The organism is Phenylobacterium sp. GW821-FHT12F10 (assembly GCF_058806695.1).
Genome location: NZ_JBXAPY010000001.1, coordinates 2125983 through 2235336 on the forward strand (window position 1 = coordinate 2125983; position 109354 = coordinate 2235336).

A 109354-nucleotide genomic window follows, 5' to 3' on the forward strand; every position below is an offset into this window, starting at 1 on the left:
CGATCTCCAGCTTGCGGGCCTCGTGGGCGCGGTCCTGCTCCAGGGCGGCGATCTTGGCGCCGGCGGCCTGCAGGGCCTGGGCGAGCTTGGCCATCTGGGCCTTGGCCGCCTCCACCTCCGGCGCCGCGCCCTTGGCCTGGTCCGGGACCATGGCCGCCAGCCGTCCGGCGATTTCATCGGCGCCGGGCCAGTCGAGGTTGCGGGCCAGCAGATCGCCGATCACCGGCGCCGCCGGCGGATAGGCGCGGATCAGCTCGATCATCTGGGTGGCCGCCTCCTCCCGGCGGCTGGTGAAGCTCGGCCCCGACTTGACGGTCAGATCGTACTTGCCCGCCGCCAGGTCGTAGATCCTGGTGATCTTCCGCGCCTGGTCGGCCGGGTCGGGCGCCTGGAACTTCTGGTTCACCGGCGCCAGCCTCGCCTCCCCGCCCGGCCCCAGCACGCGCACCACGCGGGGCGCGGAATAGACCTTGGGGATCAGGTCGATGAGGATCCGCCCGGCATGCCGGATCGCCCGGCTGAGGTTGTCGATATAGTGGAAGGTGGACACGTCCCCCTCCCGCTGCCGGGCCATGATCGCCCGGCCCGAGGTCTCGTTGGACCGCGCCCCCAGGCTGGCGTCGTGCAGGCCCATGATCGACTTCATGTCGTCGCTGGCGTTCAGCGCCTCCTGCAGGGCGCCCGCCGGGACCCCGCTGAAGGGCTGCCGCATCGGCGGCTCGGGACCGTCATATTCGATATAGGCGTGGGTCTGAACGTTCGCCGTCGCCCACTTGCTGGCGTCGGTCTCGAAGGCCCCCTTGCGGCCGATGAACGGCGCTTTTGGAGCAAGCGCCACCAGCTCGGTGGACGTCGTGCGCCAGTAGTTGAACATCCGCTGCGGGTCCTTGGCGTCGCGGACCAGGCTGCGCAGCCGGCGCTTGCCGTCGACGTACAGCTCCTCGCCATAGACCGGCACGATGGGAATGAACCTGCCGGCCCAGTCCACGGTCTCCAGCACCTCGGCGCCGGTCAGCACCCGCTGCACCACCTTGTGCGAGGCCACCTGCCGCGGCTGGCCGATGACGCTGACCCCCAGGGCGTCGAACATCGCCTTTTGCGCCTCGTAGACGGAGCGTTCCACCACCTGGCCGTCCGAGAGGGCGAGGAGGGTCTTCATCACCGCCTCGCGCCGCCAGTACTCGGCCACCATCACCCGGTCGCCCTCCAACCAGGGACCGCCCAGCCCGGCATAGGAGTCGGCGCTCCAGTCCGCCGCGTCGGCCCCCTTCCAGCGCGCCTCGAAGACGGCCTTGGGTAGGGTGTCCACCACGAAGGCGGTGTTCCAGTCCGACGAGTCGGCGGCCTGGGAATTGGGGTCGCCGTAGATGCTGAAGGGGTTGGCCACCCGCTCGATCACCAGGTCCTGGTCGAAGCTGTCCTCGCCGGCGTAGCGGGTGTTGATCCGGAAATAGCCGAACCCGCCCGTCACCGCGAAATCCAGCGCCGTGTCATAGGCCACCTCCGCGTCGCTCGACTGCTCGATGTTGCGGATCAGGCCGTTGAAGATCTCTGCGGTTTCCGGGTCGGCGCCGTCGTCCACCGGATGGCAGCTGATGGCCGGCTTGTTCTGCCGCGCGTCGTTGACCACCTGGCGGATGAAGGCGGGCAGCCGGTTGATGGTCAGGCAGGGCCGGCCATCCAGCTCCCGATCGCGCCGCACCTTGTCGGGCCACTGCTCCCCCAGCCGCGCGAAGCGGATGTCGTCCAGCGCCTCGCGCCGGTTCTCCGACTCGTGCTCGCAAGCCAGGTCGAACGCCTCGCGGGCGTCCTTCAGGATGTCTTCGGTTTTCATGCAAGGTCCTTCGGCGCGCCGCGCATCGGCGCGGCGCGAGGAACCGCCGGAAGGCGGTTGGAGGGGCGAACCGCCCGCGTGTCAGGCGTGAGCCGCGCTACTGCTTCTGGAACGCGTATTTGAACTCGCCGTCGTCACAGTTCTCAAACTGCAGGGTCGGACGGGACAGGAAGATCGGCGGGATGAACTTGACCAGCGCGCGGGGCGCCGGGGGGCTCGAAGCGTAGCAGGGAGCCCCCATGATCAATTCGTCGCCCGACATGATGGTCACCTCGACAGGTCTCGAGAAGACCAGGAATTCCCGGGCACCAGGCGGTTCAGCCAGGCTCCAGGTTCCGGTCCCGGAGAACGGAACCCTTGGCTTGGGAAAATCCACGTCGATGGGAGCGCCCCGGACCTCGGCCGTGCCGTTGGCGCGAAGGATCAGCACGCCTCCGGCGTCCGCCTTCCACACCCCGATCAGATCCTCCCGCGACGGCGCGGGCTGGCTACAGGCCGACAGCGCCACGGCTGCGAGCGCCAGGGTCGACGACAGTGCGAAACGCCTCATGCCACGCCTCATCGCCGACCGCCCTGAGCTGGCGCGGCTTTGGTGGGAATCTTCTCCGTCCAGCGGAAGGTCTGTTTGGTCGCCGAGCCCGGACCGGTCTTGACCAGGCCGTTGAGCACGGGATCAACGTGCTGTTGGTAGAATTTCGTATAGCCGATCACCGGCGGATGCAGCGCCGACGCCAGCGACGAGGTGTTCTCGGCGGTGAAGTCCACAGTCGCGACCCCGTTCTCATCGACGGCCCGGATCTTGGGCGTCAGGTTGTAGGAACCCAGATAGGCGGCGGCAAGATTGCCCGATGCGCCACCCGTCGGGACAGCCGAATAGGCCTTGATGAACTCGGGCGCCCCCTTCCAACCGCCCAGGGCGTAAGACTGCGGCTGCGCCTTGCCCGGCTTGATGGCCCTTGTGGCGACCTTGTCGCGCACCCCCTGCACGAAGTCATGCTTCCGGAGGACCCGGGTCGCCGGATCGTCCGGCCCGAAATCGTGGCGGCGCGGCCCGGTTCCCGTCAGCCATTCCCAGCCCAGCTGGTAGTAGCCGGTGTCATCGTGCGGCGGCGGCTTGGCTTGCCGCTGCTGGGCAAAGGAATGGCTTGGCGGCGCCAACCGGTCTCCACCGCCGGACCCGGCCAGCCGGTCACGCCCTTCCCCACCCGAAATGACGTCGTCGCTTGGGGCGGAGAGGCGCGTCCAGGCCGCGTGCGCCGCCCGGTCCCGCGCATCGGCGATATCGACCGTGCGCCGCGTGAACCAGCTTTCACGATCATCCAACTCATCACGCATCGACATCGCCTTTCATCCCGCGTGAACAGGGTCACGCTACATCGAACAAATAGAGAACATCAATAGGTGGAAGTCGCCCGCTGCGGCGCCCTCACCCCATCCAGTTCAGCCCCTGGGCGCGGGCCGGCTTCGGCCGGGCCGCGCCCTGGCGGTTGACGGCGAACTCGCCGAAGGCGTCGGCGCCGTGGCTGGCCGCGTCATGCAGCGGCCCGACGAAGCTCCGCGTCGCCGCGCTCCAGCGCTTGCGATAGGCCCGCAACCGATCCAGCCCGATGGCGCACTTCTCGGCGTCGAACCAGGTCAGCGGGATCATCAGGCGGGCGGCGTTGATCCGCTCGTCCGGCCCCTGGGCCGTCCCCACCGAGATCGGCCAGACCCCGAGCCCGCCGAGCGTCTCCAGCCGCGAGCGCCCGCTGGCCCCCAGCTCGCGCACCATCACGTCGTGCGGCAGGTGGTGGGTCCCATAGACATAGGGCTGGCCGGCGATCGCCTTGCCGACGATGGCGTCCAGCCCCTCGCCGGAGGTCTCGAAATAGTCGATGGCGCGCACCTCGCGCCCCACCTGCTGGAAGAACCAGATGGCGGTGTAGTCGTCGATCCCCAGGTCCCAGGCGGTGTCCACCTTCAGGGCCGGGTCGTGCGGGACCCGCCCGATCCGTCCGGCCGCCTCGGCCTCGCGCAGAGCCTCTCCGTAATAGGCGCCGGGCGCGGCGGCGTCGAAGGCCACCAGGTACTCGGTGTCGAACCTCGCCTGCCCCTCGGCCTCCGAGCCTGCCTCGGCGATCAGCTCGGCCCGCTCCACCGCCAGCTGCGCAGGCGTGAAGACGTCCGTCTCCGTGGCCGGAGACTTCAGCGTGAACCAGGCCGGATCGGCGGCGCGTACGTCGAAGGCCCGCGTCGCATGACCTCGGCCGCGCGGCGTCCAGATGAACAGCGCCCACCCGTCGCTCTCCACGAGAATGGGCCGGATGTAGGTCCAGGCCTCCGGCTTGGCGAGCGCCCACTCGGAAAACACCACCCCGCGCACCGAGGACCCCACCAGCCGGTCGTAATTGTCCGACCCCACCACCTGCCAGACCGAGCCGTTGCGGAATTCGATCTTCATCTCGGCGTCGACGGTCCTGGCCCGGAACCCCTTGGGAAAGGCCTCGTCGATCCGCTTGGCGCCCGTGTGCGGGTTCACCGCATCCCAGATCGCCTTGCGCCCCTGTGAGGCCTCCGGCAGCAGGTGCCAGTAGGTTCCGGGCTTCTTCACCACCTGGGTCGCCGCCCAGTGCAGGGCCACCTCGTCCTTGCCCCAGCGCCGGTGCGCCACCACGTCGGCCCGCTTGCCGCCCGTCTGCAGGTAGCGGATCAGCGGCTTCTGATAGGGCCGCGGCTCCCAGCCGCCCGGCACCCTCAGGTTCACCTCAGAACTCGACGACCTCGACATTGATCACCACCGCGTCGGGATGTTCCTGGTTGATGCGCGCGCCGTAGGATCGGGGCGCCAGCTTGGCCGCCTGCCACTGCCGGGCGGTGATGCGCGTCTTGTCGACCGCCAGGGTTTCCGGCGTCGCCCCATCGGCGATCTCCCGGACCTCCTCGAACAGGCGGTCGGCCTGGATCTCCCGGGCGTTGGCGTAGAGGGCCACGAACTCGGGATGGCGCTTCAGCCAGTGATAGATGGTCGAAACCACCGGCATGTCCTCATCCTCGCAGATCCGGATCAGGGCGCGGCCCTCCGCCAGCCGGCGGCAGAACTCCACGGCGGTGTCGAGGTTGTAGTGGCTGGGCTCCCCGCCCCTGTGCGGGCCACCGCCGGCCTGCAGGGCCAGGGCGTACATCTCGGCGAAGTCGGCCCGGCGCTTGAGCCAGTTCTGCACCGACTTCGGCGACGGCATCCCCTTCCGGCGGCAGATGGCGGCCAGGCTCTGGCCCTTGGCGGTGAGGTCACAGATCGCCTCGGCGACCTCCGGCGAATAGTGGATGGATGGAGCATAGGGCACGGCGGTGCGCCCCGGCTCCCCAGGGGGATCGGTCATCGGGTCTCCTTGGAATCGGAATGTCCGCGCGGTTGACAGGGCCAGGCCGCGCGGGAGAGATGCAACCTTTGCTTGCGCCTGCGCAGGTGTTTGCGTGGGCGTTCCCCACAGACTGAGCGGGGATGTCATGGGTCAGGTCTTCAGCACGGTGACCGTCGCGCGCGGCGAGACGGTCACCTTCACCCGCACCATCAACACCCAGGACTACACGGCCTATGAGCTGCAGCTGCAGACTGGCGTCACGCCGCCAACCTTGATCAACAACGGCACGATCCAGTTCTCGTCCTCTTACCCCTACTTCGACCCCAACGTCATGCTGGTGGGGCTCTCCAGTTCTTCGGCATGGCGCGGCACGACCATCGAGAACAACGGAACCGTCGTCTTGGAGCAGACGGTCGGCTACGCCGAGGGTCTGGTGTCAAATGAGGGCGTCACCCCGGGCTTTCTGAACACCGGCGACTTCCTGGTGCGCGCCAAGTATGAGGCCAACGGCTTGAGGAGTTGGGGCGGCCCCGTCACAAACACAGGGCATCTCACGGTCGAGGCCGGTCGGTATGCGATCGCCATCGGCATGGAGACGCCGGCGGCGATCCGGAATTCCGGCGAAATTGTCGCCCGCACCACCGGCTCCGGCTTCGCGGCCGGTATCAGCCTCCAGAATGGCGGCCTTCGGCTTGAGAATGACGGCCTGATCCTCGCGACCCATTCGGACCCCGGCGCCACCGCCATGGGCGTTCGCGTGACCGGCGTGAGCACGACCCCGCTCGAGCTCGTCAATCGCGGCACGATCACCGCCGACGACGCCATACTCGACCAGGCGCCCAACAGGTATCCGGGCTTCTACAGCATCCAGCACGTCGACAATTCCGGCGTGATCAACGGACGGGTCACCCTGGGACTGGACGACGACACGGTCGTCAACTCCGGCCGCATCAACGGCGCCGTCGACCTGGGCGCCGACAACGACCTCTATGACGGCCGCCTCGGCTCGGTGGTGGGCATGGTGGCCGGCGGCGACGGCGCCGACACCCTGCTGGGCGGCCAGGGCTTCGACTACCTGCACGGCAACGCCGGCGTCGACAGCGTCTCGGGCGGGGCCGGCGACGACTGGGTCGTGGGGGGCAAGGACGACGACGTCCTCTCCGGCGACGCCGGTGACGACGTGGTCTATTCGAACCTCGGAAACGACACCCTCTCCGGCGGCGACGGCGCCGACTGGGTGCGCGGCGGCCAGGGCGACGACAGCCTCGCGGGCGGCGCCGGCAATGACTGGATGTCCGGCGACCGCGGCGACGACACGATCTCGGGCGGCGGGGGCGCCGACCTCTTCAACAGCTTCGTGGGCGCCGGGATCGACCGCGTCCTCGACTTCTCCCTGGCCCAGGGCGACCGCGTCCACCTGGAGGCGGCCACGCCCTACACCGTCACCCAAAGCGGCGGAAACACCATCCTCGACCTCGGCGCCGGCGACCAGATCATCCTGGTGGGGGTGTCGGTGGCGGACAGCGTGGCGAGTTGGCTGCTGGTGGGATGACGGGGCGGCCGTCCGGCCCCCACAATCGTCATCTCGGAACAAGCCCGAGTATGGCGGTCTGAAAGGGGCGCCGCCTCCGTAGTGATACCGGCACTGTCGCAGCCTACCCCGCCGCCCACACCGGCGGGGCGCGGGGACACTTGTCGATGTCGGGGTCGATGGCGCGCTCCCAGCCCTCCGGCCAGTCCTCGGCATAGGCGCGATCATGGTCGGCGAGCAGCAGCAGGAAGGTCCCAAGCGACGACCCCGCCGCCCATTCGGGCTTCTCGAGCCCCCGTTCGTGGTCGAAGAAGTAGACCGCCGGTACGGCGTCGCCAGAGGATAGATCAAGCCCATAGAGATTGCCGCACCCGTCAAGGAAGATCGGGACGGCCTGAACGTGGAGCAGGTCGGTCACGTCCACCGACAGCGGCTCCCAACGCCCCATCCAGTCATTCCAGAGGGGGCCGAGAGCTGCGAAATCGCCGACCCGCTCAATCCTCTCCCGATAGAAGGCCTCAAGATCAGCGGGAAGCTTGCGGCCAAGCCTCTCGCTTACATAGGCGATGTTTCGTTCAGCATGGTCGAACTTCTCCCGCTTCAGCACGCCAGCCTCTTGGAGGCGGCGGGCTGCTTCCCCGACCGAAATGCTCATATCGGGCCTCCGTCTCTAGGCGGCGTCCGAGATCGGGGCACGCCCGGGCGTCGGATATAGGGGGCGACCAACTGATCAATCCGCAGCTTCTCCGCCATGATTTCCGCCTGCGAAGGACTTCGGCCTTTCAGGCCTGCCCTGAACGCCGCCCAGGCCCGCGAGGCGATGATATGCGCCCTTTGCCGAAGCGCCCAGAGGTTGGCCAAGGCGTTCGGGTCAACGTCAGGAAACCGATGCGCCCACTCAAGGGGAAGGCTGTGGTGAACCTCGGCCTCCATCTCTCCCGCCGAGAGCCCATTGGCCGGGGCAAACCTTGCGCGGGCGGCGCCGCGCAGGGCTTCAATCGTTCTCTGCCAGGCTTCCCGCGCCCGAGCTGCGCTGCGAAGGTTGGAAACTCGTCATCCTGCACCTGTTCGAAGGCTGGAGTTCGACTGGACGCCCCAGATCACCCCCGCGCCCGGCGGCCGCCGGCTCCACGGAGCCTGGCTCGGCGCGCTCGGGACGCGGGGGGCCTGCCGCGCGGGCGCAGCCTTCCGGCGATCGGGCAAGGTTTCCCGCGTCCCCACCGCGAACGGAGGGGAGGACATCCACGACAGGGACGCGGCGGCGCGAGCGGGCTAACGCCCGCGGCGCTCATCCGAGCGCCGGCCAGAAAACCTTGAAGGACCATGGCCCCCGGGGCCCGCGTGGAGAGGCGCGGCGCCCGGGGACCGGAAGGCCGTCCCGCGCCTCAGACGCAGAAACGACCAATGTCGAAAACCTACCGAAAACGCGCGACGCTGTCAAGAACAAAATAGGAACATTGCGACGCGCGCGTCCCTCCGGGCTCGCGGCGCGCCTTCCCCCAATGTGTCATCCCGCATGGAGCGGCGCAGCCGCGGAAGTGCGGGCCCCATGGACACCGTCTTCTCCGGGGAGCCCCACGAGTCTGGGTCCCGGACAGCCGCTGGCGCGGCTTCCGGGATGACACACTGGATTGTGTTCGTGACGTTCGTGGTTCCCCTTTTCCGGCCCCTCCGCCCCCCAGCTTGGCCGTCCCCCGCACCAAGCCTACACTCCCCCCGTCCCCACGCCCGGAGCGCCCGCCATGCAGGTCGCCGTCCTCACCTTCCAGGCCTTCAACGAGCTGGACTCCTTCGTCGCCGCCGCCCTGCTCAACCGGCTCTCGGCCCGCGGCGTCCAGGCCTGGATCGTCTCCCCCACCCAGAGGGTGGTCTCCAAGAACGGCGTCGCCATCGACCGGCAGAAGCCGCTGGCCTTCGCCAACATCGCCGACGCGGTGATCATTGGCAGCGGCATGGCCAGCGAGGTGGTGGCCGCCGACCCCCACATCCTGGCCACCCTCAAGCTCGATCCCGCCCGCCAGTTGATCGCCAGCCAGTGCTCGGGCGCCCTGCTGCTGGCGGCGCTCGGCCTGGTCTCGGCGGGCCAGCCGGTCTGCGCCGACCACATGACCGCCCCGGGCCTGGCCGCCCACGGCTTCCGGGTGCTGGAGACCCCCTTTCACGCGGCCGGCAATGTCGCCTCGGCCGGCGGCTGCCTGTCGGCCACCTATCTCGCCGCCTGGATCGGCGCCCGCGCCCTGGGGCCGGAGTCCGCCCGCGAGATGATCCATGGGGCCGCCCCCGTGGGGGAGAAGGACGCCTGGGTCGAACGGACCCTGGCGGTGATCGCCCCCTTCCTGACGCCGGTCACCGCCTGACCGCCATTGCCTCGGCCGCGCGCGCCCCCTACCCCTGGCCCCAACGAGACAACGTGGGACGGAGACGAGACATGGACGTGAAGGGCAAGGTCATCGTGGTCACCGGCGCCGCCGAGGGCATCGGCGCGGCGCTCGCCCGCCGCTTCGCCGCGGACGGCGCGGCCCATGTCGCCGTGGTCGATCGCAATGGCGAGGGCGCCAAGGCCGTGGCCGTCGAGATCGGGGGGACCGCCCACACGGTGGATGTCTCCGACGGCGCCCAGGTGGCGGCCATGGTCGCGGCCGTCGAGGCCGCCTGGGGCCGCATCGACCTCTTCTGCGCCAATGCCGGGGTGGGCGACGGCGACCCGGACCGGGAGAACGCGGTCTCCTCCCCCGACGCCGTCTGGGCCCGCGCCTGGGGGGTCAATGTCATGGCCCACGTCCACGCCGCCCGCGCGGTCCTGCCCGGCATGATCGCCCGCGGAGAGGGCTACCTGCTCAACACCGTCTCGGCCGCGGGCCTGCTCTCCCAGATCGGCGGGGCGGTCTATTCCACGACGAAACACGCCGCCGTCGGCCTGGCCGAGAGCCTCGCCATCACCCACGGCGACCAGGGGATCAAGGTGTCCATCCTCTGCCCGCAGGGGGTCGACACCGCCATGCTGCGGGCCGGCGGCTCTGGCTCGCCCCAGAGCCTGGACGGGGTGCTCACCCCCGACGAGGTGGCCGGCCACGTCATCGAGGGCCTGACCGCCGAACGCTTCCTCATCCTCCCCCACCCGGAGGTGCTCACCTACATGCAGCGCAAGACCGCCGACTACGACCGCTGGCTGGCCGGCATGCGGCGGCTGCGGGCCAAGGTGATGGGCAAGTAGGCGCGAACAACCACCGTCATCCCGGCCGCAGCAAAGCGGAGAGCCGGGACCCAGGGGCCGCGATCAATCCCCCAGGGTCCCGGATCGGCCTATCGGCCGTCCGGGATGACGGAGATTGTTGCGCGGCTAGCTCGTCGGCATCGCCACCGCCGCCACCCGCCCGCGGATCATCTGGATCTGGCCGCGCTCCTCAAGCTCCAGGGCCGCGTCGAAGCTCATCCCCTCGAGGGTGGCGTCGAACGTCCGCTTGGAGATCCGCAGGGCGTCGGGCCCGGCCTTCAGCATGGCCTGGGCCAGGCGTTCGCCCTCGGCCGCCAGCCCCTCGTCCGGGATCACCTTGGAAACCAGGCCCACGCGGGCGGCCTCCTCGGCGTGCATCGGCTCGCCGGTCAGCAGCATCTCGCGGGTGCGGGAGATCCCCATGGTCCGCTGCAGCCGCCAGCTCACCGCCAGCTCCGAGCCCGACAGGCCAATCTTGATGAAGGCCGGGTGGAAGGCCGCGCTGGCGCCGGCCACGATCACGTCGGCGGCCAGGGCTATCGCCAGCCCGCCCCCGGCCGCGGCGCCGTGCACCAGGGCGATGATCGGCTGCGGGCAGGCCCGCATGGCCTTGAGCGTGTCGCGCAGCATCCAGTCGCCGTTCGGTCCGTCCCGCAGCCGGTCCGGCTGGCCGCCGGCCTTCAGGTCCGCGCCGGAGGAGAAGGCGCGGCCCGCCCCGGCCAGCACGATCACCCGGCACTCGGTGTCCCGCCGCCGCGCCTCGAAATAGGCCAGCAGGGCGTCCGACAGCGGCTGGTTCAGGGCGTTCAGCCGCTCGGGCCGGTTCAGGGTCACGAAGTCGGTTTCCCCGCGCCGCTCCACCAACAACACATCTTGATCGGCCACGCTGGCCTCCTTCGATTGAAAGCTTCTTCCGCGCGGAACCCCGCCGCAGGAGTCAGACAGTCACCGGAGTCACTGCCGAAGTCACGGAGAACGGTGGGCCCTCACCCCCGGCCCCTTGCCATTCCCCGCCGTGAGGTGGCTACGGTGAGCGACATAAAAAGGGGGAGGAACCCGATGGGCGAGATCATCAGCGGCGAACGGCGGCTGTCCTCGGCGGCGCTCAACGAGCGCGCCGCCTGCGCCGCCACGGGCCTGGCCTCCCTGGGCGTGGCCGCCGGCGACCTGATCGCCATCTATCTGCGCAATGACCTGGCCTTCCTGGAGGCCACCTTCGCCGCCGGTCTGCTGGGGGCCTATCCGACCCCGGTCAACTGGCACTATGCGGAGGCCGAGGCCCGCTACCTGTTCGAGAACTCGGGGGCGCGGGCCATCATCATCCACGCCGACCTGATCGAGGGGATCCGCGCCGCCCTGCCCCCCGGCGTTCCGGTCCTGGTGGTGGCCACCCCGCCCGAGATCGCCCAGGCCTACGGGATCGAGGCCGTCTCCACGCCCCCCGGCATGATCGACTGGCCGAGCTGGCTGGAGGGCTTCGCCCCCTACGACACCCCGGTGGCCGACGGCCCGGGCACGATCATCTACACCTCGGGCACCACCGGCCATCCCAAGGGGGTGCGCCGCCATCCGCCGACCCCGGAACAGGCCGCCGTCTCCGCCGGCATGCTGGCCTACGCCTTCGGCTTCGCCGACTGGATGACCCGCCCCGAGCAGATCGTCACCGTCATCACCGGGCCCATGTACCACTCGGCCCCCAACGCCTACGGCGTCTTCAGCGCCCGCCTGGGCGCCAAGGTGATCCTGGAGGCCCGCTTCGATCCGGAGGAGCTGCTGGCCCTGATCGCCCGCGAGCGGGTCACCCACCTGCACATGGTGCCGATCATGTTCACCCGCCTGCTGCGGCTGCCGCCGGAGGTGAGGGCCAGGTACGACGTCTCCAGCCTGAAATTCGTCGTCCACGCCGCCGCCCCCTGCCCGGCGCCGGTGAAGCGGGCGATGATCGAGTGGTGGGGGCCGGTGATCAACGAGTACTACGGCTCCACCGAGACCGGCGCGGTGGTGTTCTGCACCTCCGAGCAGTGGCTCTCCCATCCGGGCACGGTGGGCAAGGCCATGCCCGGCGCCGATGTCCGGGTGATCGACGCCGAAGGGAACAGCCTGCCGGCCGGCGAGATCGGCGAGGTGGTGGCCCGCACCCCGGCCATCGCCGACTTCACCTATCACGGGGACGACGCCAAGCGGGCCGCCTCGGAGAAGGTCGGCCTGATCGCGCCGGGCGACATCGGCTATCTGGACGCCGACGGCTTCCTCTATCTGTGCGACCGCGCCAAGGACATGATCATCTCCGGCGGGGCCAACATCTATCCCGCCGAGATCGAGGCCGAACTGCACAAGATGCCCGGCGTCGCCGATTGCGCGGTGTTCGGCATCCCCGACGAGGAGTTCGGCGAGGCGGTCTGCGCCGTGGTCCAGCCCCTGCCCGGGGTCGAGCTCACGGAGGGCGAGGTGCGCACCTATCTGCGCGGCCAGATGGCCAGCTACAAGGTGCCCAAGCGGGTCGACTTCCATGCCGACCTGCCCCGCGAGGACTCCGGCAAGATCTTCAAGCGCAAGCTGCGCGAGCCCTTCTGGGAGGGCCTCGACCGTCGGATCTGACCGTCAGCCGCCCTCGGCGGCCAGCAGGTCCAGGGCCACCGCCAGCACCGCCTCCAGCCGCCCGGCCTCGCGGTCGGTGCGGGCCGCCTCGCGCGGCGTCAGCTCCTCGCCGCAGACCAGGTCGCAGGCCGCCAGCAGGGTCGGGTGCTGGTGCAGCCGGCGGCGAAAGGCGGCCAGCTTGGCGGCGGCCGCCATCCGCGCCTCGGCCTGGGCCAGGACCTCGGTGAGGCTGGTCCCCTGCGGATTGTCGCCGGGCTTGATGTCCAGGCTCGAGCCGATCCCCGCCCCGCCCCGCGCCCGCCGGTAATAGGTCCCATAGCGTTCGCCGGCGGTCTTCTGCAGGTCGTTCAGCCGCCCCTGCCGGACCAGCCAGTCGAGGCCCGCCTGCCGCCGATGTGGCCTGCGGGGCGAGGCCGGCGCCTCGATGGCCGCGCCGCGGGCCTCCGACAGGGCCACGGTCTCGGCGATGCCCGCGGCGGTGGCCAGGGCCTCGGCGCGGGCCTTGCCCCGCTGTTCCAGGGCCAGCAGACGCGCGCGCTCCAGGCGCGCCAGATGGGCCGTGCGGCTCATGCGCGGTAACTCCCGTGGTGGATGTTGAAGGGGCTCAGGCCTTGGGCGGGGGGATCATCGGCAGGCAGACCGCCGCCCCGTCCCGGCCGATCCGGCGCTCGGAGAAGGCCCAGAAGCCGCCGGCCGCCAGCACCGCGGCCACATGGGCCTCGTGCCGCGCGAACTTCGGCAGCTGCCGGTCGCCGGCCCCCCGCGCCGCGCGCTTGCGGAACAGCGCCTCGAACCGCCGCGCCGGATCGGCCTCGAGCCCCAGCAGCAACCGCGTTCGCGCAGGCGACGTCCCCGTTTGACGTAGGGCCGCGTAATCCTGGCCGTCGACCGGCCGTGGCTTGGTGTTTTCCCGTTGCATGGGAGAACTGTAGAGAACATACAGGGAACGGACAACAAATTTCTGTATTTTCTCTACAGAGTTTCCCCTATAGGTTTAGGCCATGGACGACCGCTGCCAACGCCTGCGCCTGGCCCGCACCGAGAAGGGCTTCGAGACCGCCGCCGCGGCGGCGGAGGCCTTCGGCTGGAACCGCAACACCTACGCCTCCAATGAGAACGGCAACGCCCCCTTCTCCTACCGCAAGGCCAAGGAGTACGCCGCGGCCTTCGGGGTCCGCCCCGAATGGCTCTACGACGCCTCGGGCCCTGTCCGCCCCGCGGCCCAGGCGGGGCTGGTCAAGGTGATCGGGATGGTGGGCGCCAATCCCGAGGGAACCATCCTCTACGCCACCGGCCAGGAAGCCGACGACCTGGCCCCGATTCCGCCTGGGGGCACGGAAAACGCCGTCGCCGTCCAGGTCTCCGGCCACTCCATGCGCGGCCTGGCCGACGACGGCGCGCTCATTTATTTTGAAGACCAAAGGACGCCGCCGACTCCCGACATGCTGGGCCACGTGGTGGTGGTGGAGACCGACACCGACGAGGTGCTGGTCAAGCGCCTGCTGCGCGGCAGCGAGCCGGGCCGCTTCGACCTGGAAAGCCTGGCCGGCCCGACCCGCCACGACGCCAGGCTGCGCTGGGCCGCCCACATCACCGCGATCATCCCGCCCCATCAGGCCCGCCGGATCATCATCCGCGGACTGTGACGCTCACCCCCAGGTGGATCGCCCGATCAGAAATCGAACATAAGATTTGGCGGAGTTATGTATTTTTTATACACTATCTGAATGCCCCCGCCCGCAGACCCCGACCTCGCCGACGCCCTGACCACCGAACGCGCGGTCGACGCCGCCAGGGTCGCCTGGAGCGCCCGCGAGGCCCGGCGAGCTGCCGGCGTCGCCTGGTCGGGCATGTCCGGCCCCGTCTTGGCCCCGGCCGAACCGGCCGACCTGCTGGCCGCCGCCCGCGCCCGCCTCGCCGCCCGCCGGATTTGGACCGAGAGCCACCGTGGCCGCTTCGTCACCGCCGTCGTCCAGGCCCAGGTCGCCGCCCGGGCGGCCCACGCGGCCGGCGAACAGGCCCGCGCCGCCGCGGCCCGCGACTTCGAGGCCGACCGCCAGGCCTGCGCCCAGGCCGCCCGGGACCTGCGCGCCGCGGCCCTGGCCCTGCTCCGCAGCGCCCGCGCGGCGCGGGGCGCGCTGGACCGCGACGATCCGGCCGCTTGACCCCGCAGGCCGTGGAAACTAGGTAGTTCGACAACCTAACTACCTTGAGTCCGAATGCCCGCCCTCAGCAATGACCCCTCCGCCCTGGCCGAGTCCCTGCGCCCGGCCCTGCTGCGCGTTTCCCGCCGGCTGCGCCAGGAGGCCCAGAAGGCCGGGGTCTCCGCCCTCGACGCCCTCCTGCTCAACCAGATCAGCCGCAATCCGGGGGTGGGCGTCTGCGACCTGGCCGACGGCGAGCAGCTCTCCCGCCCCACCATGAGCGGCCACATCAAGCGCCTGGAGGCCGCGGGCTGGGTGGTCCGCGCCGACCACGCCCAAGACGGCCGCCGTTCGGGCCTGGCGATCACCCCGGCGGGCCTGGCGCGCCTGGAGGCGATCCGCCAGCACCGCAACGACTGGCTCGCCGCCCGCCTCGCCAAGCTGCCCGAGGAGGCCCGCCAGCAACTGCAGGCCGCCTCCGGCCCCCTCCTCCAGCTGCTGAGCCTTGAGGCATGAGCGAGATCGAAGCCCCCATCGAGGCCCCGGTCGCCGGAACCCCCACCACCCGCGGTTGGATGATCCCGGCCATCATCGGCTCGGCCATGCTGATGCAGACCCTCAACGCCACGGTGATCTCCAACGCCCTGCCCACCATGGCCAAGGCCCTGCACGAGGATCCCCTGCGGCTGAACCTGGCCATCACCATGTTCCTGCTGGCCTCGGCGGTCTTCCTGCCCATCAGCGGCTGGGTCGCCGACAAGTTCGGCGCCAAGCGCATCTTCATGGCCGCCATGGTGCTGTTCGCCCTGTCCTCGGCCGCCTGCGGCTTCGCCCAGAACCTCAACCAGTTGGTGGCCGCCCGCATGTTCCAGGGCATGGCCGGCGCCATGATGGGTCCGGTGGGGCGCCTGGTCCTGCTGCGCACCACCCCCAAGAGCGAACTGGTGGGCGCCATGTCGGTCCTGACCATGCCCGCCCTGCTGGGGCCGGTGATCGGCCCCGTCGTCGGGGGCGCCATCGTCACCTTCGCCGACTGGCGCTGGATCTTCTTCATGAACCTGCCGGTGGCCATCGCCGGCGTCGCCCTGGTCCGGGCCTATGTGCCCAACGTCAAGGAACAGGCGGTCTCCCCCATCGACTGGATCGGCATCCTGCTCACGGGTCTGGGCCTGGCCGGCATGATCTTCGGTTTCGAGAACGTCGGCCGCGGGTCCCTGCCCCCCGGCGTGGTGGGCGGCCTGTTCCTGGGCAGCGCCACCGCCCTGACCCTCTACTGGTTCCACGCCCGCAACAATCCGCACGCCATCATCGACCTGTCGATCTTCAGCCTGGTGACCTTCCGCGCCTCGGTGATCGGCGGCGCCTTCATGCGCGTGGCCATGGGGGCGACCCCCTTCCTGCTGGCCATGCTGCTGCAGATCGGCTTTGGCCTCTCGGCCTTCCAGGCCGGCATGATGACCTTCATCAGCGCCGCCGGCGCCCTGGTGATGAAGACCACCGCCCCGCCCATCCTGCGCCGCTACGGCTTCCGCACCGTGCTGCTGGTCAACGCCGTGATCGTCGGCCTCAGCTTCATGGCCTATGGCCTCTTCAAACCCTCCACCCCGCACTGGATCATGCTGACGGTCCTGGCCATCGGCGGCTTCTTCCGCTCCCTGCAGTTCACCAGCCTCAACGGCATGGCCTATGCCGAGATCGAGCAGCACCAGATGAGCCGGGCGTCCACCACCTCCTCCATGGCCCAGCAGCTGGTCCAGTCCATCGGCATCGGCCTGGCCGCCCTGCTGCTGCACAGCCTGATGGTGGCTCAGGGCCAGAGCCACATGACGGCGGCCACCATCGCGCCCGCCTTCGTGATCATCGGCGCCATCACCTTCATCTCGATCCTGTTCTTCCTCCCCCTGCCCAAGGACGCCGGCGACGAGATGAACGGCCGCAATCGTCCGTAAACCCTCGACTTCCCCGGCGTGCGGTCGGCATCGTCTTCCCAACGAACAAGGGAGACCTCCTATGCCTGCCAATCGCCAATGGATCCTGCGCCGCCGTCCGACCGGCGAGATCGGTCCGGAGGACCTCGAGCTCGTCACCGTCCAGACGCCCGAGCTGAAGGACGGCGAGGTCCTGGTCCGCACGATCTATCTGTCGCTCGATCCCACCAACCGCATCTGGATGAGCGACCAGGACCAGTACCTGCCGCCCGTCGAGATCGGCGACGTCATGCGCGGCGGCGTCATCGGGGTCGTGGAGGCCTCCAAGAGCCCCGAGCTCCAGGTCGGCCAGATCGTCAATCCCGGCCTCGGCGGATGGCAGGACTACACGGTCCTCCCGGCGGCCATGGCCCGCCCCAGCCTGCAGATTCCGGGCGTCCCGCTGACGGCCTATATGAGCGTGCTGGGCGCCACAGGCCTCACCGCCTGGTTCGGCCTGATGGACATCGGCAAGCCGCAGCCCGGTGAAACCGTCGTGGTGTCGGCGGCCGCCGGCGCGGTGGGCTCCATCGTCGGCCAGCTGGCCAAGCTCAAGGGCTGCCGGGTCATCGGCATCGCCGGGGGCCCCGCGAAGTGCCGCTGGCTCACCGAGGAACTCGGCTTCGACGGCGCCATCGACTACCGCAACGAAGACGTCGGCAAGGCCCTCGACCGCCTGGCCCCCAACGGCGTCGACGTGGACTTCGAGAATGTCGGCGGCGAGATCATGGACGCCGTCCTGGCCCGCATGAACAATTTCGGCCGCGTCGCCCTCTGCGGGATGATCTCCACCTACAACGTCGACGGACCGATCCCGGGGCCGAAGGACTTCGCCCGGGTGCTGATGCGCCGCCTGCTGATCAAGGGCTTCATCATCATCGACTACCTGCCCCGCGCCGCCGAGGCGATGGCCGAGCTGATCCCCCTGGTGGCCTCGGGCCAGATCAAGTGGAAGGCCCATGTGGTGGACGGCCTGGAGAACGCCGCCGAGGCCGTGAAGCTGCTGTTCACCGGCGCCCACGACGGCAAGCTGCTGGTTCAGGTTTCACCCGAGCCCTGATTCCCGGGACGACCGCTTGCCTTCCGTAAGGCGAGCGGTCGTCCAATCTCCCGACAGGGCCGCAGAGCCTGGGGAGAAAACGTCATGTCGGACACCATGGACCGCGACCTGGGCTTCGATCCCGAAGCCCTGCGCGCCAAGTACCGCGCCGAGCGCGACAAGCGCCTGCGCGACGACGCCAACGCCCAGTATGTCGAGATCAAGGGCGACTACGCCCACTATCTCGACGATCCCTATGTGCCGCCGGGCTTTTCCCGCGAGCCCCTGACCGACGAGGTCGAGGTGGTGGTGATCGGCGGCGGCTTCGGCGGCCTGCTGGCCGGCGCCCGCCTGCGCGAGGCCGGCGTCCAGGACATCCGGCTCATCGAGAAGGGCGGCGACTTCGGCGGCACCTGGTACTGGAACCGGTACCCCGGCGCGGCCTGCGACATCGAGAGCTACATCTACCTGCCTCTGCTGGAGGAGGTCGGCTTCATGCCGCGGGAGAAGTACACCCGCGCGCCCGAGATCCTCGCCCACAGCCGCGCCATCGGCGAGAAGTACGGCCTCTACGACAACGCCTGCTTCCAGACCGAGGTCACCGACATGATCTGGGACGAGGCCGCCTCCCGCTGGATCATCCGCACCAACCGGGGCGACGCCATGCGCGCCCGCTTCGTGGCCATGGCCAACGGCCCCCTGCATCGGCCCAAGCTGCCGGGCATTCCGGGCGTCGACAGCTTCAAGGGCCACAGCTTCCACACCAGCCGCTGGGACTACGACTACACCGGCGGCGACTCCTTCGGCGGCCTGAGCGGCCTGAAGGGCAAGCGGGTGGGGATCATCGGCACTGGGGCGACCGCCGTGCAGTGCGTGCCGCACCTGGGCGAAGGCGCGGGCGAGCTGTTCGTCTTCCAGCGCACGCCGTCCTCCATCGATGTCCGCAACAACACCCCCACCGATCCGGCCTGGGCCGCCAGCCTCGAGCCCGGCTGGCAGCAGCAGCGGATGGACAATTTCAACATCCTGCTCTCCGGCGGCTGGCAGGAGCAGGACCTCGTCAACGACGGCTGGACCGACATCATCCGCAATCTCGGCCTGATGGCCCGCCAGCGGGCCGAGTCCGCCGGCGGCGCGGTCGATCCCGCCGAGCTGATGCAGCTGGCCGACTTCAAGAAGATGGAGCAGATCCGCGCCCGCGTGGACGCCGTGGTGGCCGATCCCTCAACCGCCGAGGCCCTGAAGCCCTACTACAACCAGTTCTGCAAGCGGCCCTGCTTCCACGACGACTACCTGGCCACCTTCAACCGGCCCAACGTCCACCTGATCGACACCAACGGCCTGGGCGTGGAGCGGATCGACGAGACCGGGGTCTGGGCCAATGGCCGACACTACGAGCTGGACTGCCTGATCTACGCCACCGGCTTCGAGGTGGGCACCGACTATACCCGCCGCGCCGGCTACGAGCTGCACGGCAAGGGCGGCCTGACCCTGACGGAGAAGTGGAAGGACGGCCTGTCCACCCTGCACGGGATGCACGCCCGCGGCTTCCCCAACTGCTTCATCTTCTCCAATGCGCAGTCCGGCTTCACCGCCAACTTCCCGCACATGATGAACGAGCAGTCCAAGCACTTCGCCTACATCGTCAAGCACGCCCTGGACCACCAGGTCCGCACCGTCGAGGCGTCGGAACAGGCCGAGGCCGACTGGGTGGCGACCATCGAGTCCCTGGCCATCATGCGCCAGCGGTTCCTCGAGGAGTGCACCCCCGGCTACTACAACAACGAGGGCAAGCCCTCGGCCCTGGCCGCCCGCAACGGCTCCTACGGCGCCGGGCCCATCGCCTTCGTGAAGGTGCTGGAGGACTGGCGGGCGGAGGGAAGCCTGCAGGGCCTGGAGCTGAACGCCGACTAGATCTCCGCTCACCCCGGCGAAGGCCGGGGTGAGCGGACGTGGTGGGTCTAGGCCTTCTTCACGAACTCGGTCTTCAGGACCAGGTCCTTCACCTTCTCGGCGCGGCACTCGATCTCGTCCTCGTTGTCCGTGAGGCGGATGTTGCGCATCAGGGTTCCGCGCTTGAGGGTCACCGAGGTCCCCTTGACCTTGAGGTCCTTGATCAGGGTGACGGAGTCGCCCTCGGCCAGGAGGGCGCCGTTGGCGTCGCGAACATTCATGGCGGACATCCCGGACCGGTTTCGAGAAGCTGTGCTGTAGAACCCGGGCGCGCCCTCGACAAGCCTCAGGGCCGATAGAGGTGGTTGGCCGGCAGGCCCAGCCGGCGGCAGGCCAGGGCCGGCGGGCCGTCCTCGATGACGATGCGGTCGGCCAGGCCGCCCAGGCTCCGCACCAGGGCCCGCTCCCAGGGCTTCAGGTCCCAGCGGCGGTCGAGGCCGAGGATGTCACGCACCTGCGCCGGGACGATCTCCACCGCCGCCCGCACCAGCAGGCCCTGCAGGGGCCGCAGGGGGCCCGGCAGCAGGTCGGCCGTGCGCATGATGTCGAGAAACTCGAAGACGATCGGCGAGGCCTCCATCCGCGGCCGCATGGCGGCGAACAGGGCGCTCATCCCGGCCACGTCCGTCGGCGCCCCCACGGCCCCGTAGAGCCGCGCCGCCGGCGCCCCCTCGGCGTAGAGCCGCGACAGCGCCTCGTCGTCCAAGGGTTTGGCGTAGGCGCTGTAGGCCTGGGCGAAGCCGAAGCCCGCCGTGGCCTGCACCCAGTCCAGCAGCAGGGGGTCGTTGGCGCGGTAGGCCGCCCCCCCAGGGGTCTGGCCCTCCACCGCGTCGTGCCGGCGCCGCACGCCGGCGATCATCGCCTCGGCCCGGCTGCCGGCGGCATAGACCGTGATCATCGCCGCCAGGCCGGTGCGCCGCAGGCGGCCGCCGGGATCGCGGCGGAAGCTGGAATGGTCCCAGACCCCGGAGCGGACCCCGGGCTCGGCGAATTCCAGGATCACCGCGGCCACCCCGCCGATGAACAGGGTCAGGGGGTTCTTGAACACCCGCCAGGACACCGACTCCGGCCCCGCCAGGGCCGGCTCCCCCAGCGGCGTGGAGAACACCTCCCCGCCCCCCGGCAGCAACTGCGCCGCCGCCGCGCTCAGCCGCCGGCGCACCAGGCCCGGCAGGACGATCTCGGAGGCGGCTGCGGTCATGGAATCTCCTAGGAAATCGCCCCCAGATAGTCGCGCTTGCCCACCGGCACGCCCTTGTGGCGCAGGATGTCGTGGGCGGTCACCACGTGGAAATAGAAGTTCGGCAGGGCGAAGCCGAGTAGGTAGTCCGGGCCCGAGAACGACGGCTTCAGCGGTCCGAAGTTCAGGGTGATGGTCCGCGCCTCTCCCGCATCGACGTCGGCGGGCGACAGGCTCTCCAGATAAGCGATGGTCTTGGCCACACGTTCCTGAAGCTGCGGGAAGGTGGTCTCGGTGTCCTCCATCTTCGGCGAGGCCACCCCGCTCAGACGCTCCCCCGAAAGCTTGGAGGTGTCGCTGGCCCGCTGCACCTGGGCGGCCAGGGCCAGCATGTCGGGCGCCAGCCGCGCCTCGATCAGTTCCGAGGGATCGATCCCCGTCTCGGCGGCGTGCGCCGCACCCTTTTCCAACAAGTGCGCGAGGTTCTTGAGGCCGCGCACGAAGAGCGGGATCGAGGCTTGGTGGAGAGAAATCGACATGCAGGCGTCCTTGGAAAAGGTGGCCCACCGTGGGCCGTCGCCGCTCATATGGGGGATGAGGGGACCAAGCGCGACTGTTCACAGGCGGTGACGAAGATGACCCTCCAGATCCTCAACGGCGCCCGTATCTGGCTATGCGACGCCGAGGGCCCGCCCCTCTCCACCTCTCGCGACGCCACCGACATCATCGGCGACGCCTATGGCTCCGATGTCGCGGTCATCGCCCTCCCCGTCGCGCGCCTGGCGGACGCCTTCTTCGACCTCCGCACCCGCCTGGCCGGGGAATTCGTCCAGAAGTTCGTCAACTACGGCGTGGCCCTGGCCATTGTCGGCGACATCTCGGCCCATGTGGCGGCCGGCGCCGCCCTGCGCGACTTCGTCACTGAGTCCAACCGCGGCCGCCACCTGTGGTTCGTGGACGACCTGGACGCGCTCGCCGCCCGCCTCTGACGCCAGGGCAGGCTTGCGCCCTGCCCGTGATGGGTCGACCCTCCCGCCCAACCAGAAAACCACAGGGCGGAGAGCGACCATGTCCATCGACTTCGAGATTCCGGCGGAGGCCAAGGCCATCCGCGCCAAGGTGCGCCAGTGGGTGCACGACGAGTGCATCCCCGCCGAGAAGCGCCTGGTGGACAAGGAGTCCTTCAAGACCGTCCTGGCCGAGCTGCGCGCCAAGGCCCGGGCCGCCGGCCTCTGGCTTCCCTTCATGCCCAAGGAGTACGGCGGCATGGGCCTGGGCCCGCTCGCCAACGCCCTGGTGCAGATGGAGCTGGGGGAAAGCCACCTCGGCGCTCTGTCGATGAACAGCCAGGGACCCGACGACGCCACCATGCTGACCCTGCTGGCCCACGGCACCGAGTTCCAGAAGGAGAAGTACCTCAAGCCCCTGCTGAACGGCGACAAGCGCGTCTGCTACTCCATGACCGAGAAGGCCGCCGGCGCCGACGCCACCGGCATGCAGACGCGCGCCGTGAAGGACGGCAACGAGAACTACATCCTGAATGGCGAGAAGTGGTTCTCCTCGGCGGCCAGCGCCGCCGACCTGGCGGTGGTCATGGCCATGACCGACCCCGACGCCCCGCGCCACCAGCGCTATTCCACCTTCATCGTCGAGCTGCCCAACCCCGGCTACGTCATCAAGCGCGACATCGGCACCATGGCCGTCCACGGCCCCCTCAGCGAGATCATGGGCGGCGGCCACGCCGAGATCGAGATCAAGGACCTGAAGATCCCGGCCGAGAACCTGCTGGGGGGCGAAGGCCAGGGCTTCAACATGGGCCAGCACCGCCTGGCCTACGGCCGCCTGCGCCACGGCATGCACAATGTGGCCATGGCCCAGCGGGCCCTGGACATGGCCGCCGCCCACGTCACCCAGCGCGAGACCTTCGGCAAGAAGCTGTCAGAGCGCCAGGGCGTCCAGTGGATGCTGGCCGACTGCGCCAGCGAGCTCTACATGGCCCGCCTGATGCTGCTGCACATCGCCTACAAGGCCGAGCGCGGCATGGACCTGCGGCAGGAGAACTCCATCGCCAAGGTCTTCCTGGCCCACATGGTCCACAAGGTGGTGGACACCGCCATCCAGCTGCACGGGGCCCTGGGCTACTCCACCGACACCCCGCTGGCCGCCTGGTACACCCATATCCGCTCCCAGCGGCTGGTGGACGGCCCCGACGAGGTGCACCGCTGGACGGTGGGCCGCAACGTGATCAAGGCCTATGAGCGCGACGGCACCACGGCGGCGGCGGCCGGCGGCGACCTGCTCTAGGGGCCCGGCTTCCCGGCGCGCCGGAACCCTCTCCGCGCGCGCCGGGTTCCTCTGGTCAGGACCAGAGGAGGATAGCCCATGGGCAAGATTCAAGGTGAGGGCGACTACGACGCCGCGCGGCGCTTCCGCGAGGCCGAGGAGAAGTTCGTGAAGACCGGGCCGGTCGAGGAGAAGGCCCAGGAGGCCAAGGACGCTCTGGACGGTCCCGAGGGGCCGGAGCTGGAGAAGGCCCGCCGCGACACTGCCAAGGGCGCGCCTCAGTAGCCCATATCGGGACGTCGAAAAACACCGGCGCCAAGGCCCGGTGGATCAGATCGGAAAAGATCAAGAGGCGGGGCGCGCCGGAAGCCGGCGGCCCCGCCGTCCAGAACTAGAGGATTTGCAGCTGAGCCGCGGAATCCTTGCCGCTCTTGCGGTCACGCTCGACTTCGAAGCTGACCTTGTCACCTTCGTTCAGTCCGCCGAGGCCCGCGCGTTCAACCGCGGAGATGTGGACGAAAACGTCGCCGCCACCGCCCTCAGGAGCGATGAAGCCATAACCCTTGGTCGCGTTGAACCACTTCACAGTACCAGTCGCCATTGTCGTCCCTATCTCAAGTGAGTGAATCCGCAGTGGCAGAGGACGGACGCCGACGCAAGCGTGCAAAATTTCGCGCGCCCTGGGAACCGACGGTCTGAGGGCTCAATTTGGGCCGTCGGGGCGGTACTCGAACCCCACCAGATAGACGTTTTCGCCCGACCCGTGCTTGGCGGTCTTCAGCAGGTCGACCACCCCCTCGAAGCCTGAACTTCGCGCCATTTGTGGCGTAATATCCGTAAGTTCGATCTGGCGCAGGGACGTCACCTCCACCGCCCCGGCCCCCAGCCGGTAGCGTCCGCCGAGCTTCACTCGCGGGCTCCGCCAGATGCGGATGCTGCAGGTGATTTCGCCGCGCATGATCGGCTCCCGCAGCTTCTTGGTGAACACCATCTCGGGCCTCCTTCCGGCGACCGGCATCCTGACGCCGGCGCCCGAAAACCGGAAGCGGCGCCATTGACGTGGTTCAGGCGGGCCCATAGCGTCCCGCCTCTTCTTTGACATCGCAGGCGGCCCCCCATGCCCCAGATCCTGGTTCAGGACCTGGCGAAGACCTATCGCGTGGCCGAACGCGACCCCGGCATGTTCGGGGCCGTGCGCGGACTCGTGCGCCGCCGCTGGCGCACGGTCGAAGCCCTGAAGGACGTCAGCTTTTCCCTGGAGCGCGGCGAGCTGCTGGGCTTCATCGGGCCCAACGGCGCGGGCAAGTCCACCACCATCAAGATCCTCTCGGGCATCCTGCGGCCCGATTCCGGCCGGGTCGAGATCGAGGGCCTGGTCCCCTACGCCGACCGCATCAGGCACGTCGCCCGGATCGGGGTAGTGTTCGGCCAGCGCACCCAGCTCTGGTGGGACCTGCCGGTGATCGACGGCTTCGACCTGCTGCGCGACATCTATCGGGTCGACCCGACACGCTACAAGGCGACCCGCGACGAGCTGGTGGCCATGCTTCGGCTTGAGAAGCTGCTGGACCAGCCGGTGCGCCAGCTTTCCCTGGGCCAGCGGATGCGCGCCGAGATCGGCGCGGCCCTGCTGCACGAGCCCTCCATCCTGTTCCTGGACGAACCCACCATCGGCCTGGACGCGCCGTCCAAGCTGGCGGTCCGGGAGTTCGTCAAGAAGCTCAACCAGGAGCGCGGCGTCACCGTCCTGCTCACCACCCACGACATGCACGACATCGAGGCCCTGGCGGAGCGGGTGATCGTCATCGGCCACGGCCGGGTCCTGGCCGACAGCCCCTTCGAGGCCCTGCGCGCCAATGTCCTGGCCGAACGCCGGCTGTTCGTGGATTTCGCCGACGACGCCCCTGCCCTCGACCTGCCGGGCGTCGAGGTCCGCAAGCGCGACGGCCGGTCCCTGGAACTGGCCTTCAACCCCAGCCTCACCAGCGCGCCGGCCCTGATCGCCGCCATCACCGCCCGCCACGCGGTGGAGGACATCCATGTGGAGCAGCCGGCGATCGAGGAAGTGATCGCCAGGTTCTACGACCTGCACGGCGCCAACGAGGCATGAGCCGTGGACCTGCTTCGTCCCTACATCGCCGCGTTCAATTCGCGCTTCCTGCTGATGATGCAGTACCGGGCCGCGGCCCTGGCCGGGTTCTTCACCCAGTGCTGGTTCGGGGCGGTCCACGTCATGGTCCTGGCCGCCTTCTATCTCGGCGCCCCTGAGGCGGCCGCCGCCAGCCCCATCAGCCTGTCCCAGGCCGTCACCTACACCTGGCTGGCCCAGGGGCTGCTCGCCGTCATGCCGTGGGTGGGGGATCCTGAGATCGCCGACGGGGTCCGCAGTGGGGCCATCAGCTATGACCGCCTGCGCCCGGTGGACGCCTACGCCCTCTGGTACGTCCGCGCCGCCGGCTGGATGACCGCCCGCCTCGTCCCCCGCGTCGCCCTGATGATCCTGGCCGCCGGCGTCGTCCTGCCGCTGATGGGCCAGGAGCAATGGGCCTGGCGGCCGCCCGCCGGCCTCTCGGCGGCGCTGCTGTTCGCCGTCTCGGAGACCCTGGCGATCGCGCTCGCCTGTTCGATCATCATGCTGATCAACATCGTCGTGGTGGCCACCCTGAACGCGCGCGGCGTCAACATCCTAATGCAGCCCCTGGTGATCGTCTTCACCGGCAACCTGCTGCCGCTCGCCCTCTATCCCGACGCTGTCCGCATCGCCCTCTTCGTCCAGCCCTTCGCCGGAACCCTCGACATCCCCAACCGCATCTATTTCGGCGCCCTGAGCGGCCAGATGGCCTGGGCCGGCATCGGCCTGCAGGTGTTCTGGACCGTCCTGTTCATCACCGCGGGGCGGTGGTGGCTTGGCCGCGTCATGGCCCGCCTTGAAGTCCAGGGAGGTTAGGCGGATGAACGCGCTGTCCCTGCTCGGCCGCTACTTCGGCGCCTCCATGCGCAGCCAGATGCAGTATCCGGCCTCGGCCATCATGCTGACCCTGGGCCAGCTCGGGTCCACCGCCATCGAGATCATCTCGATCTGGGCGCTGTTCGACCGCTTCGGGGCGGTGAAGGGCTGGGCCTTTGGCGAGGTGATGTTCTTCTACGCCCTGATCGGCATCAGCTTCGCCTTCGCCGACTTCCTGACCCGGGGCTTCGATGTGTTCGGCAGCGACTTCGTGCGCACCGGCGCCTTCGACCGGCTGCTGCTCCGCCCGCGCTCGGCGGCCCTGCAGCTGGTGGGTCATGATTTCCGCATCAGCCGGTTCGGGCGGTTCTTCCAGGCGGCCATCATCCTGGCCATCGCCACCACCAGCCTGCACTTCGTCTGGACACCCCAGGCCGTCCTGATGGCGCTGTGGACCGTCCTGGGCGGGATCGCCTTCTTCGGCGCGCTCTTCGTCCTGCAGGCGGTGATGGCCTTCTGGACCGTGGAGAGCCTGGAGGCGGTCAACGCCCTCACCTATGGCGGGGTCTATGCCGGCCAGTTCCCCATGGCCCTCTACGCCCGGTGGTTCCGGACCTTTCTCACCTTCATCGTGCCCCTGGCCTGCGTCGCCTACTACCCCGTCCTGGCGATCCTGGGACGCAGCGATCCGCTGGGCGCGCCCGACGGGTTCCTGCCGGTCGCGCCCCTGGCGGGATTCATCTTCCTGGGCCTGTCGCTCCTGGCCTGGCGCTTCGGGGTCTCGAAATACACCTCGACAGGGAGCTAGCGCCCGGATGTAGATACAAAAGTTGACACTTAGGCTGATCCAGCAGAGTGTCGACATTGTCTACACACGAGGACGCTATGCGAGTTCAGATCAAGAAATGGGGCAACAGCGCGTCCGTGAGGATTCCGGCCTCCGTCATGGCGGCGGCCTCGCTATCCTTGGATCAGGCCGTTGATGTGCGCGAGGAGGATGGGCGGGTGGTCATCGAGCCTGTTCAGGCGCCGAAATACGACCTCGATCAGCTTCTCAGCGGCATGGCCGAGGACACCTTCCCAGACGACATCGATTTCGGTCGCCCGGCTGGCGGCGAGGCCTGGTAGTGACGAGCTATGTGCCGGACGCCGGCGACGTCGTCTGGCTGGAGTTCGATCCCCAGGCAGGCCACGAGCAAGCCGGCCACCGCCCAGCCCTTGTCCTCTCGCCGGCGCGCTACAATGGCATGCGCGGCATGATGATCTGCTGCCCGATGACCTCGCGGATCAAGGGCTATCCCTTTGAAGTGGTCGCGACCCAGGACCCGCCCAGCGTGATCCTCGCTGATCAGGTCAAGAGCCTCGATTGGCGAGCCCGCCGGGCCAAGCGGCACGGCGCTGTCGCGCCGGCCGTCCTGGCGGACGTCAGGGCGAAAATCGCCGCCCTGCTCCAGATCTAGCCTTACTCGGCGGCCATCAGCACCCGACCGGTGGTCAGCGCGGTCTTGGCGGCGAGTTCGGCCTTGGCCTGCTCGTATTCGGAGGCCAGGCGGTCCACCAGTTCGGCGACCGTCGGGATGGACTTCACCGCCCCTATGCCCTGGCCGCAGCCCCAGATGTCCTTCCAGGCCTTGGCTTCCTGGTTGCCGCCGGAACCGAAGTTCATCTTCGACGGATCGGCCTGGGGCAGGTTGTCGGGGTCGAGGCCGGCGCGCTCGATGGAGGGCCGCAGGTAGTTGCCGTGCACCCCGGTGAACAGGTTCGAATAGACGATGTCCTCGCCGGTGCTCTCGACGATCATGTCCTTGTAGCCCTGGACGGCGCGGGCCTCCTGGGTGGCGATGAAGGCCGAGCCGATATAGGCCAGGTCCGCCCCCATGGCCTGGGCGCCCAGGATGGCGCGGCCGTTGGCGATGGCGCCCGAGAGCGCGATGGGGCCGTCGAACCACTCGCGCAGTTCCTGGATCAGGGCGAAGGGCGACAGGCCGCCGGCATGGCCGCCGGCCCCGGCCGCCACCGGGATCAGGCCGTCGGCGCCCTTCTCCACGGCCTTGCGGGCGAACTTGTCGTTGATGACGTCGTGCAGGACGATGCCGCCATAGGAGTGGATGGCGTCATTGACCGCCTGCTGGGCCCCCAGCGAGGTGATGGTGATCGGCACGCGGTACTTCACCGCCAGCTCGACATCCTCCTCCAACCGGTTGTTGGTCTTGTGGACGATCTGGTTGACGGCGAAGGGCGCCGAGAGGCGGTCGGGGTTCTTGCGGTCCCAGTCGGCCAGTTCCTCGGTGATCTGGGCCAGCCACTCGTCCAGCTGGCTCACCGGCCGCGCGTTCAGCGCCGGGAAGGAGCCCACGATCCCGGCCTTGCACTGGGCGATCACCAGCTCCGGGCCTGAGATGATGAACAGCGGCGAGGCGATCACCGGAATACGCAGACGCTCGGCGAGAATGGGCGGCAGGGCCATGGGCAAGGTTTCCTCTGGTAATGCGTTTTGGATCTTATTTTTACAACGTATAAACAAGACGCGGAAACGTGCAAGCGGCTGACCCGGCGTGAACTTGACGGCGGCCACGCAGGCGGCACATCTGGGCCCCGATGACTGACCTGACCGCCCTCGCCGCCGCCTTCCCCGCCGTCACCGCCGCCGACTGGCGCGCCCTGGTGGAGAAGACCCTGAAGGACGTCCCCTTCGACAGCCTGACGCGGACCACCGCCGAGGGCCTGCCGATCGCGCCGCTCTATGAGGGCGCCGACCGGTCGCCGGCCTTCCCCCTGCGCCCCTTCGACGCCGAGCGGCCCTGGGACATCCGCGGCCGCATCACCCATCCCGACCCGGTCCGCGCCAACGCCGACCTGATGACCGACCTGGAGGGCGGCGCCGCCTCGGCCCTGATCCGCCTCGACCCGACCGGGGCGGCCGGCGTCGCCGTCGGCTCGGCCGAGGGTCTGGCCCGGGTGCTGGACGGCGTCATGCTGGAGCTGGCCCCCGTCGCCCTAGACGCCGGCTTCCTCGGCCCCAAGGCCGCCGACTGGCTGGCCGCCGCCGCCAAGGGCTCGCCCGCCGCCAAGCTCTTCCTCCATCTCGATCCCCTCAGCGCCTTCGCCGAAGCCGGCGAAAGCCCCGGCCCCATCGAGAGCCACCTGGTCTCCGCCGCCACCGTCGCCCGTCGGCTGGCCGAGTCCTATCCGGACGCCGGCCTGTTCCTGGCCTCGGGCCGCGTGGTCCACGAGGCCGGCGGCGGCGAGGCCGGGGAACTGGCCTTCGCCATGGCCGCGGCGGTCGCCTACGCCAAGGCCCTGGTCCGCGCCGGCCTGCCGATGCAGGACGCCTTCGCGCGAACCGTTCTTGGTCTCTCCGCGGACGCCGACTATTTCGCCACCTTGGCCAAGCTGCGCGCCGCCCGGCGCCTCTGGGCCCGGATCACCGCGGCCTGCGGCGTCACCGCCACGCCGCGCATCGAGGCCCGCTCCTCCCACCGAATGCTGGCCGCCCACGATCCCTGGACCAACATGCTGCGCCTCACCGCCGCCGCCGTCGGCGCCTCCATCGGCGGGGCCGACAGCATCGTCCTGGGGAGCTTCACCGACGCGCTGGGCCTGCCCACCGCCTTCGCCCGCCGCCAGAGCCGCAACGCCCAGCTGGTCCTGATGGAAGAGGCCCATCTGGGCCGCGTCGCCGATCCCGGAGCGGGCTCGGGCTATGTCGAGGCCCTCACCGACGAGATCGCCCGCGCCGCCTGGACCGCCTTCCAGGCCATCGAGGCCAAGGGCGGCCTGATCGCGGCCCTGGCCGACGGCCACATCGCCGCCGAGACCGCCAGGGTGCGCGAAGCCCGCGTGGCCGGCGGGCCCCTGAAGATCGTCGGGGTCACCGCCTTCCCGCAACCCGACCAGACGCCGGTGGAGGTGGAGCGCGCGACGCCCAGGGCCGTCGAGGCCCCCTCGCCCCGCCTGCCCGGCCCCGACGGCCGTTGCCCCCCGCTCAAACCCATCCGTCTCGCCGAACCCTATGAGGTGGCCGCGTGAGCACCTTCCCCGACTTCGCCACCCTGGCCTTCGACGGCGAGACCGCCGCCGCCCCGGCGCCCAGCGCGCCCGCCTGGGAGACGCCCGAGGGCATCGCCGTGAAGCCCGCCTATGGCGCGGCCGATATCGCGGGCCTGGACGACCTGGCCGGCTATCCGGGTCTGGCCCCCTTCGTGCGCGGCCCCTATCCGACCATGTACCTCACCAACCCGTGGACGATCCGCCAGTATGCGGGCTTCTCCACGGCCGAGGATTCCAACGCCTTCTACCGCCGCAACCTGGCCGCCGGTCAGATGGGCCTCTCCATCGCCTTCGACCTGGCCACCCACCGCGGCTACGATAGCGACCACCCGCGGGTGAAGGGCGATGTCGGCATGGCCGGCGTCGCCATCGACTCCATCTACGACATGCGGACCCTGTTCGACGGCATCCCCCTCGACAAGATGAGCGTGTCGATGACCATGAACGGCGCGGTCCTGCCGGTCCTGGCCCTCTACATCGTGGCGGCCGAGGAACAGGGGGTCAGCCACGACAAGCTGTCGGGCACCATCCAGAACGATATCCTCAAGGAGTTCCTGGTCCGGAACACCTACATCTATCCGCCCGGCCCCTCGATGCGGATCATTTCGGACATCTTTTCATATACTTCGCGCGAGATGCCGAAGTTCAACTCGATCTCAATCAGCGGCTATCACATCCAGGAAGCCGGGGCGACGCTGGACCTGGAGCTGGCCTACACCCTGGCCGATGGCATCGAATATGTCCGGGCCGGCGTCGCCGCCGGCATGACCGTCGACCAGTTCGCGCCGCGCCTGTCCTTCTTCTGGAACGCCGGCATGAACGCCTTCATGGAGATCGCCAAGCAGCGGGCTGGGCGCCTGCTCTGGGCCAAGCTGATGAAGGACGAGTTCGATCCCAAGGACAGCCGCTCGCTCTCCCTGCGCGCCCACACCCAGACCAGCGGCTGGAGCCTGGCGGCCTCCGACGTCTACAACAACGTGCCCCGCACCCTGGTGGAGGCCATGGCGGCGGTGGGCGGCCAGACCCAGAGCCTGCACACCAACTCCCTCGACGAAGCCCTTGCCTTGCCGACGGATTTCTCGGCCCGCATCGCCCGAAACACCCAGCTCTTCCTGCAGCTCGAGAGCGGCCAGACCCGGGTCGTCGACCCCTGGGGCGGGTCCTTCTATGTCGAGCGCCTGACCGCCGACCTGGCGGCCCGCGCCCTGGAGCATATCGCCGAGGTCGAGGCCCTGGGGGGCATGGCCAAGGCCATCGAGGACGGCCTGCCCAAGCGCCGCATCGAGGAGGCCAGCGCCCGCACCCAGGCCCGCATCGACAGCGGCCGCCAGAGCGTCGTGGGCGTGAACCGCTATCGCTCGGACATCGCCGAGGTGATCCCGATGCTCAAGGTGGACAATTCCGCCGTCCGCGAGCGCCAGCTGGAGAAGCTCACCCGCCTGAAGGCCGAGCGCGACCCGGCCGCCGTGGAGGCCGCGCTGACCGCCCTCACCGAGGGCGCGCGCGGGACCGCCAACCTGCTGGAGCTGTCGGTCAACGCGGCCCGCGCCAAGGCCACGGTGGGCGAGATCAGCCTGGCCCTGGAGCACGCCTTCCGCCGCCACTCCGCCGAGGCCTTCGCGGTCACCGGGGTCTATCTGCGCGAGGCCGGCCCCACCCCGGCCAGCGACAAGGCCAAGGCGATGACGGAGGCCTTCACCCAGGCCGACGGCCGCAAACCCCGCATCCTGGTGGCCAAGATGGGCCAGGACGGCCACGACCGCGGCCAGAAGGTGATCGCCTCGGGCTTCGCCGACCTCGGCTTCGACGTCGACATCGGCAACCTCTTCCAGACCCCGGCCGAGGCCGCGGCCAAGGCCGTGGCCGACGGCGCGCACGTCGTCGGCGCCAGCTCGCTCGCGGCCGGCCACCTGACCCTGGTGCCGGAGCTGAAGGACGAACTGGCCAAGCTGGGCCGCGCCGACATCCTGGTGGTGGTGGGCGGGGTCATCCCGCCCGAGGACTTCCAGGCCCTGCGCGACGCCGGGGTGGCGGCCATCTTCACCCCCGGCACGGTGGTCCCCGAGGCGGCCATCGAGGTGCTGGATAGGCTCAACGAGCAGCTCGGCTACGCCCAGCTCGACAAGGCCTAGCCAAGGGCTCGGGGCGGCCTTCCGCCGCAGGTGGGTTGCCTCCGATCCCCATTCCGGTGATTGTCAGGGCGATTGTCGGAGGGGACCGCATGATCCGGAAGAGACTTGCCTTCGCCCTGGCGCAGCTTGGCCTGGTGGCCGGCGCGCTCTGCCTGACCCAGGTGGCCAGCGCCACCGCGCCGGTCCGCGAACGCACCCTGGCCGCCCCGATCCCGCTCGCCGCCCCCGTGCCCATGGCCTCGAGCACCGTCGCCCACCGCTACTGGCCGGTGGTGACCAGCCTGTCCCAGGCCACCGTGGCGCCGGCCCACCTGTTCGACGGCAGGGTCCAGGGCGCGCCGCTGCGCAGCTTCGACACCCGCCGTCCCGCCGACCCTTCCAAGCCCCAGACCCGCCGCCACGTCGGCGTCGACCTGACCGCCGCCGAGGGCGATACGGTGGTGGCGATGGAGGACGGCCAGATCGTCAACTTCTACCCCTTCCTGGCCCGCGCGGCCTCGGTGGGGGGCGAGAACACCTACGCCATCCTGATCCAGCACAAGGACTATGTGGCCCTCTACGGCGAGGTCCGCGCCAGCAGCCTGTCAGCCAAGGGCCTGAAGGTGGGCGACCGCGTCGCCGCCGGCCAGCCGATCGGCGTGGTCAGCGGCACCGCCCAGCTCCACACCGAGACCTACGCCTCCGGCGTCACGCGCAACATCAAGTGGCCGGTGGGCGCGCCGCCGCCGAAGGAGATGCGCAACCCGACCCAGCTGTTGCTGGACACCGCCCTCACCGGCGAGCGCCTCTATCCGAAGACCATCAGGCTCGCCGGCGCCTGAACCAGGCCTCGGCGGCGAACAGGCTCGCCAGCAGGCAGCCGGCCGTGATGCCGGTGATCAGGTCCCGGGCCAGGGTCAGGCCGAAGGTCGCCAGCAGCACCGCGGCCGTCCGCCACGACACCCGCACGAGCCGGGCGAACTCCGCCTTCTCGGCCATGTTCCAGCCCACCACCACCAGCATGCCGGCCAGGGCCGCCAGGGGCACATAGGCCGCCAGCGGCGCGGCCAGCATCATGAAGCCCAGCAGGAACAGGCTGTGCAGCATGCCGGCCACCGGGCCCCTGGCGCCGGCCCGGACATTGGTGGCGGTGCGCGCGATGGTGCCGGTGACGCAGATGCCGCCGAACAGGGCCGCGCCCATATTGCCAGCGCCCTGGGCCACCAGTTCGATATTGGAGCGGTGCTGACGGCCGCTCATCCCGTCGGCCACTGTGGCCGAGAGCAGGCTCTCTATGCCCCCCAGCAGGGTGAAGGCCGCCGCCGCCGGCAGGACCGCCAGCAGCTTGTCCAGGCTCACCGCCGGGAGATGGGGCATGGGCAGGCCGCTGGGGATGCCGCCGAAGCGGCTGCCGATGGTCTCCACGTCCAGGTGCAGCAGGGCGGCCGCGACGGTGGCGATCACCACCCCGATCAGCAGGGCCGGCCAGGTGGGTCGCCAGCGGCGGACGGCGAAGGCGATGACGATACAGGCCGCCCCCACCGCCAGGGCCTGGGCGTTGGTGGTGGGCAGGGCGCGGGTCAGGGCCATGATCTTGGGCCCGAACTCCCCCGGCTCCCCGCCGGCGAGCCGCAGGCCGAACAGATCCTTGAGCTGGCTGGCGGTGATGATGGTGGCGATGGCGGCGGTGAAGCCCACCGTCACGGCGTGGGGCACGTAGCGGATCAGGGCGCCCAGGCGCAGGAACCCGCCCAGGGTCAGCATGAGGCCCGACAGAAAGGTCGCCAGCACCAGGCCGTCGATCCCCTGTTTGGCCACCGTGGCCGCCACCAGGACGATGAAGGCGCCGGCCGGACCGCCGATCTGGAACCGGCTGCCCCCCAGGGCCGAGACCAGGAAGCCGCCGACGATGGCGCTGTAGAGACCCCGGTCGGGGGACACCCCCGAGGCGATGGCGATGCCCATGGAGAGCGGCAGGGCGACGATGGCCACGGTCAGGCCCGCGACCGTGTCGGCGCGCAGGTCCTTGAGGCCATAGCCCTCGGCGAAGATGGTCGCGAGCTTCGGCGTGAAGACGCCCGTGAACCGCGGCTGCGCCGCTTCCGTCATGCCAATTCCCCGACTCTGCCGAGCATGATGCGCAGCCTGGGCGACCATGCCCTGGTCGCGCAAGGGCGACCTTGCGCCAGATCAACCGTCCTGGCGCCCTCTCTAGCGCGGGGTGATGTCCCGCAGCTTGCCGCGCTTCTTCTTGCCGCCCCAGCCGTGGGGCATCTCGGCGGGGCCGTGGCGGGCCTCGATGTCCTTCTGCAGGGCCTTGGCGGCCATCAGGTGGGCGGGAAAGACGGTGTCGATGGCCCAGCCGACGATGGGGACCTCGGAGGTCGCGGAGTCGGCCGCCAGATAGACCGCCATCCGCAGCAGGGTCGCCGCCGAGGCGCCGGCCGCCAGGCCCTCGACGATCAGCAGTCCGCCGGCGCCCAGGCTGTAGATAAGGTTGGCGCCCGGCACCCAGGCCAGGATGCCGTCGAGCCCCAGGCCGAAGGGCCCGAAGCCCACCAGCCGGTCGGACAGGCGCTTGACCCGCTCGGCCGTGCGCCAGGACTGATGCGCTCTATCTCTGGATACCGCCATCCGGCCTCAACGCGCCCCTTCCCCGAAAGCTCCACCGGAGCGCCGAAAGCTCCCGCCCCTAACCCAGGAAGACGACCCGGCGCTTCTCCTTGCCCGCCCGGATACGGGAGAGAACATCCTTGTATTCCGGGCTGTTGACGGCGTCTTTTCGCGTGCCCTCGAAATAGATGGTGTCCTCCATGTGCTTGAGCAGCATGTCGGCCGACCACTTGTGGCCGGTGAACAGCATGTCGGCCAGCTTGCCGGCCACGGGGACCTCGCCCACCAGGGTGTCGATGGCGATGATGGCGCCCATCTGCAGCAGGATCATCGGCGCGGCCCGCGCGCGGACCCCGTCGAACAGCAGGATGCAGCCGGCGCCGAGGCTGTAGATCGCGCCCGCCCCGGGGATCCAGGTCAGCAGGCCGTCCAGGCCGATGCCCAGCGGACCGATACCCACCACGTTGTCGGACAGCTTCTTCGTCCGCTCGATACTGTTGCGGATGTTGTGCAGGTCGATATGCGACTGCGCGACTAGCATTCACCGCTCCCAGGCCCCAGGCGGGGGCACTCTGCCGCAAGCGCGCGCCGGGTCAAAGCCCGCCCCACGCATTTTCGCGCCTCAGGGGAAACCCGGGCGCGGCTTTGCGCATATGACGGGAGGGCGCCTCGCGAAGGCGCCGGATTCACCCTATGTTTGCGCCATGGCCAAGAACGACCCGCCCCTGCTGATCGTCACCACCCACTTCATCGAGGGTCGCCCCGTGCGTCAGCACCTGGGCATGGTGTCGTCCCAGGCGATCCTGGGGGCCAATGTGGTGCTGGACCTGATGAACGCGATCCGCGACTTCATCGGTGGCCGGTCCAAGGGCTATGAGCGGGTCCTGGCCCAGGCCCGGGCCGACGCCCTCAAGGGCCTGGAGGCCGAGGCCCGCGCGCTCGGCGCCAACGCCATCGTCGGCGTCGACCTCGACTACAACACCGTGGGCCCCAACGGCTCGATGCTGATGGTCTCGGTCAACGGCTCGGCGGTTATTCTCTGACTCCCAAATGCTCCCCCTCTGGGGGAGCTGGCGCGAAGCGCCTGAGGGGGACTTTGACTCTTGTTTGACGGCGGAAGGTGTCGACGACGTCGATCCCCCTCCGTCCCGGACCTGCGGTCCGGGCCACCTCCCCCACATCGGCGCTGCGCGCCTGGGGGAGGATCTTAGACCAGGTCCCCCGCCGCGGCGTCGAACAGCAGATAGGTGCGGCCCGACTCGCTGGCCAGCAGCTGGCCGACCTCGAAGCCCTGCGGATCGCGGGCGGCTGCGTCATCCAGCAGGTCCTGGAAGCCGTTGAGATAGGTCACCACCTGGCGGCGCAGGGTCTGGTCGGTGAACAGCCGCCGCGACAGGCGACGGGTGGCGGCCGGCGCCAGCTTGCGCACCACCTCGCGGGCGCCGTCGACGTCCTCGGTCTGGATGGCCGCGGCGATCTCGTCGATGCGGCCGCGGGGCAGCAGGGCGGCGGGATCGATGCCCATCGCCGCCACCTCGGCGGCCAGCACCGCCTCCAGGCCGGGCTTGCCGGCCTGGGCCGGGCCACCCTCGTCGATGGAGGACAGCAGGTCCTTCCAGGTCCATTCGTCCGCCGCTTCGGCGGCGGCGGGCTCCCGCGGCGGCGCGCGACCGGCGGCCTGCTCGAAGACGTTGGAGAATTCCTCGTCGGTGGCCGTCGGCGTCAGGCGCAGGCGGCGGCGCGTGGGCTCCGGCTCCAGGGGCTCCTGGACGGCGACGCGCGGACGGCGGACGGGCGCGGGCGGCGGCGGCGGCTCCACCGGCTGGGTCAGCTCCAGCGCCTCGTCGTCCTCTTCCTCCAGATCCTGATATTCGGGTTCCGGCTCTGGCTCCGGCTCGCGCCGGCTGCGGGGCCGCGGCGGCGGAGCGACGATCCGCTCGCGCATCTGGGCCGGCTGCGGCGGCTCCAGGCTGGCGGCGCCGCCGGCCACGGTGCCCATCAGGCGCACCGCCTCGCTGAGCATCTCGTAGTTGCGGCGGACACGCTCCTGGAAGGCCGCGTCGATGGCCTGGGTCTCGTCGGAGGTCCGGCGGGCGTGATCCATCAGGTCGTCGATGCTGTCGGCCACGGCCTGGCGCACCTCCTCGGCCTGACCGCGGGCCGCGGCCGGCAGGCGGGTGGCGCGGGCCTCGATGTCGGCCATCATGCCGGCCAGCTCGTCCAGGGTGGCGCGGGCGGCGACCGCGCCCTCCTCCAGCTTGCGGGCGGTGGCGGCGCCGGCCTGCTCCACCATCTGGGCGGAGCGTTCGATCAGGTCGCGGGCCTCGGCCAGCCGCTGCTCGAACACCTGGTTGGCCTTCTGGCCGGCGCTGAAGGCGGCCTCGGACAGTTGGTCCACCTGCTCGCGGGCGGTGACCGCGTGGGCCTCGGCGGCCTTGCGGGTCTCCTCGGCGGCCTGGGCCAGGCCCTGGATCGCCGCGCGGGTCTGCTCCTCCAGCTTGCGGCGCTCCTCGGCGGCGGCCTGGGAGACCGCCTCCATGGAATGCAGGGTCGACTGGCCGAACTCGTCGCGCTCGGCCTTGGCCGACTCCGCCAGTTCGCGGAACTGCTCGGCGGCCTCGGCGATCAGCTCGCGCAGGGCCTCACCGCCCTTGACGGCGCGGTCACCCATCTCGGCGGTGGAGAGCCGGGCCTGGGTGATGAACTCGGACAGTTGGGCGGCGTGGGTCTCCGACTGGGCGCCGAAGGCCTCCTGGTCGGCGCGCAGGGCGTGGGCCACGGTCACCAGGCCGGCCCGCTGCTCGGTCAGGCCCTGCTCGACGCCGCGGATCTGGTCGGTGACGCCGATGCCGGCCGTCTCCAGGCGGGCGATGTGGCGGGTGAGGTCCTCGCCGGCGGTGCGGGCGGCGTCGCTGGCCTCCCCGGCCGCGGCGGCCAGGTCGGCGGCCCGGGCGGCCAGCGCGGCCTCGGCCTCGCGAAGCTGGGTCTCGGCCAGGTCGGAGGCCTCGGCCACCATGCGGGCCTGCTGGGTGATGGCGTCGGCGACGGCGGAGGCCTGGGCGTCCAGGGTGTGGGTCAGGCCCGCCATCTCGGTGCGTTCGCGGCCGAGCACGCCGGTGAGTTCGGCGGCGCTGCGGGCGCTGGTGCTGGCGGCCTCGATGAGGCGCTCGCTCTCCGAGGCCAGGGCCTGGCGCAGGGCCAGCAGGGTCTCGCGGGCCTCGTCGGCGGCGTTCCCGGCCCGCACGATCTCCTCGCGCACCGCCTGGACCACGTCGCTGGCCTGGGCGCCGGCGGCCATGGCCGGGGTGACCATCTCGTCGGCGAGCTGCTTGGCCCGACGGGCCTCGGCTCCGAGCATCTGCCCCTGGCGGATCATGTAGGCGGCGATCCAGACGAAGGCCGCCGGGCCGATCGCCATGGCGGCCAGGACGGTGATCGCGAAGGGGTCGAAATCGAAGGGCGACACCGCCCGACGATAGCCGAAAGCGAAGGCGATGGGCGCCAGGGCCCAGAGCACCGAGACCACCAGGGCGGCGAGATAGATCGGCCAGGCCGAGGGCAGCTCCGAGGTCTTGGCGGCCTTGGCGGGCGCCGGCGGCTGCGGCCGCGGCGCGGGGGTCTGGACCGGGGCCGGGGTCAGGTCGGCGGCGGGCGGGATGGGCGACAGCGGCGCGGCGGCCTGGGGCTCGGCCAGGGGCTCGGCGAGCTGCGGGCTGGCGGGAGGCTCGGCGGCGGCGAGGTCGAGATCGGGCTGGGCCTCCGGCGCGGCGGCGCTAAGGCGCGACGTGGCGTCCTCGTCGGTCAGGCTTTGGAAATCCACCGGCGGATGCCGCTTCTTGATCTTCATTCGCGGCCTGTCTCAAGCGCCTTCAACCCTGCGACCGGGATAGGCGCCAACACGCGCGCCGACCCGAATTCGCGCCCCAACTGAAACGATTACCGGCGAACCGACCCGGCGGAAAGCATCATTGGACGGAATCATGCCCGGCGGAGACCGAATGTCGCGGAGTCCCGCAATGGGACGTCAGGTTTTGAAGACCTGGGCCTTCTGGGTCGGGCAGTCGGCGGTCTTCTGCGCGCGATCGACGATCTTGGCGGCGGGCTTGGGAACCGCGGTGCGGGCCACGGTGCGCTCGGTGTGGCTGGGGTGCTCGACCGGGCGCGGGGCTTCCAGCGCGACGCCGAAATGCGAATAGGCGAAGGCGGAGGAGTGCACCACCACGGCCGCGACGATCTCGGTCAATGTCTGCATTGGAACACCTCCCCGAGTCCGCAGCGATTCCGTGAACCGCGGTTATATGACAAGCGCGGCCTTACGGCGACGTCATGTAACGTGAAATTTTCGTCATGTAACCAGGCGACGGGCCAATCGACCCGCGAAGGCGAGGATTGGGGCAACGGATGTGCCGCACCCCTCCCCTCTCGAGACAATAAGTCCGTCATCCGATCAGGCCGCCACGGCGTCCTTGAAGGCCGCGCCCTCGTGGGCCAGCAGCCAGCGCTTGCGCGGCAGGCCGCCGCCATAGCCGGTGAGGCTGCCATTGGCGCCGATCACCCGGTGGCAGGGGACCACCACGGCCACCGGATTGGAGCCGTTGGCCAGGCCCACGGCGCGCATGGCGCTGGGCTTGCCGATCCGCTCGGCCAGCCCCTTGTAGCTGAGGGTCTCCCCCGCCGGGATCGTGCAGAGCGCGTCCCAGACCTTGCGCTGGAAGTCCGTGCCGTTGGTGGCCCAGGCGATCCCGGCCAGGGCGTCGAGGTCGCCGCCGAAATAGCGGCCCACGGCCGCCCGCAGCGCGTCCGGCGCCCGCCCCGGCGTCAGCGCCATGCCGGGATAGTGGCGCGCCATCAGGGTGCGCATGCGCGGCTCGTAGTCGGCGAAGTCGAAGGCGCGCAGCACGCCGGCTTGGTCCACCACCAGCAGGGCCTCCCCCACCGGGGTGGCGACGCGGTCGAGGATCAGGGTTTCAGGCAGCGACTTGGTCATGGGTCTTGTCCTTGGTGATCTTGGGATCGAGCGCCGCGTCGGACGCCCACAGGTGGGAGGCGGCGTAGGCCCGCCAGGGCCGCCACCGCTCGGCCCGCGCCAGCAGCTCGGCCGGCGTCGGGCGATGGCCGTTCTCGTCCTCCAGGGCCCGCAGCAAACCGAGGTCGGCATGGGGGAAGGCGTCGGGCTCCCGCAGGGCCCGCATGGCGATGTACTGCGCCGTCCACTCCCCGATCCCCGGCAGGGCGCGGAGCTGGGCGACCGCCTCCTCCAGGCTGCGCTTCATCCCGAACAGGTCCGGGTCGGCGGCGGCCACCTCGGCCAGGGAGACCAGGGCCCGTCCCCTGGCGCGGGGCATGCCGAGGGTCTCGACATCGGCCCTCGCCAACTGCTGCGGGGTCGGGAACAGGTGGGTGAGGCCCAGTGCGTTGGCCGCCTCGTCCTGCACGGCCGAGCCATAGGCCGCGGTGATCTTGCCCGCCAGGTTGCGGGCGGCGACCACGGTGATCTGCTGGCCGAGCACCGCGCGGACCGCCAGCTCGAAGCCGTCCCAGGCGCCGGGCGCCCTCAGGCCCGGCCGCTTGGCCACCAGGGCCGCCAGCTCCGGATCCTCGGAGAGATGCCCGCCGATCAGGGCGGGATCGGCGGCCAGGTCGAAGACGCGGCGCAGCTTGGCGATCACCGCCGGCCAGGCCTGGACCTTGGGGAAGCGCAGGGTGACGTCCAGCCAGTCCCCCTCCCCCTGCGCCACGATCACCAGGCCGTGGGCCTCGCCGACCTGCAGCAGGCGGGCGTAGCGGCGGCCGGTCACGGTCTCGACGCCGGGAATGGCGCGCAGGGTCCAGAAGGCCAGCATGGCGTCCCAATCATAGGGGGCGCGATAGGGCAGCCGGATCGTGGTTCCCGCCCCGTCGCTGGCGGCGACGTCGGCCCCGCCGGAGCGCCGCAGGGCGCCCGGCGGCCGGTCGAACAGTTGCTGGAAGGTCTCGTTGAAGCGCCGGACGCTGCCGAACCCCGAGGCCATGGCCACCTCGGCCATGGGCAGGTGGGTCTGGTGGATCAGCTGCTTGGCCAGCAGCACCCGCCGGGTCTGGGCGACCGCCACCGGCGACGCGCCCAGGTGCTGGCGGAACAGCCGCCGGAGCTGGCGCTCGCCGACCCCGAGGCGCTCGGCCAGGCCGTCGACGTCGCCCTCGTCCAGCGCCCCCTGCTCGATCAGGGACAGCGCCCGGGAGACGGTGTTGGAGGTGCCCTTCCAGGAGCCCAGGTCCGGCGAGGTCTCCGGCCGGCAGCGCAGGCAGGGCCGGAAGCCGGCCTCCTGGGCCGCGGCGGCCGAGGGGTAGAAGCTGATATTCTCGCGCTTGGGCGTGCGGGCGGGACAGACCGGACGGCAGTAGATGCCGGTGGTCTTCACAGCGCCGAAGATGCGGCCGTCGAAACGGGCGTCTCGCATCGAGAAGGCGCGGTAGCAGGCGTCGTCGTTCATATCCATGAGCTGATAGTCTGCTGCTCAAGGGACGAAGTCTCGCGGTTTTCGGACATCGCCACCACATGGATGGCGGCTTTCGGACACCAAAGACGGTGGCCCTTTCCTCGACACGCTGTCAGGAATTCTCTGTCGTAACCCGGGCGGGCCTCTCGTAAGTCAGCCGCCTGGCCAAGGTATGGCCGATGTTGAACTGCAAGGTTTCCTGATGGCGGTCCCCGCTCTCGCATCCAAGCCGGAGATTTCGCCGGCCACGCTCACCCACCTCCAGCGCCTGGAGGCCGAGAGCATCCACATCTTCCGGGAGGTGGTGGCCGAGTGCGAGAACCCGGTCATGCTCTATTCGGTGGGCAAGGATAGCGCGGTGATGCTGCGCCTGGCCCAGAAGGCCTTCTTCCCGAGCAAGCTGCCCTTCCCGCTGCTGCACGTCGACACCACCTGGAAGTTCCAGGCCATGTACGAGATGCGCGCGCGGATGGCCGCCGAGCTGGGCGCCGACCTGCTGGTCTACAAGAACCCCGAGGCGATGGAGCGGGGAATCAATCCCTTCGACCACGGCTCCCTGCACACCGACATGTGGAAGACCGAAGGGCTGAAGCAGGCGCTGGACAAGTACGGCTTCGACGCGGCCTTCGGCGGCGGCCGCCGCGACGAGGAGAAGAGCCGCGCCAAGGAGCGCGTGCTGTCCTTCCGCTCGGCCCAGCACCGCTGGGACCCCAAGAACCAGCGCCCCGAGCTCTGGCATCTCTACAATACGCGTAAGGCGACCGGAGAGAACTTCCGCGCCTTCCCGATCTCCAACTGGACCGAGCTGGACATCTGGCAATACATCCACCTGGAGAACATCCCCATCGTGCCGCTCTACTTCTCGGCCGAGCGCCCGGTGGTGGAGCGGGACGGCATGCTGATCATGGTCGACGACGACCGCATGCCGCTCAAGCCCGGCGAAGTTCCGATGATGAAGTCGGTGCGGTTCCGCACCCTCGGCTGCTACCCCCTGACCGGCGCGGTGGAGAGCACGGCCTCGACCCTGCCGCAGATCATCCAGGAGATGCTGCTCACCACCACCTCGGAGCGCCAGGGCCGGGCCATCGACCACGACCAGGCCGCCTCCATGGAGAAGAAGAAGCAGGAAGGGTACTTCTGATGACCGCCCAAGCCAGTTCCCAGGCCGGGGCCCACCAGTCGTCCCTGATCGCCGAGGACATCGACGCCTATCTGCACGCCCACGAGCACAAGAGCCTGCTGCGATTCATCACCTGCGGCTCGGTGGACGACGGCAAGTCGACCCTGATCGGCCGGCTGCTCTACGACTCCAAGATGATCCTGGACGACCAGATGGCGGCCCTGGAGGCCGACTCCAAGCGGGTCGGCACCCAGGGGGGCGACATCGACTTCGCCCTGCTGGTGGACGGCCTGGCCGCCGAGCGGGAACAGGGCATCACCATCGATGTCGCCTACCGCTTCTTCTCCACCGACAAGCGCAAGTTCATCGTCGCCGACACCCCCGGCCACGAGCAGTACACCCGCAACATGGTCACCGGCGCCTCGACCGCCGACGCGGCGGTGATCCTGATCGACGCGCGGCGCGGGGTGCTGACCCAGACACGCCGCCACTCCTACCTCGTCAGCCTGCTCGGCATCCGCCACGTGATCCTGGCCATCAACAAGATGGACCTCGTCGACTGGTCCAAGGACACCTACGACACCATCCTGGCCGAGTACCGCGACTTCGCCGCCCAGATCGGCGTCACCGACTTCACCGCCATCCCGATGTCGGCGCTCAAGGGCGACAACATCACCGAGCACTCCGAGGCCGCCCCCTGGTACGACGGCCCGCCGCTGATGGCGCTGCTGGAAAGCCTGCCGGTGGAGGACGACCTGCAGAGCCGGCCCTTCCGCATGCCGGTCCAGTGGGTCAACCGTCCCAATCTCGACTTCCGGGGCTTCTCGGGCCTGATCTCCACGGGCGTCATCAAGCCCGGCGACAGGATCAAGGCCCTGCCCTCGGGCCGTGAGAGCACCGTCGAGCGAATCGTCACCTTCAATGGCGACCTCGATCAGGCCGTGGCCGGTCAGTCGGTGACCCTGACCCTGGCGACCGAGATCGACATCAGCCGCGGCGACGTCATCTCCGTCGCCGCCAGCCCGCCGCCGGTGGCCGACCAGTTCGAGGCCACGATCGTCTGGATGGACGACGAGGCCATGCTGCCGGGCCGCCCCTATCTGCTGAAGATCGGGACCCGCACCGTCGGCGCCTCGATCACCGAGCCCAAGTACAAGGTCAACGTCAACACCATGGAGCACCTGGCCGCCAAGCGGCTGGAGCTCAACGAGATCGGGGTCTGCAATCTCAGCCTCGACGCCGCCATCGCCTTCGACCCCTACAAGGACAACCGCGACCTCGGCGGCTTCATCCTCATCGACCGGATCTCCAACCGCACGGTCGCCGCCGGCATGATCCACTTCGCCCTGCGCCGCAGTCAGAACGTCCACTGGCAGGCGCTCGACGTCGACAAGGCCGCCCGCGCGGCGCTGAAGGGCCAGCGCGGCCGGGTGGTCTGGCTCACCGGCCTGTCGGGCTCGGGCAAGTCCACCATCGCCAACCTGGTGGAGAAGAAGCTGCACGCCAACGGCCGCCACACCTACCTGCTGGACGGCGACAACGTCCGCCACGGCCTCAACAAGGACCTGGGCTTCACCGACGAGGACCGGGTGGAGAACATCCGCCGCGTCGCCGAGGTGGCCAAGCTGATGGTGGACGCCGGCCTCATCGTGCTGGTGAGCTTCATCTCGCCCTTCCGGGCCGAGCGCCGCCTGGCCCGCGACCTGCAGGCCAAGGGCGACTTCGTGGAGGTCTTTATCGACACCCCGCTGGCCGTCGCCGAAGCCCGCGACGTCAAGGGCCTCTACAAGAAGGCCCGCGCCGGGGAACTGAAGAACTTCACCGGCATCGACAGCCCCTATGAGGAGCCCGAGGCCCCCGAGATCCGCATCGACACCACCAAGACCTCGCCCACCGAGGCCGCCGAGCAGATCACCGCCTGGCTCGAGGGCGAGCTGGACTACTCGATCTAGCTCGACCTCAGGCGGCGGCCCGCATCTCCGCGGCGCCGCCGGCCTGCGAATAGAGGGCCTCCAGCCGGGCCACCACCGGGTTGCGGATGATCTGGTAGGTCTCGAAGCGGTGCACCGCGGCCAGGTCGGTCCCCGCCACCAGCTTCAGCAGGTGGCTCATGCCCGACACCTCGTCGCCGCCCGCCAGGTCCACCTGGGCGGGATCGCCGGTCACCACCAGCCGCCCGTTGCGGCCGATGCGTGTGGCGGCCATGCGCATCTTGCCCACCGTCATGTTCTGGGCCTCGTCCACCAACAGCATGCTGTCGTTGAAGGTGCGCCCACGCATCCGCCCGAGCGGCATCACCTCGATCATCCCGCGCTCGGTGAGCTGGTGGATCTCGTCGTGGCCGATCAGCTGGCGCAGCTCGTCCTCGATGGGGGTGAGCTGTTCGTCATAGGCGGTCTCGGCCCGCAGGGCCGCCGTCATGGTCTCGCCCTCCAGCATCACCCGGGGCCGGGTCATCACCAGGTGCTTGATCCGCCCCTCCGCCAGCAGGCTCAGGCCGGCGGCTATGGCCAGGTGGGTCTTGCCGGTGCCGGTGGGGCCGACCCCGAAGATCAGGGACCGCTCGGAGAACAGCAGGGTGTTCATGAACCCCACCTGGCTCAGCGACATCGGCCGGACAGCCTGGCTGATCCCCTTGAGCCGGTAGGCCAGGTCGAACTTCAGGGCGTGGCCGATGGCGGCGTCGATCGCCGCCTCCACCAGACCCTCGTGGCCGCCCTCGGTGCGCAGCAGCTCGGCGATCTTCTCGAGGATGGCCGCCGCCAGGGTCACGGCGATCTCGTCGCCGGCCAGGGCCAGGGCGTCCGGACGCGGCGAGACCTGCACATGATAGGGCCGCAGGGCCTGCTCGATGCGCCGGATCGGTGTCCCCTGCCCGACCACCAGGCGCTCGATAAGCTGTGGCGCCAGGCTGACGACCTTGGATGCGGCCGCCTGGGTGGGGTCGTGATGCAACTCCAAGTCAATCTCCGGGCGCCGCTACAACGGATCAGCGTCAGCAACCTAGCCTCGAAGACTCAAGATAGACTTAAATCACCACGACGAACTCCCACCCAAAGACCTGCGAATACCATCTATAACGTGCAAACCTCAATCAGAGCGGCGCCCCGTATCGAGGAAGTCCCGCGCGCTGAAGTCCTTCGGCGGCGCAACCTCCACGATTGGATCGTCCCGGTCGTCGAACTCCAGGCGCAGGGCCCGGCTCATCACCGCATGCATGTCGTAAAGACAGGTGATGTAGGTCAGCTCCAGGATCTGCTCGTCGTCCAGGAAGGTCCTCAGGGCCGCGAACACCGGCTCGGGCGTGCGTCCGCCCTGCAGCACCAGGCAGTCGGCATAGGCCAGGACCGCGCGTTCCTCCGGCGTGTAGCAGTCGGCCACCTGCCAGTGTGGCACCGCGGCGATCCGGTCCTCCGACACCTTCAGGCCGCGCAGCGACTTGCAGTGCTGAGAGAAGACGAACTGGCTGCCGCGGGCCCAGCCGGCCCGGGTCTGGGCCAGTTCCCGCAGCACCGGGTTCAGCTTGCGGTCGGGCGTGCGGTAGAGGGCGAAGCCCTGGTTGGCGTGCCTCAGGATGTCGGGGCTGTTGGCGAACACCGTCCACCAGTCGCCGGCCGTGCCCGTCGCAGTCCCCGGCGCGGCCACCGGGTCGCGGTCGCCGAACAACAGGTCGTAGGTCTTGGTGACCACCTCGGAGGTGGCCTCGGCGCGGGAGATCTGCTTCAGGCGGGGCATCAGACTTCCACCGCCGCGCCCGCCGGCTCGTGGGCCACGTCCTCGGGACCGAAACCCTTCGTCCAGGCCGCGAACTCCAGCATGATCCCGTTGGGATCGGTGAAATAGACCGAGCGGACGAAGACCCCCGGATGCAGCTCGGCGGCCACGCCGGCGGGGCTGTCGTCATGGTTCACCACCATGGGCAGGACCTCGACGCCGGCCGCCTGCAACCGCTTGATGCTGTCCTGCAGGTCGTCGGAGTCCATATCGAAGGCCACGTGGTTCATGGAGCCCACCGCCGACTTCGGGCTCTGCGGGAACTTGGCCACCGAGGCGATCCCCGGCGCCGCGGCCGGCGTCTCCGGCCACCAGAAGAAGGCCACGCTGGCCCCGCCCCCACAGTCGAAGAAGAAGTGCTGGCCGCCGTCCGGCAGGGCGATGGTCTTGGTCAGCGGCATGCCCAGCACGTCGCGGTAGAACCTGACGGTCTCCCCCATGTCGCGGCAGACGAGCGCCAGGTGATTGATGCCTTTGGTACGCATGGACGCCTCCTCAGAAGGTGAGAACGATCTTTCCGAAATGCTCGCCGCCGGCCATGGCGGCGAAGGCCGCCCCGGCGTCCGTGAAGGGGAACACCTTGTCCACGACCGGCGAGATGCGATGCAGCTCCAGGGCCCGGCACATGGCCTCGAACATCTCCCGCGAGCCCACCGACAGGCCCTGGAGGCGCGCCGAATTGCTGATCAGGGCGCCGGGATTGACCCCCTCGCCGGCCCCGGCCACCACCCCGATGATGGCGATGTGGCCGTTGATGCGGATAGCCCTCAGGCTCTGGTGGATGGTGCCCGCGCCGCCGACCTCCATGACGAAGTCGGCCCCCACCCCGCCGGTGGCCGCGCGCACGGCCTTGGCCCACTCGGGATCGGTCCTGTAGTTGTGCAGGTGGTCGGCGCCCAGCGCCTTGGCCCGGGCCAGCTTCTCGTCGGAGGACGAGGTGATGAAGGTGCGGTAGCCCGCCGCGTGGGCGAACTGCAGGCCGAAGATCGAGACCCCGCCGGTGCCCTGCAGGACCACGGTGTCGCCCGGCTCCAGGCGGGCGTCCTCGAACAGGCCACGCCAGGCGGTCAGCGCCGCGCAGGGCAAGGTGGCCACCTGCTGGTCCGTCAGATAGGCCGGGACCTTGGAGACGCCTTCCTGGCTGAACAGCTGCAGTTCCGCGCCGGCGCCGGGGATCGGGAAGCCCAGGGACGAGGACAGCTTCTCCAGGGTGGGGCGGCCCGATTGCCAGTTCTGGAAGAACAGGGTGGCGATACGGTCGCCCACCGCCACCCGGGTCACGCCCGGCCCCACGGCCTCCACCACGCCGCAGCCGTCGGAGAACGGGGTGATGGTCCCCGCCTGGCCGGAGCCGCGGCTGTACATGCCGTTGATCATCAGCAGGTCGCGATAGTTCAGCGACACCGCCCTCATGCGCACCAGGACCTGGCCGTGGCCGGGGGTCGGGTCGTCGCGCTCCACCACCGCGATCTGATCGGCGCCCCAGGGTGCGGTCACTTCCAGCGCGCGCATCGGCGGTTCCTCCCGTCCGTGTTTTGACGCCATAGTCGCCCCATCCGGCCGGGCTGCAAGACTGTCGTGGCGTCACCCGCCATCCCGTCGCCACATCGCCGGGCCAGTGTCGTGTTCATGACTCATCCCCGCCTGCTGGTCTGCGGCTTCGGATCCTTTCCAGCCGCCCCTCGCAACCCCGCCGCCGCCGTGGTCGAGGCCCTGGCGCAGGAGGCCTGGTCGCCGCAGGGCGTCGGACTGGACTGCCTGTGCCTGCCGGTGGCCTGGACCGGATCGGTGGAGGCGGTCCAGGCGGCCCTGGGGGCGCGGCCGGCTGATGCGGTGCTGGTGGTGGGGGTCGCCACCGAGGCGGACGCCTTCCGGGTGGAGACCCTGGCCCGCAACCGCGCCGCCCGCGCCAAGCCCGACCATGCTGGCGCGACCTGGGAGGGCTCGGTCATCCGGTCCGACGGGCCGGGCGCCCTGGCCTCGACCGCCCCGACCGAGGACATGCTGGGCGCCCTGATCGGCGCCAACCTCGCCGCGCGGCTGTCCGACGACGCCGGCGACTATCTCTGCAACTTCACCCTCTACCGGCTGCTGGCGGAGGCCGCGGCGCCGTCGGTGGGCTTCCTGCACGTGCCCCAGGCCCGCGAGTTCTCCGACCAGGCCACCACCTCCTTGGCCGAGATCGACCAGGCGGTGCGCGCCAGTGTCCGGGCCATGGCCGACGCCCTCAGTCGTCCAGCCGCCGAACGCCGTAGAGCCTGAGCGCCCCGGCCAGGCCCGCCAGCGACATGGCCGCCATGACGAAATAGCCCTTGGCCCCGAAGCTGTCGAAAAGCGCGCCGGAGACGATGGTGGCCACCCCGCTCAACACCCCGCCCGACAGGGCCGAATTGATGGTCTGAGCCGCCGAGGCGTTGGCGGGCCGCGACAGGCGGTCCACCAGTTGCAGGGATCCCATGAAGGTCGCCGCATAGGTCAGGGTGTGCAGGGCCTGGATGGGGAAGACGAGCCAGAGCGGCGGCGACATCGCCAGGGCGCCCCAGCGGACGACCGCGGCCACACCGCCCAGGACCAGCAGGTTGCGCGCCCCGAACCGACGCCGCCAAGGCTCCATGAACCACAGGAAGGCCACCTCGACCCCGACCCCGACGCCCCAGAGCACGCCGGTCAACTGCTCTGGAATCCCCTGGTTGCGCCAGGCCAGGGTGGAGAAGGAATAGTAGAAGGCGTGCGCCGACTGGATCAGGCCCGCGGAAATCACCACCAGCATGAAGTCCTTGTCGCGGAACAGCTCCCCGAGCCCCGCCATGCGCTCCGACAGGGCCGCGACCCCGCCCCCGGCGCGGACCGGATCGGGGGGCAGCAGGTATCGCGCGCCGATGGCCACGGCGAGGGCGGCCAGGGTGATCCAGACCAGCACGAGCTCGGGCGAGCCGCGGGCCAGGATCAGGCCCATGCCCACATTGGCGATGATGAAGGCCACCGACCCCATGCCCCGCGGCCAGCCATAGTTGAAACCGTCCCTCTGGGACCTGGCCAGGACCACGACGTCGGTCAGGGGCCCCACGGTCGCGTACATGGTCGAGGCGATGAACCAGAGCCCGAACCACCAGGCGAAACCGAAGGGCGCGGCCAGCAGGCCGTAGCCGATCGCCATCGCCACCCCCATCAGGATCAGGGGGGTCCGGCGCAGGGAGAAGCTGTCGGCCCACATTGCCAGCAGGGGCGCGGTGAAGGTCCGCGCCAGCAGCGGCGCCGACAGGATCAGGCCGATCTGGGCCCCGCTCAGGCCGCGGTGGTCGAACCAGACCGGAATGTAGGGCGAGGCCGCGCCGCCCCCGATGAAGATGGCTCCGTAGAACAGACCAAGGCGCACCGTCTGGGACATGGCCCAGCCACGCCTAGCGCGAGTCGGGCCGGCTTTTCCCGATTGCGCAATCGGTAGCGCGAAGTGATCGCGTCAGCCCTTCCGCACCGACGCGCAAGCGTGTAGCCGCAGGGGACGATGACCGAGAAACTCCGCGCCGCCAGCGTCTCCGAACTGCTCGAGCTGATCGGCCAGGGGAAGTCGCGCAAGGTGTCGGTGGCCGACATCCTGGAGACCTTCGGCGACCGCGCCTTCGGGGCCCTGATCTTCGTCTTCGCCGCCCCCCTGGTCCTGCCCATGCCTCCCGGGATTTCGGCCATCCTCGGGGCGCCGCTGGCCTTCATCACCGCCCAGTGGATGCTCGGCCGCCGGACCCTTTGGCTGCCCAAGGCCCTGCTGGCGCGAACCATGAGCATGAGCGACTTCCGCAGTCTCTGCGCCAAGCTCACGCCGCACCTGGAGAAGATCGAGCGGCGGCTGAAGCCCCGGCTCACCTTCATGTACAACCGCTTCGGCGACCGGCTGATGGGGGCCATCTGCTTCTCGCTGTCGATCGTGGTCTTCCTGCCGATCCCCTTCGGCAACATGTTGCCCTCCTTCGCCATCGCCGCCTTCGCCATCGGCGCCGCCGAGCGGGACGGCTATGCGGCGATCATCGGCTGGGTGATGGCCGCGGTGAGCATCATCGTGCTGGGGGTGCTGTCCAAGGCGATCATCGCCGCCGTCGTGGCCTTCTTCGCCACCCTGCTGGGGATGTTCTGACCGCCTATTTCTGGCGCGAGCGGAACAGCACCGGCCATTCCTCCCCCGGCAGGCCCCGGCACTCGGACATTTCGATCTGCTCGGAGACGCGGAAGGCCCGGCCGTCCCAGACCCAGGAATTCATCCCGCCGCAGTCGGCGATGCCCCGTCCCTTCTCGAAGTTGCTCAGGGTCTGGCTCTCGGGATCGAAGTCGACGTTCATCAGCAGGTGGGTGGTCGAACCGTCCAGGTTGGGGATCGCCGCGCGGCGCACATGGCCGCCCTTCTCGTCGGCCAGCAGGAAACCGTAAATCTCATTGTAGGCGCCCCGGTAGCAGAGCTCTCCGTACAGGACGACGCCAGGTGAGAGGCGGGCGATGATGGGGGCGTAGTCCTCCGAGGGCAGGCCCTGGTCGCAATCCTCCCCGAGCAGGGCCCGCATGCCGGGCAGCAGCGTGTCGGGCAGCCCGTCCTGCGACACCGCGCGGGCCGGCCGGACCAGGGGCGGCGCAGGCGGCGGCGGCACGGCGGAGGCCGGCTTCGGCCCGGCCGCCACCAGGGCGGTGACGGTGCCGACCCGCCGTTGCTGCTCGTCCATCCAGCGCAGGGCGGCCACGCTGCCGCTCAGCAGCACCTCGCCTCGCCCCGGCGCCAGGCTCAGGCGCGACCCGTTGCGAACGGCCGCCAGCAGGGCGCGCGCCTGCGGCGCCGTCAGCACGACCTCGGCGTTGCCCTTGGCCCGGGGGGTGAGACCGGGGACGGGCTTGCCATCCACCCGGACGGCCCAAGCCGTGCCCGGCCCGTTCTCGCCTAGCATGACCAGCTTGATCCTGGGCGGCGCCGCCGCGGCGGCCGGCCGGTCAAGCCGCAGGAAGGGCTGTTCCTCCGAGTCCTCCGCCGAGAAACCGATGGCGGCGCAGTTGCGGGTGTTGTCGCAGACCACCGTCCAGTCCTGGAAGCTCTTGCTCGCCGCCTGGGCTGTGGTCGCCACCAATGCGCCCAGCAGGGCCCCGATCATCGCCTTCATCGCCCGCTCCCGGTTGCCGAGTCCCCCGCGGAGCGTAAGGTCTGACCAAGCCATGGCAATTGGCGAACTGAGGGACACCGATGAGCCGACCCAACAGCCGAGACCGCGCGTTGCGCGAACGCGCCGCCGCGGTGATCCCCGGCGGCATGTATGGCCACCAGGCCGTGGGCCTGCTGCCGGACGACTATCCGCAGTTCTTCGCCCGCGGCGAGGGCGCCCACCTCTGGGACGTCGACGGCAATCGCTATCTCGACTTCATGTGCGCCTACGGCCCCAACCTGTTCGGCTACGCCAATCCCGAGATCGACGCGGCCTATGTCCGTCAGCTCGGCCTGGGCGACACCCTGACCGGCCCCACGGAGCTGATGGTCCGCCTGGCCGAGGAGATGGTCGCCCTGGTGAGCCACGCCGACTGGGCGATCTTCTGCAAGAACGGCACGGACGCCACCTCCATGGCGCTCTCCACCGCCCGCCAGCACACCCGGCGCAAGACCATCATCCGGGCCAAGGGCGCCTATCACGGGGCGGCGACCTGGTGCGTGAACCGCCCGGCGGGCACGGTGCCCAGCGACCAGGCCCACCAGATCTTCTGCGACTACAACGACGTGGCCAGCCTGGAGGCCGCCGCCGCCCAGGCCGGCGACGACCTGGCCGCGATCTTCGCCGCCCCCTTCAAGCACGACGCCTTCATCGACCAGGCCGAGCCGGACCTGGCCTATGCGCGGCTGGCCCGTGAGATCTGCGATCGCACTGGAGCCCTGCTGATCGTCGATGAGGTGCGGGCCGGCCTGCGGTTGTCGAGGGACCTTTCCTGGTCGCGGATCGGGGTGGCGCCGGACCTGTCCACCTGGGGCAAGTGCCTGGCCAACGGTCATCCGATCTCGATGATGCTGGGCGCCGAAAGGGCCAAGAAGGCCGCGACCCAGATCTATGTCACCGGTTCGTTCTGGTTCCAGGCCGCCCCCATGGCCGCGGCCCTGGAGACCCTGCGCCTGGTGCGCGACACCGACTATCTGGAACGCCTCCAGACCCTGGGCGACCGGCTAGCCGATGGCCTGCGCGAGCGCGCCCAGGCGGCGGGCTTCGGCTTCCGGGTCTCAGGCCCCGTGCAGATGCCGCTCTTCCTGTTCGACGACGATCCGGACCTCAGGAAGGGCTTCTGCTGGTCCAGCGAGATGCTGAACCGCGGGGTCTACGTCCACCCCTGGCACAACATGTTCATGTGCGCGGCGATGACGGAGGCCGACATCGACGCGGCCCTCGACGCCGCCGAGGGGGCCTTCGCGGTGCTGAAGCGCCAGGCCCCCAGCCTCGAACCCGTCGCCAAGATGAGCTTCCTCATGCCCGCAGGCCAAAGGTAGGACCATGTCGTTTCCCGAGTATTCCGAGTTCGACGGTCTGGGCCTGGCCGCCCTGGTGGCCAAGGGCGAGGTGAGCCCCCTGGAGCTGGTGGACGCCGCCATCGAGCGGATCGATCGCCACAACGGCGCGCTCAACGCGGTGGTCCACACCGCCTATGACGAGGCCGCGCGCGGGCCAAGGGTCCCCTGCCCGACGGCCCTTTCAAGGGCGTGCCCTTCCTGATCAAGGACCTGGCCATGCCGGTGGCGGGATGGCCCCGGACCTCGGGCAGCCGCTTCGCCGCCGACATCGTCGACGCAGAGGACGGCGGCCTGACGCGCCGCTATCGCGAGACCGGCGTCATCCCGCTCGGCAAGACCAACACCCCGGAATACGGCATCACCGGGACGACGGAGTCGGCCCTACTGGGCCCCTGCCGCAATCCCTGGAACCCCCACCACATCTCCGGCGGCTCCTCCGGGGGGTCGGCCTCGGCGGTGGCGGCCGGCATGGTGCCCATGGCCCACGCCAGCGACGGGCTGGGGTCGATCCGCATCCCCGCGGCCTGCTGCGGCCTGGTGGGCCTCAAGGTCACCCGCGACCGCAATCCGAACCTGCCCGACGGCTTCGACTATGCGGCCGGCTTCGTGGTTGACCATGTGGTGACCCGCACCGTGAGCGACTCCGCGGCCATGCTGGACGCCACCGGCCGGCCCGAGCCCGGCGCCCCCTACCCCGCCCCGCCCAAAACCCGGCCCTATATGGAGGAGGTGGAGACCCACCCGGGCCGGCTGCGGATCGCCTGGTCCTCGGAGACCGCCTCGGGCCGGCCCATCGATCCGGAGATTCAGGCGGCCCTCGAACGCACCGCCGAGCAGCTCAAGGCCCTGGGCCACGACGTCTTCCCGCGCGGGCTCGGCATCGACTACCGCGCCCTCTACGCCGCCCGCGGACCGGTAAGCGGCGCCAACTTCGCCGCCGGCATGGCCCGGCTGATCGACGAGATCGGCCGCGAACCCGAACCCCACGAACTGGAGCCCCTGACCTGGGCGTCCCTGAAGGGCGGCCGCAAGGTGACCGGCGCCGACGCCTTCCGCGCCCTGCAGGAGCTGCGGATGCTCAATCGCAGGACCCTGGCGGCCTTCGAGGACATCGACGTCTATCTCTGTCCGGTGATGGGGACGCCGGTGCCGGAGATCGGCTTCATCGACCCGGTCAATCTGGAGCCCAAGGAGGTGAACCGCCGCCAGGGCGCGGCCTTCCCCTTCACGCCGCCGATGAACTTCTCCGGCCAGCCCTCGATCTCCCTGCCCCTGGAAATGTCGGAGAGCGGCCTGCCCATCGGCATGATGTTCAGTTCCCGCTACGCCGACGAAGCCACCCTCTTCCGCCTGGCCGCGCAACTTGAGAAGGAAGTCCCCTGGAAGGGCCGCCGTCCGCGGCTCTGGGGATAGATTCATGAGCGCCTGGTTTCGTCTGGCCGCCATCGGCGGCTTCCTCTGCGTGGGCTTCGGCGCCTTCGCCGCCCATGGGATCACCGATCCCAAGGCCCAGGAGTGGCTGAAGACCGGCGCCGTCTACGGCTTTGTCCATATGCTGGCGCTGTTCGCCGCCGGCCAGCGATCCGGCCGGGGCGCGGCCCTGGCGCCGCCGCTGTTCCTGGCGGGCCTGGCGCTGTTCTCAGGCTCGCTGTGGGCCATGGGCCTGGGCGCGCCGCGCTGGTTCGGGGCGATCACGCCCCTCGGAGGTCTGGCCTTCATGGCCGGGTGGGCGGCCCTGGCCTGGAGCCGACCTAGGTCCGCCTAGGCAGGGCCAGCAGGCGCAGGGCGAGGGCCGAACCGATCAGGGCCACGAGCATGGTCAGCGCCATGGGCCGGGGCGTGCCGTCGTGCAGGATGCCGGTGAGCCCCGAGGCGAGGGCCCCGACCCCGAAGGATGCGCCGCCCATCAGGGCCGAGACCGAGCCCGCGCGGCGGGTGTCGACGTTCAGGGCGCCGGCCATGGTGTTGCCTTGCATGAAGCCATAGGTCCCCAGGAGCAGGAACAGCAGCGGCATGACCGTCCAGCCGCCGCCGAGGCCGCTCACCGCGGCCAGCGAAAGTAGGGCCGCCGCCGCCACCGAGGCGAGACTGGCGGTGGCCAGCACCTCGTCCGGTGTCCAGCGCCGCAGCAGGTAGCGGTTGATCTGGCTCGACCCGATGATCGCCGCGGCGTTCACCCCGAACAGGATCGGAAACACGGTGGGCGAGGCGCCATAGGTCCCCATCAGCAGGTCCGGGGCGCTGGAGATATAGGTGAACAGGGTCGCCCCGTTCAGGGCGCCGGCCAGGGCGTATCCCACCAGGCGCGGCTGGCGGATCAGGGCGAGATAGGCGCCGAAGGGGCTCTCAGAGCGCGCCTGGGCCAGGGTCTCGGCCGAGCGCGACTCGGTCATCCGCCACAGGGCGAAGCCACCCACCGTCAGGCCGAACAGCACCAGGAACCAGAAGTTCAGCCGCCAGCCGCCGAGCACCAGCAGGGCCGCCCCCAGCATGGGCGCCAGGATCGGCGCCAGACCCATGATCAGGGTCATCAGGGACAGCATCCGCGCCGTCTCGGTGTGATTGAAGCGGTCGCGGATCACCGCCCGGGCCACCACCCCGCCGGCGCAGCCGCCCAGGGCCTGGACGAACCGCGCCCCGATCAGCATCTCGGGCGTGAAGGCCAGGGCGCAGGCGATGGAGGCCAGGACATAGATCGCAACCCCCGCCACGATCGGCGGGCGGCGGCCGAACCGGTCGGAGGCCGGGCCATAGATGAACTGCCCCACCGCCATGCCGGCGAAGAAGGCCGCCAGCGTCCCCTGGGTCTGGGCGGGGGTGGCGTGCAGATCGAGGCCGATCGCCGGCAGACTTGAGAGGTACATGTCGATCGACATCGGCGCGAAGCCGGTCAGCGACCCCAAGAGGATCACCAGCCCCCAGGGGGTCTTCTCTGGCGCGCGCCGGGCTGTGGGATCGCTCATGGCCCCTTCTAGCCCGGTTCGGCGAGCTGAGAACCGCCAAGGCTTGCCTTACGCTTAAGGAAGCCCCGCATGATGGGCGAAACGCTCAAGGAAACGCCGCCATGTCCGCCCTCGCCCGCCAGATGCCGCCCGTGCAGCACGCCCAGGTCAACGGAATCGACATGGCCTATTACGAGGTCGGGCCGCGGGGCCAGGGGACGCCGATCGTCTTCTGCCACGGCTTCCCGGAGCTGGCCTTCTCCTGGCGCCATCAGCTCGCCGCGTGCGAGGCGGCCGGCCGCTGGGCCATCGCGCCGGATCAGCGCGGCTATGGCCTGACCTCCCGGCCCGAGGCCGTCACCGACTACGACCTGGAGCACCTGACCGGCGACCTGGTCGGCCTGCTGGACCATCTGGGGGTGGAGAAGGCGGTCTTCTGCGGCCACGACTGGGGCGGCATCGTCACCTGGCAGATGCCGCTGCGGTATCCCGACCGCTGCGCCGGGATCATCGGCCTCAACACCCCCTTCATGCCGCGCGGCCCCTTCGACCCCATCGCGGCCATGCGCATGGCCTTTGGCGAGGAGATGTACATCGTCTGGTTCCAGACGCCGGGCGTGGCCGACGCGGTGCTGGGCGCCGACGTCGACAAGACCATCCGCTTCTTCATGCGCACGCCGGCCGCCCTGGGGGACGTGGAGGCCGGGGCCGGCCTGGACATGTCGACCCCGGCCGCCGAGGGCCAGTCCACCTTCGCCTTTGGGGACGCCATCTCCGCCTGGGACAAGTCCGACACCGCCAACCAACTGCTGACCCCCGACGAACTGGCGGCCTTCGTGGAGAGCTTCGAGGCCACCGGCTTCACCGGCGGCATCAACTGGTACCGCAACTTCACCCGCAACTGGGAGCGCTCAGCCGACCTGCCCACCCGCGTCGACGACATCCCCTGCCTGATGATCATGGCCGAGAAGGACGTGGTGCTCTCGCCCGCCATGGCCGAGGGCATGGAGGCCTATATCGGCGACCTGGAGAAGGCCCTGGTGAAAGATTCCGGGCACTGGACGCAGCAAGAAAAGCCTAAAGAGGTCAATGACCTCATCCTCGGCTGGATGGACCGCCGCTTCCCGCGCTAGATTGGGGGCGATGGAACGCAACACCCCGCCGCCCGCCCTATCCTCCTCGGCCAACCGCAGGGGTCTCTTCCCGGAGAGCGAGCCCTATACCTATGGCTGGCTGCCCACCGGCGGGGAGCACGAGATCTTCTACGAGGCTTGCGGCAATCCGCAGGGCAAGCCCTGCGTCATCCTGCACGGGGGCCCCGGCGGGGCCATCAACCCGACCATGCGGCGGTTCTTCAACCCCGCGAAGTGGAACATGGTGCTGTTCGACCAGCGGGGCTGCGGCAAGTCGCGGCCCAACGCCAGCCTGGAGGACAACACCACCTGGTCGCTGATCGACGACATCGAGCGACTGCGTATCCACCTGGGGATCGAGAAGTGGACGGTGTTCGGCGGCTCCTGGGGGTCGACCCTGGCGCTGGCCTACGCCATCACCCATCCGCAACGGGTCGAGGCCCTGGTGCTGCGCGGAGTCTTCCTGCTCACCCAGAGGGAGTTGCGCTGGTTCTACCAGGACGGCGCCTCCTTCCTGTTCCCCGACGCCTGGCAGAAGTTCCTGGCCCCGATCCCGGAGGCCGAGCGCGGCGACATGGTCAGCGCCTATCACCGCCGCCTGACCCACAAGGACCGCCGCGTCCAGGCCGAGGCCGCCGCGGCCTGGAGCCAGTGGGAGGGCGACACCATCTCCATTCGCGGCCCGGAGGCCCGGCCCTCGAAGTTCAACGAGATCGACTTCGCCATCGCCTTCGCCCGCATCGAATGCCACTTCTTCGCCAATCGCGGCTTCTTCAACGAGGACAACTGGATCCTGAAGAACATCGGCAAGATCCGCGGCATCCCCGGCTGGATCGTCCAGGGCCGCTTCGACGTGGTCACCCCGATGGAAAGCGCCTGGAACCTGAAGACCGCCTGGCCCGAGGCCCGCTTCGAGGTAGTCTGGGACGCCGGCCACGCCTCCACCGAGCCCGGCATCGTCGACGGCCTGGTGCGGGCGACGGACCAGGCCTTCTCGGTCTGACCGCCGGATTCAGCGGAGGGCCATGGCCTTGAATGGCACCGTCACCCAAACCCGCTGATCGCCGTGAACGGCCCCATCAGTTGCCGGCGCGGCGGTGATCCAGCCATCCTCCGCCATCTTGAGCGCCGCGACCCCGAAATCGTAGAGTTGGGGCGACTCCGAGATCCGGACGCAATGGGTCAGACGCCCGTCGTTGGCCGAGGCCATGCACTCAAGGGTCGCTTCCCCACCCACGCCGGCCCGATCAGCCGCCTCCGGATAGTAGGGTCCCGGCCCGCCCAGGCGCCGATAGGCCGCTGGCGTCGGTGAAAACCTGATGTCGCGAGCCAGGGGCGCCAGGGTCGGAGCGCCGCCGGCCGGCGCCGTGAAGCGAAGCGCGACGTCGAACGTCCCGCCGACGGCGGACGCGCCATCCAGCAGAGCGGTCTGCATGCGGAACCGCGAGGCCAGGCCCAGGGCCGCATCGCCAAAGCCTTCGCCAACCGGTTCCTCCGAGACGAGCCTGCAGTCGGCCAGGGCGCCGTCGGCGGTCGCTGTGCAGCGGATTTGCGCCCGACCACCTTGGCCGGCCGCCATGGCCTTGGTCGGATAGGCCGCCGCCATCTGTTGGGCGTCAGGCGCCTCGACCCAGACCGGCTTGTGAGGCTTCGGCGCCGGGGCGCTGGCGATCTGCGGCCCCTCAGCAGGCGAGGGCCTGCGTGGCGGGGGCTCTGCGAGCAACGGCCCCACCACCTTCTCGAAGCTCGCCGCGCTGAAGGATCCCGCCTGGGCGTAGCGGACCACGCCAGCGCGATCGATGACATAGCTGGTGGGCACCGCCCCCCGCACGGTTCCGTAGCCGCCGCCGGTAAGGCGCGCGATCAGCGGGAACGTCAGCTGGGCCGCCAGGGGCTTGAGTTTGGTCGGCGACACGGTGTTGTCGATCGTGATCGCGAAGATCTTCAGGTCGCGGCGCGGATGACGGCGATAATAGTCGTTCAGAACAGGCAGTTCGACCCGGCAGGGGCCGCACCAGGTGGCCCAGTAGTTGAGCACGACGACCTGCCCTCGCAGATCCTCCAACGAGACCTGGTCGCCCCCGAAGGTGACGACCGTGAAGGGCGGCGCCGGCTGCCCCACCTTGGCGCGGGCGGCCACGGCGGGCGCCGCGCTGAAAATCAGAACCAGCGCCCCTAGCGCCACGCCCAAGATGCGAAACATCGGCCACCCCCAAGGCTAAGCTGTTGCGCCTCAGGGTTGTTGTCAACGGCTACAGGAAGCTGCCCTTCCCGCTCGTCACTTCGGAGTAGCGGTGAACGCGGACGGCCTGGACCAGGCCAAAGCCGATCATCACCGTGGCCATGACCGTGCCGCCGTAGGAGAGCATGGGCATGGGCACGCCGACCACCGGCGCCAGGCCCATCACCATGCCGCCATTGATCATCACATAGAGGGAGAAGGTCGCCGTCACCCCGGCCGCCGACAGCCGCCCGAAGTGGGAGTGGGCCAGCGAGGCGGTGCGCAGGGCCATGAAGATCACCGCGGCGTAGAGGAACAGCACCGAGAAACAGCCCACGAAGCCGAACTCCTCGGCCAGGGTCGCGAAGATGAAGTCGGTCTGCTTCTCCGGCAGGAAGTTGAGCTGGCTCTGCGAGCCCAGGCCGTAGCCCTTGCCCAGGAAGCCCCCGGAGCCGAGCGCGATCTTGGACTGCAGGATGTGATAGCCCGAGCCGGACGGGTCGCTCTCCGGGTCGAGGAAGGTGAAGATGCGTTTGCGCTGGTAGTCGTGCAGCACGAACATGATCACCGGCGGCACGGCCAGGACGAAGGCGCCGATCCCCGCCGCGATCACCCGCCAGTCGAGGCCGGCCAGCACGACGATGGCCACCCCGGTCATGGCGATCAGCATGGCGGTCCCCAGGTCCGGCTGCAGGGCCACCAGGCCCACCGGCGCGCCGATCATCACGATGGGCACCAGCAGCCACCAGGAGAAGCGGGCGTCCTCGGCGGAGATGGAATGGTAGAAGCGGGCCAGGGCCAGCACGATCCCCAGCTTCATCACCTCCGACGGCTGGAAACTGCCCAGCGGCCCGAGGTTGAGCCAGCGCTGGGCGCCCATGCGCACGTCGCCGATCGCCTCCACCAGCACCAGCAGCACCAGGCCCGCGCCATAGAGCGGATAGGCGATGGCGAACCACACCCGCAGGTCGACCATGGCCAGGATCACCATCACCACGAACAGGATGCCGAACCTCAGCAGGTGCGGCCCCGCCCAGGGCTCCCAGGAGGAGCCGGCGATGGAGAACATCATCAGGGCTCCGGCCCCGGCGATCAGGCAAAGCGCCAGGGAGAACAGCCAGTCGATCTCGCTGAACTTGACCACCAGGCGGTCGCGTTCGCCGGGCCGGGTGAGCGCGCTGACGGTCATATGTGGCCTCCGGGCGGCGGGAGGTTGGGCGGCGCGCCGGCGACGGGCGCCTCGGGCGCGGCGCCCTCCGCCAGGCCGTCGGGAGTGAGTTCCGGCATGGGCAGGGGCTTCTCGATGCGGGCGCGGATCTCGGGGTCCTTCAGCAGGGCCACGCGCATCACCTCGCGGGCCCGCGGCGCGCCGGCCGTGGCGCCGCCGAGGCCACCGTGCTCGACGATCACCGACAGGGCGTAGCGCGGCGCGTCATACGGCGCGAAGGCGACGAAGAGGTTGTGGTCCTTGAGCTTCCACTGGACGCTGGCGCTGTTGCGATTGGCGACATTGTCATAGCTGCGGACCTGGGCGGTGCCGGTCTTGCCGGCCATCATCACGTCCCCCAGGCCGAGCTGGCTCTGGCGATAGGCGGTGCCGGTGACGTCGTTGGCCACGGCGATCATGCCGCCGCGCACATAGTCGATGTTCTCCTGCTTGAACGGCAGGTCGGGCACCGCGGCGCCGCTGGGCAGCTCCTTGCCGCCGATGGAGCGGACCAGACGCGGGTTGAGCGCCTTGCGCCCATTGGCGAGGCGCGCGGTCATCACCGCCAGCTGCAGGGCGTTGACGTTGATATAGCCCTGGCCGATCCCGTAGCTGACCGAGTCCCCCGGCTGCCAGACCGGCTCGCGCTTGACGGCCTTCCGCTTCCACTCCCGCGACCCGACGATGCCCTTCTTCTGGCCCGGAATCCCCAGGTCGAAGACCTGGCCGAAGCCCAGGGCGTGGGCCGCCCGGGCGATGGGGTCGGGGCCGACCCGCAGGGCGGTCTGATAGAAGTAGATGTCGCAGGAGTTCTTGATGGCGTCGTGCATGTTCTGGGAGCCGTGCCCCCCATGCTTCCAGCAGCGCCAGGTGCGACCGCCATAGTACCAGCCGCCGGAACAGTTGACCCTCTGCTCGGGATCGACGCCCGCCTCCAGGGCGGCGAGCGCCACCGTGGGCTTGAAGGTCGAGCCCGGCGGGTAGAGGCCCGACATGGCCTTGTCCAGCAGCGGCTTGCGCTCGTAATTGGCCAGGGCCCGGTATTCGGCGCCGGTCATGCCGCGCACGAAGCGGTTGGCGTCGAAGCTGGGCGCCGAGGCCATGCAGAGCACGTCGCCGGTCCGGCAGTCGAGCATGACCACCGCCCCGCTCTCGTCCCCCATCACCTCCAGGGCGCGGTTCTGGATGTCGGCGTCGAGGGAGAGCTGGATCTCCTTGCCCGGGGTGGCCGGGATGTCGCCGCCGGAGTCCTGGCGCACCTCGCGGCCGTTGGCGTCGACCTCGACCTTCTGAGCGCCGGGCCGGCCGCGCAGCGGCAGGTCGAAGGCCTTCTCCACCCCCTGCCGCCCGATCCGGAAACCGGGGTGCAGCATGATGGCCTCGGAGTTCGGGCCGGTGGGCGCCAGGTCCTCCTTGTTGACCTTGGCCACGTAGCCGATGACGTGGGCGAAGGCCCCGCCATGCGGATAGACCCGCACCTCCCCCATGTCGGCGGTGACGCCGGGCAGCTCGGGGGCTCGGACATTGATGGCCGAGAACTGCTCCCAGCTCATGTCCTCCATCACCGAGACCGGCGAGCGCTTGGGGGCGCGGATCAGATCCTTGGTCAGGCGGGCCTGACGCTCGGCGTCCAGGGGGACGAAATTGGCCAGGGTCTTGAGGGTTTCGGCCGGGTCGAGCTTGCCGTCCTTGGAGACCAGCAGTCGGAAATTCGGGCGGTTGGAGGCCAGGATCACGCCGTTGCGGTCGACGATCAGGCCGCGCGGCGGCGGCACCAGCCGGAAATTGAACTGGTTGGAGGCCGACATCTTCTCATAGCGCTGGGCCTCCACGAGCTGGAGGTGGGCCAGGCGGCCGGTCAGGGCCAGCAGGCCCAGGCCCGACAGTCCGCCCATGAGGAAGGCGCGGCGGTGGAACACCCCCTGCCGCTCATTGACCTCGGTGAAGAAGATGGACGGTTCGCTCATGCGCCCGACATCCTAACGGAACCGCACATCGGCGTCCTCGAACCTGTCGATCAGCCGGTGGGCGAAGGGGTACAGCAGGATTGTGGCCAGGAATTGCCAGAACACCGCGATCAGGCTGGGCGAGGCCCGCGCGTCCAGGCGGGTGAACAGGAAACCCGCCAGGCTGGCGATGCCGCAGGCCGCGGCGAACCAGGCCCACATCATCGGGCGGCTCTGACCCACCATCCAGTTGCGGCAGAGCAGGACGACGCCATAGGCGGTCAGCAAGGACAGGGCCCACAGCCCAAGCGGCGATCCCCAGAAGATGTCCAGGATCAGCCCCATCAGCAGGACCCCGAATGGCGCGATGATCGACGGCCGGATCACCGCCCAGGCGAAGGCCGGGACCATGCAGAACACCGGCTCAGGCAGTTGCAGGGTGAAGACCCGCAGCGGGATGCCGAACAGCAGGGTCCAGCCCAGGCACTGGAGCATCGGAAAGCCTAGCCAGCGCCACGGATCCAGAGGACGGGCGGCCGAAAGGCTCAAAACGGCACCTCCGGCGCGGCGGCCTGGGGCGGTGGCGGGTTGGCGGCTGGCGCGGCCGTGGTGGGCTTGGGCGCCGCCGGCTTGGCGGCGGGCTTGGGGGTCGCGGGCTTGGGCGTCGCCGTTTTCGCCGCGGCGGGCTTCGGCGCGGCCGGGGTCGTCACCGTCGCGGTGATGGTTGTGGGGGGCTTGGCGGCGGGCGCGCCCGGCGTCGCGAGGCCGACCACCGGCGAGGCCGGCGGCGGCACCGGCATCTTGTCCAGTTCCTCCTGCTGGGCCTTGGCCAGCTGGGAGAAGTCCTGGAACAGCAGGATGCGGACGAAGTCGATGGGAGCGGCGTCGGAGGCCAGGATCACCCGCCAGCGGCCGTCCAGGCCCTTGACCGCCACGCCCACCGGCAGGCCGCGCGGCAGCACGCCGCCGTCGCCGGAGGTCAGCACCCGGTCGCCCTGCTTCACCGGGTCCTTGCCCCGCAGGTAGTCGAGCTTGGGATTGGGCCCGCCGTCGCCGGTGAGGATGGCGCGCGCATTGGTGCGGTCGATCATCACCGGGGTGCGCGAGGCGATGTCGGTAAGCAGCAGGATGCGGCTGGCGCCCCGGGTCACCCCGATGACGCGGCCCACCAGGCCGCTCTCGCTCATCACCGGATTACCCGGCTGAATATTCTTCTCCATCCCGGCGTTGGCCAGGCGGGTGTTGGCGAAGGGGCCGCGGCTGTCGCTCACCGTGCGGGCGGCGACCATGGGGATCGGCGGCTCGGTCTTCAGGCCCAGCAGGGACTTGTAGCGGTCATTGGTGTCGCGCAGGGCGATGGCGACATCGCGCCACTGCCGGGCTTCCTTCAGCTCGGCCTTGAGCCGGCGGTTCTCGGAGACCGCGAACAAGTAGTCCCGCAGGGTCTCCATCCCCAGGCCCGTCCAGCGGCCGGGGGCGGCCAGCGCCCCGCTCACCGGGGCGGCGATGCTGTCGCCCACCTGGCGGGTGACGCCATAGGCCTCGGACTGGAAGGTCTCGCGCCGGTCCGACAGCAGCAGGGCGACGGCCACGACGACGGCCACGATCAGGGCCACCGCGGCGGTCCACGCCAACGGCACCTTCAGTTCGCCAAACGGACTTTCTCGAAAAGCCACCTAGCCGCCCGTCTTCAGGAGATCGAGAAGCCTCGCTCCCCCACGCCGATTTGCAAGTATTACGCCAGCGTCGATTCGAGCACGCCCTTCATCCACTTGGGATGTTCGAGCACCTTGCCGCAGCCGAGCGCCACGCAGGAGAGCGGGTCGTCGGCCACCGTCACCGGCAGGCCGGTGTGGTCGCGGATCTCGGCGTCCAGGCCGCGCAGCAGCGCCCCGCCGCCGGTCAGCATGATGCCCTTGTCGGCGATGTCCGACGCCAGTTCGGGCGGCGTGGCCTCCAGGGCCATCTTCACCGCCTCGACGATCTGACCCACCGGCTCGGCCAGCGAATCCGAGGCCTGCTTCTCGCTGATGCGCACCTCGCGCGGCACGCCCTGCATCAGGTCGCGGCCCTTGACCTCGATGGACAGGCCCTCGCCGTCGGCCGGAGCCCGGGCGGTGCCGATCTCCTTCTTGATGCGCTCGGCGGTGGTCTCGCCGATCAGCAGGTTATGATTGCGGCGCATGTAGCTGATGATCGCCTCGTCCATCTTGTCGCCGCCGACCCGCACGGAGCGCGAATAGACGATGCCCGACAGGGACAGGACCGCCACCTCGGTGGTGCCGCCGCCGATGTCCACCACCATGGAGCCGGTGGGCTCGTGGATCGGCAGGCCGGCGCCGATGGCCGCGGCCATGGGTTCGTCGATCAGGCCCACGCGACGGCCGCCGGCGTTCAGGCAGGAGTCGTTGATGGCGCGACGCTCCACCGCCGTGGCGCCCGACGGCACGCAGACGATGACCTTGGGGTTCACGAAGCCCTTGCGGTTGTGAACCTTGCGGATGAAGTACTTGATCATCTCCTCGGCGACTTCGAAGTCGGCGATGACCCCGTCGCGCATGGGGCGGATCGCCTCCATGTGGCCCGGCGTGCGGCCCAGCATCTGCTTGGCCTCTATGCCCACGGCGTGGACGATCTTGCGGCCGCCCACATTGCGCAGCGCCACCACCGATGGCTCGTTCAGCACGATGCCTTTGCCCTTCATATAGATGAGCGTGTTGGCGGTGCCGAGGTCGATGGCGATGTCGTTGGAGATGGCGCCGAAGAGGGACGAGATCATGCAGAGCCCTGGAGGGTGGGGAACGGTGACTGCGGGTCTGCGAAGCCTGGACCACCACCACTGGCGGCTCGTCGAATCAAGCCGCCCAGCACTCCAGTCTTCGCTTGCAGGACCCCATGCGTGTGCCCTGCCAATGGGTTGATTTCAAGGCTTAATGACAAACGCCGCTCATCCGCGTGGCTATGACGCGAATACTACCTGGCGTAGAGCGGCTCAATCGGACACGGCGCGGCGGAACGAGATGGTGCAGCACAGGCCATCCGGGGCGAATTCGAACCTCGCCTCGCCGCCCATTTCGCGGGTCAGCGCCCCCTCGATGAAGCGCACGCCGAACCCGCGGCGGGACGGCGAACGGACGGCCGGCCCGCCCGATTCGCGCCAGACAAGCTTCACCGCGCCTTCGGGGCCGGCCTCCCAGCGGACCGAGAGCCGGCCCTCGGGCCGCGAGAGCGCCCCGTACTTCACCGCGTTGGTGGCCAGCTCGTGCAGCACCATGGCCAGGGTTACGGCCGCGGGCGCCGACAGGTGGGTCGAGGGGCCCTGGGGAACGAGGCGGCCGTCGGCGTCGTGATAGGGGGCCAGGACCGCCTCGGCGATCTGGGCCAGGTCGGCGGCCTCCCAGTTGCGGGCGGCCAGTTGATTGTGCGCGTGGCTCAGGGCCATCAGCCGGGCCTCGAAGGAGCGCCGCATCTCATCGGCGTCGCGGTCCTCGCGGAAGCTGTGGGCGGCCAGGGACTGGACGGTGGCGAGCGTGTTCTTCACCCGGTGGTTCAGCTCGTCCAGCAGCGACTTCTGCAGGTCCTCGGCCGCCTTGCGGCCGCTGATGTCCACCAGCATGTTCATGGCCCCGGCCACCTTGCCGTCGCTCCCCACCAGGGGGGTCGGATAGGCCAGGAAGGCGCCGCGGCTGCCGTCCGGCCGCTCGAAGATCGCCTCGGCGCCCTCAACCGGCTGGCCGCTGCGGATCGCCTGGGCCATGGGGCATTCGCCCAGGGGCATGGGGTCGCCGTTCGGGTGATAGAGGGCATGGCTGCCGCACCAGCGGTCCTCGCCGATCACCGGCTCGCGGCCCCAGAGCTCGGCTGCGGCGGAGTTGAAGCTCATCAGGCGGCCGTCGCCGTCGGTGGTGTAGATGGCGATGGGGGAATGCTCGACGATCCGCCGGCCCCAGCCCGCCCGCTCCCGCAGCTGGTCGCGGGCCATGCGCAGCTCGGTGATGTTCTGGACGCAGTTCACCGCCCCCACCAGATCGCCGGTCTCGTCGAACAGCGGCTCGGCGTTGGACAGCAGGGTCAGGCGCGCGCCGTCCGGCTGCTCGATGATGATCTCGCAATCGCGCACCGGGTCACCGGTGCGCAGTACGCGGGCGATGGGGGAGTCTTCGAGACCGAGCGGTTCGCCCTTGGCGTCGAACGCCCGCAGGGCGCCGCAGTAGCGGGTGAGGCCGTCGCCGCTGACGATGACCCGGCCCCAGAGTTCGCCGGCCCGGCGGTTGTGATTGATCAGCAGGCCCTGGCGATCGCAGACATAGACGCCGATCGGCAGACGCTCCAGCAACGCCGACCAGGACCGGAAAGCGCTCTGCAAGCCCGAGGACGACGTGGAGTCCGCCAGCTCGCGCAAATCATGCATGAACATCCCCCGTCGGCGTCCGCATGAAGCTCAGAGTCCCCCGCGGCACATGCCTCAAATCGGCGGGACCGCCGAAAGTTCCGCCGAGTCGGGGAAATTTTCGAGGCATTCGGACGAAAGCCGCGAACTTGTTTCCTCGCGGGCACAGCATTCCGGGCCGTTTCACCCTATGAACCGCCTCAACTGAAGCTTGCGGCCGGAGGGCGCTCACATGTCCGGTCAGGCGGTCCTCGGGGTCGAGAAGGCCCGGTTCTACTACGGGGCCAGCCGCGTCTTCGAGGGCGTGTCCCTGCAGCTCGACGCCGCGCGCACCGCCCTGGTGGGCGAGAACGGGGCCGGAAAATCCACGCTTCTCAAGTGCCTGCTGGGCGAGCTTGAGCTGGACGAGGGCCAGATCATCAAGTCGCGGGGCCTGAAGATCGGCTACGTCCCCCAGGACGTGCCGCCAGGCCTGGCGGGCAAGACCGTGCGCGAGGTGCTGGAAAGCGCCCTGCCCCTCACCGACGGCAGCGAGGATTGGAAGGTCGACGTCCTGCTGGACGAGATCGGGGTCAGCTACGAGACCGCCCAGCAGACCTTCGGGTCCCTCAGCGGCGGTTGGCAGCGGCTGATGCTGATCGCCGCGGCCGCCAAGCTGGCCGAGCCCGACCTGCTGATCCTCGACGAACCCACCAACCACCTGGACCTCTCCAACATCAACACCCTGGAGGGCTGGCTGGCCGACGACGACCGCCTGCCCATGCTGATCGTCAGCCATGACCGGGAGTTCCTGGAGCGGACCACCACCCGGACCATCTTCCTGCGCTCCGACGGGGCCCACTCCTTCAGCGTGCCCTTCAGCCGGGCGCGCGAGCAGCTGCTGCACCGCGACGCCGCCGACGCCGTGCGCCGGCAGCTGGAGGGCAAGGAGATCGAGCGGCTGGAGAAGATGGCCACCCGCTACCGGATCTGGGGCGTGAAGAACGACAAGTTCCACAAGCGCGCCAAGGCCACCGAGAAGCGCATCGACCGCATCGAGACCGAGCGCACCGAGAGCTATGTCGCCCGCGAGCGGCGCCTGGAGCTGCACGACGGCGAGATCGACGCAAAGGTCGCTCTGCGGGTCCACGGCTTCACCGTCACCGTGCCCGACGGCAGCCGCAAGCTGTTCGCCATCGACCGGCTGAACGTGGCGGCCGGCGACCGCATCGCCATCCTCGGCGTCAACGGGGCCGGCAAGTCCATGCTGCTGAACGCCATCGCCCGGGCCTACGACCCCGACCAGGAGCACTATGACGGCCAGGCGACGGTGCGCTTCAACCCACAGGCGCGCCTCGTCTACTTCGATCAGAAGATGGCCGAGCTGCCCCTGAAGACCAGCCTGTTGGACTATCTGACCGCCGTGGACGGGGCCACCAGCAAGGACGCCAACGCCCTGCTGGCCAAGGCGGGCTTCCCCTATCACCGCATCAAGGGGCCCATCGCCGACCTCAGCCACGGGGAGCGGGCGCGCCTGACCTTCCTGAAGATGCGGCTGGCCAAGCCCAACCTCTACCTGTTGGACGAACCCACCAACCACCTGGACATCGAGGGCCAGGAGGATCTGGAGGCCCAGCTCGAGGGCTCCGACGTCGCTTGCCTGTTCGTCTCCCACGACCGCTACTTCACCCGCGCCGCGGCCAACCGCTTCGTGGAGATCCGGCGCGGCAAGCTGGTCGAGGTCGAGGGACCCGACGCGTTCTTCGAGGCGCAGTAGTCAGCGCCTGGCCAGCACCGTGAACCCGTACTTCCGGAACACCGCGCCTGCCTCCGGCCCGCTTAGGAAGCTCAGGAAGGCGCCCGCCTGCGGGTTCTTCGTCCCGGCCACCAGGGCGGCGGGATAGACGATGCGCGGATGGCTGGCGTCGGGGAACAGGCCGACGATCCTGACCTTGGGCTCCACCTTGGCGTCGGTGTCGTAGACAATCCCCAGCGGGCTCTCGCCGCGCGCCACGTACTGCAGGGCCGAGCGGACGTTCTCGGCCTGGGCCAACCTGCCCGAGACGCTGCCCCAGACGCCGAGACTGGCGAGGGAAGCCCTGGCGTACCGGCCCGCCGGCACGTCGGGGCCGGCGACCGCCAGGCGGCCCGCGCCGAGCGCCCTGGCGAGCGGCATGCCCCTGGCGATCTTCAGCCTCACCTTGGAGTCGGCCGGCGCCACCAGGGCCAGATGGTTGCTCAGCAGGTCGCGGCGGCTGGCCGTCACAATCAGCTTCTTGCCGGCCAGATAGTCCATCCAGTCGCCGTCGGCGGAGATGTAGAGGTCGGCCGGCGCCCCCTGCTCGATCTGCCGGGCGATGGCCGAGGAGCCGGCATAGGCGAACCGCGCCTCCCCGCCGGTCCTGGCGGCGTAGACCTCGCCCACCTCGTCGAGGGCGTTCTTCAGGGAGGCCGCGGCGAACACCGTCACCGGCCTGTCGGCGGCGAGCGCCGGCGGGGCGGCAAGCATCCAGGCGGCGAGAAGCAGGGCGAGGAGACGCATGGACCCTACTCCACCGCCAGGATGACGTGCGGCGCCTTGACCAGGGCCGTGACCGCGTCCCCCGGCTTCAGGTCCAGCGCCTGCGCGCTCTCCCGGGTGATGGTGGCCGTCAGGCTCTTGCCGTCGGCCAGGCTCATCGTGACCTCGGTGTTCACAGCCCCGTCCTCGCGGGCCAGCACCCTTCCGCGAAGCTGGTTGCGGGCCGAGGTGCGCAGCCCCTCCCCCACCGCCAGGGTGACGAAGCTGGACTTGATGAGCGCGATGGCCGGCTTGCCGACGCTGAGGCCCAGCTCGGCGACGCTGCGCCGGGTGACGACGGCGACGATCTCCAGGCCCTCGGCGATCCTCAGCGACACCTCGGAGCTGACCGCCCCGTCGCTGACGTGGCTGACCACGCCGCGCAGGGCGTTGCGGGCGCTGGTCTTCATGCCGAGACTCCAGAAGAGGGCGCCGAGATCGTCGTCGGGGGCGTCGGCCAGGTTGGTCTCCAGCCGCGCCAGGGCCGCGCCCAGCTCGGCCTCCACGCGGTGGAAGGCGGCGATCACCGCCCGGCCGCGCGGGGTCAGGGACGCGACCCCGCCTGCCTTGCCCCCGGCCTGGGTGGTTACCAGCGGCGCCTCGAACAGGTTGTTCAGGGCCTGCACCGCGTCCCAGGCGCCCTTGTAGGAGAGACCGAGCTGCTGGGCCGCCGCGGTGATCGAGCCCAGCGCCCCGATGGCCTCCAGCAGGGCGATGCGCTCGCCGCCCACCCGCGCGCCGTCGCGGCGCAGGGACAGGGCGGCGGTCAGGGCGTGCAGGGCGGCCAAGGGCGGGGACTCGCGTTATGTAGTCTGACTACATAACGCATCGCTCAAGCGAACCGCAACAGCACCGCCGTGGCGTCGTCGCGCGTCTTGTTGCGGGCGAAGGTGCGGCACTCGGGGTCGCCCGCCTCGATGGCGCGGAGTTCCGCATAGAGGGTCGCGAGGCCAAGGCGCAGGGCGGCGGCGAGCAGCGAGTCGTAGTCGTAGCGGCCATAGACGTCCACCAGCCGGGAGAAGCCGTCGCTCATCAGCAGGACGTCCATCGGCTCCCCGGCCGGCTGGACCTCCAACTGAAGGTGCGGGACGCCGGCGCCGCTGAGATCGAGGATCCAGTAGCCCTCAGGGATATTGATCAGCTTGCGATGCTCGCGCGCCAGCGCCTTGGCGGCGGCCGCGACCTCTTCCAGCGTCAAGCCCCGCGCCAAGTTTTCCGCCACCAGGCGCTCCATCCGGGCGTCCAGTTCGGCGACCCCCGAGGTCCCGAAGGTGGCGACCGGTCCCTGCCCCATGCGCCAGGCCAGGCGGCAGTCTCCCAGGTTGGCGAACTCCAGCGCGGTCTCGCCGACGGCCCGCGCCAGGGTGAAGCTGGCGCAGGGCAGCTCGAAGTTCGGCAGACGGTCGATGTCGCAGAGGGACGCCGCGGCCCGACGGACCGCCTCGACGGCGCGGTTCAGGGCCGCGCCGACATCCCCCGCCGCCGCCAAGGCCTCGAACAGTTCGGTGTTTATCCGATCCGCGAACCAGGCCGCGTCCGTCGGGCCGGAAAGATGTGGCCGATCACCGATGCCCGTTGCGCCGTCCAGCACCCAGACCGCCTGGCCAGATCGGCCCCAGGCGTCCTCGTTGTGGACCGCCGACGGCTCGCACAGCGCCTCGATCACGCTCAGTCGCATCTGCCCCCCTCGCGCGCCACGGCGCTCCCGTCCCTAGCCCTCGACCAACCGATCCTTCAGCACCGGCGGCACGTAGCCCTCCTCCAGGGTCTTGAGCGGGTGGGAGGCCGTGACGTGGCCCATGAAGGGCGGCCAGATGTCGTAGCCCAGTAGGCGCTGCAGTCGCGGCGACATGGTCTTCACCAGCTCGCGCGGCACGCCGAGGAAGAAGTTCTCCTGGGTCCGCCCCCAGGGCTCGCAATACTGGTTGGTGAAGGCCTGCCGTGGCGCCTTGCTGCGGTTGGCGCCGCCCCGGTGCAGCAGGGTGGCCTGGAAGACGATGGCCGCGCCGGCCGGCATCACCATCGGCTTGAGCAGGGCCGGCAGGTCGGCGGGATCCAGGGCCGCAACCTCGTCGTCGCTCCACAGGTGGCTGCCGGGGATCACCTCTGTGCAGCCGTTCTCCTCGGTGAATTCATCCACCGCCGCGATCAGGCTCATGGAGGCCGGCGGCCGGGGCCGCTTCTGGCGGTAGAAGCCGTCGTCGGTGTGGACCGCCTGGGCGGTCTCCCCCGGATAGATGCAGATCGCCTGGCTGGCCGAGAGCAGGTAGCCCGGCTGCAGGAACCGGTCGAGGATCGCCAAAACGCGGGGATCTTCGGTCACCTGCTCGAACACCCGGCCCCGCGCCACCAGGGTGTAGACCCGCTCGGTCTCGAACCCTTCGAAGTCGTTGCGGCCCCGGTGGGTGCTCATGTGCGGCGCCAGGCCCCGGCGGATGGCGGCCAGCGTGTCGGCGTCGCAGAAGTCCTCGATCACCGTATAGCCGTCGCTGTGCAGCCGTTCGGTGTGGGCGTCGACGTCCATGGTTCCCTCCCCGCTCCGCCGGCGGCTGCCGCAGCATAACCCGCCCTACCCCAGGGCTGTCATCACCACGCCGATGGCCGTGGCCGTACCGCCGGCGATCTGGGCCAGGCTCAGCCTCTCCTTGAACAGCCTGCGCCCCGCCGCCGCCGCGATCGGGCCCTCGATCACCCCGATGGCGCGGACCTGGCCGGCCGGCGCCAGCGCCAGGGCCGAGAACCAGAAAGCCGAGGCCGCCGTGCCGAAGAACCCCGCGCCGAGGGATTGCTTCCAGGTCCCGGCCACCGAGCGCAGGGCCTGGGGGCGGGTGACCGCCAGTATGGCGCTCAGCACGATGGACTGCAGGGTCTGGGCGACGCACAGCGCCGCCGTCGCCGAATAGATCGGGTGCCGGGGCTCCAGGGCCATGCCGGCCTGGCGATAGCCGTTCAGCGCCACGGCGAAGGCCACCCCCGAGGCCAGGCCGAACAGCGAGCCGTTCAGCGCCCCGGCCACCGCGGCCTCCCCCTTGGGCCAGGAGAGCACCAGCAGGCCCACGGTGGTGGCCGCCAGCCCCGCCCACTGCACGGCGCTCATGTGATCGCCGAACAGGGCGTAGCCCATGATGGCGGCGATCGGCAGGGAGGCCTGCTGCATGAAGGTGGCCACCGCGAAACCGGAGTGGCGCATGGCCATCAGCAGGGCCGCCGTGGCGCTGACCTGGGCGATGGCGCCGGCGGTCACCGCGATGACGAACCTCGCCGACAGGTGCGGATCGGCCTGCGGGGTCGAAAGGGCCACCACCGCGAAGATCGCCAGGGAGAACGGCAGGCCGAACAGGAACCGCACCAGGGTCGCGCCCCAGGGCCCGGCGTCCCCTACCAGGCCGCGCTGCAGCGCATTGCGCGCCACCTGCAGCGGCGCGGCCGCCGCGGTCAGAAATATCCAGAGCATGGGAAGTCCTCAGCCGGACGCACACCCACAGTCATCCCGGACCGCGCACGCGGCTTGTCCGGGACCCAGACGCGCGGGGTCATCAGGCAAGATCAGTGAGTATGGGTCCCGGTCTTCCGCTGCGCGGAAACCGGGATGACACACGGTGGTGGGCCTAGAACCCCGACGCGATGGCGTCCGGCGCGCTCTTTTCCTTGCGGGCGAAGAGGTTGTTGAGCGCGTTGACATAGGCCTTGGCCGAGGCGGTCAGGGTGTCGGTGTCGGCGGCCTGGCCGGTGGCGATGCGGCCGTCCTCCTCCAGACGTACCGAGACCTGGGCCTGGGCGTCGGTCCCTTCCGTCACCGCGTGCACCTGGAACAGGCGCAGGATGGCGGCGTGCGGCACGACCTCGTGGATGGCGTTGAACACCGCGTCGACCGGACCGTCGCCGGTGGCGGCGCCCGAGCGTTCCTCGCCGTCCACGGTGACGGTCAGCTCGGCCTGCTGGGGCCCTTCGGTCCCGGCGATCACCCGCAGGGACTTCACCTGGATGCGGTCGGCGCCGCTGGCCAGGGCGTCGTCCACCAGGGCCACGATGTCGTCGTCGAAGACGTGCTTCTTCTTGTCGGCCAGGTCCTTGAACCGCTGGAAGGCCTCGTTCAGGGCGTTCTGGCCCAGCTCGTAGCCCAGGGTGCGCAGCTTCTCGCGGAAGCCGGCCCGGCCGGCGTGCTTGCCCATCACCAGGTTCGAGGCGCCCTGCCCCACCGTCTCCGGGGACATGATCTCGTAGGTGCCGCGGTCCTTCAGCATGCCGTCCTGGTGGATGCCGCTCTCGTGGGCGAAGGCGTTCTTGCCGACGATCGCCTTGTTGAACTGCACCGGGAAACCGGTGATGGCCGAGACATAGCGGCTGGCCCGGGTGATGTGCTGCGGATCGACGCCGGTGAAGTAGGGCAGACGGTCGCCGCGCACCTTCAGGGCCATGACGACCTCTTCCAGGGCCGCGTTGCCGGCGCGCTCGCCGATGCCGTTAATGGCCACCTCCACCTGACGCGCCCCGCCCTGCACGCCGGCCAGGCTGTTGGCGACGGCCAGGCCCAGGTCGTTGTGGCAGTGGGTCGACAGGATGATGCGGTCGGCGCCGTCGACGTTCTCCAGGATGTCCCGGAAGATGTCGGCGTACTCGCTCGGATAGGAATAGCCCACGGTGTCGGGCAGGTTCACCGTGCCGGCCCCGGCCTTGATGGCGGCGTCGACGCAGCGGCGCAGGAAATCCTGCTCGGTGCGGGTGGCGTCCTGGGCCGACCATTCCACGTCGTCGCACAGGTTGCGGGCGTGACCGACCGACTTGGTGATCATGTCCAGGATCTCTTCCTGGCTGGCGCGCAGGATGTGGTCCCGATGGCTGGGGCTGGTGGACAGGAAGGTGTGGATGCGGCCGCGCTTGGCCGGGCGGATCGCCTCGGCGCAGCGCTCGATGTCGGCCATGCCGGCCCGGGCCAGGCCGCAGACCGTGCTCTCGGTGACAATCTCGGAGATCTTGCGGACCGCTTCGAAGTCGCCGTTAGAGGCGATCGGGAAGCCGGCCTCGATCACGTCGACCCGCATCTCCTCCAGGATCTTGGCGAGCTCCAGCTTCTCGTCCAGCGACATCGAGGCGCCGGGCGACTGCTCGCCGTCGCGCATGGTGGTGTCGAAGACGATAACCCGGTCGCTGGGCTTGCGGGTCGAATCGTTGGCGGTGGCCTGGTCGGCGGGGGATACGGTCATGGGATCACTTCATTCTTCGCGGGGGTGTTTTAGAAGGCTCGGACGTCGGGGTCATCCCCTGAAGCGCCCGGCCGCGAAGAAGCGCAGCCTAAAGAGGCGCCCAGGGGCGGCTAAGCCCCAGCATAAGAAGAAGCTGGCTGTGCGGATGCGATCGCATGGGTAGATGATCTATCGAATTCGCGGCTTCACCGCAAGAGTCTTGCGCCTGGAGGCCCTCAGGGGGCCAGTTGAGCAAGAACCTTCCTCACGGCCGGCCGCTCGCCCATGCGCGCGAAGTGTTCGGCGATCCTCGGGAAGCGGGCCATGTCGATCCCGTCGCGCGGCAGCCAGCCCGCCACCGTGAAGAGATAGGGGTCGCAGGTCGAATAGGCCTCCCCCATCACCCAGGGCCCGCGCAGGTATTCGGCCTCGATCACCTCCATGCCCTGGGCGAACACCTCCGGGGCCTTGCGGCGCATGTCGGCGATGGCCGCGGGGTCGTCGGCCCAGCGATAGCCGCGGTGCCGGTGCGCGGCGGCCGGGTGCACCCACGAACAGAGATAGGTGTTGAAGGCCTGGACCTGGGCCAGGGCGAAGGCATCGTCCAGCGGCGCCAGGTTCGCTTCGGGGAAGCTCTGCGCCACATAGGTCAGCAGGGCCGGCGCCTCGGTCAGCACCCCGCGCTCGGTGGCCAGGGCCGGGACCCGGCTCTTAGGATTGATGGCAAGGTACTCCGGCGACCGCTGCGCGTTGGTCATGAAGTCGACCTTCACCAGCTCGTAGTCGGCGCCGGCTTCCTCCAGGGCGATGTGGACCGCCAGGCTGACGGTGCCGGGGAAGGAATAGAGCTTCAGCATGAATCAGGTCTCCTGCGGCGGCCACGACTGCGCGCCATGCAGTACACGGACCACGCCGACGACGTCATCTGAGACGGCGAGAATGACCACGTAGGGCGTTCCGGTCACAACCAGCTCTCGCGTACCCCTCACCCGGCCCGGTCGGGTTCGCAGCGGCATGGTGGTCAGGCGGTCCACCACCGACTCGATCCTGTCCTCGATGCGAAGGGCGGCGTCGACGTTGTCCTCGGCGATATGGAGAACGATGCGACGGACGTCATCCCGGGCGATCGCCGCCCGACGACCTTCAACGCGCGGCCTTCCTGGCCTGGAGCATCTCGCGGCGGGCCCGGCTCTCGGCCAGCGCCTCTTCGTGTGAAACCGTGCGTCCGGCGTGCAGGTCATCCAGCCCCTTCTGCACCTCGGCGCGGAACCAGGCGTCGTGATCCAGCACCCGTTCGACGGCGTTCATGAGCAAGGTCTCGACCGGAGAGTCCTGGAGCCGGGCCAGATCATCCAGCCGCGTCTTCTGCTCATCGGTCAGTTCCAGTGTCACATGCACGGTCATGTCGCCTCCGACGCTGAGACTAGCTCTCGCCGATCTCGTTGTCAGCTTCCCGCGACTTCAGCCAGCGCCGGGCGAACCAGCCGATGCCGATCCACAGGGCGGCGACGCCCACCAGCCAGGCCACGTGCTTGAGGTTGCCGCCCTTCAGGGCCTGGACGATGGAGTTGCCGGCGAAGGCGGTGAGCCCGATCTTGGGCACGATGCCCACCGCCGTCCCGGCGGCGAAGGACACCACCCGCATCGGCGTCACCCCGGCGGCCATGTTGACGACGATGAAGGGCGCCGAGGGCACCAGCCGCACGATCAGGCTGGCCAGGAAGCCGTTGCGCCCCACCAGCCCCATGAACCGCTGCATGCTTTCCCCCGACAGGGTCTGCAGCGCCTTGGCCCCAGCGAACCGGCCCAGATAGAAGCCCACCAGGGACGACACCATGGTGCCGATCCAGCTGTAGGCGAAGCCGGTCCAGGGCCCGAAGGCCACCACCGCGGCGGCGATCAGCATGAACTGCGGCACGCCGATGAAGGCCAGCAGGGCGAAGGCCGCCACCGCCGTCGGCAGCGCCCAGGCGCCGCTGGCGGCGCCCAGCCACTGCTCCACCGTGGCCTCGCCGTTGAAGCCCAGCACCTGGGCCCCGAACAGGAAGACGATCCCCACCCCGCCGAACAGGACGAAGGACACCCCCACGGTCCGCCACGCCTGGGCGTCCATCTCGGTCACGAAGCGGAAGAGGCGGCGCATGGCCTGCCCTCGCCTATCGCCGCCGAACGGTCAAGCGAGGCCGGCCCCGCCAGCCCGCGACATTGCAGAATTTTAAGTTGCGTTGTTACGCAATATTTCTAGATCGAGCCCTCAACTCAAGCTTGTTCGGGCGCGAAGGAGAAGCCCCCCGTGACCACCTATGCGTTCGAGACCATCACCCCGACCCAGGCCCTGGCGATCCAGGCCAGCGACAGCCTCTCCTTCGCCGCCGGTCCCGCCCGCGGGGTCGGCGTCGCCTACAACATCCCCATCGTGGGACCGGCCACCGTCACCCTGACCTTCGAGGGGCGCTCGGTGGAGTTCGGGCTCAACCTGCTCGAGGTCAGCGAACAGGGCCGCCTCACCTTTCCCGACGATTCCCGCCTGATGATCGGCGGGACCGGGAACGACGGCCTGCTGGGCTGGGTGCATGACGACGCCCTGTTCGGCGGCGCCGGAGACGACAACCTCCAGGGCCAGGGCGGCGACGACGTCCTGCAGGGCAACCAGGGGAATGACCGTCTGTCCACCGAGCACGGCGCAGACGTCGTCCATGGCGGCCAGGGCGACGACGTGATCCGCACCGGGGTGGGCGTGGCCGGCGAGGCCGGGGACTTCGCCAACGGCAACATGGGGAACGACACGATCACCGGGGGCGCCGGGAACGACGTCCTGTTGGGCGGCCGCGACCACGACCAGGTCAATGGCGGCCTGGGGGACGACTATCTCAGCGGCGACCTCGGGAACGATGAGCTGCGCGGCGGCCAGGGCGCCGACAGCCTGTTCGGCGGGGCGGGCGACGACATCCTCTATTCCGGGGGCGGCAAGGACCTGATCTCCGGCGGCGACGGCGCCGACCAGATCATCGTCTATGGCGGCGGCGGCGCCACGGTGGACGGCGACGACGGCGACGACGACATCCTGTCGGCCTCGGCGGCCAAGGACGTGCTGCTGGGCGGCGCGGGCGCCGACCTCTTCGAGTTCCTCTCCTACCAGCGCCCCGCCGAGGGCCAGGACGACGAGATCCGCGACTGGGGCCGCAGCGACAAGCTGGCGTTCGAGCAGATGTCGGTCCACGCCCCCACCCCCGCCGACTACGCCGAGGTGACGGCCGGGGACTATTCGGGCGCCCTTGCCCTGGCCAACCTGCTCATCGCCCAGGGCAAGGCCTATGTCGCCGCCCAGGTCGGGGGCGACGTCGTGGTCTTCGCCGATACCGACGGGGTGACGGCCAATGGCGCCGACATTGCTGTGGTCCTGGCGGGCCGGACCCTCGACAACATCGACGCCGGCGCCTTCCTCTAGCCCGCGCAGAGCCTCAGGGTGACCGGCGCCCCCCACGGTCCGCCGGCGACGGTCATGGCCGGCGGAGTGGCGGGCGGGAAGCTCAGGGTGAAGGTCTTGGCCTCCGGCGGCCCCTCGGCCGTGCAGGTGGCGTCGATGGAATAGCCCGTGGCCGTGGGGCTCACCGACTTGAAGGCGCAGCTCACCTCACCGGCCGTCGAGACCTTGTCGGCCTCGAACAGCCAGGCGCCCTTGGCGCAGAGGTCGGCGCTGGCGGCCCAGCGGCCGATATAGGAGGCCGGAACCACGGCGGGCTTGGGCGGCTGCGGCGGCGCGGCGCCGATGGGCGGCGGAGGCGGCGGACCCTCGGCCTTGCGCCCGCAGGCGGCGAGGGACAGCAGGGCGAGCGTGGCGATCAAGACGGGTTTCATGGCGGCTCCTGTGACCTTTGGGCAAACGGGGGTCAGGAATGGACGTTCCGGGACGGTTCGCGGCTTTGCCTTCGCAGCCCCTTCGGCTACACCCCGCCCCGTTCCTCTTAAACCTTCGACCGGGAGTTGACCCGCCATGTCGCTCGAATCCGCCGCGCTGTCTCGCGTGAAGCCCTCCGCCACCCTGGCGGCGGACGCGAAAGCCCGCGAACTCAAGGCGCAGGGCCGGAACGTGATTTCGCTGGCCGCCGGCGAGCCCGACTTCGATACGCCCGACAACATCAAGGAAGCCGCTATCAAGGCGATCCGCGATGGCAAGACCAAGTACACCAATGTCGACGGCATCGTGGAGCTGAAGGAAGCCATCGTCGGCAAGTTCCAGCGCGAGAACGGCCTGACCTACAAGACCAGCCAGGTGAACGTCTCCCCCGGCGGCAAGCCGGTGATCTGGAACGCCATGATCTCCACCCTGTCGCCCGGCGACGAGGTGATCATCCCCACGCCCTACTGGGTCAGCTACTGGGACATCGTCCTGCTGGCCGGCGGCGAACCCAAGGCCGTGCCCACCAGCGCGGCCACCGGCTTCAAGCTGCAGCCCGCCGACCTGGAGGCCGCCATCACGCCGAGGACCCGCTGGGTCTTCCTCAACTCGCCGTCCAACCCCTCGGGCGCGGCCTACACCAAGGCCGAACTCAAGGCGATCGCCGACGTCCTGATGCGCCATCCGCACGTCTGGATCCTCACCGACGACATGTACGAGCACCTGGTGTTCGGCGACTTCCAGTTCTGGACCATCGCCCAGGTGGAGCCGGGCCTCTATGACCGCACCCTGACCATGAACGGGGTCTCCAAGGCCTACGCCATGACCGGCTGGCGCATCGGCTACGCCGCCGGCCCGGAAGAGCTGATCAAGCTGATGGCCAAGGTCATGAGCCAGACCACCTCCAACCCCTCCTCCATCTCGCAGTGGGCGGCGGTGGAGGCCCTGAACGGGCCGCAGGACTTCATCAAGCCCAACGCCAAGCTGTTCGAGCAGCGGCGCGACCTGGTGGTCTCCATGCTCAACCAGGCCAGCGGCCTGCACTGCCCCACCCCGGAAGGCGCCTTCTACGTCTATCCGTCGGTGGAGAAGCTGATCGGCAAGACCGCCCCCAGCGGCAAGGTGATCACCAGCGACGCCGACTTCGCCGTCGAGCTGCTGGAGCAGGAGGGCGTCTCGGTGGTGTTCGGCGCGGCCTTCGGCCTCTCGCCCTTCTTCCGCATCAGCTACGCCACGGCCAACAGTGTGCTGGAGGACGCCTGCGGGCGCATCCAGCGCTTCTGCGCCTCGCTGAAATAGGCATGGAGGCCGCGGCCAAGCAGGCCCTGGCGGCCGACATCGACGCCGTCGCCCGGCTGCGGGGATCCTTCGTCCTGCGGTCGGGAACGGTGGCGAGCGAGTATTTCGACAAGTACCGCTTCGAGGCCGACCCCGCCCTGCTGCGGCGAGTCGCCGAGGCGATGATCCCCCTGCTTCCGGCGGACACCGAGATCCTGGCCGGCGTCGAGCTGGGCGGCGTGCCCATCGCCACAGCCATGTCGCTGCTGGGCGGCCTGCCCGCCTGCTTCGTGCGCAAGCAGGCCAAGACCTACGGGACCTGCCTCGCGGTGGAGGGCTCGGAGGTCCGAGGCCGCCGCGTGGTGATGATCGAGGATGTCATCTCCACGGGCGGCGCGGTGCGCGACGCCGCCGTGCATCTGGCCGACGCCGGGGCGGTGCTGACCGCCGTGGTCTGCACCGTGTGGCGCGGCGACGGCGAGCCCCGCATCGAGGGCCTCGCCGCGCCGCTGTATGCGGCCTTCCGGAAGGAAGACCTCGGGGACTAGTGCTTCTCGCGCCAGGCCGCCTTCGCGGCGTCCTTGGTCATGTTGAGCTGCACCTTGTCCCCGGCGATCTGCTCCACCCAGGTCAGGGGGATCATGTGGTGCCTGAGGCCCGAGCCGAGGTCGAACTTGGCCAGTTCGATCTCGTCGCCCATGACGTGGTCGACCTTGCCGACATGGCCGCCGTCGGAGCCCACCACGTCCATGTGTTCGCGGATCTGTGACGCCTGGATCATCTTCGTCTCCTCTGGTTGGGATGCGCATCAAACGAACCGGCCTCCGGCCAAGTTTCATGGCCGGGATTTAATCCCCGGCGGTCACAGAGCGGATGCGGAGGCGCGCGCGCGAAGCTAGGCTGGCCCCATGATCAAGCTCGCCTCCGCCCTCGCCGCCCTGCTGATGCTGTCGACCGCCGGGGCCGCCCAGGCGGCCATCGACGCCAAGCTGGCGCCCGACAGCGTCACCCTCACCGACAATGGCCGCACGGTGCTGGTCTACCGCACCCGGACCAACGACCCGGCAGAGCCCGGCCGCCTCAACTATGTCCATCCGCTCTATGCGCCCGACGGCACGGTGCTCACCGAGGATCGCCCCGCCGACCATCTGCACCAGCGGGGCCTGTTCTGGAGCTGGCATCAGGTGCGCCTGGGCGACGAGGTGGTGGCCGACGGCTGGTTCATGAAGGGCCTGACCTTCTTCGTGCGCGGCACGAAGTTCCAGGGCCAGCCCGACGGCTCCGGCGTGCTGACCCTCGACGTCGACTGGATCGTCAATTCCAGGCCCGAGCTGATCTATGTGGCCCGCGAGGTGACCAGGGTCACCGTCCGCCCCGCCACGACCGCCGGCCAGAGGATCGAGTTCGACACCACCCTCACCGCCCGGGTCGACGGCCTGTCCCTGGGGGGCAGCGACGACGAGAAGGGCTATGGCGGCTTCTCCATGCGCCTGGTCCAGCCCGACCGCCTGAGCTTCGCCTCCCGTGGCGAGGCGGTGACCCCGGCGGTGGGCGCGGTGGCGGCGGGCCCGGCCATGGGCTTCGCCTGGCCGGTGGGGGCGGCCTATCCGCCCTGGGCCGTGGGCCTGGCCTGCAAGGCGCAGGGCGAGCCCCTCACCCGCTGGATCCTGCGCCGCGAGCTCTCCATGCAGAACTGCGTCTTCCCGGGCCGCGCGCCCTACGCCGTGCCGGTGGGCCGGCCGCTGCATCTGGAATCCACCGTGGTCATCCAGCCCCGGGAGAGCGCGGCGCGATGAACGACATCGTCAATTTCAACAAGGCCCGGAAGGCCAAGGCGCGCGAAGCCGACAAGGCCCAGGCCGCCGCCAACCGCGTGAAGTTCGGCCGCACCAAGGGTCAGAAGGCGCTCGTCAAGGCCGAGACCGAGAAGGTCGTCCGCCTCCTGGACGGAGCGAAGCGCGATGAGGACTAGGCGGCCATCGCCATCGGCGTGGACCAGTCCCGCGCCGCCACAGGGATGGCGTTGTACAGGGTCGCCGGGGTGATGTTCAGCCGCCGGCGGGCGGCTTCCAGGGGCTCGCCCAGCAGGCGCTCATAGTCCTCCCCCAGCAGCCAGGCCGCGGCCTTGCCACGCTGGTAGCCCTGCCAGATGGCCCGGGCGTAGGGCTGGTCGCCCTTGCGGGTGCGGAAGGCCGCGCCGACGCCGATCAGCGCCCAGCCCAGGCCGCCGGTCTGGGCGTAGGAGAAGGCCACCAGGCAGGCCTCGCCGAGGCCGTCGCGGTGATAGCCCGACAGGATGTGCCAGATGTCGTGCACGTCGCGGGTGCGGCGGCCGAACCAGGCATAGGGATGCTGCAAGTCGATCCCCTTCTCCCCCATCCGGCTGACCTCCGCCAAGCCCTCGGCGGACAGCTGCTCGCTGCGCACGAAGTCGCGATAGGAGGCGCCCACCGTCCCCGGCGCGAAGCTGTCGAGCCAGGCGTCATCCATCAGCTTGGCGGCCAACTCCTGGCGCTCATAGGCGATGCGGCCCCCCTGCACCGTGGTCAGCAGGCGGTTGTAGCCGTCCCGGGTGGCGGTCCCGTTCAGGGCCCGCATGATCTCGAACACCTGGCCGGTGTCCTCCTTGTCGTTCAGCAGCCGCCGCAGGGCGCGCAGGGCCGCGCCCCACTGCAGGCGCGGCTTTTCCAGGGGCTGGGCAGGCTTGAGATCGACGACGTCGGCGGTCATGGGTGGGACCTTCTGAACCAGGTTCGGATTAAAGATGACGCCAGCGTCATTTTTTGGCAAGTCCCCATTTTCGCCAGCGCCGGACCGTCAGAAGACGGTTGCATCGCGGCCGCGAGACCCGAAACTAGGATGCAGATGCCCAGATTGCGTAAACGTTCGATCCTGCTGGCCGGCCACGCCACCTCCATGGCGCTGGAGCCGGAGTTCTGGGCGGTGCTGGAGGAGATGGCGCGCGATCAGGCCCTCAGCCTGGCCGGCCTCATCGCCCGCCTGGACGAGACGCGCGGCGACCGCCCCCTGGCCTCGGCCTGCCGGGTGGCGGCCCTGGGCTTCGCGCGGGGCTGAGTCAGGGCTTGGGGGTCGCCGAGGCGGCCGGCTTGGCCGCGGCGGGGACCACGATGTCCGGGGTCGAGGGCGTGGCCCCCATGCTCGGTGGGTTCAGCATGCGCAGCACCACCAGGAACAGGAAGACGACGATCACCGCCAGGCCGGCCCAGACCAGGGCCGGGACCTGCGCCCGCGGTGGGGTCGGCTCGTCGTCCTGCGAACTCATGTCGCTACTTCGGAACCGGGATCGGCATGTCGGGCAGCTTGGGCCCCTCCGGCATCGGCGGCGCCTTGGGCAGGCTCACATGCACGTCGACGCTCTTGGCGAGGTCGGGCGCCGCCTGCCGGCCGGCATAGAAGAAGTAGGCGATGATGGCGACGGCCACCACCAGCCCGCCCACCAGGAAGGCCAGCCAGGGGCCATTGCCGTTGGAGCTCTGGGCCATGCCTAGCCCGCCGGCTTGGCCGGCATGGAGATGTCAGGCGCCTTGATGTTCACATCCACGCTCTTGGATTGTCCGAAGCCGCCGCCAGAATACATCATGAAGGCGATCACCGCGACCACGACCAGCAGGCCGCCCACGATGAAGGCCAGGACCGGGGTCGAACCATTGCCAGAATTCTCAGCCACGAAAGCCTCCCTAGATTTATGTCGGGAGCACAACGAACCCGGCTCGGGCCGGTTCCGTGGACGGAGATTGCGGCGCCACGGCCCTTAAGTCGGCGTCGCCCTGTGCTACATATGTTCCAATGTCGTCCTATGACTCGTTCGAAGACCTCCCCGCCCCGCGCGTCAGCGATCTCGCCCGCGTGCGCGGTCCTGACTATCTGGAGGGGCTGAACCCCGAGCAGCGGGCGGCGGTCGAGGCCACCGAGGGTCCGGTCCTGGTCCTGGCCGGCGCCGGCACCGGCAAGACCCGGGTGCTCACCACCCGCCTGGCCCACATCCTGGCCACCGGCAGGGCCAAGCCCTGGGAACTGCTGGTGGTCACCTTCACCAACAAGGCCGCCCGCGAGATGCGCGAGCGGATCACCGCCATCATCGGGCCCCAGGCCGAGGGCCTGCGCTGGCTGGGCACCTTCCACTCCGTCGCCGCCCAGGTCCTGCGCCGCCACGCCGAGCTGGTGGGGCTGAAGTCCAACTTCACCATCCTCGACACCGACGACCAGGAGCGCCTGATCAAGCAGGTGCTGGAGGCCGAGAACGTCGACGCCAAGCGCTGGACGCCCAAGACCCTGGCCGGCCTCATCGACCACTGGAAGAACCGCGGCTGGACCCCCGACCGCCTGCCCGCCAACGAGGGCCGCGAGTTCGCGGTCGGCAAGGGCCCGGCCCTCTACCGCCTCTACCAGGAGCGCCTGCGGGTGCTGAACGCCTGCGACTTCGGCGACCTGCTGCTGCACAACCTGACCATCTTCATGAGCCAGCCGGAGGTGCTCGCCGAGTTCCACCGCCGGTTCCGCTACATCCTGGTGGACGAGTACCAGGACACCAACGTCGCCCAGTACCTCTGGCTGCGCCTGCTGGGCCAGGCCAGCCAGAACGTCTGCTGCGTCGGCGACGACGACCAGTCGATCTATGGCTGGCGCGGCGCCGAGGTGGACAACATCCTGCGCTTCGAGCGCGACTTCCCGGGCGCGACGGTGGTGCGCCTGGAGCGCAACTACCGCTCCACCAGCCACATCCTGGCCGCCGCCTCCGGCCTGATCGCCGCCAACAAGGGCCGCCTGGGCAAGACCCTGTGGACCGAGCAGAACGGCGGCGAGAAGGTCATCGTCCGCGGGGTCTGGGACGGCGAGGCCGAGAGCCGGCTGATCGCCGACGAGATCGAGCGCGCCCACAAGGGGAGCACCGACAAGGACCCGCGCAAGTACCGCGACATGGCCATCCTGGTGCGCGCCTCCTTCCAGATGCGCGCCTTCGAGGAGCGCTTCGTCCTGCTCTCCATCCCCTACACGGTGGTGGGCGGCCCCCGGTTCTTCGAGCGGGCCGAGATCCGCGACGCCCACGCCTATCTGCGGCTGATCCAGTCGCCCGACGACGACCTGGCCTTCGAGCGCATCGTCAATGTCCCCAAGCGCGGGATCGGCGACACCACGGTTCAGAAGCTGCTGCAGATCGCCCGCCTGAACGGCGTGCCGGTGATGACCGCCGCCCGCGAGGTGGTGCTGACCGACGAGCTGGCGGCTCGGACCCGCACGGCGCTCTCCAACTTCCTGCGCGACCTCGACCGCTGGCGCGCCCAGGCCCAGACCCTGCACCACGCCCGGCTCACCGAGCAGATCCTGGAGGAGAGCGGCTATACCGACGCGCTCCGCCTGGACAAGACGCCGACCGCCCAGACCCGCCTGGAGAACCTGAAGGAGCTCGTCCAGTCGATGGGCAATTTCGACGATCTCCAGTCCTATCTGGAGCACGTCTCCCTGGTGATGGACATGGACCGCGGGCCCCAGGCCGACGCGGTGCAGATCATGACCCTGCACGCCGCCAAGGGGCTGGAATTCCCCCTGGTCTTCCTGCCCGGCTGGGAGGAAGGCGTCTTCCCCTCCCAGCGCAGCATGGACGAGAGCGGCGAGAAGGGCCTCGAGGAGGAACGCCGCCTCGGCTATGTCGGCATCACCCGGGCCCGCGAGGAGGCGCGCATCTCCTTCGTCGCCAACCGCATGGTCTACGGCCGGTGGACCAGCCAGCTCCCCAGCCGCTTCGTCGACGAACTGCCCCTGGCCAATGTCGAGGCCTCGTCGGAGACCGGCTATTACGGCGGCGGCCCCGGCATGCAGCAGCAGCACGGCAGCACCTGGGACGCGACCCCGGCCTTCGGCTCCGGCTACTCCTCCCCCGGCTGGCAGCGCGCCCAGGCCCGCGGCTACCAGGGCAGCCATCCGGGCCGGCAGCAGGTGATCGAGGGCGAGGGCCGCCTGGTGGCCGAGAGCTCGGCGGCCAGCGACTACAAGCGCGGCGACCGCGTCTTCCACCAGAAGTTCGGCTACGGCCAGGTGAAGGGCGTCGACGGCAACAAGCTCACCGTCGCCTTCGACAAGGCCGGCGAGAAGAAGGTGATCGACAGTTTCGTGGAGAAGGGGTGACGCGCCCGCCCCCACCGCTCATCCCGGCGAAGGCCGGGACCCAGATTCATCCAGGGCCCACAGAGACAGGCCTCCTCCGCATCCCAGGCTTCCCACCAGGTCGGAGTGGGTTTCACCTGGGTCCCGGCCTTCGCCGGGACGAGCGGATTTGGGCCTAGGCGGGCACCGCTTCGACCGCCGCGGGCTCCGCCACCGCCCCCGGGACCGGGTCGATGACCGGCGGGTCGCCGCCGTCCTTGAAGGCCACGTGGATGTGCTTGTCCCCCAGCTCCTTGCCGAGGAACTCCAGGCCGCTCTCCAGGATGCGGGCGTAGGAATCGATGTTCTTCTGCTCGATCACCACGCTCTGGCCATAGAGGGTGTCGGTGAGTTTGATCACCGGCGGCAGGTTTTCCATCTTCAGGAAGGTGGAGAAGCCGCGGGTCGTCAGGATGCCGAGCTGGCGCCACTTGCCGGGCTTGGGATCGACCCCGTTCCAGTTCAGGCCGATCGAGGTCGAGGAGATGTGGTCCACCTCGATATCGGTGATGCCGATCAGGTTCTCCTTCTTCCACTGCTGGAAGAACCAGGTGTCGACGCTGCCGGCCGAGCAGAAGGCCTCGGAGACGATATTGGGCCAGGAGTCGCGGATCGCCGTGGCCCGCACGTTGAACAGCTGGAAGTAGCCGTTGGGCTCCAGGTTGACCTTGTCCGACTGGCCCTCCACCGGGGCGGAGTCGCGCCGGGCGGTGAAATAGAGGCAGCCCGGGTTCCAGGAGTGGGCGAAGAAGACGTCGCGCAGGTCCTTGTTCACGATGATGTCGGCGTCGGTGAAGATCACCCAGTCGGCTTCCTTCAGCACGGCCAGACCGTCGTTCAGCATCCGGCCCTTGTTGAAGGCGTGGTCGTCGTCGAAGCAGCGGTCGGAGATGACCAGGGTCGCCCCGTGTTCCTTGGCAACCTCCTGGCTGCGCAGGTCGTCGCTGGTGGTGACCACCACCAGCTCGTCGAAGTGGTCGATGTTCTTGGGCAGGGTCTCGGCCAGGGCGTCGCCGTAGCCCACCGAGACCAGCACGCCCGAGAGCCTCTTGGGCTTGGTGGAGTTGTGGCCGATGCCCACGCGGCGGCCGGCGCCGTCATTGCCGACATAGTTGTCGCGGGATTCGACCTCGCGCTTCTGCTTGTGCAGTTCGCGGTCGAAGATCTCGTAGTTGTGCTTCTTGATGGCCGGGCTGCCCAGCTTGCGCAGGATGTCCCGGTGCTGCGGGCTGATGATGTCGCGCTCGAGGATGTCCAGCTGCGAGGGGCCGGGCTGGGCGAGCGCGCAGTAGTTGCACAGCTCGATCTGGTCGCCGAAGTCGCCGGGCTGGCGCTGCCACCAGCCGTGCTCGACCGGCCAGGCGTGCTTGCCGTTGAAGTAGAGGCGGTCGATGGCCCCGGCCACCTCGCAGAAATAGGCGCCCTTGTCGTTGATGGTGGCCGACCAGAGCTTCTGGACCCAGCAGTTGTCGCGGTTCTGCTCCCACTGCAGCTCCGAGATGCCGGTGGCGGCGATGTAGTCGGCCCGGGTGATCAGCAGGGCCTGGTGCTGGCCGGCGGACTCGTGGGTGTTGGTGTTGAAGTGGCTATAGACCGACATGATGGTCTCGTAGTTGCGGTAGAAGCCCGCCCCGAGACTGGTCCACAGGCCCCGCCCATTGGAGCGGTCGAACAGGCGCTCCGTGGCGAAGTCGTTGAAATCCTTGATGGGGAACTTGCCGTTATTGGTGTTCTCCCCGCCCCACAGCTCGGCGAACCGCAGGGAGATCTGTTCGAAATTGGCGTGCAGGGTCGGCTCGCCGGCGATGATGCCGATCAGCTTGTTGGGGGCGTTCCAGCCCTCCATGCTCTTCACGGCCCGTTCGAAGGTCTCCAGCTCCATATCGGCGCGCTGGGTCTGGTGCGGGATCAGCCGGGTGCAGTTGGAGCACTTCAGGTGGCACTTGGTGCTGATGTCGATCTGGACGATGTCCATGTCGGCTGGCGATCTCATCGCTCTCGTCTCCCAGTCTCGCGGCCCCGAAGGCGGGGCGCGACGGCGCAACGTCCCACAGGACGCCGATCATCGGTCCATTGACCTTCGATTGAGTCGTCGGGAAAGTTAAACCCTTAGGATCGCTGTGCGGCAAAGGGATGCAGCCCGCCGCGCCCTTGTCCGGCGGGCGGTTCGCGGCCAGGGTGGCCGCCCACAACTTGAGACCTTCGGGAGGGCCAAATGCCCCAGATCATCGCCAACGGCATCCCCCTCGAATACGCCGTCTACGGGCCGGAAAAGGGCGAGGTGATCCTGCTGATCATGGGCTTCGGGGCCCAGATGACCCGCTGGTCGCCGCAGTTCATCCGCGAGCTCACCAACCGCGGCTACCGGGTCATCGTCCACGACAACCGCGACGTCGGCCTCTCCCACCGCTTCCACGAGCACGGCGAACCCGACATGACCGCCGTCTACACCGCCCTGATGAGCGGCAAGACCCCGGAGGTCCCCTACCTGCTGAACGACATGGCCGCCGACAGCGCCGGCCTGCTCGACGCCCTGGGCATCGAGCGCGCCCACATCGTCGGCGCCTCCATGGGCGGCATGATCGCCCAGATGGTGGCCGCCAACCACGGCGAGAAGGTGATGTCCCTGGTCTCGGTGATGTCCACCACCGGCAATCCCGCCCTGCCCCCGGCCAAGCCCGAGGCCATGGCCGCCCTCACCAAGCCCAGCGTCGATCCGGCCGAGAACCTCGACAAGCACGTCTGGAACGGCATCGAGAGCCAGAAGGTGATCGGCAGCCCGGACTATCCGACCCCCGACGAGATCCTCGCCGAACGCATCCGCGCCGACGCCCGGCGCGCCTACTATCCCGTCGGCCGCAGCCGCCAGATGGCGGCCATCGTCGCCAGCGGCGACCGCCGCGCGGCCCTGGCCACCATCAGCGCCCCCACCGTGGTGATCCACGGCGGCGCCGATCCCCTGGTTCCGGTGGAGGGCGGCCACGACACCGCCGCGGTGATCCCCGGCGCGGAGCTGCACGTCATCCCGGGCATGGGCCACGACCTCCCCGCCCAGCTCGTTCCGCGCATCGCCGACCTCATCGAGCGGGCCACGGCTCGGGCCCGCGAAGGGGTCTAGGCCGCCAGGCGGACGTCGCGCGGATAGGGAGTCGACGCCGCCGCCCGCCTCGGAAGGTGTTCGGGCGCCACGACGATGGTCACGATCGCCGGACGGCGCAGCCGGTCGGCCAGGGCCAGGGCCGGCCAAAGCACGATCATCAGCACCAGGCCCACGGCGTTGAGCGTCTGGACAGCCAGGCTGGCGACCCAGGAAATCTGGTCGGTCTCGGGAACTCGAGGGGTCATGGCGGTCTCCAGTCGGTCGGCGCGCGCAATCGCGCCGGAGGCTCAGCGCAAGAGGCAGGCCAGCCGATCGCCGCCGCACATGCCCAGGGGGTTGAACCCCGCCGGCCGCCGCGCCCCTGTCAGGCGAATTCCGTCCCACCCCGCCGGGCCGTCAGGCTTGGCCGCGCCGAATTGGCACAACGCCGCCAAAGGCTGAACCAGACGCCCCCTCGCGCGCTATAGTGAGCAGCGAGGGAGTCGAGATGCGGGACCTGCGGCACGTCTTTCTAGGCATGGCCATCGCCACCGTCACCGGTCTGGCGATCGGCGGCGCCTTCAAGCCGACCCTGCGGGAGCTCACCGACCTGGATGGGCCCCAGATGCTGGTCGGCGTGTCCGGTGTCCGCAGTCCCCCGGGCCTGCAGCAGAACGCCAGCTGGACCAGCTATGCCGGCCATATCCCCGACTATGTGATCGGCACCGACTGGACCCATCCCGAATATCCCACCGAGATGGCGGCTTCCGAGCCGGAACCGGCCCCCGCCAAGGTCGTCCGCGAGGAGGCCCCCGTCCGCCTGGCCGTCGCCCCGGTGAAATACGAGACCGAACCGGCCCCGCCCCCCACCTATCCCTCCATGGGCGGCGACATCCTGGCGGGCCTCGCCGACGGCTATCCCCCGACCCCGCCGGAGGACGCCCCGGCCGAGCCGCCGCCCGCCTAAGTTCTCGCCTTTCCGCGCCTGCGCCTCTAGACGGATGCGCATGACGACAGACGCAGTTCAGATCATCGCCCGTGGCCCCCGCGCTGTGGCCGAAGCCGCCGCCGAGGCCATCGACGCCGATCCCATGCTGGAGGGGGTCACCTACTCCATTCTGGAGGAGGACGAGGACCGCGACGTCTGGCGCATCGACGCCTTCCCCACCTCGGAAGACGAGTCCCGCGACTTCGCCGCCGCGCTCGCCGTCTATCCCAAGCTCAAGGTGCTGGTGGAGAAGCTGGCCGACGCCGACTGGCTGGCCATGGCGCTGTCGGGCCTGCCCCCCGTGCGGGCCGGCCGCTTCTTCGTCTACGGCGCCCACGACAAGGGCCGCGCCCCGGTCAACGCCGTGAACCTGCGCATCGAGGCGGGCGCCGCCTTCGGCACCGGCCACCACGGCACCACGGTCGGCTGTCTCCAGGCCTATCACGACCTGCTCAAGGCTCACCGCTACGCACGCGTCCTCGACGTCGGCGCCGGCACCGGGGTCCTGGCCATCGCGGCGGCCCGCACCGGCACGCCCATCGCGGTCGGCACCGACATCGACGCCCCCTCGGTCCGCATCGCCAACGAGAACGCGGTGCTGAACAAGGCCAAGGTGCGCTTCCTGCACGCCTCGGGCCTCGGCCACGCCTCGGTGCGGGAAAAGGCGCCCTACGACCTGGTCTTCGCCAATATCCTGGCTCCGCCCCTGGTGGCCCTGTCCCACGACATCAAGCTGGCCCTCAAGCCGGGCGGCATCGCCATCCTGTCGGGCCTGCTGCGCACCCAGGAGCGTCGGGTGCTCGCGGCCTACCGCTCCAAGGGCTTCACCCTGGTCCGCCGCATCCACCGCGACGCCTGGGCCACCCTGGTGCTGCGGCGGAGCTAGGAACTCGGCTCAGGGCCCGGCGTTCTCGCCTCGACGGTGGTCTTCACCGCCGAACTGAGGACACACCCATGAGCAATCCCAACGACCCCTATGTCGAAAAGACCGTCGTCGAGCAGCCGGCCACGGTTCGCACGGAATACAGCGCCGCCCCGGCCTCCAGCGGCTCGAGCAACGCCGGCTGGTGGATCGCCGCCATCGTCGCGGTGGTGGCCATCGTCGGCCTGATCTTCGTGTTCAACAACAACTCCACCACCCAGAGCGACCTGCAGGCGGCCACCGACGCCGGCCGCAGCCAGGCGATGATGGAGACCGCCGCGACCCAGGCCCAGACGGCCGCCCAGGCCGCCACCGAGGCCTCGGCCAACGCCGCCTCAAGCATGGCCGGCGCGACCCAGGCCGCCGCTGACAGCGCCCGCGCCGCCGCCGACCGCACGGCCGAGGCGACCCGCGACGCCGCCGCCAGCGCCCAGGACGCCGCCCAGGACGCCACCACGGCGCCCCCGCAGCAGTAACCGGATCGGGGCGGTCAGACGATCTGGGTGACCGCCCCGTCCAACCCCATCAGCCCGAGTTCCACCTCCATGTGCGGATGCTTGGTCGTGACCTGCGAGCGCAGGGCGTAGAGCTGCTTCACGTGGCTCTTGAACTCGGTATCGGCGTCCTTCACGGCCGCCTCCCCCAGGACCAGCTTGTAGGCGCCGCAGTCGCGGTGATCGATGACGATCAGGCGGTGGACCTCGTGCAGCTGCACCGCCAGGTCCAGGTGGGTCCAGAACACCTCGTTCCAGACGGCGTACTTGTCGTTCAGCGCCCCCAGGGAGGCGCCGGCCAGGATCATGTGGTCGTACTTGTCCCGCATGCCGCGCGCGGTCATGTAGGCCTCGACCTCGTTGACCAGGCGATAGTCCATGCAGGTCAGCAACAGGGCCTCGGCATGACCCGACGCCCGCGCCATGCCAGGCGTCAGACCGCTCATCAGGGCCACGCCGCCCCCCAGGGCGATGGCGCCCATCAGGCTCCGGCGCGACAGCGGCGGCCAGGTCGAATGTTGTGGGCAACAGGTCATGGGCGCTCCGATCGAGTGGACGGCAAGCCTGCGGCGCGCCGCTTACCAAACACCTACCGACCGGACTCAGGCCACCACCGGGCGCCCCTCCAGGGCCGCGATCCAGTGTCGCAGGCGTTCCTTCAGCCAGGTTCCCTGGCCGATCGGGCTGAGGTCCTCCTCCAGGGTCTCCAGCACCGCATAGGCGAAGGCGGCCTCGCCGTGCGCCTTCCAGGCCGCCTGCAGGGCGGTGTTGCGGTGCGAGCCCATGCGCAGGCCGAACAGCACCGAATTGGCCGCCCCGTCCAGGTTGCGGCTCATCCCCACCCAGGTCTCCCCGGTCGGCTCGCAGCGCAGGCGGAAGATTCCCATCGGGACCTTCCGCTCCTTGTAGGCCTGGGCGATGTCCTTGCGACGCTGCTTGTCCACGGTCTGATCCTCGGGCGGGAGACGGAGACCTAGCCCCGCTCCCGCCCGATGTCAATTATATCCGGGTATAATTAGCCCGCCACTCGTCGGCCAGCAAGGCGTAGAGATAGGTGTCACGCCAGTCGCCCTTGACGATGCGATCACGCCGCAGCCTGGCCTCGCGGCGCATGCCCAGCTTGCGCATCACCCCCCAGGATCCTCGGTTGCGCACGTCGCAGGTGGCGATGATCCGGTGCAGGCCCAGCGTCTCGAATCCGGCCGTCAGCATGGCGCGGGCGGCCTCGCTGCCGATCCCCTGCCGCCAGTAAGGGCGTCCCAGGCTGTAGCCGAGCTCAGCCGTGCGGTGGGCCTCGTCCACCGTCCAGAGACGGATGGAGCCGGCCACCGTCCCGCTCGCCTTTACCTCCACCGCCAGGCTGACATCCGGGCGGGGCCAGGTCTCCTGCTGCTTCAGTTGCAGATTGAGGAAGTGGCTCGAAATCTCGGGCGTGTTGGGGCCCCATTCCATGAAGCGCGAGACCCGCGGGTCCGAGCCGTAGGCGTGGACGTCGTCATAGTCTTCGGGCCGGAAGGGGCGCAGGCGCAATCGCTCGGTCTCCAGCGGAAACCAGGGCGGCGTATCTTCGGTCTTGGTGGTCATGGGAACGCTCCGATGTGGGAAGATCGGACGGGTTCTCTTGTCTTTCAGACCCCGGCCGATGTTGGCGGGGTCTGGTTCGAAGGCGCTCTAGCTCAAGGCATGCGCGTTCGAACGACCCCGATGGGACCGTTGGAATTGCTGCAAGCCAGGGCGTAAGCGCGAACCATGGGCAGGTTCTAGCCGAGCCGGGGCGTGATCTGCAAGCTTCGACCCTTTGCGGCCCCGCGCCGAACGGCTTACATGCCTGCCATGCGCCAGACCTTCGAAGAAACCACCGACCGCTCCTTCGGGCCCCGCCACGTCCCCCTGATCCGCAAGGCCATGGCCGACCAGGGCCTGGACGGCTTCCTCGTCCCCCATGAGGACGAGCATCAGAACGAGTACCTGCCCGAGGCCAACGACCGCCTGGCCTGGGCCACAGGCTTCACCGGCTCGGCCGGCGCCGCGGTGATCCTGAAGGACAAGGCGGCGGTCTTCGTGGACGGGCGCTACACCCTGCAGGTCCGCGATCAGGTCGATGAGACCACCTTCGAGATCCGCGACCTCGTCGACGGCGGCGTGCCCGCCTACCTCGAGACCGCCACGGCCGCGGGCCAGGTGGTGGGCTACGATCCCCGCCTGCACAGCCCCGACGCGCTCGATCGCCTGAAGGCCGCGGCCGCCAAGGCCGGCGCCGAGCTCAAGGCCGTGGCCGCCAATCCCCTGGACCAGGCCTGGGGCGCCCAGCGCCCCGCCCAGCCGACCGCCCCCGTCGTGCCCCAGCCCCTGGAGCACTCCGGCGAGGACTCCGCCGACAAGCGCCTGCGCATCGGCAAGGCGCTGGCCGCCAAGAACGCCGACGCCACCGTGCTCACCGCGCCCTCCTCCATCGCCTGGCTGTTCAACATCCGCGGCGGCGACGTGATCCGCTCCCCCCTACCCCTCTCCCAGGCCATCCTCAACAAGGACGGCACGGCCCGCCTGTTCCTCGACCCCGCCAAGGTGACCCCCGACCTGCCGGCCTGGCTCGGCAACCAGGTGACCTTGGAGACCCCCGACGACTTGCCCGCCGCCCTGGCCGACCTGAAGGGCCGCCGCGTCCTGGTGGATCCCGGCCTCTCCTCGGCCTGGTATTTCGAGGCCCTGGCCAAGGCCGGCGCGGAGGTGGTGCGCGGCGACGATCCCTGCGCCCTGCCCCGGGCCACCAAGAACAGGACCGAGATCGCCGGGACGACCGAAGCCCACGCCCGCGACGGCGTGGCGCTCGCCCGCTTCCTCCACTGGCTGGCCACCGAGGCCCAGACCAGCCTGCCCGACGAGCTGGAGGTCGTGACCCGGCTGGAGGGCTTCCGCGAAGCGACCGGCGCCCTGAAGGACCTCTCCTTCGACACTATCGCCGGCGCCGCCTCCAACGGCGCCATCGTCCACTACCGGCCCATCACTCGCCTGAACAAGAAGACCGTCTCGGGCTCCCTGTTGCTGGTGGATTCCGGCGCCCAGTACCTGGACGGCACCACCGACGTCACCCGCACCGTGGCCATCGGCGAGCCCAGCCCGGAGATGCGCGAGCGCTTCACCCTGGTGCTCAAGGGCCACCTGGCCCTGGCCGCCGTCCGCTTCCCCGCCGGCACCACCGGCTCGGCCCTGGACGCGCTCGCCCGCATGCACCTCTGGGCCCGCGGCCTCGACTACGACCACGGCACCGGCCACGGGGTCGGATCCTATCTGGGCGTCCACGAGGGCCCGCAGCGGATCGCCAAGCTGCCCAACTTCGTGGCCCTGCAGCCCGGCATGATCGTCTCCAACGAGCCCGGCTACTACAAGGAAGGCGCCTACGGCATCCGCATCGAGAACCTGCAGTACGTCACCGAGCCCGCTCCCATTCCCGGCGGCGAGCGGCCGATGCTGGGGTTCGAGACCCTGACCCTGGCGCCGATCGACCGGCGTCTGATCGAGGTCGCCCTGCTCACCCCCGATGAGCGCGCCCAGATGGACGCCTATCACGCCCGAGTCCTGAAGGTGGTCGGCCCTCGCGCGCCCGCCGATGTCCGCGCCTGGCTGGAAACCGCCTGCGCGCCGCTCTGAGGTCAGACCATGAGCAACCCCACCCCCAACGCCGATCAGGCCGCCTACTGGAACGCCGGCGCCGGCGACACCTGGGCCAGCCTGCAGGACCGCCTCGACCACCAGCTTGAACCGCTCGGTCTGCGCGCCATGGCCGCCCTCGCCCCAAGGCCCGGCGAGCGGGTGCTGGATGTCGGCTGCGGTGCGGGACAGACCAGCCTGGCCCTGGCGGGCGCCGTCGCCCCTGGGGGCTCGGTCCTGGGGGTCGACATCTCCCATCCGCTGCTGGAGGTCGCCCGCCGCCGGGGCGAGGGCCTCGCGGGCCTGACCTTCCAGGAGGCCGACGCCCAGACCGCCCCCTTCGAGGCCGCGAGCTTCGACGCCGCCTTCTCGCGCTTCGGGGTGATGTTCTTCTCCGATCCGCCGGCCGCCTTCGCCAATATCCGCCGCGCCCTGGAGCCCGGCGGCCGCCTGGCCTTCGTCTGCTGGCGTGCGCCCGACGAGAACCCCTTCATGTCCCTGCCCATGGCCGCCGCCATGGCCCACCTGCCGGCCCCGGCGGTCCCGCCTCCGGCGCCCGATCCCCACGCGCCGGGCCCCTTCGCCTTCGCCGATCCCGACCGGGTGCGCGGCATCCTCGCGGCGGCGGGCTTCACGGATGTCGAGCTGACCCGTCACGATCAGAAGATCGGCAGCGGCGACCTCGACCAGACCCTCGCCGTGTCCCTCAAGGTCGGCCCCCTGGGCGCCATGCTGCGGGAACATCCCGACCGCCGCGACGCCGTGGTCGCCGCCGTCCGCGAGGCCCTGGCCGCCCACGACGGCCCTGACGGCGTCAAGCTGCCCTCGGCCACCTGGATCGTCACGGCGCGCTCGGCCTGACGACGGTCCCCACGGGCGCCCTCCGCGCCAGAGGGCGTCCGTCAGGTCTTGGTGAGCCAGAACGAGGCGCCGTAGAGATCCAGCTCGTTCAGCGGACCCTTGCACAGCAGGGCCTTGGCCTTGGCCGACAGGGCTGGGTCCTGGCCCACGAACCAGCAGGGGAACAGGATCTCGAAGCTGTCGCCCCCGAACAACAGGGCGGTGGCCAGAAGGTATTGCTCGTTCCACATCCGGTAGACGTGACCGCTGATATAGTCGTCCGGCAGGTAGATGTCGTGGATGTGCACGATCACCCCGGGCTTCAGGCGCGGCAGAATCTCGAGGAAGAAGACCGTGACGTCGGAGTTCTGAAACGCGCGGTGCGACGAATCCAGGAACAGGATGTCGCCGGCCTCCAGGGTCTGGAACATCGCAGCATCGCAGGTTTCCAGCGGCCGGCGGATCACCTCGTCGCACAACCGATCAATGGTGGCGCGCGGTTGAGGATCGATGGACAGCAGGGTCGTCGAAAGCCCGTAGGTCTCCACCGCGCGCCGGGCGAACTTGGTGGACATACCTGAACCGATTTCCAGGAACCGCGCGGGCGCGTGGCGGCGCAACATCTGCGTGAGCGCCATGCCGTCCAGGGCGGGAAACCAACTGTTCAACCAGAACGGCTTGGAATCCGCGTAGGAGCCGCCCAGCGGGATATCGGCCAGTTGGGGCTGGATGTCGCCAAGCTGGTCGATGAACGCCGCATAGCGATCTCGTCCCCGGCCGATCAGGTCGAACAGTTCGGGATGAGGCGGGCGGCCCGCGCCATAGCGGATGGCCATCTCGTAGGGGTAGTCGACGACGGTCACCTTGCGGACGGTGCGATCATCCGAGAGGGTCAGAGCCGCCAGCGGCGGCAGGCCTGTCGCCGCCGGATCGCGCCCGACCAGACCGTTGGCGCGGGCCAGGGTCTCGGCCGCCGCCGCGCCCTGGCCCACGTCGCGCAGGACCACGGCCAGGTCCCACCAACTGAACTGAACCTCCGGCGCCACCTCCGTGGCGGCGCGCAGGTGGGTTATCGCCTCATCGCTCCGACCGAGCTTGTGGAGGGTGACCCCCAGCAGACGCAACGCCGTAAGGTTCTCCGGCGCCTTGGCCAGGACCCGCCGGAAGATCAGTTCGGCGAGGTTGAGCATATGGCCGCGCAACCGCCCCTGCCCGATCCGCAGTTCCTCCTCCAGGGCCGCCTCGGGCGTCGGGCTCGTCATCAGCGCGCCACCAGGGCCAGCCACTCGTCCTCGGAGATCACCTCGATCCCAAGGTCGGTGGCGGTCTTCAGCTTGGAGCCGGCGCCGGGGCCGGCCACCACCAGGTCGGTCTTCTTCGACACCGAGCCGGAAACCTTGGCGCCCAGGGCCTCGGCCTGGGCCTTGGCCTCGTCGCGGGTCATCTTCTCCAGGGCGCCGGTGAAGACGATGGTCTTGCCGGCCACGGCGGTGTCGGTCTTCGGCTTGGCGACGGCCTGAACCTCGCGCAGTTCGGCCGCCAGCTTGGCCACCATGTCGCGATTGTGCGGCTCGCCGAAGAACTCGGCGATCATCCGGGCGGCCACCACGCCGACGGCGTCCACCGTGGCCAGTTCCAGGAAGTCCTCGCCGGGCCCCTGGCGCGCGGCCTGGGTCACGGCGGCCTCGAAGGTCGCCCAGTCGCCGAACAGGTCAATCAGCGCCTGCCGCGCCCGGCTGTTGATCTTCGGGATGGAGAGTCGCAGCCGCTCATCCATCGAGGCCCCGGCCGGGATCAAGGTGTCGGGCTTCGTCCGCCCCCAGGCGATGATCGCCTCCAGGGCCGTGGGGCCAATGCCGTCCAGGGTCGAGAGCGCCAGGTAATCCGGACCCGGCCGCTGTTCGGCGGCCGCCTGACCCGCGCGGATGAAGGCCTCGACGGTCTCGTAGTGGCGCGCAAGCGCCAGGGACGTGGTCTCGCCGATGTGGCGGATGCCCAGGCCGAAGATGAAGCGGTCGAGGGGGATCTGCCGGCGCGCGTCGATCCCAGCCACCAGGTTGGCGATGCTGGTCTCGCCGTAGCCCTCGGTTCCGCGCAGCTCGGTCAGGCGCTCCTCGTCCCGGGCCAGCCGGAAGATGTCGGCGGGTTCGCGCATCCAGCCGCGCTCGTAGAAGGCGGTGAGCTGCTTCTCCCCCAGGCCCTCGATGTCGAAGGCGCGGCGGCCGACGAAATGGCGCAGGTGCTCGATGCGCTGGAAGGGACAGGCGAATTCGCCGGTGCAGCGGCGCACCACCGTCTCGGCCCCCGAGGCCGTGGTCTCCCGGGCGAGCGGCGTATGCAGCGGACAGGGGCAGTGGGTCGGGTATTCGAAGGGGACGGCGTCGGCGGGCCGTTCGGCCAGCACCGCCTCCACCACCTGCGGGATGACGTCGCCGGCCCGTTGGATGATCACCGTGTCCCCGACCCGCAGGTCCTTGCGGGCGATCTCATCGGCATTGTGCAGGGTGGCGTTCTCCACCACCACGCCCCCCACCGTGACGGGCCGCAGCCGCGCCACCGGCGTCACCGCCCCGGTCCGGCCCACCTGCAGGTCGATCGCCTCCAGCACCGTCCGCGCGCGCTCGGCGGGGAACTTCCGCGCGATGGCCCAGCGCGGCGTGCGGGTGATGAAGCCCAGCCTCTGCTGCCAGTCCAGCCGGTCGACCTTGTAGACCACGCCATCGATGTCGAAGGCGAGCTTCGGCCGCGCCGTCTCCATGTCGCCATAGGCGGCCAGCAGCCCCTGCGCGCCCACCACCCGCTGTGACTGGGGCGTGGTCTGGAACCCCCAGGCCTTGAGCTTGGCGAGCGCCTCCCACTGGGTGTCGGCGAAGGGTCCGCTGATCAGGCCCCAGGCATAGGCGAAGAACCGCAGGGGTCGGGTCGCGGTGATCCTCGGATCGATCTGGCGCAGGGAGCCGGCGGCGGCGTTGCGGGGATTGGCGTAGGTCTTCTGGCCCGCGGCCTCGGCGGAGGCGTTGAGGGCGGCGAACTCGGCATGGCCCAGATAGACCTCGCCGCGCACCTCGATCACCTCCGGCCAGCCCGAGCCCGCCAGCCGCTTGGGGATTTCCGAAAGGGTCCGCAGGTTCTCGGTGACATCCTCCCCCACCCGTCCGTCGCCGCGGGTCGCCCCCTGGACGAGGATCCCCTTCTCGTAGCGCAGGGAGGCCGACAGCCCGTCGATCTTGGGTTCGGCCGTATAGGCGATGGGCTCGCCGCCGGCCTTCAGGAAGCGCCGCACCCGGGCGTCGAACTCCACGGCCTCCTCGTCGGAGAAGGCGTTGTCGAGGCTGAGCATGGGCACGCCGTGCTCGACCGGCGAGAACTGCTCGGCCCGGGCCGCTCCCACCCGCAGGGAGGGCGAATTCTCCCGCACCAGCTCGGGAAACCGCGCCTCGATCTCCGCGTTGCGGCGCTTCAGGGCGTCATATTCCGCGTCCGAGATCCTCGGCGCATCTTCTTGATAATAGGCGATATCGTAGCGCGCGATCTCGTCGGCGAGAGCGGTCAGCTCCTCGACGGCCTCGCCCGCCTCCAGCTCGGCGACCGGTTTGGCGGTCTCAAGCATGCATCAGCGCCCGGGCGGCGGCGCGGGCCGCGTCGGTGATCTGGGCGCCGGCCAGCATGCGGGCGATCTCCTCTTCGCGATCGGCCGGCGACAGGGTCTCCACCGCCGTGCGCAGGCGGTCTCCGTCCCCAGCCTTGGCGATCCGCCAGTGGGCGTCGGCGCGGGCGGCCACCTGGGGCGAGTGGGTCACCACCAGCACCTGGGCGTCGGCGGCCAGGCGGCGCAGGCGCAGGCCCACGGCGTCGGCCACCGCGCCGCCGACCCCCTGGTCCACCTCGTCGAAGATCATCAGCGGCTGCACGCCCTCGGCGCGGCCCGCGAGCGCCGCCTTCAGGGCGAGCGCAAAGCGCGCCAGCTCCCCGCCCGAGGCGATGGCGCCCAGGTCGCCGAAGGGCGCGCCCGGATTGGTGGCGATCTCGAAGGCGACGCGGTCGGTCCCGGTCGGTCCGGCGCGGTCCTCGGCCAGGGCCTCGACGGCGACTCGGAAGCGGGCCTTGTCCAGTTTCAGCGGCGGCAGCTCGGTCATGACCGCGGCGGCCAGGCGGTCGCCGGCGGCGCGGCGAGCGGCCGACAGCTTCTCGGCGTCGGCCAGATAGGCGGCGCGGGCCTGGGCCACGGCGGCGTCGGCGGCCTTCAGGTCGTCCTCGCTGGACTCCATGGCCCGCAGGCGCTCGGCGAAGCGAACGCGCAGGGTCGGCAATTCCTCCACCGAGACCTGCAGCTTGCGGGCCATGCCGCGCAGTTCGAAGAGCCGCTCCTCGGCCTTTTCCAGCCGATCGGGGCGGAAGTCGAAGGCCTCGGCGGCGGCGTCCACAGCGGCCTCGGCCTCCTGGGCCTCGCCGAACACCCGATCGATGGCGGCGCTGGCGGCGGTGAGACGGCTGACAGCGGCCCCGTCCTCGGCGGCGCCGGCCTGGACGGCGCGGGCCCGGGCATGCTCCACGGCGCGGACGGCGGCGGCCAGCTTGCCGGTCAGGCCCTCGAAGGCGGCCCGCGCGTCATTGATGTCGGTGATGGCCTTCTCGGCCGCCCCCAGGATGGCGCGCTCCTCGGCGAGCGCCGTCTCCTCCCCCTCATGGGGATCGAGGCGGTCCAGCTCGGAGAGCCGCAGGGTCAGCTCCTCGGCGTCGGCGGCGGCGCGGTCCACGGCCTCCCGCAGCGCATCGGCCCGGACGCGGGCCTCACGCCAGGCGGTCCAGCGCGACCCCACGGCCTTGGCCAGGGGCGTCAGGGCGCCATAGGCGTCCAGCAGCGGCCGGTGGGTGCGGGCGTCCAGCAGGCCGACGGTCTCGTGCTGGCCGTGCACCTCCAGCAGGTGCTGGCCCAGCTCCTTCAGAACCCCGACGCTGGTGGCCTGGTCGTTGACGAAGGCGCGGCTGCGGCCGTCGACGGAGAGGGTCCGGCGCAGCACCAGGTCCTCGTCGCGGGCGTAGGCCAAGCCCTTCTCCTCCAGCACGTCCCAGACCGGATGGTCCGGCGGCGGGGCGAAGACGGCCGAGGCCATGGCCTGGCTCGCGCCCTGGCGCACGAGGCCGGCGTCGGCGCGCGCGCCGGTGGCCAGTCCCAGGGCGTCGAGGATGATCGACTTGCCCGCCCCGGTCTCGCCGGTAAGCGCCGTCAGGCCCGGCCCGATGGACAGGTCCAGGGCCTCGATGAGCACGACGTCGCGGATCCAAAGTCCGATCAGCATGTCGGGGAAGATCGCCCGGAATCAGACGCGCTGGAAGCGGTCAGTTCGCCTTAGGTTCTTCAATTGGAGTCGACGGCGGCTTGAGGGTCGCGGTCTTGTCCTTGCGGAACGGCAGATGCGACAGCATCCCCCGCTTCTTGGCCGCCGGCTCGACCGCAGGACGCAGGCCCTTGTCGGTCAGCAGCTTGTAGGCGTCGGCGTACCAGGGATCGCCCGGATAGTTGAACCCGAGCACCGCGCCGTTGCGCTTGGCCTCCTCGGCCAGGCCCAGGGTCAGATAGGCCTCCACCAGGCGGTAGAGGGCTTCCGGCGCATGGGTGGTGGTCTGATAGCGGTCGATCACCGTGCGGAAGCGGCCCAGGGCGGCGATAGTGTCGCCCTGACGCAGGTACCAGCGGCCGATGGTCATTTCCTTGCCGGCCAGCTGGTCATTGACCATGTCGATCTTCAGGCGGGCGTCGGCGGCGTATTCGGTGCGGGGATAGCGCTGCACGACCTCGCGCAGGTTCTCCAGCGCCTGGCCGGTGGCGGCCTGGTCGCGGCCCACGTCGACGATCTGCTCGAAATAGCAGATGGCCTTCAGATAGTGGGCGTAGGTGGCCGCCGGGTTGCCCGGATAGAGCGAGATGAAGCGGTCGGCGTCGCCGATGGCCTCGGCGTAGTTGTTGGCCTGGTAGTGGGCGTAGGCGGTCATCAGGATCGCCCGGCGCGACCACTCCGAATAGGGGTGCTGGCGCTCCACTTCCTGGAAGTAGTCGACGGCCTGGTTCCAGAGGCCGCGGTCCATCCGGTCGGCGCCGGTGGCGTAGAGCAGCTCCACGGGGCGCTCTTCATAGGCCAGCTTGGGCCGCTTGGCTTTGCCGGCGCACCCGGCGAGGGCAAGGGCGACCATGCAGGCGACAAGCGCCGGGCGACCCCAGGAATTGCGAAGCAAGGACACCGTCACCTCAAAAAGACCAAATGCGCGCCCCCGCGCCGCGTGACCTTGCTTCTACACCACGCTTGGCGGGGCGCAAACGGAAGGCGGGGCGCCGGGCCATTCATGACAGGGCCGCGACGCCCGGAGATTCAACCGGCGGGGACGCCAGGCCCCGTCTGGAGCCCCATGGCGGCGCCGGACCTCTGTAAACCTTCGGTTTAAAGCTACACCTTATCCTGGCGTCGGAATGTGATCACGCACCATGAGCAATGCTTCGTACGGGTTCCCGACACCCTCCTCCTACGGCGTCAGGAATCTCGGAAATCTTGAGGCGACCGCCTCCACCGCTAGGGTCCTGAACCTGGTGTCGGTGGCGCGTGAATGGTCCGACACGCCCGAGTACTCGGCCCAGCCCTTCTTCCGGTCCCGGATCCTCAACACCGCCCTGTTCGTGAAGCACAGGCTGCGGCGCGACGAGGCCTATGTCCTGACCTGCGAAAACCAGATCACCACCAAGATCATCCTGCCCCTGCACCGGGAACAACTGGAGCTGGGGGGTCAGTCGGTCATGCTGGACCACCCCGGGTGGCGCGAGACCCTGGCCGAGGTCTGTGGCGAGGGCTCGGACCTGAAGCACGACGTCAACACGCTGCGCATCATGAACAAGCTGCCGTCCTTCGATCCCTTCCTGCTGCGGGAGCATCTGAGCCGGCACAAGGTGGACGTGGCCGCCTGCTATTTCGCCATCTCCCCCGCCGACGTCGAGCGCATGCGGGCCTTCGTGGGCGCCGAGGTCACCGAGCTGATCACCCTGGCCTTCGGGGACGTCGGCGCCAGCGATCCGGAGCAGACCACCAGGCTGGTGAGCGCCCTGCTCTCGACCCGGATCGATTCGAAGCTCGAGCCTCTGCGCCTCACCTTCGGCATGACCCCCTCGGCCTTCAGCGAGGGCGTCTTCAGCTGGAAGGGCTTCCTCTATTACAAGTGGTCGATGGAGGATCTGCGGCCGCGCATTCGCGACACCCTGGTGGAACTGGGGGAGTTGAAGCTGCACAGGCCGTGCGAGCCGGACACCGTCACCTATGTCAACGAGGCCCGCGTCCGGATCCGCCGCGCCGTTGGGCGCGCCTATTCGGCGGTCAACCGGGCCATGGGGGTCTATGACGACGCCTTCCGCGACCTGACGGTCAACGGCAATCCCAAGGCCTTTTGCGAGTTCCTGATCAGCGCCCCGGACATGTTCCTCGCCCTGGGCGAGACCATGGGCGCCCTGTCGCACATCGCCAGCTTCTGGCGGTTCCGGTTCCCGGAGGGCGCGAGGATCGAGGCGTCGGGGGAAGAGGCGCACGAAATCCTGCGCGACTTCGAAATCGGACTGGGCGAGCGGGTCAGACCCGCGGCCGGCAGCTTCGCGGCCTAGCCTAGCGGCTCAGACGGCCTGGGCCAGGTTGTCCACCAGGCTGCGATAGCGCCAGGCGTTGGGACGGGCCACCAGGGCGCGGACGACGGCGTTGTTGATCCCGTGGCCGGCCAGCACGCCCTCGAAGCGGCCCAGGACCGGGGCCCCCAGCACGAAGAGATCGCCGATGGCGTCCAGCGCCTTGTGGCGCACGAACTCGTCCGGACGGCGCAGGCCCTCCGGATTGAGGATGCGGTCGCCCTCGATGACGACGGCGTTCTCCATCGAGCCGCCGCGCGCCAAGCCCATGGCGCGCAGGGCCTCGACCTCGTGCAGGAAGCCGAAGGTGCGGCAGTTGGCCAGTTCGCTGCGGAAGGCCCGCTCGTCCATCGGCAGGTCCACCCGCTGACGGCCGATGGCCTTGGAGTCGAAGGCGATCTCGAAGGCCACCTCAAACTGGTCGGCCGGGCTGAGGGTGGCGCGCTTGTCGCCCTCCACGACCTCGACGGTCTCCAGGATCTCGATATAGCGGCGCGGCGCGTCCTGGCCCCGGCGGCCGGCGCGGTCGAGGATCTCGATGAAGGGCTGCGAGGAGCCGTCCATGATCGGCATCTCGGGGCCGTCCAGCTCGACGACGGCGTTGTCGATGTTGAGCATCACCAAGGCGGCCATCAGGTGCTCGATGGTGGCCACGGTGACGTCGGCGGCGTTGGTGATCACGGTGCCCAGCTGGGTCTTGCAGACCGCCTCGGCGGTCACCGGCACGCGGTTGTCGCGGTCGGTCACGTCGGTGCGGACGAAGACGATTCCCGTATTGGCGGCCGCGGGTCGAACCGCGACCCGGGTGTGGGCGCCGGTGTGCACGCCGACGCCGGCGAAGATCGCCGGGCCCTGCAGGGTGTGTTGAAACGCAGATGCGGCCAAGACCGGAACCCTTCGTGCTTCGCAGGCGGCCAAGACGGCCACGATACGCCAGAGATGCCCGATTAAGGGCTATGCTGCGGCGCCGCAAGACACGTCCTGTTTCCGAATGTTTCGAATCGGGACGTCGGGAATTGCCAGTCGATTCAAATGGTAAGCATCTTCGCCTGAGGCGCGAACCGGGGCCTGAAACGCAACATGGCCGGGCGTGAGCCCGGCCATGCGCCAGTTCTGAAGCTTGAGCCTGAGCCTAGTTGGCCAGACGACGGAGGAAGGACGGGATTTCCAGGTCTTCCTGGCTGTCGGCCTGCTCCTGCGGGGCCGGGGCCTCGGCGGGCTGAGCGCCGCCGCGCGCCGCGGGACGGGCCGCCGGGGCGGGCGCCGGGGCGTCGTAGCGGGGACGGCTGCCGAACAGGCTCAGAAAGCCGCCGCTGCGTTGCGGACGGCGGTCCTCGAAGGCCGCGTCGGTGAACAGGGGCTCGTCCTCCTCGTCGGCCACGGACGGATCGACGATCCGGGTCATGGGCGGCGGGGCGGCGGGCTGGGGCGCCGCGGCCTGGATGATCTGGGGCTCGACACGGGGCGCCGGCGCCGGAGCCGGGGCGGCGTACAGGTCGCCCTGGGCTTCGGCGTCCTCGTCCAGATAGGCGGCGGGCGCCGGGGTCGGGGCAGGCGCCGGGGCCGTGGCGGCCGGAGCGCGATAGACCGGAGCCTCCTGGCGCGGGGCTTCGTAGCGCGGCGCGGGCGCCTGGGCGGCCGGGGTGGCGTAGATCGACCGCACGGGTTCGACCGGGGCCGGCTGCGGCGCGTAGGACTGCTCGGTGGCGCGCAGCGGCGGCGCGGTCAGCGGGCGGCGTTCCATCTTCGGCTCGATCGCCGCGATGGAGGCTCCGTCCATGCCCGTGGCCACGACCGACACGCGGATCATGCCCTCCAGGCTCGGGTCGAAGGCCGCGCCGAAGATGATGTTGCCCTCGGGGTCGACCTGCTCGGAGATGGCGTTGGCCGCCTCGTCGACTTCCAGCAGGGTCATGTCCAGGCCGCCGGTGACATTGACCAGCACGGCCTTGGCGCCCTTCAGCGAGACCTCGTCCAGCAGCGGGTTCTGGATGGCGTTCTGGGCTGCCATCAGGGCGCGGTCCTCGCCGGACGCCTCCCCGGTGCCCATCATCGCCTTGCCCATCTCGGTCATGACCGTGCGGACGTCGGCGAAGTCGAGGTTGATCAGGCCGGGCAGCACCATCAGGTCGGTGATGGAGCGGACGCCGGAGTGCAGGACCTGGTCGGCCATGCCGAAGGCCTCGGCGAAGGTGGTCCGCTCGTTGGCGACCCGGAAAAGGTTCTGGTTCGGAATAACGATCAGGGTGTCGACATAGCGCTGCAGTTCGCTGATGCCGGCGTCGGCCAGCCGCATGCGGTGACGGCCCTCGAAGTGGAAGGGCTTGGTGACCACGCCCACGGTCAGGATGCCCCGCTCACGGGCGCACTTGGCGATGATCGGAGCTGCGCCGGTGCCGGTGCCCCCGCCCATGCCGGCGGTGATGAAGACCATGTGGGCGCCGTCGAGGTGCTCACCGATCTCGGGAATGGATTCCTCGGCGGCGCTCATGCCGACTTCCGGGTGCGCCCCGGCCCCGAGGCCCTGGGTCACCTGCACGCCGAGCTGGATGCGACGGTCGGTCTTGGAGAACGAGAGCTGCTGGGCGTCGGTGTTGGCGACCACGAACTCGACGCCCTCGAGGCCCGCCTCGATCATGTTGTTGACGGCGTTACCGCCTGCCCCACCGATGCCGAACACAACGATGCGCGGCTTCAATTCAGTCGCGCGCGGCGCGGAAAGTGCAATAGCCATTGGGACCTCTACGTCCTCCGTCAGTCATTCGTGGGAGACGAGGCGACCCGCCCGCCAGGCTCCCGCGACGGATGGCGTTAAGGAAACGCCTACCATCGTTAATTGGCGGTTAACTGCATAAGGCGAGTCGGAGGTCCGTCGAGGCGCCAACCGTGCAAAATTTGTTGGCGCATAAGGCTTAGGTGAGATTCACGACCGCCAACTGCGACACCCTGACTCACAGATTTCGTCAAGCCGCTGAACATATTCAAGGAACAGGTTGGCGACTCAACTGAGTCGATTGTGAGTCGACGGGCGCCGACTCAGTGGATCTGCGTCACCTGCCCCGGCGTCATGCCGAGGGCAGGCCGGCCGGCCCAGGTTTCGGCCCCGCCGGCTTGAGCCGATTCTTCAGCACGCGGGCCACGCCGCGCTGCATCGGCTGGTCCACCCAGCGGTCGAACAGGGTGGCGACCAGCAGGGCGGCCGGCAGGGCGCAGGCCCAGAAGGCCCACTGCTCCCAGACCGGCGGATGCAGCCGGCCCACCAGGGCGCGCTCGGCGTTGAACCACAGCATGCCCACCAGGATGTGGGTGATGTAGAGGGCGAAGGAGATCCGGGCCGCCCGGGCGGCGAGGTCGGCGCCCCAGGTCATCCGCATCCGCCCGCAGGCGGCGATGGTCAGCCCCAGCAGGGCCACGCTCAGCAGGTCGAAGCGGCCCAGCGCCTGCAGCAGGGCGGCCGCGGTCCCGGCGGCCAGGGCCAGGCCGGTCGCCCACTCGGCTCGCGGCCAGTCGCACTCGGCGGCGCGGGCCACGCACATCCCGAACACGAACATCGGCAGGGCGCGGAGGACGCCCAGATTGAAGTGCAGGTCGTAGATCGTCTGGCCATAGGCGCGGCGGACGGCCAGATCGGCGAGCCAGATCAGGCCCATGCCCCCCAGGAACAGCAGCAGGCCATCCCCGACCCCGCGCAGGCGGCGCCAGACCATGGGAAAGGCCGCGTAGCAGATCACCAGGGCCGAGAGGGTCCAGGTCGGCAGGTTCCAGCCGCCGCCATGGCCAGACCAGGCATGGGCCAGCAGAGCCTGGGCGGGAAGCTCGCCCCACTGGAAGGCCTCCGGCCGAGCGGGCGGCCGGCCGGCCAAGCCGGCGGCGAAGACCACCGCGGCGAAGGCGGTCAGCATCGCCAGGTGTGCCGGCCAGATCCGCAGCACCCGGCGCAGCAGGAAGTCCTCGTCGCTGATGGCGCTGGCGGCCACCTGCCGGCCATAGGCCCGACCCAGGACATAGCCCGACAGGATCAGGAACAGGTCGGTGACCAGATAGCCCCGCAGGAAGACCGGGCTGAGCCGCGACAGGGGAAAGGGCCCCTCGCTCTGGTAGTGGTAGAGCACCACCAGGCCGGCGGCCGCGAACCGCAGGAAATCGAGGGCGACGCTTCGCGATGTCCCACTCCTGGCATGGACTGTGCCAGAAGAAGATGGTTCGAGGTTGAGTGACAAGACCTGCGCCGCCCCTGTGTTGCAATCACAGGAGACGCCGCAAAAATCGCTCCAATCGGCGCCGCCGGACCGGATCGTCCGTTCAGGCGCCTTCGCGTCCCTGCATTGTGATCAGAGGTTCTCGCGCAGCCAGGCGGCGGCCTTGGCCACCGGATTGGCGCCTGGATCCAGGGGCTCCCGCCGCAGCTTGGCGGAAGCCAGGGCCTTGGCCGAGACCGCCTCGCGGGGGCCGAACGCATGGCGATGCAGGACGCCGGCCGCCGCGCAGAAGGCGGGACCGGAGGCGGCGTCGGCCAGGTGCGGCACGCGACGGGGCCGGCCCAGCCGCACCGGGCGGTCGAACACCCGCACGGCCACTTCGCGGACGCCGGCCAGCTGGCTGGCGCCGCCGGTCAGGACCAGGCCCGCGCCCGGTTCCACGGGCGCGCCCGACGCCCTCAGACGGTCGCGCAGCAGTTCCAGGGTCTCCTCCACCCGCGGGGCGATGATGCCCTTGAGCAGGGAGCGCGGGGCGATGACCGGACCCGCGCCGGGATCGTCGCCGCGCGGCGGCGCCTCGATCATCTCGCGGTCCTCATTGGCCGAGGCGATGGCCGAGCCGTGCAGGGTCTTGATCCGCTCGGCGCCGGCGATGGAGGTCGATAGGCCCCGCGCGATGTCGGCGGTCACGTGGCTGCCGCCCACCGGCAGGGTCTCGACGTGGACCAGGCTGCCGCCGGAGAACACCGCCGCCGAGGTCGAGCCGCCGCCCATGTCGATGCAAACGGCGCCCAGGTCCATCTCGTCCTCCTCCAGGGCGGCCAGGGCCGAGACGAAGGGGGCGGCGACCACGCCGTCGAATTGCAGGTGCGCCCGCTCCACGCAGGCGCCCAGGGTCTGGAAGACGGCCTCGGAGACCGAGACCACCAGCAGCTCCACGGCGAGCGCGCGGCCGAACATGGCGCGCGGGTCGCGGATGCCCGACTGGCCGTCCACGCTCCAGGCGACCGGCAGGATGTGGGCGGCGCGGCGGCCGGGCAGCTTGACCTGGGCCAAGGCGGCCTGGATGGCGCGCACCAGGTCGTTGTCGGAGATGGCGCGGGCCCCGAGCGACACACGCCCGGAGATGCGGTGGCTGGTGAGCTGGCCGCCGCCGGTGGCGACGGTGACGCCCTGGACCTGGACCCCGGCCACGTTCTCGGCGCGCTCCACGGCCTGGGCGATGGCGTCGGACGCCTCGTCCAGATTGACGATCGCCCCGCCGCGCACGCCGCGCGATTGGACATAGCCGACGCCGGCCGCCGTCAGGGTGCGGTCGGACCGGCGCACGCCGTCATGCTTCATGATGAAGCAGCTCACCTTGGACGCGCCAAGGTCCACCGCGGCGATCACCGGCTGGCGGCCAAGCGCGGCCTTCAGCCCCTCGCGGCTCTCCTTGCGGTCCTCAACACGGGTCGCCAACTGGTCTGCCCTCTTCCTCAAACGCCGTTCGCGACGAGTTGCCCGGGAAGGGCCCCGTCGCGCGGCCGCACCGCCACCACGCTCGGATCACGCAGATCGATCCGCTCGAAACCCAGTTCCAGGATGCGCTGGCTCTGATCCAGCTGCTCCAGTTTTATCAGGGCGCCGTCTTCGTCCACCGCCGGAAGCTGCACCAGCGATCCGTCCTTCAGCCGCAGATCCCAGCGGCGGTTGTCCACCCGCACCAGGGCCTCGATCCGCTCCATCAGCCGCGGTCGCGCGGCCACCTCGGGCAGGATCTCGGCGGCGTATTCATTGGCCCCCTCGCCGACGATCAGCGGCAGGCTGGGGAACTTGTCGGACCGAGCCTCGGGGATGATCTTCCCGTGGTCGTCGATCACGTGGCTCTGGCCGTTGTGCTGCCAGACGGCGAGCTGCTTGCGCTCCACCACCGCCAGGACCAGCGTGTCGG

The 109354-nt window shown here is 69.8% G+C and carries 113 protein-coding genes (2 of these 113 only partly in view); 47 read left to right on the forward strand and 66 right to left on the reverse strand.

Annotated elements, in window-relative coordinates:
* The 5 genes from AC1RN5_RS10710 to AC1RN5_RS10730 form a co-directional block, all read right to left on the reverse strand.
* A protein-coding gene (locus AC1RN5_RS10710; protein WP_493041137.1) for a portal protein crosses the window boundary here: on the reverse strand, positions 1 to 1834 show its 5' portion. The gene continues 74 nt to the left of window position 1, outside the view; the window shows 1834 of its 1908 coding nt (coding positions 1–1834); it begins with the start codon at positions 1832 to 1834; its stop codon lies off the left edge, out of view.
* A 97-nt stretch (positions 1835 to 1931) separates the two neighbouring features.
* Positions 1932 to 2384: a hypothetical protein gene (locus AC1RN5_RS10715; protein WP_493041138.1), complete on the reverse strand. Its 453-nt coding sequence runs from the start codon at positions 2382 to 2384 to the stop codon at positions 1932 to 1934.
* 8 nt (positions 2385 to 2392) lie between these two features.
* A complete protein-coding gene (locus AC1RN5_RS10720) occupies positions 2393 to 3175 on the reverse strand; it encodes a hypothetical protein (protein ID WP_493041139.1) in 783 nt (260 codons plus the stop codon).
* A gap of 85 nt (positions 3176 to 3260) precedes the next feature.
* Entirely contained in the window at positions 3261 to 4577 is a 1317-nt protein-coding gene (locus AC1RN5_RS10725; protein WP_493041140.1) for a hypothetical protein, read from the reverse strand.
* A 1-nt stretch (position 4578) separates the two neighbouring features.
* On the reverse strand, positions 4579 to 5193 hold the full coding sequence (locus AC1RN5_RS10730; RefSeq protein ID WP_493041141.1) for a terminase small subunit-like protein: 615 nt from the start codon (positions 5191 to 5193) through the stop codon (positions 4579 to 4581).
* A gap of 127 nt (positions 5194 to 5320) precedes the next feature.
* On the opposite strand from AC1RN5_RS10730, the gene AC1RN5_RS10735 reads away from it, so the two are divergent.
* A complete protein-coding gene (locus AC1RN5_RS10735; protein WP_493041142.1) occupies positions 5321 to 6727 on the forward strand; it encodes a calcium-binding protein in 1407 nt (468 codons plus the stop codon).
* Positions 6728 to 6830: 103 nt separating this feature from the next.
* Here the strand turns inward: AC1RN5_RS10735 and AC1RN5_RS10740 are convergent, their stop codons facing one another.
* Complete coding sequence (locus tag AC1RN5_RS10740) at positions 6831 to 7361, reverse strand: SMI1/KNR4 family protein (protein WP_493041143.1); 531 nt, start codon at positions 7359 to 7361, stop codon at positions 6831 to 6833.
* Between the two features lie 1087 nt (positions 7362 to 8448).
* Here AC1RN5_RS10740 and AC1RN5_RS10745 point away from each other — a divergent pair.
* Positions 8449 to 9063, forward strand: coding sequence for a DJ-1/PfpI family protein (locus tag AC1RN5_RS10745; RefSeq protein ID WP_493041144.1), 615 nt, complete (start codon positions 8449 to 8451; stop codon positions 9061 to 9063).
* Positions 9064 to 9134: 71 nt separating this feature from the next.
* A complete protein-coding gene (locus AC1RN5_RS10750) occupies positions 9135 to 9920 on the forward strand; it encodes an SDR family oxidoreductase (RefSeq protein ID WP_493041145.1) in 786 nt (261 codons plus the stop codon).
* 126 nt (positions 9921 to 10046) lie between these two features.
* Here AC1RN5_RS10750 and AC1RN5_RS10755 read toward each other — a convergent pair whose 3' ends face one another.
* Positions 10047 to 10805 (reverse strand): enoyl-CoA hydratase/isomerase family protein, encoded by a 759-nt coding sequence (locus AC1RN5_RS10755; RefSeq protein WP_493041146.1) that lies wholly within the window; start codon positions 10803 to 10805, stop codon positions 10047 to 10049.
* A 174-nt stretch (positions 10806 to 10979) separates the two neighbouring features.
* Here AC1RN5_RS10755 and AC1RN5_RS10760 point away from each other — a divergent pair, with 174 nt between their 5' ends.
* The gene (locus tag AC1RN5_RS10760; RefSeq protein WP_493041147.1) at positions 10980 to 12518 is read left to right on the forward strand and encodes an acyl-CoA synthetase; all 1539 of its coding nucleotides are present in this window, start codon (positions 10980 to 10982) and stop codon (positions 12516 to 12518) included.
* 3 nt (positions 12519 to 12521) lie between these two features.
* On the opposite strand, the gene AC1RN5_RS10765 is transcribed toward AC1RN5_RS10760, so the two are convergent.
* Positions 12522 to 13088, reverse strand: coding sequence for a hypothetical protein (locus tag AC1RN5_RS10765; protein WP_493041148.1), 567 nt, complete (start codon positions 13086 to 13088; stop codon positions 12522 to 12524).
* A 34-nt stretch (positions 13089 to 13122) separates the two neighbouring features.
* Positions 13123 to 13347 carry a hypothetical protein gene (locus tag AC1RN5_RS10770; protein WP_493041149.1) on the reverse strand — a complete coding sequence of 75 codons (225 nt, stop codon included), beginning with the start codon at positions 13345 to 13347 and terminating at the stop codon, positions 13123 to 13125.
* A gap of 172 nt (positions 13348 to 13519) precedes the next feature.
* On the opposite strand from AC1RN5_RS10770, the gene AC1RN5_RS10775 reads away from it, so the two are divergent.
* The 6 genes from AC1RN5_RS10775 to AC1RN5_RS10800 all read left to right on the forward strand — a co-directional run bounded on the left by AC1RN5_RS10775 (position 13520) and on the right by AC1RN5_RS10800 (position 19582).
* Positions 13520 to 14164 carry a S24 family peptidase gene (locus tag AC1RN5_RS10775; protein ID WP_493041150.1) on the forward strand — a complete coding sequence of 215 codons (645 nt, stop codon included), beginning with the start codon at positions 13520 to 13522 and terminating at the stop codon, positions 14162 to 14164.
* Between the two features lie 81 nt (positions 14165 to 14245).
* Complete coding sequence (locus AC1RN5_RS10780; protein WP_493041151.1) at positions 14246 to 14683, forward strand: hypothetical protein; 438 nt, start codon at positions 14246 to 14248, stop codon at positions 14681 to 14683.
* A gap of 54 nt (positions 14684 to 14737) precedes the next feature.
* Positions 14738 to 15178 carry a MarR family winged helix-turn-helix transcriptional regulator gene (locus AC1RN5_RS10785; protein ID WP_493041152.1) on the forward strand — a complete coding sequence of 147 codons (441 nt, stop codon included), beginning with the start codon at positions 14738 to 14740 and terminating at the stop codon, positions 15176 to 15178.
* A complete protein-coding gene (locus tag AC1RN5_RS10790) occupies positions 15175 to 16611 on the forward strand; it encodes an MFS transporter (protein ID WP_493041153.1) in 1437 nt (478 codons plus the stop codon). Before AC1RN5_RS10785 ends, AC1RN5_RS10790 begins: the two co-directional genes overlap by 4 nt.
* A gap of 61 nt (positions 16612 to 16672) precedes the next feature.
* Positions 16673 to 17689, forward strand: coding sequence for an NADP-dependent oxidoreductase (locus AC1RN5_RS10795; protein WP_493041154.1), 1017 nt, complete (start codon positions 16673 to 16675; stop codon positions 17687 to 17689).
* Between the two features lie 84 nt (positions 17690 to 17773).
* Complete coding sequence (locus tag AC1RN5_RS10800; RefSeq protein ID WP_493041155.1) at positions 17774 to 19582, forward strand: flavin-containing monooxygenase; 1809 nt, start codon at positions 17774 to 17776, stop codon at positions 19580 to 19582.
* Positions 19583 to 19629: 47 nt separating this feature from the next.
* Here the strand turns inward: AC1RN5_RS10800 and AC1RN5_RS10805 are convergent, their stop codons facing one another.
* From AC1RN5_RS10805 to AC1RN5_RS10815, 3 genes are all read right to left on the reverse strand, one after another.
* Positions 19630 to 19842 (reverse strand): alkylphosphonate utilization protein, encoded by a 213-nt coding sequence (locus AC1RN5_RS10805; protein WP_304698653.1) that lies wholly within the window; start codon positions 19840 to 19842, stop codon positions 19630 to 19632.
* Positions 19843 to 19907: 65 nt separating this feature from the next.
* Complete coding sequence (locus tag AC1RN5_RS10810) at positions 19908 to 20822, reverse strand: oxygenase MpaB family protein (protein ID WP_493041156.1); 915 nt, start codon at positions 20820 to 20822, stop codon at positions 19908 to 19910.
* A gap of 8 nt (positions 20823 to 20830) precedes the next feature.
* Positions 20831 to 21340: a DUF1993 domain-containing protein gene (locus AC1RN5_RS10815; protein ID WP_493041157.1), complete on the reverse strand. Its 510-nt coding sequence runs from the start codon at positions 21338 to 21340 to the stop codon at positions 20831 to 20833.
* Positions 21341 to 21436: 96 nt separating this feature from the next.
* Here AC1RN5_RS10815 and AC1RN5_RS10820 point away from each other — a divergent pair, with 96 nt between their 5' ends.
* From AC1RN5_RS10820 to AC1RN5_RS10830, 3 genes are all read left to right on the forward strand, one after another.
* On the forward strand, positions 21437 to 21790 hold the full coding sequence (locus tag AC1RN5_RS10820) for a DUF4180 domain-containing protein (RefSeq protein WP_493041158.1): 354 nt from the start codon (positions 21437 to 21439) through the stop codon (positions 21788 to 21790).
* Positions 21791 to 21869: 79 nt separating this feature from the next.
* Positions 21870 to 23105, forward strand: coding sequence for an acyl-CoA dehydrogenase family protein (locus AC1RN5_RS10825; protein ID WP_493041159.1), 1236 nt, complete (start codon positions 21870 to 21872; stop codon positions 23103 to 23105).
* A gap of 78 nt (positions 23106 to 23183) precedes the next feature.
* Positions 23184 to 23369, forward strand: coding sequence for a hypothetical protein (locus AC1RN5_RS10830; protein ID WP_493041160.1), 186 nt, complete (start codon positions 23184 to 23186; stop codon positions 23367 to 23369).
* A gap of 106 nt (positions 23370 to 23475) precedes the next feature.
* Here AC1RN5_RS10830 and AC1RN5_RS10835 read toward each other — a convergent pair whose 3' ends face one another.
* Both AC1RN5_RS10835 and AC1RN5_RS10840 read right to left on the reverse strand, forming a co-directional pair.
* A complete protein-coding gene (locus tag AC1RN5_RS10835; protein ID WP_304698645.1) occupies positions 23476 to 23685 on the reverse strand; it encodes a cold-shock protein in 210 nt (69 codons plus the stop codon).
* 102 nt (positions 23686 to 23787) lie between these two features.
* The gene (locus AC1RN5_RS10840) at positions 23788 to 24075 is read right to left on the reverse strand and encodes an ASCH domain-containing protein (RefSeq protein ID WP_493041161.1); all 288 of its coding nucleotides are present in this window, start codon (positions 24073 to 24075) and stop codon (positions 23788 to 23790) included.
* Positions 24076 to 24201: 126 nt separating this feature from the next.
* Between AC1RN5_RS10840 and AC1RN5_RS10845 the strand changes: the two genes are divergently transcribed.
* The 5 genes from AC1RN5_RS10845 to mazF all read left to right on the forward strand — a co-directional run bounded on the left by AC1RN5_RS10845 (position 24202) and on the right by mazF (position 27491).
* Positions 24202 to 25194, forward strand: coding sequence for an ABC transporter ATP-binding protein (locus tag AC1RN5_RS10845; protein WP_493041162.1), 993 nt, complete (start codon positions 24202 to 24204; stop codon positions 25192 to 25194).
* A gap of 3 nt (positions 25195 to 25197) precedes the next feature.
* A complete protein-coding gene (locus AC1RN5_RS10850; protein ID WP_493041163.1) occupies positions 25198 to 26031 on the forward strand; it encodes an ABC transporter permease in 834 nt (277 codons plus the stop codon).
* A gap of 4 nt (positions 26032 to 26035) precedes the next feature.
* On the forward strand, positions 26036 to 26839 hold the full coding sequence (locus tag AC1RN5_RS10855) for an ABC transporter permease (protein ID WP_493041164.1): 804 nt from the start codon (positions 26036 to 26038) through the stop codon (positions 26837 to 26839).
* Positions 26840 to 26916: 77 nt separating this feature from the next.
* Entirely contained in the window at positions 26917 to 27159 is a 243-nt protein-coding gene (locus tag AC1RN5_RS10860) for an AbrB/MazE/SpoVT family DNA-binding domain-containing protein (protein ID WP_493041165.1), read from the forward strand.
* 11 nt (positions 27160 to 27170) lie between these two features.
* A complete protein-coding gene (gene mazF / locus AC1RN5_RS10865; RefSeq protein ID WP_493041166.1) occupies positions 27171 to 27491 on the forward strand; it encodes an endoribonuclease MazF in 321 nt (106 codons plus the stop codon).
* A 2-nt stretch (positions 27492 to 27493) separates the two neighbouring features.
* Here mazF and AC1RN5_RS10870 read toward each other — a convergent pair whose 3' ends face one another.
* A complete protein-coding gene (locus tag AC1RN5_RS10870) occupies positions 27494 to 28498 on the reverse strand; it encodes an NAD(P)H-dependent flavin oxidoreductase (RefSeq protein ID WP_493041167.1) in 1005 nt (334 codons plus the stop codon).
* Between the two features lie 131 nt (positions 28499 to 28629).
* Here AC1RN5_RS10870 and AC1RN5_RS10875 point away from each other — a divergent pair, with 131 nt between their 5' ends.
* From AC1RN5_RS10875 to AC1RN5_RS10885, 3 genes are all read left to right on the forward strand, one after another.
* Positions 28630 to 30060 carry a methylmalonyl-CoA mutase family protein gene (locus AC1RN5_RS10875; RefSeq protein WP_493041168.1) on the forward strand — a complete coding sequence of 477 codons (1431 nt, stop codon included), beginning with the start codon at positions 28630 to 28632 and terminating at the stop codon, positions 30058 to 30060.
* Positions 30057 to 32213 carry a methylmalonyl-CoA mutase gene (gene scpA, locus AC1RN5_RS10880; RefSeq protein ID WP_493041169.1) on the forward strand — a complete coding sequence of 719 codons (2157 nt, stop codon included), beginning with the start codon at positions 30057 to 30059 and terminating at the stop codon, positions 32211 to 32213. The genes AC1RN5_RS10875 and scpA overlap by 4 nt, the downstream gene beginning before the upstream one ends.
* Before the next feature lie 89 nt (positions 32214 to 32302).
* On the forward strand, positions 32303 to 33034 hold the full coding sequence (locus AC1RN5_RS10885) for a M23 family metallopeptidase (RefSeq protein WP_493041170.1): 732 nt from the start codon (positions 32303 to 32305) through the stop codon (positions 33032 to 33034).
* Here AC1RN5_RS10885 and AC1RN5_RS10890 read toward each other — a convergent pair.
* From AC1RN5_RS10890 to AC1RN5_RS10900, 3 genes are all read right to left on the reverse strand, one after another.
* Positions 33015 to 34301, reverse strand: a complete 1287-nt coding sequence (locus tag AC1RN5_RS10890) for a SulP family inorganic anion transporter (RefSeq protein ID WP_493041171.1) — start codon at positions 34299 to 34301, stop codon at positions 33015 to 33017. The two genes, AC1RN5_RS10885 and AC1RN5_RS10890, sit on opposite strands and share 20 nt — an antisense overlap.
* 102 nt (positions 34302 to 34403) lie before the next feature.
* Entirely contained in the window at positions 34404 to 34826 is a 423-nt protein-coding gene (locus tag AC1RN5_RS10895) for a DUF4112 domain-containing protein (RefSeq protein ID WP_493041172.1), read from the reverse strand.
* A 58-nt stretch (positions 34827 to 34884) separates the two neighbouring features.
* Positions 34885 to 35346: a DUF4112 domain-containing protein gene (locus AC1RN5_RS10900; protein WP_421931008.1), complete on the reverse strand. Its 462-nt coding sequence runs from the start codon at positions 35344 to 35346 to the stop codon at positions 34885 to 34887.
* Between the two features lie 184 nt (positions 35347 to 35530).
* Between AC1RN5_RS10900 and AC1RN5_RS10905 the strand changes: the two genes are divergently transcribed.
* On the forward strand, positions 35531 to 35848 hold the full coding sequence (locus tag AC1RN5_RS10905; protein ID WP_421933591.1) for a heavy metal-binding domain-containing protein: 318 nt from the start codon (positions 35531 to 35533) through the stop codon (positions 35846 to 35848).
* Positions 35849 to 36012: 164 nt separating this feature from the next.
* Here AC1RN5_RS10905 and AC1RN5_RS10910 read toward each other — a convergent pair whose 3' ends face one another.
* From AC1RN5_RS10910 to AC1RN5_RS10925, 4 genes are all read right to left on the reverse strand, one after another.
* Positions 36013 to 38652 carry a coiled-coil domain-containing protein gene (locus tag AC1RN5_RS10910; protein WP_493041173.1) on the reverse strand — a complete coding sequence of 880 codons (2640 nt, stop codon included), beginning with the start codon at positions 38650 to 38652 and terminating at the stop codon, positions 36013 to 36015.
* A 177-nt stretch (positions 38653 to 38829) separates the two neighbouring features.
* Entirely contained in the window at positions 38830 to 39057 is a 228-nt protein-coding gene (locus tag AC1RN5_RS10915; RefSeq protein WP_493041174.1) for a hypothetical protein, read from the reverse strand.
* 195 nt (positions 39058 to 39252) lie between these two features.
* Positions 39253 to 39792: a methylated-DNA--[protein]-cysteine S-methyltransferase gene (locus AC1RN5_RS10920; RefSeq protein WP_493041175.1), complete on the reverse strand. Its 540-nt coding sequence runs from the start codon at positions 39790 to 39792 to the stop codon at positions 39253 to 39255.
* Entirely contained in the window at positions 39773 to 41284 is a 1512-nt protein-coding gene (locus AC1RN5_RS10925; protein WP_493041176.1) for an AlkA N-terminal domain-containing protein, read from the reverse strand. Before AC1RN5_RS10925 ends, AC1RN5_RS10920 begins: the two co-directional genes overlap by 20 nt.
* 202 nt (positions 41285 to 41486) lie before the next feature.
* Here AC1RN5_RS10925 and cysD point away from each other — a divergent pair, with 202 nt between their 5' ends.
* Positions 41487 to 42425 (forward strand): sulfate adenylyltransferase subunit CysD, encoded by a 939-nt coding sequence (gene cysD, locus AC1RN5_RS10930; RefSeq protein WP_493041177.1) that lies wholly within the window; start codon positions 41487 to 41489, stop codon positions 42423 to 42425.
* On the forward strand, positions 42425 to 44356 hold the full coding sequence (gene cysN / locus AC1RN5_RS10935) for a sulfate adenylyltransferase subunit CysN (protein WP_493041178.1): 1932 nt from the start codon (positions 42425 to 42427) through the stop codon (positions 44354 to 44356). Before cysD ends, cysN begins: the two co-directional genes overlap by 1 nt.
* Positions 44357 to 44363: 7 nt before the next feature.
* On the opposite strand, the gene AC1RN5_RS10940 is transcribed toward cysN, so the two are convergent.
* The 4 genes from AC1RN5_RS10940 to AC1RN5_RS10955 all read right to left on the reverse strand — a co-directional run bounded on the left by AC1RN5_RS10940 (position 44364) and on the right by AC1RN5_RS10955 (position 47690).
* Positions 44364 to 45365: a PhoH family protein gene (locus tag AC1RN5_RS10940; RefSeq protein ID WP_493041179.1), complete on the reverse strand. Its 1002-nt coding sequence runs from the start codon at positions 45363 to 45365 to the stop codon at positions 44364 to 44366.
* 129 nt (positions 45366 to 45494) lie between these two features.
* Positions 45495 to 46139, reverse strand: coding sequence for a carboxymuconolactone decarboxylase family protein (locus AC1RN5_RS10945; RefSeq protein WP_493041180.1), 645 nt, complete (start codon positions 46137 to 46139; stop codon positions 45495 to 45497).
* On the reverse strand, positions 46139 to 46663 hold the full coding sequence (locus tag AC1RN5_RS10950) for a VOC family protein (RefSeq protein ID WP_421930999.1): 525 nt from the start codon (positions 46661 to 46663) through the stop codon (positions 46139 to 46141). The genes AC1RN5_RS10945 and AC1RN5_RS10950 overlap by 1 nt, the downstream gene beginning before the upstream one ends.
* Positions 46664 to 46673: 10 nt before the next feature.
* Positions 46674 to 47690, reverse strand: a complete 1017-nt coding sequence (locus AC1RN5_RS10955; protein ID WP_493041181.1) for a zinc-dependent alcohol dehydrogenase family protein — start codon at positions 47688 to 47690, stop codon at positions 46674 to 46676.
* 117 nt (positions 47691 to 47807) lie between these two features.
* Here AC1RN5_RS10955 and AC1RN5_RS10960 point away from each other — a divergent pair, with 117 nt between their 5' ends.
* Positions 47808 to 48440, forward strand: coding sequence for a pyroglutamyl-peptidase I (locus AC1RN5_RS10960; protein WP_493041182.1), 633 nt, complete (start codon positions 47808 to 47810; stop codon positions 48438 to 48440).
* On the opposite strand, the gene AC1RN5_RS10965 is transcribed toward AC1RN5_RS10960, so the two are convergent.
* Positions 48406 to 49566 (reverse strand): MFS transporter, encoded by a 1161-nt coding sequence (locus tag AC1RN5_RS10965; protein ID WP_493041183.1) that lies wholly within the window; start codon positions 49564 to 49566, stop codon positions 48406 to 48408. The genes AC1RN5_RS10960 and AC1RN5_RS10965 overlap by 35 nt on opposite strands.
* A 117-nt stretch (positions 49567 to 49683) precedes the next feature.
* On the opposite strand from AC1RN5_RS10965, the gene AC1RN5_RS10970 reads away from it, so the two are divergent.
* Positions 49684 to 50307 (forward strand): exopolysaccharide biosynthesis protein, encoded by a 624-nt coding sequence (locus AC1RN5_RS10970; RefSeq protein WP_421930995.1) that lies wholly within the window; start codon positions 49684 to 49686, stop codon positions 50305 to 50307.
* Between the two features lie 4 nt (positions 50308 to 50311).
* On the opposite strand, the gene AC1RN5_RS10975 is transcribed toward AC1RN5_RS10970, so the two are convergent.
* The gene (locus AC1RN5_RS10975; protein WP_493041184.1) at positions 50312 to 51313 is read right to left on the reverse strand and encodes a DUF1176 domain-containing protein; all 1002 of its coding nucleotides are present in this window, start codon (positions 51311 to 51313) and stop codon (positions 50312 to 50314) included.
* An 80-nt stretch (positions 51314 to 51393) separates the two neighbouring features.
* Here AC1RN5_RS10975 and AC1RN5_RS10980 point away from each other — a divergent pair, with 80 nt between their 5' ends.
* The 4 genes from AC1RN5_RS10980 to AC1RN5_RS10995 are packed head-to-tail and all read left to right on the forward strand — an operon-like array spanning position 51394 to position 54460.
* Positions 51394 to 52674 carry an aminotransferase class III-fold pyridoxal phosphate-dependent enzyme gene (locus tag AC1RN5_RS10980; protein ID WP_493041185.1) on the forward strand — a complete coding sequence of 427 codons (1281 nt, stop codon included), beginning with the start codon at positions 51394 to 51396 and terminating at the stop codon, positions 52672 to 52674.
* A 4-nt stretch (positions 52675 to 52678) separates the two neighbouring features.
* Positions 52679 to 52897: a hypothetical protein gene (locus tag AC1RN5_RS10985; protein WP_493041186.1), complete on the forward strand. Its 219-nt coding sequence runs from the start codon at positions 52679 to 52681 to the stop codon at positions 52895 to 52897.
* Positions 52885 to 54108, forward strand: a complete 1224-nt coding sequence (locus AC1RN5_RS10990; RefSeq protein WP_493041187.1) for an amidase — start codon at positions 52885 to 52887, stop codon at positions 54106 to 54108. Before AC1RN5_RS10985 ends, AC1RN5_RS10990 begins: the two co-directional genes overlap by 13 nt.
* Positions 54109 to 54112: 4 nt before the next feature.
* Complete coding sequence (locus AC1RN5_RS10995; protein WP_493041188.1) at positions 54113 to 54460, forward strand: DUF423 domain-containing protein; 348 nt, start codon at positions 54113 to 54115, stop codon at positions 54458 to 54460.
* On the opposite strand, the gene AC1RN5_RS11000 is transcribed toward AC1RN5_RS10995, so the two are convergent.
* Positions 54447 to 55658: a multidrug effflux MFS transporter gene (locus AC1RN5_RS11000; protein ID WP_493041189.1), complete on the reverse strand. Its 1212-nt coding sequence runs from the start codon at positions 55656 to 55658 to the stop codon at positions 54447 to 54449. The genes AC1RN5_RS10995 and AC1RN5_RS11000 overlap by 14 nt on opposite strands.
* 101 nt (positions 55659 to 55759) lie before the next feature.
* Here AC1RN5_RS11000 and AC1RN5_RS11005 point away from each other — a divergent pair, with 101 nt between their 5' ends.
* Entirely contained in the window at positions 55760 to 56770 is a 1011-nt protein-coding gene (locus AC1RN5_RS11005; protein WP_493041190.1) for an alpha/beta fold hydrolase, read from the forward strand.
* A gap of 10 nt (positions 56771 to 56780) precedes the next feature.
* Positions 56781 to 57773, forward strand: a complete 993-nt coding sequence (pip, locus tag AC1RN5_RS11010; RefSeq protein ID WP_493041191.1) for a prolyl aminopeptidase — start codon at positions 56781 to 56783, stop codon at positions 57771 to 57773.
* A gap of 9 nt (positions 57774 to 57782) precedes the next feature.
* Here pip and AC1RN5_RS11015 read toward each other — a convergent pair whose 3' ends face one another.
* The 7 genes from AC1RN5_RS11015 to AC1RN5_RS11045 all read right to left on the reverse strand — a co-directional run bounded on the left by AC1RN5_RS11015 (position 57783) and on the right by AC1RN5_RS11045 (position 66555).
* Positions 57783 to 58973 carry a TonB family protein gene (locus AC1RN5_RS11015; protein ID WP_493041192.1) on the reverse strand — a complete coding sequence of 397 codons (1191 nt, stop codon included), beginning with the start codon at positions 58971 to 58973 and terminating at the stop codon, positions 57783 to 57785.
* 49 nt (positions 58974 to 59022) lie between these two features.
* Entirely contained in the window at positions 59023 to 60180 is a 1158-nt protein-coding gene (rodA, locus tag AC1RN5_RS11020; RefSeq protein WP_493041193.1) for a rod shape-determining protein RodA, read from the reverse strand.
* Positions 60177 to 62165: a penicillin-binding protein 2 gene (mrdA, locus tag AC1RN5_RS11025; protein ID WP_493041194.1), complete on the reverse strand. Its 1989-nt coding sequence runs from the start codon at positions 62163 to 62165 to the stop codon at positions 60177 to 60179. The genes rodA and mrdA overlap by 4 nt, the downstream gene beginning before the upstream one ends.
* Positions 62166 to 62177: 12 nt before the next feature.
* Positions 62178 to 62693, reverse strand: coding sequence for a hypothetical protein (locus tag AC1RN5_RS11030; protein ID WP_421930984.1), 516 nt, complete (start codon positions 62691 to 62693; stop codon positions 62178 to 62180).
* On the reverse strand, positions 62690 to 63820 hold the full coding sequence (mreC, locus tag AC1RN5_RS11035; RefSeq protein ID WP_493041195.1) for a rod shape-determining protein MreC: 1131 nt from the start codon (positions 63818 to 63820) through the stop codon (positions 62690 to 62692). The genes AC1RN5_RS11030 and mreC overlap by 4 nt, the downstream gene beginning before the upstream one ends.
* Before the next feature lie 59 nt (positions 63821 to 63879).
* Positions 63880 to 64923, reverse strand: coding sequence for a rod shape-determining protein (locus AC1RN5_RS11040; protein ID WP_215341221.1), 1044 nt, complete (start codon positions 64921 to 64923; stop codon positions 63880 to 63882).
* Positions 64924 to 65136: 213 nt separating this feature from the next.
* Positions 65137 to 66555, reverse strand: a complete 1419-nt coding sequence (locus AC1RN5_RS11045; RefSeq protein WP_493041196.1) for a sensor histidine kinase — start codon at positions 66553 to 66555, stop codon at positions 65137 to 65139.
* 211 nt (positions 66556 to 66766) lie between these two features.
* Between AC1RN5_RS11045 and AC1RN5_RS11050 the strand changes: the two genes are divergently transcribed.
* Entirely contained in the window at positions 66767 to 68290 is a 1524-nt protein-coding gene (locus AC1RN5_RS11050; RefSeq protein ID WP_493041197.1) for an ABC-F family ATP-binding cassette domain-containing protein, read from the forward strand.
* On the opposite strand, the gene modA is transcribed toward AC1RN5_RS11050, so the two are convergent.
* The 10 genes from modA to AC1RN5_RS11100 form a co-directional block, all read right to left on the reverse strand.
* Positions 68291 to 69055 carry a molybdate ABC transporter substrate-binding protein gene (gene modA, locus AC1RN5_RS11055; RefSeq protein ID WP_493041198.1) on the reverse strand — a complete coding sequence of 255 codons (765 nt, stop codon included), beginning with the start codon at positions 69053 to 69055 and terminating at the stop codon, positions 68291 to 68293.
* Positions 69056 to 69060: 5 nt separating this feature from the next.
* On the reverse strand, positions 69061 to 69861 hold the full coding sequence (locus tag AC1RN5_RS11060) for a TOBE domain-containing protein (protein ID WP_493041199.1): 801 nt from the start codon (positions 69859 to 69861) through the stop codon (positions 69061 to 69063).
* Between the two features lie 44 nt (positions 69862 to 69905).
* Positions 69906 to 70751 carry a hypothetical protein gene (locus AC1RN5_RS11065; protein WP_493041200.1) on the reverse strand — a complete coding sequence of 282 codons (846 nt, stop codon included), beginning with the start codon at positions 70749 to 70751 and terminating at the stop codon, positions 69906 to 69908.
* A 33-nt stretch (positions 70752 to 70784) separates the two neighbouring features.
* Complete coding sequence (locus tag AC1RN5_RS11070; RefSeq protein ID WP_493041201.1) at positions 70785 to 71597, reverse strand: phytanoyl-CoA dioxygenase family protein; 813 nt, start codon at positions 71595 to 71597, stop codon at positions 70785 to 70787.
* Between the two features lie 45 nt (positions 71598 to 71642).
* A complete protein-coding gene (locus tag AC1RN5_RS11075; protein WP_493041202.1) occupies positions 71643 to 72527 on the reverse strand; it encodes a DMT family transporter in 885 nt (294 codons plus the stop codon).
* 154 nt (positions 72528 to 72681) lie between these two features.
* Positions 72682 to 74277, reverse strand: coding sequence for a 2-isopropylmalate synthase (locus AC1RN5_RS11080; RefSeq protein WP_493041203.1), 1596 nt, complete (start codon positions 74275 to 74277; stop codon positions 72682 to 72684).
* A 215-nt stretch (positions 74278 to 74492) separates the two neighbouring features.
* Complete coding sequence (locus tag AC1RN5_RS11085; protein WP_493041204.1) at positions 74493 to 75113, reverse strand: glutathione S-transferase family protein; 621 nt, start codon at positions 75111 to 75113, stop codon at positions 74493 to 74495.
* A gap of 3 nt (positions 75114 to 75116) precedes the next feature.
* Positions 75117 to 75497, reverse strand: a complete 381-nt coding sequence (locus tag AC1RN5_RS11090) for a type II toxin-antitoxin system RelE/ParE family toxin (RefSeq protein ID WP_493041205.1) — start codon at positions 75495 to 75497, stop codon at positions 75117 to 75119.
* A complete protein-coding gene (locus AC1RN5_RS11095) occupies positions 75400 to 75660 on the reverse strand; it encodes a CopG family ribbon-helix-helix protein (protein WP_493041206.1) in 261 nt (86 codons plus the stop codon). Before AC1RN5_RS11095 ends, AC1RN5_RS11090 begins: the two co-directional genes overlap by 98 nt.
* A 19-nt stretch (positions 75661 to 75679) precedes the next feature.
* The gene (locus AC1RN5_RS11100; protein WP_493041207.1) at positions 75680 to 76399 is read right to left on the reverse strand and encodes a TVP38/TMEM64 family protein; all 720 of its coding nucleotides are present in this window, start codon (positions 76397 to 76399) and stop codon (positions 75680 to 75682) included.
* 150 nt (positions 76400 to 76549) lie between these two features.
* Here AC1RN5_RS11100 and AC1RN5_RS11105 point away from each other — a divergent pair, with 150 nt between their 5' ends.
* Complete coding sequence (locus AC1RN5_RS11105; RefSeq protein ID WP_493041208.1) at positions 76550 to 77704, forward strand: calcium-binding protein; 1155 nt, start codon at positions 76550 to 76552, stop codon at positions 77702 to 77704.
* On the opposite strand, the gene AC1RN5_RS11110 is transcribed toward AC1RN5_RS11105, so the two are convergent.
* Positions 77701 to 78114 carry a hypothetical protein gene (locus tag AC1RN5_RS11110; protein ID WP_493041209.1) on the reverse strand — a complete coding sequence of 138 codons (414 nt, stop codon included), beginning with the start codon at positions 78112 to 78114 and terminating at the stop codon, positions 77701 to 77703. The genes AC1RN5_RS11105 and AC1RN5_RS11110 overlap by 4 nt on opposite strands.
* A 136-nt stretch (positions 78115 to 78250) precedes the next feature.
* Here AC1RN5_RS11110 and AC1RN5_RS11115 point away from each other — a divergent pair, with 136 nt between their 5' ends.
* Positions 78251 to 79453, forward strand: coding sequence for a pyridoxal phosphate-dependent aminotransferase (locus AC1RN5_RS11115; protein ID WP_421930971.1), 1203 nt, complete (start codon positions 78251 to 78253; stop codon positions 79451 to 79453).
* 2 nt (positions 79454 to 79455) lie between these two features.
* The gene (gene pyrE, locus AC1RN5_RS11120; RefSeq protein WP_493041210.1) at positions 79456 to 79980 is read left to right on the forward strand and encodes an orotate phosphoribosyltransferase; all 525 of its coding nucleotides are present in this window, start codon (positions 79456 to 79458) and stop codon (positions 79978 to 79980) included.
* Here the strand turns inward: pyrE and AC1RN5_RS11125 are convergent.
* Positions 79977 to 80213: a DUF2171 domain-containing protein gene (locus AC1RN5_RS11125; protein WP_493041211.1), complete on the reverse strand. Its 237-nt coding sequence runs from the start codon at positions 80211 to 80213 to the stop codon at positions 79977 to 79979. The genes pyrE and AC1RN5_RS11125 overlap by 4 nt on opposite strands.
* A 127-nt stretch (positions 80214 to 80340) precedes the next feature.
* On the opposite strand from AC1RN5_RS11125, the gene AC1RN5_RS11130 reads away from it, so the two are divergent.
* Positions 80341 to 81228, forward strand: coding sequence for a DUF6807 family protein (locus AC1RN5_RS11130; protein ID WP_493041212.1), 888 nt, complete (start codon positions 80341 to 80343; stop codon positions 81226 to 81228).
* The gene (locus AC1RN5_RS11135) at positions 81225 to 81404 is read left to right on the forward strand and encodes a DUF4169 family protein (protein WP_493041213.1); all 180 of its coding nucleotides are present in this window, start codon (positions 81225 to 81227) and stop codon (positions 81402 to 81404) included. Before AC1RN5_RS11130 ends, AC1RN5_RS11135 begins: the two co-directional genes overlap by 4 nt.
* Here AC1RN5_RS11135 and AC1RN5_RS11140 read toward each other — a convergent pair.
* A complete protein-coding gene (locus AC1RN5_RS11140; protein ID WP_493041214.1) occupies positions 81401 to 82162 on the reverse strand; it encodes a Coq4 family protein in 762 nt (253 codons plus the stop codon). The two genes, AC1RN5_RS11135 and AC1RN5_RS11140, sit on opposite strands and share 4 nt — an antisense overlap.
* 135 nt (positions 82163 to 82297) lie before the next feature.
* Here AC1RN5_RS11140 and AC1RN5_RS11145 point away from each other — a divergent pair, with 135 nt between their 5' ends.
* Complete coding sequence (locus tag AC1RN5_RS11145) at positions 82298 to 82507, forward strand: ribbon-helix-helix domain-containing protein (protein ID WP_493041486.1); 210 nt, start codon at positions 82298 to 82300, stop codon at positions 82505 to 82507.
* Between the two features lies 1 nt (position 82508).
* Here the strand turns inward: AC1RN5_RS11145 and AC1RN5_RS11150 are convergent, their stop codons facing one another.
* Genes AC1RN5_RS11150 through AC1RN5_RS11160 form a run of 3 tightly spaced genes read right to left on the reverse strand, consistent with a single transcriptional unit; the run spans position 82509 to position 83120 of the window.
* Positions 82509 to 82715, reverse strand: coding sequence for a hypothetical protein (locus AC1RN5_RS11150; protein WP_493041215.1), 207 nt, complete (start codon positions 82713 to 82715; stop codon positions 82509 to 82511).
* 4 nt (positions 82716 to 82719) lie between these two features.
* Positions 82720 to 82935, reverse strand: a complete 216-nt coding sequence (locus AC1RN5_RS11155; protein ID WP_493041216.1) for a hypothetical protein — start codon at positions 82933 to 82935, stop codon at positions 82720 to 82722.
* A gap of 2 nt (positions 82936 to 82937) precedes the next feature.
* Positions 82938 to 83120, reverse strand: a complete 183-nt coding sequence (locus tag AC1RN5_RS11160; RefSeq protein WP_421930963.1) for a hypothetical protein — start codon at positions 83118 to 83120, stop codon at positions 82938 to 82940.
* A 119-nt stretch (positions 83121 to 83239) separates the two neighbouring features.
* Between AC1RN5_RS11160 and AC1RN5_RS11165 the strand changes: the two genes are divergently transcribed.
* Complete coding sequence (locus AC1RN5_RS11165; RefSeq protein ID WP_493041217.1) at positions 83240 to 85576, forward strand: UvrD-helicase domain-containing protein; 2337 nt, start codon at positions 83240 to 83242, stop codon at positions 85574 to 85576.
* A gap of 154 nt (positions 85577 to 85730) precedes the next feature.
* Here AC1RN5_RS11165 and AC1RN5_RS11170 read toward each other — a convergent pair whose 3' ends face one another.
* Entirely contained in the window at positions 85731 to 87587 is a 1857-nt protein-coding gene (locus AC1RN5_RS11170) for a hypothetical protein (RefSeq protein ID WP_493041218.1), read from the reverse strand.
* A gap of 222 nt (positions 87588 to 87809) precedes the next feature.
* Between AC1RN5_RS11170 and AC1RN5_RS11175 the strand changes: the two genes are divergently transcribed.
* Complete coding sequence (locus AC1RN5_RS11175; RefSeq protein WP_493041219.1) at positions 87810 to 88712, forward strand: alpha/beta fold hydrolase; 903 nt, start codon at positions 87810 to 87812, stop codon at positions 88710 to 88712.
* Here the strand turns inward: AC1RN5_RS11175 and AC1RN5_RS11180 are convergent.
* The gene (locus AC1RN5_RS11180) at positions 88709 to 88939 is read right to left on the reverse strand and encodes a hypothetical protein (RefSeq protein WP_493041220.1); all 231 of its coding nucleotides are present in this window, start codon (positions 88937 to 88939) and stop codon (positions 88709 to 88711) included. The genes AC1RN5_RS11175 and AC1RN5_RS11180 overlap by 4 nt on opposite strands.
* Positions 88940 to 89181: 242 nt before the next feature.
* On the opposite strand from AC1RN5_RS11180, the gene AC1RN5_RS11185 reads away from it, so the two are divergent.
* The 3 genes from AC1RN5_RS11185 (at position 89182) to AC1RN5_RS11195 (ending at position 91059) form a co-directional block, all read left to right on the forward strand.
* Entirely contained in the window at positions 89182 to 89640 is a 459-nt protein-coding gene (locus AC1RN5_RS11185) for a hypothetical protein (protein ID WP_493041221.1), read from the forward strand.
* Between the two features lie 40 nt (positions 89641 to 89680).
* Positions 89681 to 90547, forward strand: coding sequence for a 50S ribosomal protein L11 methyltransferase (locus AC1RN5_RS11190; RefSeq protein WP_493041222.1), 867 nt, complete (start codon positions 89681 to 89683; stop codon positions 90545 to 90547).
* Positions 90548 to 90615: 68 nt separating this feature from the next.
* Entirely contained in the window at positions 90616 to 91059 is a 444-nt protein-coding gene (locus AC1RN5_RS11195; RefSeq protein ID WP_493041223.1) for a hypothetical protein, read from the forward strand.
* A 14-nt stretch (positions 91060 to 91073) separates the two neighbouring features.
* Here the strand turns inward: AC1RN5_RS11195 and AC1RN5_RS11200 are convergent, their stop codons facing one another.
* The 3 genes from AC1RN5_RS11200 to AC1RN5_RS11210 all read right to left on the reverse strand — a co-directional run bounded on the left by AC1RN5_RS11200 (position 91074) and on the right by AC1RN5_RS11210 (position 92661).
* The gene (locus AC1RN5_RS11200) at positions 91074 to 91613 is read right to left on the reverse strand and encodes a carbonic anhydrase (RefSeq protein WP_493041224.1); all 540 of its coding nucleotides are present in this window, start codon (positions 91611 to 91613) and stop codon (positions 91074 to 91076) included.
* Positions 91614 to 91679: 66 nt separating this feature from the next.
* A complete protein-coding gene (locus tag AC1RN5_RS11205; protein ID WP_493041225.1) occupies positions 91680 to 92021 on the reverse strand; it encodes a GIY-YIG nuclease family protein in 342 nt (113 codons plus the stop codon).
* A gap of 55 nt (positions 92022 to 92076) precedes the next feature.
* Positions 92077 to 92661: a GNAT family N-acetyltransferase gene (locus tag AC1RN5_RS11210; RefSeq protein ID WP_493041226.1), complete on the reverse strand. Its 585-nt coding sequence runs from the start codon at positions 92659 to 92661 to the stop codon at positions 92077 to 92079.
* 249 nt (positions 92662 to 92910) lie between these two features.
* On the opposite strand from AC1RN5_RS11210, the gene AC1RN5_RS11215 reads away from it, so the two are divergent.
* Both AC1RN5_RS11215 and AC1RN5_RS11220 read left to right on the forward strand, forming a co-directional pair.
* Positions 92911 to 94725 carry an aminopeptidase P family protein gene (locus AC1RN5_RS11215; protein ID WP_493041487.1) on the forward strand — a complete coding sequence of 605 codons (1815 nt, stop codon included), beginning with the start codon at positions 92911 to 92913 and terminating at the stop codon, positions 94723 to 94725.
* A 9-nt stretch (positions 94726 to 94734) separates the two neighbouring features.
* Positions 94735 to 95586 (forward strand): class I SAM-dependent methyltransferase, encoded by an 852-nt coding sequence (locus AC1RN5_RS11220; RefSeq protein WP_493041227.1) that lies wholly within the window; start codon positions 94735 to 94737, stop codon positions 95584 to 95586.
* 41 nt (positions 95587 to 95627) lie between these two features.
* Here the strand turns inward: AC1RN5_RS11220 and AC1RN5_RS11225 are convergent, their stop codons facing one another.
* From AC1RN5_RS11225 to AC1RN5_RS11240, 4 genes are read right to left on the reverse strand one after another with little or no spacing between them, the layout of a single operon-like run.
* A complete protein-coding gene (locus AC1RN5_RS11225; protein ID WP_493041228.1) occupies positions 95628 to 96827 on the reverse strand; it encodes a class I SAM-dependent methyltransferase in 1200 nt (399 codons plus the stop codon).
* Positions 96827 to 99175: an NAD-dependent DNA ligase LigA gene (ligA, locus tag AC1RN5_RS11230; protein WP_493041229.1), complete on the reverse strand. Its 2349-nt coding sequence runs from the start codon at positions 99173 to 99175 to the stop codon at positions 96827 to 96829. The genes AC1RN5_RS11225 and ligA overlap by 1 nt, the downstream gene beginning before the upstream one ends.
* Positions 99168 to 100865, reverse strand: a complete 1698-nt coding sequence (recN, locus tag AC1RN5_RS11235) for a DNA repair protein RecN (RefSeq protein ID WP_493041230.1) — start codon at positions 100863 to 100865, stop codon at positions 99168 to 99170. Before recN ends, ligA begins: the two co-directional genes overlap by 8 nt.
* A gap of 40 nt (positions 100866 to 100905) precedes the next feature.
* Positions 100906 to 101811: an outer membrane protein assembly factor BamD gene (locus AC1RN5_RS11240; protein ID WP_493041231.1), complete on the reverse strand. Its 906-nt coding sequence runs from the start codon at positions 101809 to 101811 to the stop codon at positions 100906 to 100908.
* Positions 101812 to 102046: 235 nt separating this feature from the next.
* Here AC1RN5_RS11240 and AC1RN5_RS11245 point away from each other — a divergent pair, with 235 nt between their 5' ends.
* Positions 102047 to 103204, forward strand: coding sequence for a hypothetical protein (locus AC1RN5_RS11245; protein WP_493041232.1), 1158 nt, complete (start codon positions 102047 to 102049; stop codon positions 103202 to 103204).
* 9 nt (positions 103205 to 103213) lie between these two features.
* Here AC1RN5_RS11245 and lpxC read toward each other — a convergent pair whose 3' ends face one another.
* From lpxC to AC1RN5_RS11270, 5 genes are all read right to left on the reverse strand, one after another.
* Positions 103214 to 104107, reverse strand: coding sequence for a UDP-3-O-acyl-N-acetylglucosamine deacetylase (gene lpxC, locus AC1RN5_RS11250; protein WP_493041233.1), 894 nt, complete (start codon positions 104105 to 104107; stop codon positions 103214 to 103216).
* Between the two features lie 247 nt (positions 104108 to 104354).
* The gene (gene ftsZ, locus AC1RN5_RS11255; protein WP_493041234.1) at positions 104355 to 105956 is read right to left on the reverse strand and encodes a cell division protein FtsZ; all 1602 of its coding nucleotides are present in this window, start codon (positions 105954 to 105956) and stop codon (positions 104355 to 104357) included.
* A gap of 331 nt (positions 105957 to 106287) precedes the next feature.
* Positions 106288 to 107442: an acyltransferase family protein gene (locus tag AC1RN5_RS11260; RefSeq protein WP_493041235.1), complete on the reverse strand. Its 1155-nt coding sequence runs from the start codon at positions 107440 to 107442 to the stop codon at positions 106288 to 106290.
* Positions 107443 to 107553: 111 nt separating this feature from the next.
* The gene (gene ftsA, locus AC1RN5_RS11265) at positions 107554 to 108765 is read right to left on the reverse strand and encodes a cell division protein FtsA (RefSeq protein WP_493041488.1); all 1212 of its coding nucleotides are present in this window, start codon (positions 108763 to 108765) and stop codon (positions 107554 to 107556) included.
* A gap of 134 nt (positions 108766 to 108899) precedes the next feature.
* Positions 108900 to 109354 carry the 3' end of a cell division protein FtsQ/DivIB gene (locus AC1RN5_RS11270; protein WP_421930943.1) on the reverse strand. It continues 457 nt past the right edge of the window, so 455 of the gene's 912 nt are visible here — the last part of the coding sequence; the start codon falls outside the window, past its right edge; the stop codon is at positions 108900 to 108902.

What these genes read in the sequence shown, in the direction of transcription:
- AC1RN5_RS10715 (WP_493041138.1), bottom strand. Translation starts at nt 2,384, where the DNA reads ATGAGGCGTTTCGCACTGTCGTCGACCCTGGCGCTCGCAGCCGTGGCG.
- AC1RN5_RS10720 (WP_493041139.1), bottom strand. Translation starts at nt 3,175, where the DNA reads ATGTCGATGCGTGATGAGTTGGATGATCGTGAAAGCTGGTTCACGCGG.
- AC1RN5_RS10730 (WP_493041141.1), bottom strand. Translation starts at nt 5,193, where the DNA reads ATGACCGATCCCCCTGGGGAGCCGGGGCGCACCGCCGTGCCCTATGCT.
- AC1RN5_RS10735 (WP_493041142.1), top strand. Translation starts at nt 5,321, where the DNA reads ATGGGTCAGGTCTTCAGCACGGTGACCGTCGCGCGCGGCGAGACGGTC.
- AC1RN5_RS10740 (WP_493041143.1), bottom strand. Translation starts at nt 7,361, where the DNA reads ATGAGCATTTCGGTCGGGGAAGCAGCCCGCCGCCTCCAAGAGGCTGGC.
- AC1RN5_RS10745 (WP_493041144.1), top strand. Translation starts at nt 8,449, where the DNA reads ATGCAGGTCGCCGTCCTCACCTTCCAGGCCTTCAACGAGCTGGACTCC.
- AC1RN5_RS10750 (WP_493041145.1), top strand. Translation starts at nt 9,135, where the DNA reads ATGGACGTGAAGGGCAAGGTCATCGTGGTCACCGGCGCCGCCGAGGGC.
- AC1RN5_RS10760 (WP_493041147.1), top strand. Translation starts at nt 10,980, where the DNA reads ATGGGCGAGATCATCAGCGGCGAACGGCGGCTGTCCTCGGCGGCGCTC.
- AC1RN5_RS10765 (WP_493041148.1), bottom strand. Translation starts at nt 13,088, where the DNA reads ATGAGCCGCACGGCCCATCTGGCGCGCCTGGAGCGCGCGCGTCTGCTG.
- AC1RN5_RS10775 (WP_493041150.1), top strand. Translation starts at nt 13,520, where the DNA reads ATGGACGACCGCTGCCAACGCCTGCGCCTGGCCCGCACCGAGAAGGGC.
- AC1RN5_RS10780 (WP_493041151.1), top strand. Translation starts at nt 14,246, where the DNA reads ATGCCCCCGCCCGCAGACCCCGACCTCGCCGACGCCCTGACCACCGAA.
- AC1RN5_RS10785 (WP_493041152.1), top strand. Translation starts at nt 14,738, where the DNA reads ATGCCCGCCCTCAGCAATGACCCCTCCGCCCTGGCCGAGTCCCTGCGC.
- AC1RN5_RS10790 (WP_493041153.1), top strand. Translation starts at nt 15,175, where the DNA reads ATGAGCGAGATCGAAGCCCCCATCGAGGCCCCGGTCGCCGGAACCCCC.
- AC1RN5_RS10795 (WP_493041154.1), top strand. Translation starts at nt 16,673, where the DNA reads ATGCCTGCCAATCGCCAATGGATCCTGCGCCGCCGTCCGACCGGCGAG.
- AC1RN5_RS10800 (WP_493041155.1), top strand. Translation starts at nt 17,774, where the DNA reads ATGTCGGACACCATGGACCGCGACCTGGGCTTCGATCCCGAAGCCCTG.
- AC1RN5_RS10805 (WP_304698653.1), bottom strand. Translation starts at nt 19,842, where the DNA reads ATGAATGTTCGCGACGCCAACGGCGCCCTCCTGGCCGAGGGCGACTCC.
- AC1RN5_RS10810 (WP_493041156.1), bottom strand. Translation starts at nt 20,822, where the DNA reads ATGACCGCAGCCGCCTCCGAGATCGTCCTGCCGGGCCTGGTGCGCCGG.
- AC1RN5_RS10815 (WP_493041157.1), bottom strand. Translation starts at nt 21,340, where the DNA reads ATGTCGATTTCTCTCCACCAAGCCTCGATCCCGCTCTTCGTGCGCGGC.
- AC1RN5_RS10820 (WP_493041158.1), top strand. Translation starts at nt 21,437, where the DNA reads ATGACCCTCCAGATCCTCAACGGCGCCCGTATCTGGCTATGCGACGCC.
- AC1RN5_RS10825 (WP_493041159.1), top strand. Translation starts at nt 21,870, where the DNA reads ATGTCCATCGACTTCGAGATTCCGGCGGAGGCCAAGGCCATCCGCGCC.
- AC1RN5_RS10830 (WP_493041160.1), top strand. Translation starts at nt 23,184, where the DNA reads ATGGGCAAGATTCAAGGTGAGGGCGACTACGACGCCGCGCGGCGCTTC.
- AC1RN5_RS10835 (WP_304698645.1), bottom strand. Translation starts at nt 23,685, where the DNA reads ATGGCGACTGGTACTGTGAAGTGGTTCAACGCGACCAAGGGTTATGGC.
- AC1RN5_RS10840 (WP_493041161.1), bottom strand. Translation starts at nt 24,075, where the DNA reads ATGGTGTTCACCAAGAAGCTGCGGGAGCCGATCATGCGCGGCGAAATC.
- AC1RN5_RS10845 (WP_493041162.1), top strand. Translation starts at nt 24,202, where the DNA reads ATGCCCCAGATCCTGGTTCAGGACCTGGCGAAGACCTATCGCGTGGCC.
- AC1RN5_RS10855 (WP_493041164.1), top strand. Translation starts at nt 26,036, where the DNA reads ATGAACGCGCTGTCCCTGCTCGGCCGCTACTTCGGCGCCTCCATGCGC.
- AC1RN5_RS10860 (WP_493041165.1), top strand. Translation starts at nt 26,917, where the DNA reads ATGCGAGTTCAGATCAAGAAATGGGGCAACAGCGCGTCCGTGAGGATT.
- AC1RN5_RS10870 (WP_493041167.1), bottom strand. Translation starts at nt 28,498, where the DNA reads ATGGCCCTGCCGCCCATTCTCGCCGAGCGTCTGCGTATTCCGGTGATC.
- AC1RN5_RS10875 (WP_493041168.1), top strand. Translation starts at nt 28,630, where the DNA reads ATGACTGACCTGACCGCCCTCGCCGCCGCCTTCCCCGCCGTCACCGCC.
- AC1RN5_RS10885 (WP_493041170.1), top strand. Translation starts at nt 32,303, where the DNA reads ATGATCCGGAAGAGACTTGCCTTCGCCCTGGCGCAGCTTGGCCTGGTG.
- AC1RN5_RS10890 (WP_493041171.1), bottom strand. Translation starts at nt 34,301, where the DNA reads ATGACGGAAGCGGCGCAGCCGCGGTTCACGGGCGTCTTCACGCCGAAG.
- AC1RN5_RS10895 (WP_493041172.1), bottom strand. Translation starts at nt 34,826, where the DNA reads ATGGCGGTATCCAGAGATAGAGCGCATCAGTCCTGGCGCACGGCCGAG.
- AC1RN5_RS10900 (WP_421931008.1), bottom strand. Translation starts at nt 35,346, where the DNA reads ATGCTAGTCGCGCAGTCGCATATCGACCTGCACAACATCCGCAACAGT.
- AC1RN5_RS10910 (WP_493041173.1), bottom strand. Translation starts at nt 38,652, where the DNA reads ATGAAGATCAAGAAGCGGCATCCGCCGGTGGATTTCCAAAGCCTGACC.
- AC1RN5_RS10915 (WP_493041174.1), bottom strand. Translation starts at nt 39,057, where the DNA reads ATGCAGACATTGACCGAGATCGTCGCGGCCGTGGTGGTGCACTCCTCC.
- AC1RN5_RS10920 (WP_493041175.1), bottom strand. Translation starts at nt 39,792, where the DNA reads ATGACCAAGTCGCTGCCTGAAACCCTGATCCTCGACCGCGTCGCCACC.
- AC1RN5_RS10925 (WP_493041176.1), bottom strand. Translation starts at nt 41,284, where the DNA reads ATGGATATGAACGACGACGCCTGCTACCGCGCCTTCTCGATGCGAGAC.
- cysD (WP_493041177.1), top strand. Translation starts at nt 41,487, where the DNA reads ATGGCGGTCCCCGCTCTCGCATCCAAGCCGGAGATTTCGCCGGCCACG.
- cysN (WP_493041178.1), top strand. Translation starts at nt 42,425, where the DNA reads ATGACCGCCCAAGCCAGTTCCCAGGCCGGGGCCCACCAGTCGTCCCTG.
- AC1RN5_RS10945 (WP_493041180.1), bottom strand. Translation starts at nt 46,139, where the DNA reads ATGCCCCGCCTGAAGCAGATCTCCCGCGCCGAGGCCACCTCCGAGGTG.
- AC1RN5_RS10950 (WP_421930999.1), bottom strand. Translation starts at nt 46,663, where the DNA reads ATGCGTACCAAAGGCATCAATCACCTGGCGCTCGTCTGCCGCGACATG.
- AC1RN5_RS10955 (WP_493041181.1), bottom strand. Translation starts at nt 47,690, where the DNA reads ATGCGCGCGCTGGAAGTGACCGCACCCTGGGGCGCCGATCAGATCGCG.
- AC1RN5_RS10960 (WP_493041182.1), top strand. Translation starts at nt 47,808, where the DNA reads ATGACTCATCCCCGCCTGCTGGTCTGCGGCTTCGGATCCTTTCCAGCC.
- AC1RN5_RS10965 (WP_493041183.1), bottom strand. Translation starts at nt 49,566, where the DNA reads ATGTCCCAGACGGTGCGCCTTGGTCTGTTCTACGGAGCCATCTTCATC.
- AC1RN5_RS10970 (WP_421930995.1), top strand. Translation starts at nt 49,684, where the DNA reads ATGACCGAGAAACTCCGCGCCGCCAGCGTCTCCGAACTGCTCGAGCTG.
- AC1RN5_RS10975 (WP_493041184.1), bottom strand. Translation starts at nt 51,313, where the DNA reads ATGAAGGCGATGATCGGGGCCCTGCTGGGCGCATTGGTGGCGACCACA.
- AC1RN5_RS10980 (WP_493041185.1), top strand. Translation starts at nt 51,394, where the DNA reads ATGAGCCGACCCAACAGCCGAGACCGCGCGTTGCGCGAACGCGCCGCC.
- AC1RN5_RS10985 (WP_493041186.1), top strand. Translation starts at nt 52,679, where the DNA reads ATGTCGTTTCCCGAGTATTCCGAGTTCGACGGTCTGGGCCTGGCCGCC.
- AC1RN5_RS10995 (WP_493041188.1), top strand. Translation starts at nt 54,113, where the DNA reads ATGAGCGCCTGGTTTCGTCTGGCCGCCATCGGCGGCTTCCTCTGCGTG.
- AC1RN5_RS11000 (WP_493041189.1), bottom strand. Translation starts at nt 55,658, where the DNA reads ATGAGCGATCCCACAGCCCGGCGCGCGCCAGAGAAGACCCCCTGGGGG.
- AC1RN5_RS11005 (WP_493041190.1), top strand. Translation starts at nt 55,760, where the DNA reads ATGTCCGCCCTCGCCCGCCAGATGCCGCCCGTGCAGCACGCCCAGGTC.
- pip (WP_493041191.1), top strand. Translation starts at nt 56,781, where the DNA reads ATGGAACGCAACACCCCGCCGCCCGCCCTATCCTCCTCGGCCAACCGC.
- AC1RN5_RS11015 (WP_493041192.1), bottom strand. Translation starts at nt 58,973, where the DNA reads ATGTTTCGCATCTTGGGCGTGGCGCTAGGGGCGCTGGTTCTGATTTTC.
- rodA (WP_493041193.1), bottom strand. Translation starts at nt 60,180, where the DNA reads ATGACCGTCAGCGCGCTCACCCGGCCCGGCGAACGCGACCGCCTGGTG.
- mrdA (WP_493041194.1), bottom strand. Translation starts at nt 62,165, where the DNA reads ATGAGCGAACCGTCCATCTTCTTCACCGAGGTCAATGAGCGGCAGGGG.
- AC1RN5_RS11040 (WP_215341221.1), bottom strand. Translation starts at nt 64,923, where the DNA reads ATGATCTCGTCCCTCTTCGGCGCCATCTCCAACGACATCGCCATCGAC.
- AC1RN5_RS11045 (WP_493041196.1), bottom strand. Translation starts at nt 66,555, where the DNA reads ATGCATGATTTGCGCGAGCTGGCGGACTCCACGTCGTCCTCGGGCTTG.
- AC1RN5_RS11050 (WP_493041197.1), top strand. Translation starts at nt 66,767, where the DNA reads ATGTCCGGTCAGGCGGTCCTCGGGGTCGAGAAGGCCCGGTTCTACTAC.
- modA (WP_493041198.1), bottom strand. Translation starts at nt 69,055, where the DNA reads ATGCGTCTCCTCGCCCTGCTTCTCGCCGCCTGGATGCTTGCCGCCCCG.
- AC1RN5_RS11065 (WP_493041200.1), bottom strand. Translation starts at nt 70,751, where the DNA reads ATGCGACTGAGCGTGATCGAGGCGCTGTGCGAGCCGTCGGCGGTCCAC.
- AC1RN5_RS11070 (WP_493041201.1), bottom strand. Translation starts at nt 71,597, where the DNA reads ATGGACGTCGACGCCCACACCGAACGGCTGCACAGCGACGGCTATACG.
- AC1RN5_RS11075 (WP_493041202.1), bottom strand. Translation starts at nt 72,527, where the DNA reads ATGCTCTGGATATTTCTGACCGCGGCGGCCGCGCCGCTGCAGGTGGCG.
- AC1RN5_RS11080 (WP_493041203.1), bottom strand. Translation starts at nt 74,277, where the DNA reads ATGACCGTATCCCCCGCCGACCAGGCCACCGCCAACGATTCGACCCGC.
- AC1RN5_RS11085 (WP_493041204.1), bottom strand. Translation starts at nt 75,113, where the DNA reads ATGCTGAAGCTCTATTCCTTCCCCGGCACCGTCAGCCTGGCGGTCCAC.
- AC1RN5_RS11090 (WP_493041205.1), bottom strand. Translation starts at nt 75,497, where the DNA reads ATGACCTGCACGCCGGACGCACGGTTTCACACGAAGAGGCGCTGGCCG.
- AC1RN5_RS11095 (WP_493041206.1), bottom strand. Translation starts at nt 75,660, where the DNA reads ATGACCGTGCATGTGACACTGGAACTGACCGATGAGCAGAAGACGCGG.
- AC1RN5_RS11100 (WP_493041207.1), bottom strand. Translation starts at nt 76,399, where the DNA reads ATGCGCCGCCTCTTCCGCTTCGTGACCGAGATGGACGCCCAGGCGTGG.
- AC1RN5_RS11110 (WP_493041209.1), bottom strand. Translation starts at nt 78,114, where the DNA reads ATGAAACCCGTCTTGATCGCCACGCTCGCCCTGCTGTCCCTCGCCGCC.
- AC1RN5_RS11115 (WP_421930971.1), top strand. Translation starts at nt 78,251, where the DNA reads ATGTCGCTCGAATCCGCCGCGCTGTCTCGCGTGAAGCCCTCCGCCACC.
- pyrE (WP_493041210.1), top strand. Translation starts at nt 79,456, where the DNA reads ATGGAGGCCGCGGCCAAGCAGGCCCTGGCGGCCGACATCGACGCCGTC.
- AC1RN5_RS11125 (WP_493041211.1), bottom strand. Translation starts at nt 80,213, where the DNA reads ATGATCCAGGCGTCACAGATCCGCGAACACATGGACGTGGTGGGCTCC.
- AC1RN5_RS11130 (WP_493041212.1), top strand. Translation starts at nt 80,341, where the DNA reads ATGATCAAGCTCGCCTCCGCCCTCGCCGCCCTGCTGATGCTGTCGACC.
- AC1RN5_RS11135 (WP_493041213.1), top strand. Translation starts at nt 81,225, where the DNA reads ATGAACGACATCGTCAATTTCAACAAGGCCCGGAAGGCCAAGGCGCGC.
- AC1RN5_RS11140 (WP_493041214.1), bottom strand. Translation starts at nt 82,162, where the DNA reads ATGACCGCCGACGTCGTCGATCTCAAGCCTGCCCAGCCCCTGGAAAAG.
- AC1RN5_RS11145 (WP_493041486.1), top strand. Translation starts at nt 82,298, where the DNA reads ATGCCCAGATTGCGTAAACGTTCGATCCTGCTGGCCGGCCACGCCACC.
- AC1RN5_RS11150 (WP_493041215.1), bottom strand. Translation starts at nt 82,715, where the DNA reads ATGAGTTCGCAGGACGACGAGCCGACCCCACCGCGGGCGCAGGTCCCG.
- AC1RN5_RS11155 (WP_493041216.1), bottom strand. Translation starts at nt 82,935, where the DNA reads ATGGCCCAGAGCTCCAACGGCAATGGCCCCTGGCTGGCCTTCCTGGTG.
- AC1RN5_RS11165 (WP_493041217.1), top strand. Translation starts at nt 83,240, where the DNA reads ATGTCGTCCTATGACTCGTTCGAAGACCTCCCCGCCCCGCGCGTCAGC.
- AC1RN5_RS11170 (WP_493041218.1), bottom strand. Translation starts at nt 87,587, where the DNA reads ATGAGATCGCCAGCCGACATGGACATCGTCCAGATCGACATCAGCACC.
- AC1RN5_RS11175 (WP_493041219.1), top strand. Translation starts at nt 87,810, where the DNA reads ATGCCCCAGATCATCGCCAACGGCATCCCCCTCGAATACGCCGTCTAC.
- AC1RN5_RS11180 (WP_493041220.1), bottom strand. Translation starts at nt 88,939, where the DNA reads ATGACCCCTCGAGTTCCCGAGACCGACCAGATTTCCTGGGTCGCCAGC.
- AC1RN5_RS11185 (WP_493041221.1), top strand. Translation starts at nt 89,182, where the DNA reads ATGCGGGACCTGCGGCACGTCTTTCTAGGCATGGCCATCGCCACCGTC.
- AC1RN5_RS11190 (WP_493041222.1), top strand. Translation starts at nt 89,681, where the DNA reads ATGACGACAGACGCAGTTCAGATCATCGCCCGTGGCCCCCGCGCTGTG.
- AC1RN5_RS11195 (WP_493041223.1), top strand. Translation starts at nt 90,616, where the DNA reads ATGAGCAATCCCAACGACCCCTATGTCGAAAAGACCGTCGTCGAGCAG.
- AC1RN5_RS11200 (WP_493041224.1), bottom strand. Translation starts at nt 91,613, where the DNA reads ATGACCTGTTGCCCACAACATTCGACCTGGCCGCCGCTGTCGCGCCGG.
- AC1RN5_RS11210 (WP_493041226.1), bottom strand. Translation starts at nt 92,661, where the DNA reads ATGACCACCAAGACCGAAGATACGCCGCCCTGGTTTCCGCTGGAGACC.
- AC1RN5_RS11215 (WP_493041487.1), top strand. Translation starts at nt 92,911, where the DNA reads ATGCGCCAGACCTTCGAAGAAACCACCGACCGCTCCTTCGGGCCCCGC.
- AC1RN5_RS11220 (WP_493041227.1), top strand. Translation starts at nt 94,735, where the DNA reads ATGAGCAACCCCACCCCCAACGCCGATCAGGCCGCCTACTGGAACGCC.
- AC1RN5_RS11225 (WP_493041228.1), bottom strand. Translation starts at nt 96,827, where the DNA reads ATGACGAGCCCGACGCCCGAGGCGGCCCTGGAGGAGGAACTGCGGATC.
- ligA (WP_493041229.1), bottom strand. Translation starts at nt 99,175, where the DNA reads ATGCTTGAGACCGCCAAACCGGTCGCCGAGCTGGAGGCGGGCGAGGCC.
- recN (WP_493041230.1), bottom strand. Translation starts at nt 100,865, where the DNA reads ATGCTGATCGGACTTTGGATCCGCGACGTCGTGCTCATCGAGGCCCTG.
- AC1RN5_RS11245 (WP_493041232.1), top strand. Translation starts at nt 102,047, where the DNA reads ATGAGCAATGCTTCGTACGGGTTCCCGACACCCTCCTCCTACGGCGTC.
- ftsZ (WP_493041234.1), bottom strand. Translation starts at nt 105,956, where the DNA reads ATGGCTATTGCACTTTCCGCGCCGCGCGCGACTGAATTGAAGCCGCGC.
- ftsA (WP_493041488.1), bottom strand. Translation starts at nt 108,765, where the DNA reads ATGAAGCATGACGGCGTGCGCCGGTCCGACCGCACCCTGACGGCGGCC.